General features: G+C 45.1%; 104 protein-coding genes, 1 riboswitch and 1 other annotated feature. Of the genes, 40 read left to right on the top strand and 64 right to left on the bottom strand.

The genetic code is table 11. From position 1 onward, the window contains the following. The 4 genes from VJL_RS21520 to VJL_RS21540 all read right to left on the bottom strand — a co-directional run. Window positions 1–827, bottom strand: an 827-nt coding sequence (locus tag VJL_RS21520; RefSeq protein ID WP_038873553.1) for a SulP family inorganic anion transporter, incomplete at its 3' end; no start/stop codon positions are given. Window positions 828–1,154: 327 nt separating this feature from the next. Further along, the gene (locus tag VJL_RS21530; RefSeq protein WP_038881385.1) at window positions 1,155–1,823 is read right to left on the bottom strand and encodes a hypothetical protein; all 669 of its coding nucleotides are present in this window, start codon (window positions 1,821–1,823) and stop codon (window positions 1,155–1,157) included. A gap of 167 nt (window positions 1,824–1,990) precedes the next feature. Next, complete coding sequence (locus tag VJL_RS21535; protein WP_038881387.1) at window positions 1,991–2,587, bottom strand: response regulator transcription factor; 597 nt, start codon at window positions 2,585–2,587, stop codon at window positions 1,991–1,993. Then, window positions 2,577–4,382, bottom strand: coding sequence for a sensor histidine kinase (locus tag VJL_RS21540; protein ID WP_038873565.1), 1,806 nt, complete (start codon window positions 4,380–4,382; stop codon window positions 2,577–2,579). The genes VJL_RS21535 and VJL_RS21540 overlap by 11 nt, the downstream gene beginning before the upstream one ends. A 299-nt stretch (window positions 4,383–4,681) precedes the next feature. Here VJL_RS21540 and VJL_RS21545 point away from each other — a divergent pair, with 299 nt between their 5' ends. From VJL_RS21545 to VJL_RS21580, 8 genes are all read left to right on the top strand, one after another. Then, window positions 4,682–5,665 (top strand): sulfurtransferase, encoded by a 984-nt coding sequence (locus tag VJL_RS21545; protein ID WP_038881388.1) that lies wholly within the window; start codon window positions 4,682–4,684, stop codon window positions 5,663–5,665. A gap of 21 nt (window positions 5,666–5,686) precedes the next feature. After that, entirely contained in the window at window positions 5,687–7,483 is a 1,797-nt protein-coding gene (locus tag VJL_RS21550) for an FAD-dependent oxidoreductase (RefSeq protein ID WP_038881390.1), read from the top strand. Then, window positions 7,480–8,250 (top strand): heterodisulfide reductase-related iron-sulfur binding cluster, encoded by a 771-nt coding sequence (locus VJL_RS21555; protein WP_005442306.1) that lies wholly within the window; start codon window positions 7,480–7,482, stop codon window positions 8,248–8,250. Before VJL_RS21550 ends, VJL_RS21555 begins: the two co-directional genes overlap by 4 nt. Before the next feature lie 69 nt (window positions 8,251–8,319). Next, on the top strand, window positions 8,320–8,997 hold the full coding sequence (locus VJL_RS21560) for a TVP38/TMEM64 family protein (protein WP_038881392.1): 678 nt from the start codon (window positions 8,320–8,322) through the stop codon (window positions 8,995–8,997). A gap of 335 nt (window positions 8,998–9,332) precedes the next feature. Further along, window positions 9,333–10,490, top strand: a complete 1,158-nt coding sequence (locus VJL_RS21565) for an ABC transporter substrate-binding protein (protein WP_038881394.1) — start codon at window positions 9,333–9,335, stop codon at window positions 10,488–10,490. A gap of 9 nt (window positions 10,491–10,499) precedes the next feature. Next, window positions 10,500–12,209, top strand: coding sequence for an ABC transporter permease (locus VJL_RS21570; RefSeq protein WP_038881396.1), 1,710 nt, complete (start codon window positions 10,500–10,502; stop codon window positions 12,207–12,209). Then, complete coding sequence (locus VJL_RS21575) at window positions 12,175–12,822, top strand: ATP-binding cassette domain-containing protein (protein WP_009705796.1); 648 nt, start codon at window positions 12,175–12,177, stop codon at window positions 12,820–12,822. Before VJL_RS21570 ends, VJL_RS21575 begins: the two co-directional genes overlap by 35 nt. Then, window positions 12,815–13,423 carry a CDP-alcohol phosphatidyltransferase family protein gene (locus VJL_RS21580; RefSeq protein WP_005450653.1) on the top strand — a complete coding sequence of 203 codons (609 nt, stop codon included), beginning with the start codon at window positions 12,815–12,817 and terminating at the stop codon, window positions 13,421–13,423. The genes VJL_RS21575 and VJL_RS21580 overlap by 8 nt, the downstream gene beginning before the upstream one ends. A 69-nt stretch (window positions 13,424–13,492) precedes the next feature. Here VJL_RS21580 and VJL_RS29710 read toward each other — a convergent pair whose 3' ends face one another. Continuing rightward, window positions 13,493–13,645: a hypothetical protein gene (locus tag VJL_RS29710; RefSeq protein ID WP_173400287.1), complete on the bottom strand. Its 153-nt coding sequence runs from the start codon at window positions 13,643–13,645 to the stop codon at window positions 13,493–13,495. A 271-nt stretch (window positions 13,646–13,916) separates the two neighbouring features. Here VJL_RS29710 and norR point away from each other — a divergent pair, with 271 nt between their 5' ends. From norR to VJL_RS21595, 3 genes are all read left to right on the top strand, one after another. Then, entirely contained in the window at window positions 13,917–15,446 is a 1,530-nt protein-coding gene (gene norR, locus VJL_RS21585) for a nitric oxide reductase transcriptional regulator NorR (protein WP_038881398.1), read from the top strand. A gap of 543 nt (window positions 15,447–15,989) precedes the next feature. After that, complete coding sequence (gene hcp / locus VJL_RS21590) at window positions 15,990–17,651, top strand: hydroxylamine reductase (RefSeq protein WP_038881400.1); 1,662 nt, start codon at window positions 15,990–15,992, stop codon at window positions 17,649–17,651. Between the two features lie 76 nt (window positions 17,652–17,727). Then, a complete protein-coding gene (locus tag VJL_RS21595; protein ID WP_038881401.1) occupies window positions 17,728–18,771 on the top strand; it encodes an FAD-binding oxidoreductase in 1,044 nt (347 codons plus the stop codon). 92 nt (window positions 18,772–18,863) lie between these two features. On the opposite strand, the gene VJL_RS21600 is transcribed toward VJL_RS21595, so the two are convergent. The 4 genes from VJL_RS21600 to VJL_RS21615 form a co-directional block, all read right to left on the bottom strand. Then, window positions 18,864–19,796: a class I SAM-dependent methyltransferase gene (locus tag VJL_RS21600; protein WP_038873587.1), complete on the bottom strand. Its 933-nt coding sequence runs from the start codon at window positions 19,794–19,796 to the stop codon at window positions 18,864–18,866. Between the two features lie 31 nt (window positions 19,797–19,827). Next, a complete protein-coding gene (locus VJL_RS21605; RefSeq protein ID WP_038881403.1) occupies window positions 19,828–20,520 on the bottom strand; it encodes a TIGR01621 family pseudouridine synthase in 693 nt (230 codons plus the stop codon). A gap of 49 nt (window positions 20,521–20,569) precedes the next feature. Next, window positions 20,570–22,183: a methyl-accepting chemotaxis protein gene (locus tag VJL_RS21610; protein ID WP_050568885.1), complete on the bottom strand. Its 1,614-nt coding sequence runs from the start codon at window positions 22,181–22,183 to the stop codon at window positions 20,570–20,572. A 247-nt stretch (window positions 22,184–22,430) separates the two neighbouring features. Next, window positions 22,431–23,858 (bottom strand): sodium-dependent transporter, encoded by a 1,428-nt coding sequence (locus tag VJL_RS21615; protein ID WP_038873593.1) that lies wholly within the window; start codon window positions 23,856–23,858, stop codon window positions 22,431–22,433. A 372-nt stretch (window positions 23,859–24,230) separates the two neighbouring features. Between VJL_RS21615 and cls the strand changes: the two genes are divergently transcribed. From cls to VJL_RS21635, 4 genes are all read left to right on the top strand, one after another. Further along, window positions 24,231–25,691 (top strand): cardiolipin synthase, encoded by a 1,461-nt coding sequence (gene cls, locus VJL_RS21620; protein ID WP_038873594.1) that lies wholly within the window; start codon window positions 24,231–24,233, stop codon window positions 25,689–25,691. Window positions 25,692–25,885: 194 nt separating this feature from the next. After that, window positions 25,886–27,091: a cystathionine beta-lyase gene (locus VJL_RS21625; protein WP_038881407.1), complete on the top strand. Its 1,206-nt coding sequence runs from the start codon at window positions 25,886–25,888 to the stop codon at window positions 27,089–27,091. Between the two features lie 280 nt (window positions 27,092–27,371). Next, entirely contained in the window at window positions 27,372–28,274 is a 903-nt protein-coding gene (locus VJL_RS21630; protein WP_038881409.1) for an esterase/lipase family protein, read from the top strand. Between the two features lie 13 nt (window positions 28,275–28,287). Further along, the gene (locus tag VJL_RS21635; RefSeq protein ID WP_038881411.1) at window positions 28,288–29,145 is read left to right on the top strand and encodes a lipase secretion chaperone; all 858 of its coding nucleotides are present in this window, start codon (window positions 28,288–28,290) and stop codon (window positions 29,143–29,145) included. Window positions 29,146–29,153: 8 nt separating this feature from the next. On the opposite strand, the gene VJL_RS21640 is transcribed toward VJL_RS21635, so the two are convergent. The 7 genes from VJL_RS21640 to pspA all read right to left on the bottom strand — a co-directional run bounded on the left by VJL_RS21640 (window position 29,154) and on the right by pspA (window position 36,463). Next, complete coding sequence (locus VJL_RS21640) at window positions 29,154–29,714, bottom strand: DNA-3-methyladenine glycosylase I (RefSeq protein ID WP_038881413.1); 561 nt, start codon at window positions 29,712–29,714, stop codon at window positions 29,154–29,156. Between the two features lie 71 nt (window positions 29,715–29,785). Continuing rightward, complete coding sequence (vmeI, locus tag VJL_RS21645) at window positions 29,786–32,890, bottom strand: efflux RND transporter permease subunit VmeI (protein ID WP_038881415.1); 3,105 nt, start codon at window positions 32,888–32,890, stop codon at window positions 29,786–29,788. Beyond that, window positions 32,887–33,972 carry an efflux RND transporter periplasmic adaptor subunit gene (locus VJL_RS21650; protein WP_038881417.1) on the bottom strand — a complete coding sequence of 362 codons (1,086 nt, stop codon included), beginning with the start codon at window positions 33,970–33,972 and terminating at the stop codon, window positions 32,887–32,889. The genes vmeI and VJL_RS21650 overlap by 4 nt, the downstream gene beginning before the upstream one ends. A gap of 1 nt (window position 33,973) precedes the next feature. Further along, window positions 33,974–35,005 carry an efflux RND transporter periplasmic adaptor subunit gene (locus tag VJL_RS21655; RefSeq protein WP_038873611.1) on the bottom strand — a complete coding sequence of 344 codons (1,032 nt, stop codon included), beginning with the start codon at window positions 35,003–35,005 and terminating at the stop codon, window positions 33,974–33,976. 156 nt (window positions 35,006–35,161) lie between these two features. Beyond that, complete coding sequence (gene pspC, locus VJL_RS21660; protein ID WP_038873614.1) at window positions 35,162–35,551, bottom strand: envelope stress response membrane protein PspC; 390 nt, start codon at window positions 35,549–35,551, stop codon at window positions 35,162–35,164. Continuing rightward, the gene (gene pspB / locus VJL_RS21665) at window positions 35,544–35,777 is read right to left on the bottom strand and encodes an envelope stress response membrane protein PspB (protein WP_038873617.1); all 234 of its coding nucleotides are present in this window, start codon (window positions 35,775–35,777) and stop codon (window positions 35,544–35,546) included. Before pspB ends, pspC begins: the two co-directional genes overlap by 8 nt. 14 nt (window positions 35,778–35,791) lie before the next feature. Further along, window positions 35,792–36,463: a phage shock protein PspA gene (gene pspA / locus VJL_RS21670; protein WP_038873620.1), complete on the bottom strand. Its 672-nt coding sequence runs from the start codon at window positions 36,461–36,463 to the stop codon at window positions 35,792–35,794. 233 nt (window positions 36,464–36,696) lie between these two features. Here pspA and pspF point away from each other — a divergent pair, with 233 nt between their 5' ends. The 6 genes from pspF (at window position 36,697) to VJL_RS21700 (ending at window position 43,244) form a co-directional block, all read left to right on the top strand. After that, the gene (pspF, locus tag VJL_RS21675; RefSeq protein ID WP_038881419.1) at window positions 36,697–37,707 is read left to right on the top strand and encodes a phage shock protein operon transcriptional activator; all 1,011 of its coding nucleotides are present in this window, start codon (window positions 36,697–36,699) and stop codon (window positions 37,705–37,707) included. Between the two features lie 307 nt (window positions 37,708–38,014). Then, on the top strand, window positions 38,015–39,634 hold the full coding sequence (sapA, locus tag VJL_RS21680; RefSeq protein ID WP_038881421.1) for an ABC transporter substrate-binding protein SapA: 1,620 nt from the start codon (window positions 38,015–38,017) through the stop codon (window positions 39,632–39,634). After that, the gene (locus VJL_RS21685; protein ID WP_038881423.1) at window positions 39,634–40,596 is read left to right on the top strand and encodes an ABC transporter permease; all 963 of its coding nucleotides are present in this window, start codon (window positions 39,634–39,636) and stop codon (window positions 40,594–40,596) included. Before sapA ends, VJL_RS21685 begins: the two co-directional genes overlap by 1 nt. Beyond that, complete coding sequence (locus VJL_RS21690; RefSeq protein ID WP_038873629.1) at window positions 40,583–41,470, top strand: ABC transporter permease subunit; 888 nt, start codon at window positions 40,583–40,585, stop codon at window positions 41,468–41,470. Before VJL_RS21685 ends, VJL_RS21690 begins: the two co-directional genes overlap by 14 nt. Next, on the top strand, window positions 41,470–42,465 hold the full coding sequence (locus VJL_RS21695) for a peptide ABC transporter ATP-binding protein (RefSeq protein ID WP_038873632.1): 996 nt from the start codon (window positions 41,470–41,472) through the stop codon (window positions 42,463–42,465). The genes VJL_RS21690 and VJL_RS21695 overlap by 1 nt, the downstream gene beginning before the upstream one ends. Then, the gene (locus VJL_RS21700) at window positions 42,462–43,244 is read left to right on the top strand and encodes a peptide ABC transporter ATP-binding protein (RefSeq protein ID WP_038873635.1); all 783 of its coding nucleotides are present in this window, start codon (window positions 42,462–42,464) and stop codon (window positions 43,242–43,244) included. Before VJL_RS21695 ends, VJL_RS21700 begins: the two co-directional genes overlap by 4 nt. A 94-nt stretch (window positions 43,245–43,338) precedes the next feature. On the opposite strand, the gene VJL_RS21705 is transcribed toward VJL_RS21700, so the two are convergent. From VJL_RS21705 to torE, 10 genes are all read right to left on the bottom strand, one after another. Continuing rightward, window positions 43,339–43,728: a DUF2750 domain-containing protein gene (locus VJL_RS21705; RefSeq protein ID WP_005437260.1), complete on the bottom strand. Its 390-nt coding sequence runs from the start codon at window positions 43,726–43,728 to the stop codon at window positions 43,339–43,341. 77 nt (window positions 43,729–43,805) lie between these two features. After that, window positions 43,806–44,711, bottom strand: coding sequence for a manganese-dependent inorganic pyrophosphatase (locus VJL_RS21710; protein ID WP_038873640.1), 906 nt, complete (start codon window positions 44,709–44,711; stop codon window positions 43,806–43,808). A gap of 263 nt (window positions 44,712–44,974) precedes the next feature. Then, window positions 44,975–45,829, bottom strand: coding sequence for a metal ABC transporter permease (locus VJL_RS21715; protein WP_038881425.1), 855 nt, complete (start codon window positions 45,827–45,829; stop codon window positions 44,975–44,977). Further along, window positions 45,822–46,730, bottom strand: a complete 909-nt coding sequence (locus VJL_RS21720) for a metal ABC transporter permease (RefSeq protein ID WP_038881427.1) — start codon at window positions 46,728–46,730, stop codon at window positions 45,822–45,824. Before VJL_RS21720 ends, VJL_RS21715 begins: the two co-directional genes overlap by 8 nt. 12 nt (window positions 46,731–46,742) lie before the next feature. Then, entirely contained in the window at window positions 46,743–47,597 is an 855-nt protein-coding gene (locus tag VJL_RS21725) for a manganese/iron ABC transporter ATP-binding protein (protein WP_038881429.1), read from the bottom strand. Beyond that, complete coding sequence (locus tag VJL_RS21730; protein ID WP_038881431.1) at window positions 47,597–48,505, bottom strand: metal ABC transporter substrate-binding protein; 909 nt, start codon at window positions 48,503–48,505, stop codon at window positions 47,597–47,599. The genes VJL_RS21725 and VJL_RS21730 overlap by 1 nt, the downstream gene beginning before the upstream one ends. 146 nt (window positions 48,506–48,651) lie before the next feature. Beyond that, on the bottom strand, window positions 48,652–50,394 hold the full coding sequence (locus VJL_RS21735) for a glycoside hydrolase family 36 protein (RefSeq protein WP_038881434.1): 1,743 nt from the start codon (window positions 50,392–50,394) through the stop codon (window positions 48,652–48,654). Between the two features lie 199 nt (window positions 50,395–50,593). Next, window positions 50,594–53,056 carry a trimethylamine-N-oxide reductase TorA gene (gene torA / locus VJL_RS21740; protein WP_038873657.1) on the bottom strand — a complete coding sequence of 821 codons (2,463 nt, stop codon included), beginning with the start codon at window positions 53,054–53,056 and terminating at the stop codon, window positions 50,594–50,596. Window positions 53,057–53,081: 25 nt separating this feature from the next. Then, on the bottom strand, window positions 53,082–54,266 hold the full coding sequence (gene torC / locus VJL_RS21745) for a pentaheme c-type cytochrome TorC (protein ID WP_038873660.1): 1,185 nt from the start codon (window positions 54,264–54,266) through the stop codon (window positions 53,082–53,084). A 50-nt stretch (window positions 54,267–54,316) separates the two neighbouring features. Beyond that, window positions 54,317–54,496: a trimethylamine N-oxide reductase system protein TorE gene (gene torE, locus VJL_RS21750; protein ID WP_005450728.1), complete on the bottom strand. Its 180-nt coding sequence runs from the start codon at window positions 54,494–54,496 to the stop codon at window positions 54,317–54,319. 464 nt (window positions 54,497–54,960) lie between these two features. Between torE and VJL_RS21755 the strand changes: the two genes are divergently transcribed. Then, window positions 54,961–55,755: an ABC transporter permease gene (locus VJL_RS21755; protein ID WP_038873662.1), complete on the top strand. Its 795-nt coding sequence runs from the start codon at window positions 54,961–54,963 to the stop codon at window positions 55,753–55,755. Window positions 55,756–56,010: 255 nt separating this feature from the next. After that, a complete protein-coding gene (locus VJL_RS29185; protein WP_095759865.1) occupies window positions 56,011–56,148 on the top strand; it encodes a hypothetical protein in 138 nt (45 codons plus the stop codon). Between the two features lie 58 nt (window positions 56,149–56,206). Here VJL_RS29185 and focA read toward each other — a convergent pair whose 3' ends face one another. Beyond that, on the bottom strand, window positions 56,207–57,067 hold the full coding sequence (gene focA / locus VJL_RS21760) for a formate transporter FocA (RefSeq protein ID WP_038881436.1): 861 nt from the start codon (window positions 57,065–57,067) through the stop codon (window positions 56,207–56,209). Between the two features lie 299 nt (window positions 57,068–57,366). Between focA and VJL_RS21765 the strand changes: the two genes are divergently transcribed. Further along, window positions 57,367–57,603, top strand: coding sequence for a TIGR02647 family protein (locus tag VJL_RS21765; protein WP_038873668.1), 237 nt, complete (start codon window positions 57,367–57,369; stop codon window positions 57,601–57,603). Between the two features lie 82 nt (window positions 57,604–57,685). On the opposite strand, the gene VJL_RS21770 is transcribed toward VJL_RS21765, so the two are convergent. Next, window positions 57,686–58,111 carry a PACE efflux transporter gene (locus VJL_RS21770; RefSeq protein WP_038867149.1) on the bottom strand — a complete coding sequence of 142 codons (426 nt, stop codon included), beginning with the start codon at window positions 58,109–58,111 and terminating at the stop codon, window positions 57,686–57,688. 89 nt (window positions 58,112–58,200) lie between these two features. On the opposite strand from VJL_RS21770, the gene VJL_RS21775 reads away from it, so the two are divergent. From VJL_RS21775 to VJL_RS21785, 3 genes are read left to right on the top strand one after another with little or no spacing between them, the layout of a single operon-like run. Further along, window positions 58,201–59,076 carry a LysR family transcriptional regulator gene (locus tag VJL_RS21775; protein ID WP_038867146.1) on the top strand — a complete coding sequence of 292 codons (876 nt, stop codon included), beginning with the start codon at window positions 58,201–58,203 and terminating at the stop codon, window positions 59,074–59,076. Between the two features lie 28 nt (window positions 59,077–59,104). Continuing rightward, the gene (locus tag VJL_RS21780; protein ID WP_038867144.1) at window positions 59,105–59,932 is read left to right on the top strand and encodes an NAD(P)H-binding protein; all 828 of its coding nucleotides are present in this window, start codon (window positions 59,105–59,107) and stop codon (window positions 59,930–59,932) included. Further along, window positions 59,929–60,567, top strand: coding sequence for a YdcF family protein (locus tag VJL_RS21785; RefSeq protein ID WP_038881439.1), 639 nt, complete (start codon window positions 59,929–59,931; stop codon window positions 60,565–60,567). The genes VJL_RS21780 and VJL_RS21785 overlap by 4 nt, the downstream gene beginning before the upstream one ends. A 75-nt stretch (window positions 60,568–60,642) precedes the next feature. On the opposite strand, the gene VJL_RS21790 is transcribed toward VJL_RS21785, so the two are convergent. Further along, window positions 60,643–61,221 carry a thymidine kinase gene (locus VJL_RS21790; protein WP_038867139.1) on the bottom strand — a complete coding sequence of 193 codons (579 nt, stop codon included), beginning with the start codon at window positions 61,219–61,221 and terminating at the stop codon, window positions 60,643–60,645. An 87-nt stretch (window positions 61,222–61,308) separates the two neighbouring features. Then, complete coding sequence (cysS, locus tag VJL_RS21795) at window positions 61,309–62,691, bottom strand: cysteine--tRNA ligase (protein ID WP_038867137.1); 1,383 nt, start codon at window positions 62,689–62,691, stop codon at window positions 61,309–61,311. A gap of 204 nt (window positions 62,692–62,895) precedes the next feature. Between cysS and VJL_RS21800 the strand changes: the two genes are divergently transcribed. From VJL_RS21800 to VJL_RS21815, 4 genes are all read left to right on the top strand, one after another. Continuing rightward, entirely contained in the window at window positions 62,896–63,390 is a 495-nt protein-coding gene (locus VJL_RS21800) for a peptidylprolyl isomerase (RefSeq protein WP_038867134.1), read from the top strand. A gap of 58 nt (window positions 63,391–63,448) precedes the next feature. Next, window positions 63,449–64,186, top strand: a complete 738-nt coding sequence (lpxH, locus tag VJL_RS21805) for a UDP-2,3-diacylglucosamine diphosphatase (RefSeq protein ID WP_038881441.1) — start codon at window positions 63,449–63,451, stop codon at window positions 64,184–64,186. A 99-nt stretch (window positions 64,187–64,285) separates the two neighbouring features. Next, on the top strand, window positions 64,286–65,500 hold the full coding sequence (locus VJL_RS21810) for an EAL and HDOD domain-containing protein (protein WP_038867130.1): 1,215 nt from the start codon (window positions 64,286–64,288) through the stop codon (window positions 65,498–65,500). Between the two features lie 87 nt (window positions 65,501–65,587). Then, window positions 65,588–66,097, top strand: coding sequence for a YchJ family protein (locus tag VJL_RS21815; protein ID WP_038881443.1), 510 nt, complete (start codon window positions 65,588–65,590; stop codon window positions 66,095–66,097). Between the two features lie 280 nt (window positions 66,098–66,377). Here the strand turns inward: VJL_RS21815 and hisIE are convergent, their stop codons facing one another. From hisIE to tet(35), 9 genes are all read right to left on the bottom strand, one after another. After that, window positions 66,378–67,013, bottom strand: coding sequence for a bifunctional phosphoribosyl-AMP cyclohydrolase/phosphoribosyl-ATP diphosphatase HisIE (gene hisIE / locus VJL_RS21820; RefSeq protein ID WP_038867126.1), 636 nt, complete (start codon window positions 67,011–67,013; stop codon window positions 66,378–66,380). After that, complete coding sequence (gene hisF / locus VJL_RS21825) at window positions 67,010–67,783, bottom strand: imidazole glycerol phosphate synthase subunit HisF (protein WP_004749837.1); 774 nt, start codon at window positions 67,781–67,783, stop codon at window positions 67,010–67,012. The genes hisIE and hisF overlap by 4 nt, the downstream gene beginning before the upstream one ends. Further along, complete coding sequence (gene hisA, locus VJL_RS21830; protein ID WP_038881445.1) at window positions 67,765–68,502, bottom strand: 1-(5-phosphoribosyl)-5-[(5-phosphoribosylamino)methylideneamino]imidazole-4-carboxamide isomerase; 738 nt, start codon at window positions 68,500–68,502, stop codon at window positions 67,765–67,767. The genes hisF and hisA overlap by 19 nt, the downstream gene beginning before the upstream one ends. Window positions 68,503–68,514: 12 nt before the next feature. Beyond that, entirely contained in the window at window positions 68,515–69,129 is a 615-nt protein-coding gene (gene hisH / locus VJL_RS21835; RefSeq protein WP_038867122.1) for an imidazole glycerol phosphate synthase subunit HisH, read from the bottom strand. A 26-nt stretch (window positions 69,130–69,155) separates the two neighbouring features. Beyond that, window positions 69,156–70,229, bottom strand: a complete 1,074-nt coding sequence (gene hisB, locus VJL_RS21840) for a bifunctional histidinol-phosphatase/imidazoleglycerol-phosphate dehydratase HisB (RefSeq protein ID WP_038881446.1) — start codon at window positions 70,227–70,229, stop codon at window positions 69,156–69,158. Between the two features lie 71 nt (window positions 70,230–70,300). After that, a complete protein-coding gene (gene hisC, locus VJL_RS21845; protein WP_038881448.1) occupies window positions 70,301–71,341 on the bottom strand; it encodes a histidinol-phosphate transaminase in 1,041 nt (346 codons plus the stop codon). A gap of 12 nt (window positions 71,342–71,353) precedes the next feature. After that, on the bottom strand, window positions 71,354–72,664 hold the full coding sequence (gene hisD, locus VJL_RS21850; protein ID WP_038881450.1) for a histidinol dehydrogenase: 1,311 nt from the start codon (window positions 72,662–72,664) through the stop codon (window positions 71,354–71,356). Between the two features lie 5 nt (window positions 72,665–72,669). Then, window positions 72,670–73,566: an ATP phosphoribosyltransferase gene (gene hisG, locus VJL_RS21855; RefSeq protein WP_038867112.1), complete on the bottom strand. Its 897-nt coding sequence runs from the start codon at window positions 73,564–73,566 to the stop codon at window positions 72,670–72,672. Window positions 73,567–73,619: 53 nt separating this feature from the next. Beyond that, window positions 73,620–73,758: a sequence feature (His leader region), on the bottom strand. A gap of 180 nt (window positions 73,759–73,938) precedes the next feature. Beyond that, window positions 73,939–75,540 carry a tetracycline efflux Na+/H+ antiporter family transporter Tet(35) gene (tet(35), locus tag VJL_RS21860; protein ID WP_038881452.1) on the bottom strand — a complete coding sequence of 534 codons (1,602 nt, stop codon included), beginning with the start codon at window positions 75,538–75,540 and terminating at the stop codon, window positions 73,939–73,941. A 109-nt stretch (window positions 75,541–75,649) separates the two neighbouring features. After that, a riboswitch (Lysine riboswitch) is annotated at window positions 75,650–75,830 on the bottom strand. A gap of 599 nt (window positions 75,831–76,429) precedes the next feature. Here tet(35) and VJL_RS21865 point away from each other — a divergent pair. Then, window positions 76,430–76,837 carry an H-NS family histone-like protein gene (locus VJL_RS21865; RefSeq protein ID WP_038867108.1) on the top strand — a complete coding sequence of 136 codons (408 nt, stop codon included), beginning with the start codon at window positions 76,430–76,432 and terminating at the stop codon, window positions 76,835–76,837. Window positions 76,838–76,970: 133 nt separating this feature from the next. Here VJL_RS21865 and VJL_RS21870 read toward each other — a convergent pair whose 3' ends face one another. Continuing rightward, window positions 76,971–78,275: an inosine/guanosine kinase gene (locus VJL_RS21870; RefSeq protein WP_038881454.1), complete on the bottom strand. Its 1,305-nt coding sequence runs from the start codon at window positions 78,273–78,275 to the stop codon at window positions 76,971–76,973. A 116-nt stretch (window positions 78,276–78,391) separates the two neighbouring features. Then, complete coding sequence (locus VJL_RS21875; RefSeq protein ID WP_038867102.1) at window positions 78,392–78,661, bottom strand: hypothetical protein; 270 nt, start codon at window positions 78,659–78,661, stop codon at window positions 78,392–78,394. A gap of 190 nt (window positions 78,662–78,851) precedes the next feature. Between VJL_RS21875 and mnmA the strand changes: the two genes are divergently transcribed. The 3 genes from mnmA (at window position 78,852) to purB (ending at window position 82,146) form a co-directional block, all read left to right on the top strand. Continuing rightward, window positions 78,852–79,994, top strand: coding sequence for a tRNA 2-thiouridine(34) synthase MnmA (mnmA, locus tag VJL_RS21880; RefSeq protein ID WP_038867100.1), 1,143 nt, complete (start codon window positions 78,852–78,854; stop codon window positions 79,992–79,994). A gap of 10 nt (window positions 79,995–80,004) precedes the next feature. Next, window positions 80,005–80,622: a high frequency lysogenization protein HflD gene (gene hflD / locus VJL_RS21885; protein WP_038867098.1), complete on the top strand. Its 618-nt coding sequence runs from the start codon at window positions 80,005–80,007 to the stop codon at window positions 80,620–80,622. Between the two features lie 153 nt (window positions 80,623–80,775). Beyond that, window positions 80,776–82,146 (top strand): adenylosuccinate lyase, encoded by a 1,371-nt coding sequence (gene purB, locus VJL_RS21890; protein ID WP_038867096.1) that lies wholly within the window; start codon window positions 80,776–80,778, stop codon window positions 82,144–82,146. Window positions 82,147–82,405: 259 nt separating this feature from the next. Here purB and VJL_RS21895 read toward each other — a convergent pair whose 3' ends face one another. From VJL_RS21895 to htpX, 9 genes are all read right to left on the bottom strand, one after another. Then, window positions 82,406–82,942, bottom strand: coding sequence for a DUF3833 domain-containing protein (locus VJL_RS21895; protein WP_373408442.1), 537 nt, complete (start codon window positions 82,940–82,942; stop codon window positions 82,406–82,408). Continuing rightward, window positions 82,942–83,526 carry a chalcone isomerase family protein gene (locus VJL_RS21900; RefSeq protein WP_038867083.1) on the bottom strand — a complete coding sequence of 195 codons (585 nt, stop codon included), beginning with the start codon at window positions 83,524–83,526 and terminating at the stop codon, window positions 82,942–82,944. Before VJL_RS21900 ends, VJL_RS21895 begins: the two co-directional genes overlap by 1 nt. Beyond that, complete coding sequence (locus VJL_RS21905; RefSeq protein ID WP_038867080.1) at window positions 83,486–83,998, bottom strand: DUF2878 domain-containing protein; 513 nt, start codon at window positions 83,996–83,998, stop codon at window positions 83,486–83,488. Before VJL_RS21905 ends, VJL_RS21900 begins: the two co-directional genes overlap by 41 nt. 6 nt (window positions 83,999–84,004) lie before the next feature. Next, window positions 84,005–85,261, bottom strand: a complete 1,257-nt coding sequence (locus VJL_RS21910) for an SAM-dependent methyltransferase (protein WP_038867078.1) — start codon at window positions 85,259–85,261, stop codon at window positions 84,005–84,007. Then, window positions 85,255–86,073 (bottom strand): DUF1365 domain-containing protein, encoded by an 819-nt coding sequence (locus tag VJL_RS21915; RefSeq protein WP_038867076.1) that lies wholly within the window; start codon window positions 86,071–86,073, stop codon window positions 85,255–85,257. Before VJL_RS21915 ends, VJL_RS21910 begins: the two co-directional genes overlap by 7 nt. 1 nt (window position 86,074) lies before the next feature. After that, window positions 86,075–87,385, bottom strand: coding sequence for an NAD(P)/FAD-dependent oxidoreductase (locus tag VJL_RS21920; RefSeq protein ID WP_038867075.1), 1,311 nt, complete (start codon window positions 87,383–87,385; stop codon window positions 86,075–86,077). Between the two features lie 12 nt (window positions 87,386–87,397). Next, the gene (locus tag VJL_RS21925; RefSeq protein ID WP_038867073.1) at window positions 87,398–88,123 is read right to left on the bottom strand and encodes an SDR family oxidoreductase; all 726 of its coding nucleotides are present in this window, start codon (window positions 88,121–88,123) and stop codon (window positions 87,398–87,400) included. Beyond that, window positions 88,120–88,539, bottom strand: coding sequence for a nuclear transport factor 2 family protein (locus tag VJL_RS21930; RefSeq protein ID WP_038867072.1), 420 nt, complete (start codon window positions 88,537–88,539; stop codon window positions 88,120–88,122). Before VJL_RS21930 ends, VJL_RS21925 begins: the two co-directional genes overlap by 4 nt. Window positions 88,540–88,761: 222 nt before the next feature. Then, on the bottom strand, window positions 88,762–89,631 hold the full coding sequence (gene htpX / locus VJL_RS21935; RefSeq protein WP_038867070.1) for a protease HtpX: 870 nt from the start codon (window positions 89,629–89,631) through the stop codon (window positions 88,762–88,764). A gap of 389 nt (window positions 89,632–90,020) precedes the next feature. Here htpX and VJL_RS29190 point away from each other — a divergent pair, with 389 nt between their 5' ends. Then, entirely contained in the window at window positions 90,021–90,188 is a 168-nt protein-coding gene (locus VJL_RS29190; RefSeq protein WP_095759866.1) for a hypothetical protein, read from the top strand. 93 nt (window positions 90,189–90,281) lie between these two features. Here VJL_RS29190 and bioD read toward each other — a convergent pair whose 3' ends face one another. Genes bioD through bioB form a run of 4 tightly spaced genes read right to left on the bottom strand, consistent with a single transcriptional unit; the run spans window position 90,282 to window position 93,958 of the window. Then, window positions 90,282–90,965: a dethiobiotin synthase gene (gene bioD, locus VJL_RS21940; RefSeq protein ID WP_038867069.1), complete on the bottom strand. Its 684-nt coding sequence runs from the start codon at window positions 90,963–90,965 to the stop codon at window positions 90,282–90,284. Next, a complete protein-coding gene (gene bioC / locus VJL_RS21945) occupies window positions 90,962–91,768 on the bottom strand; it encodes a malonyl-ACP O-methyltransferase BioC (RefSeq protein ID WP_038867067.1) in 807 nt (268 codons plus the stop codon). Before bioC ends, bioD begins: the two co-directional genes overlap by 4 nt. Then, the gene (gene bioF / locus VJL_RS21950) at window positions 91,768–92,919 is read right to left on the bottom strand and encodes an 8-amino-7-oxononanoate synthase (protein WP_038881456.1); all 1,152 of its coding nucleotides are present in this window, start codon (window positions 92,917–92,919) and stop codon (window positions 91,768–91,770) included. Before bioF ends, bioC begins: the two co-directional genes overlap by 1 nt. Continuing rightward, window positions 92,906–93,958, bottom strand: coding sequence for a biotin synthase BioB (gene bioB, locus VJL_RS21955; protein ID WP_038867063.1), 1,053 nt, complete (start codon window positions 93,956–93,958; stop codon window positions 92,906–92,908). Before bioB ends, bioF begins: the two co-directional genes overlap by 14 nt. Before the next feature lie 130 nt (window positions 93,959–94,088). On the opposite strand from bioB, the gene bioA reads away from it, so the two are divergent. After that, window positions 94,089–95,366, top strand: coding sequence for an adenosylmethionine--8-amino-7-oxononanoate transaminase (gene bioA / locus VJL_RS21960; protein ID WP_038881459.1), 1,278 nt, complete (start codon window positions 94,089–94,091; stop codon window positions 95,364–95,366). Between the two features lie 104 nt (window positions 95,367–95,470). Here the strand turns inward: bioA and VJL_RS21965 are convergent, their stop codons facing one another. From VJL_RS21965 to lrp, 8 genes are all read right to left on the bottom strand, one after another. Then, window positions 95,471–95,737: a DksA/TraR family C4-type zinc finger protein gene (locus tag VJL_RS21965; protein ID WP_038881460.1), complete on the bottom strand. Its 267-nt coding sequence runs from the start codon at window positions 95,735–95,737 to the stop codon at window positions 95,471–95,473. Window positions 95,738–95,859: 122 nt separating this feature from the next. Continuing rightward, window positions 95,860–96,300: a hypothetical protein gene (locus VJL_RS21970; RefSeq protein ID WP_081635022.1), complete on the bottom strand. Its 441-nt coding sequence runs from the start codon at window positions 96,298–96,300 to the stop codon at window positions 95,860–95,862. Further along, window positions 96,294–96,977, bottom strand: coding sequence for a hypothetical protein (locus tag VJL_RS21975; RefSeq protein WP_038881462.1), 684 nt, complete (start codon window positions 96,975–96,977; stop codon window positions 96,294–96,296). The genes VJL_RS21970 and VJL_RS21975 overlap by 7 nt, the downstream gene beginning before the upstream one ends. Window positions 96,978–97,184: 207 nt before the next feature. Next, a complete protein-coding gene (gene serS / locus VJL_RS21980) occupies window positions 97,185–98,492 on the bottom strand; it encodes a serine--tRNA ligase (RefSeq protein ID WP_038881464.1) in 1,308 nt (435 codons plus the stop codon). Between the two features lie 91 nt (window positions 98,493–98,583). Continuing rightward, window positions 98,584–99,873 (bottom strand): replication-associated recombination protein A, encoded by a 1,290-nt coding sequence (locus tag VJL_RS21985; protein WP_239032711.1) that lies wholly within the window; start codon window positions 99,871–99,873, stop codon window positions 98,584–98,586. 66 nt (window positions 99,874–99,939) lie between these two features. Then, a complete protein-coding gene (gene lolA / locus VJL_RS21990; RefSeq protein ID WP_038881466.1) occupies window positions 99,940–100,566 on the bottom strand; it encodes an outer membrane lipoprotein periplasmic chaperone LolA in 627 nt (208 codons plus the stop codon). Between the two features lie 74 nt (window positions 100,567–100,640). Beyond that, window positions 100,641–103,898, bottom strand: coding sequence for a DNA translocase FtsK (locus VJL_RS21995; RefSeq protein ID WP_038881468.1), 3,258 nt, complete (start codon window positions 103,896–103,898; stop codon window positions 100,641–100,643). 151 nt (window positions 103,899–104,049) lie between these two features. Further along, window positions 104,050–104,544: a leucine-responsive transcriptional regulator Lrp gene (lrp, locus tag VJL_RS22000; RefSeq protein ID WP_009842652.1), complete on the bottom strand. Its 495-nt coding sequence runs from the start codon at window positions 104,542–104,544 to the stop codon at window positions 104,050–104,052. A 156-nt stretch (window positions 104,545–104,700) separates the two neighbouring features. On the opposite strand from lrp, the gene ald reads away from it, so the two are divergent. Then, window positions 104,701–105,825 (top strand): alanine dehydrogenase, encoded by a 1,125-nt coding sequence (gene ald, locus VJL_RS22005; RefSeq protein ID WP_038881470.1) that lies wholly within the window; start codon window positions 104,701–104,703, stop codon window positions 105,823–105,825. A 93-nt stretch (window positions 105,826–105,918) separates the two neighbouring features. On the opposite strand, the gene VJL_RS22010 is transcribed toward ald, so the two are convergent. Both VJL_RS22010 and cysB read right to left on the bottom strand, forming a co-directional pair. Continuing rightward, window positions 105,919–107,115: a methyltransferase gene (locus tag VJL_RS22010; RefSeq protein ID WP_038881472.1), complete on the bottom strand. Its 1,197-nt coding sequence runs from the start codon at window positions 107,113–107,115 to the stop codon at window positions 105,919–105,921. 53 nt (window positions 107,116–107,168) lie between these two features. Beyond that, on the bottom strand, window positions 107,169–108,143 hold the full coding sequence (gene cysB / locus VJL_RS22015) for an HTH-type transcriptional regulator CysB (RefSeq protein ID WP_038867045.1): 975 nt from the start codon (window positions 108,141–108,143) through the stop codon (window positions 107,169–107,171). Between the two features lie 353 nt (window positions 108,144–108,496). Between cysB and VJL_RS22020 the strand changes: the two genes are divergently transcribed. Then, on the top strand, window positions 108,497–109,261 hold the full coding sequence (locus VJL_RS22020) for a hypothetical protein (protein ID WP_038881474.1): 765 nt from the start codon (window positions 108,497–108,499) through the stop codon (window positions 109,259–109,261). 123 nt (window positions 109,262–109,384) lie between these two features. Further along, window positions 109,385–110,164, top strand: a complete 780-nt coding sequence (gene miaE / locus VJL_RS22025) for a tRNA isopentenyl-2-thiomethyl-A-37 hydroxylase MiaE (RefSeq protein ID WP_038867040.1) — start codon at window positions 109,385–109,387, stop codon at window positions 110,162–110,164. The last annotated feature ends 126 nt before the right edge of the window (window positions 110,165–110,290 follow it).

Raw genomic sequence — 110,290 nt, forward strand, 5'->3', positions numbered from 1 at the left:
CCCGCCATACCACCAAACAACGACGAGACCATATTCGCAATCCCTTGTCCTTTACACTCATCATTATTTTCACTTTCCGTGTCTGTCAGCTCATCCACGATGGAAGCTGTCATCAATGACTCCAGCACACCAACAACAGAGAGTGCTAGTGAATAAGGGAAAATGATTTGGAGTGTTTCAAGGTTAAAAGGAATATCTGGGATCATAAAAACAGGGAGTGAATCAGGTAACTCTCCCATATCGCCTACTGTCCGAATATCAATATTGAACATTAGGGCAATCACAGTCACTGCGACGATACACACTAAAGGTGAAGGTAGCATTTTTCCTATTTTCGGAACATAAGGAAACATGTAGATGATGGCCAACCCTAATCCTGTCAGTGCGTAAACAGGCCAAGAAACATTGGTTAGTTCAGGCAGCTGCGCCATAAAAATTAAGATAGCCAACGCGTTTACAAACCCGGTCATGATCGACTTTGAGACGAAACGCATTAAATCCCCTAGCCTCAAATAACCGATCAACAGTTGAAGTACGCCAGCGAAAAATGAAGCGGCCAACAGATACTGTAAACCATGGTCTTTGACTAAGGTTGTCATCAACAGCGCCATTGCGCCCGTAGCCGCGGAAATCATTCCGGACCTTGAGCCTGTAAACGCAATCACGACACAGATGGAAAACGAGGCATAAAGACCAACTTTAGGGTCTAATCCTGCGATAATAGAGAATGCAATAGCTTCTGGTATCAGTGCCAGCGCTACAACAACTCCTGATAAACAATCTCCTTTAACATTGTTGAACCAAGTATCTTTTGTAAATTTAAACATAAATCTCTCATAAACGTATTGCCTTAGTTGGTGCATTGCGCACGGTGAAGGGAGTGATGCAAACGCATCTGAGAGATCGTTCTAAGGCGGACTAATGAGCAAAAAGCACCTTCCTTTTCCTATTGATGGACCAAAAAATGAGGACAAACAACGAGAGTGCCCCCAAAAGAAGTGTGCTTTATATCACTATAAAAATCTAAACTGTAATAAATTCTTACAAAACAAAGTCAACAGTCCTACAAAGAGCCACAAAAAAACGCCTCACAAAGGAAGCGTTCTTATCATCTCTATGCCTTATAGGATAAGGGATTATCGTAACAACCGTTTTTAGAATGACTGCTGAGAGTACCTTTCTCCATCAAAGCCACTTAATTGCTCATAAGCTTTGGAAAGAATCGCAATACCGATAATCGTCACCAAGAAACTCAACAGACTCATTAAGAAAGGAAGCTGTAAAAACGCAAGTGGTGACATAGCCAAACCAAACAGAAGCGGCACTATAATCACAACGCTCATCATGTACCAAGTACGGCCTTTGGTAAGGTTCCAAGCGTAAGGGAAAGAAACACCTTTACCAATCGCGATGGCTGGAAAAACCAAGACTAATCGACAACACACCACGCTTAACGCTAATAATGCGATAGCTGCAAGGACAAGATTAATCATCGCGAAAATCGCAGCCACTGCGACCACCGCCACCGTCATGGCTAAGTAGTGGCCGATAAACCACATTTCGATTTTTCCAAACGTGAAACGTCCCCACTGAGGCACAGACTGAGGGCCTTTCAAAATGATGCTGTGAACGTTGATTGCAACGATTGCAGATAAAAGAGCCATCAAGATCTGAACAAGAATAGGAGCGACATCCCCTTGCGCTGAGTTCAAAACAAGATCCAGCATAAGAGAAAGGAGAATGGGTAACGCCGTTGCTTTCGCAATAGCCTGTTTATTTGCACTCAATGATGAAAAAGCGCTTTTAACGGTATCGATAAACATAGTTGGATTCTAATTAAGAGTAAGGTTTATTCTGGTTACTGATGTTATCTTCCAGATACTAAATGAGCAAACCTTTCCCTAATTATCATTGAGTTACCGTATTTACTTCGACCTAGATAGGTTCATTTATCCACAATTAAGCGCTTTGTTCACCGAATACGGCTTTGTTAGATTAAATGTCCAACTTTACGAATCAGTACAGCAAGGCTTTCCGCTTCGAGTTTCTTCATCACGTTGGAACGGTGTACTTCAATCGTTCGTAAGGAGACACACAACAAGTCCGCCATCTCTTGGTTTTTCATCCCTTTAACCACCAAGCCAAGCACTTCTCTTTCACGCTTAGTAAGATTCTGTAGAACTTGTTTTGCACCGAGCTTTTCACAGTTTTTGATCGACTGTTCCATAGCATCTTCAATCGCTAACACCAACGGATTGCCATCAACTGGCTTTTGGAAAAAATCGAGCGCACCATCTTTTAGCGCATCTACCGCCATAGGGATATCGCCGTGCCCAGTAAGATAGATAACACTGATTGGGCTAAATTGCTCATTCATGATTTGATGAACATCTTGCCCTCGCATCTCTGGCATACGACTATCAAGTAGCACACACCCTGCTGACGGTAAATCGGCTTCTTTTAGAAAATCCGGGCCACTACAGAACGCCTGAACCTCATAGCCATAGCTTTCTAACATGAACGCCATCGACTCTAATACGGGTTCTTCATCATCGACGATATAAAGGGGACAGAGGTTACGACTCATGACAAGTCTCCTGATACGGTAAAATAATGGTCACTTGGCAGCCAGTAGGCTCTATTGACCGAAAACGAATACTGCCTTGATGGGCATCGATAACATCACGACAAATCGCGAGTCCTAGTCCTAGGCCATTTTCTTTGGTGGTGTAGAACGCTTGATCCAGCGGAATATCTTGTTCTTCGATGCCAATACCGTTGTCCATGACATCTATGATGACCATTTCGTCACAAAAGCTTATGTGCAGGTCAACGTAGAGCTCCTTTCGCTTTGGCTCGTGACTCAAACACGCATCTTTTGCGTTGTTTAAGACGTTAAGGATGACTTGCTGCAACCCCGTTACGTCTGCAAAAATGGGTTGTACTTCACCTGAATACATCACCCCTAATTGAATGCGATGGCGTTGAAATTCATAATCCACCAGCTTCATTGACTCTTCGATGAGACTTGGAAGGTCAATCCATTTTTTTTCAATCGGAGTACGATGAATCAAGCTTCGTAAACGTTGAATGATGTCACTGGCAGAAGTCACTTGTTGCTGAATCTTATCCAAAATAGGCAACATCTCTTCGGGTGTTGTCCCTCGTTCCATGCGGACTTTCGCCCCTTGGCTGTAGTTCTTAATCGCAGCTAACGGCTGGTTAATCTCATGAGCAATGCTGCTGCCAAGCTCCCCAACAATAGTGATCCGCTGTGCGTGTTCAAGCATGCTGCTTTTGCGTCGTAAGTTATTCATGGTGGATTTTAGTTTTTCTTGGCTGCGTTGAAACTTCCATTCCAACCAAAAGTGGTAACCCGTCATAAGCAATAAGGTCAACAAAGATGCCATCGCTATCGCTTGGTTCTTACCCAACCATTCTTTGGCCTTTTGTCCCCATGATTTCTGCAAAGGATGCATATCCAAATGCTTGTAAACTTTATCTACATTGATACTCGGCGCAGGCAACATCCAACCTACATTATTCGCCGCTATTGCCGCAGGGTGCTCAGCAGGCATCGCAAATAGTGTTTGTGCGACCATTTGTCCGACATCAAAAGGCGTGCGTTCAGTCATTGCCATGGTCCAGTTTGGATAAAGAGGTGTACTGACTGCACAAATTGAATCGGCCGGACGCTTTTCGTTAAGTACTCTTAAACTATGCAGCTGGATACGGCCCTCTTTCGCCATATTTTCCAACGTACAAGCAGGAACGATCGCCACATCCAGATCATTTTTGATCACATCCAAAATCAATTGATCCGTTGGAGGACCAGTGAAATGGATTTTTTCAAAGAATGAAGAGTTGAAGTAACCCAACTTATCCAACTCATAACGCAGGGCAAGAAAACCACCAAAGGCTTTTTCAGACACAGCAGCGACATTGGCTTTATTGATGTCTCTAAGTGTTTTAAAGGGTGATTCTTCACGTACCACCACCACCGAAGCAATCGACTTATTTGGCAAGTCGCTGTAAGCGGTTTTTTGTGTGGCTAACCAATTAATAGGGTATTCACGAGCAAGCTTGGTCGCCTGCCCCGGGCTGGTCAAAATGAAGTCGAGCCAACCGTGCAGAAATGCGTCTTCCAGTTGGTCGAAATCGTAAGTATGTAAATTGAATTTGTATCCAGGGTTTTGCACCTCTAACCAATCCAAAGTCGGTTGCCAAGCTTCACGCGCATGGGCGTGTCCGCGCAGTGCTAAAACACCAACATCATAGTCTGTTCTGTGTGCTTTTTGTTCACTAGCAAACACAAAAGAGGTAAAGAAAAAGAAGAGAGCACAAATGAAAAGAGTTAACTTTTGAGAATAATTATCAATCACTTACGAGATACTACCAAAACACCGTTGTGGCACATTTTAGCACCACTCCCCCCTACTACTTTGTTGCTTTAGATCAATCCCACATCATTATTGTGGGAAACCACAATATCGCCATTTAAACGTTTTCCTCAGAATGCCTTAGCCATAAAGGGGTAGAGGCACTTTACCTGTTTCACACAATGAACATCTCTAACGAACAAAAAACGTTCATGTCGGCCTTTCCCCTTCAAAAGCATTCTAACTGTCGAAAAATCGAAGTTTCGGCACAAAAACTTTAAATTAAAATATGGAAGTAACTCATGAAAAAATCGACGATTGCGTTGGGTGTGTTGGCGGCTGTCGCAGCTGTTGGCTACTCAGCTTACAATACGATGTTCTCAGCAGAGGCCGTAACAGTGGATGCCGCTGCTCAAGAGCAGAAATTCACACAATACGCTCACCCAGAGCATTTCATTTCATCACAGCAACTGAAATCGTTAATGGACAGTGATAAAGACGTGGTTGTGATCGGCGCGTTAAACCCTATCAAACCAGATAGTCCTATCTCTGGTTCTTACACTATGTGGCGTAACGATTACTCTGCGGCTGAAGGCGTTTACGATTTCGGCGGTATGAGCAACAGCACGGAAGAGATGGAAACCATCTTAGGTAGCTTCGGCGCATCAACGGACAGCACAATCGTGGTTTACGCGGCAGGCTCTCACCACGATGCTGCGCGCCTTTACTGGCAAATCCATAACCTTGGTCACCAAGACGTTCGTTACCTAGACGGTGGCTTAAACGCTTGGATGGGCGCAGGTTTCCCAACTGGCTCTGCAAACCAAAGCGTTGCATCAGTTGAATACAAAGCTCCGAACACGCAGCAAGACAACAATACGCTAGCAACGTTAGATATGGTTATCGAAGCGCAAAACAGCTCTGACTGGGTGATCCTAGATACGCGTGGTAACGACGAATTTAGAGGCGAAGTAGCGGTTTCTGGTGCATTTGGTCCAGGCACCATTCCAAACAGTGTTCACATCAACTGGACAAAATCACTAAACGAAGACACGACTCTTAAATCAGCAGAAGAGCTGCAAGCCCTTTATGGCGACATCATCAAAGGCAAGAAAGTGATCGCTTACTGCCAATCTGGTGTTCGTTCTGCCCACACAACCATGATTCTTACTGAAGTATTAGGTGCAGAAGACGTCTACAACTATGACGGCTCTTGGATCGAGTACAGCCATGCTCACTACGAGCAGAAGAATCCTGAAGTGAACGTTATCAACGGCAAGAGCTGAACAACACGGAAATAGCACTCAATGAACAATGTAATTTTTAGCCAAAAGCTATTAGACACCGCTCAAACTATCGTCGATGGCTGTATGGGTGATGCCGATCCGGCATGTCAAACCGCATGTCCAATGCACACAGACGTAAAACAATACGTTCGCATGGCAGGCGAAGGTGATTTCCAAGGCGCTTTGGATCTGATCCGCAGCAAACTATTCCTACCTCAAACGCTTGGCCGCATCTGTGCACACCCTTGTGAAGCTTCTTGTCGTCGTAATACTGAGTTCGGTCAGCCGATCAGCGTTGCAGGCATCAAGCGTTTTGTTGCAGAAAAACTGGATAACCAAGATCACTGGGACCTTAACATTGCTCCCCTAACCAACAAACACATCGCGATCGTTGGTGCAGGTCCTGCTGGCGCGCAAGCGGCTATTGAGCTTCGTCGTCAAGGCCACGAAGTAACGATTTACGAAAAGCTAGACGTATACGGCGGCATGATGCGCGTGGGTATCCCTGAATACCGTCTACCACGCGACGTTATCGACTTCGAATACAGCTACTTAGCAATACTAGGTGTGACGACTCGCTTCGGTGTTGAAATCGGCAAAGACATTAGCTTCGACACTCTACGTAGCAAACACGATGCTGTGATTCTGGCTCACGGTGCACACGTAGGCTCTATCATTCCGCTACCAGGTCACGACAACAATGGCGTGTTCTCTGCAGTTGAGTACTTGAAAGAGATTTCTGAAACTCGTCAATTCCCACGTGCCGGCAAACGCGTGATGGTTATCGGTGGTGGTGACGTTGCGATGGACTGTGCGCGCTCTTCATGGCGTATCGGTGCAAGCGAAGTTTACCAATGTTCGCTTGAGAGCCTTGAAAACCTGCCTGCAAGCCAAATCGAAATCGACGAGTCGCTAGAAGAAGGTGTCGAATTCAACGCAGGTTGGGGCCCAGTTGCTATCGAACACGAAAACGGCAAAGTAACCGGCATCACTATCAAGAAAGTAGTGTCTATCTTTGATGAACAAGGCAACTTTGCACCTAAGTACAGCGAAGAAAGTAAAACTATCTCTGTGGACACGGTTGTTTTCGCTACGGGTCAAGTTGTGGCTGACATCACTGGTGGCGCACTAGAACAAACTCGCGGCGGCCGTTACGTAGTCGATAAACAAACACTAGCATCGAGCCTAGAAGACGTCTTCGTAGCCGGTGATGCGTGTGGCGGTAACATCGTGATTGAAGCGATGGCATTAGGTCGCAAAGCAGCAATGAGTGTTGAGCGTTTCCTAACGACTCGCTCACTGACTGAAGGTCGCGACTTCGAGCAAGAATACAGCTACTCATCTCGTCTAGACGTACCACTACCAAAAGGTACGGTAGATACCCCTCGCCTACACGGTGAATTGCGTAACGCTGAAGAGCGTAAGCAAGATTTTGCACAAGTGGATTTAGGCTTTACTGAAGAACAAATCAAACAAGAAGCATCTCGCTGTCTGCAATGTAGCTGCAAGCTATGTATGACCGAGTGCATCATGATGAACGACTTCAGTGACTGTCCGAAGACCATCTTCTCTGACTTCGTGAACAACAAGTCAATGGACCCATTGATGGCTTACTCATGTAACGCCTGTGACCAGTGCACCATCGTATGTCCGAAAGACTTCCCAATGAAGGAAATGTTCTTAGGCGCACGTGCGGACTTTGTTAAGGCAAACAATGGTGAATCACCAATGCCGGGTCACAAAGCAATCAACATGCACCAGAAGCTGGGCTTCTCAAAAATCTTCACTATGGCAAAACGAGCGGTATCGACAAAATGAGTAATAAAGTATTTATGCCAGGATGCAGCTTGCCATCCTACTCACCAGAAGGCGTAGCAGCAATTGCGAGCTACTTAAAAGAAGTGTACCCAGACATGGGCGCAGTGCAGAAGTGTTGTGGTAAACCAACCGCTGCAATTGGTCAAACTGAGAAGTTCAAAGAGCGTTACGGCCAGCTTCAAGCGGACTTCGATAAGCTAGACGCACAAGAAGTCATTGTGGCGTGTCAAAGCTGCTACGGCATGATCAAGAAATCTGGCGGCACACAAAAGCCGGTTTCATTGTGGAAACTGCTTCCAGAAATCGGTCTGCCAGAAGCGCTACGCGGTAAAGCGAAAAACAGCGACGTGGTATTCACCATTCACGACTCTTGCTCTACTCGCTACGAAAAAGAACTGCAAGACGGTATCCGCTGGATCTTGAACGAGCTTGGCTACAAAACCTCAGAACCAGAACACACACGTGAAAATACACGCTGCTGTGGCTTTGGCGGCATGGTAGTGCCAGCAAACCCAGACGTCGCAACACGCGTAATCAAACGCCGCGTGGAAGAGTTTGAGACAGACTACGTTGTGGTTTACTGCTCGGCTTGTCGTGCATCCATGATGGGTGTTGGTACGAAATCTTGGCACATTCTGGATCTGATGTTTGGCCCTGTGATCATGCAAGGTGATGAGCCGCCAGTAAACGTACTTGCTAGCCCTGTGAAAGCTTGGTTCAACCGCTACAAATCCAAAGCGGGTCTAATCAAGTGTATGTCTGTGTAGCTAAGTCTCTGTAGCTACGTTTTTGTAGCTACATCTTTTTAATTATTAGGTTTAAGTGAAGTTGAACTTATGAAATTCGTAAAAATTGCTCTTATTGTTGCTGTTATCGCTCTCGCTCTATTTGCAGCAAAACAAACTGGCATCCTTGAAATCATCACAGACATCAAGAGCCTACAAGATTGGATCGCAAGCTTTGGCGTTTGGGGTTACGCAGTATTCGTAGCAGCATTCGTGTTTGCGTGTGTTTTCCTACTACCGGGCAGTGCGTTCACCATCGTAGCGGGCATCGTATTTGGCCCTATCAAAGGTGGCGTTTTAGCGCTATTTTCTGCAACGCTTGGCGCGGTGGCGGCATTCATTGTGGCACGCTTCCTACTGCGTAACACCATCATGAAGAAGTTTGGCGATAACCCAATCTTCAAGAAAATCGACGATGGCGTAGCAGCAAACGGTACAAGCTTCTTGATCCTAACGCGTCTCGTACCTGTATTCCCATTCAGCCTACAGAACTACGCTTACGGTCTAACGAGCCTAAACCTTGGCACTTACGCTCTGGTTTCTCTACTAACGATGGCACCAGGTGCATTCATCTTCGCTTACATGGCGGGGGATATTGCAACAAACGGTGTGTCTGCAATGCTGCTAGTGAAGTTTGCGGTTGCAGGTCTTATCCTGTTTGGCATGTCTCTGATTCCAAAATACATCGCGAAGAAAAAAGGCATCAACATGGAAGAATTAGCGAAGTAATCCGGTCTATCCATTATTGACGCCAAAAGAGTGCGACTTATCGGGAGTTGCACTCTTTTCATTCATACCAGCTTGGTCATATTTTATGCCCCTATTGCTCACGTTTAAGGCCAAAGATAAATGTTGATCGGTATGACCTCACAAGGCGAGTAATTCTCTGAATCTATTGTCAAATTCGCGTTGATAATAAAGCAAGATAGATTACTATCCATCTAGAGGGAACGGAGCATTCAGTTGATGAATAGCCCTATGTTGAGTGCCGAAAATAAACGGTTGCCACTTCATAGCGGAACAAAGCTCCAAAATGAAAACAAAGATAAAAACACGGATTACGTATGAAAAAGCTACTTAGCACCATTGGCATTTTAACCGCCACTTTTGCCACATCTTCCTATGCCTCTTCTAATACAGAAGAATGGCAAAAAATCGAACAACAAGCCGACGGTCAGACCGTTTATTTCCATGCTTGGGGGGGTAGCCAAGAGATCAACCGCTATATCCAATGGGCAGGCAAAGAGCTTAAATCTCGCTACAACGTGACGCTTAACCACGTAAAAGTCACCGACATTTCTGAAACCACCACTCGTCTTATCGCAGAAAAAGCCGCAGGGAAGAACAGCGGTGGCAGCGTAGATATGGTTTGGATTAATGGTGAAAACTTTAAATCAATGAAAGACAACCAACTGCTGTTTGGTCCTTTTGTTGATGGTCTACCAAGTTGGCAGTATGTCGATAAAACACTACCGGTAGATGTTGATTTTTCAGAACCAACTGATGGCCTAGAAGCGCCATGGGGTGTTGGCCAACTTGTTTTTATCTACGATGAAGAGACGCTAAACAACCCGCCAAGCTCGTACGCAGAAATGCTAAGTTACGCAAAAGCGTTTCCTAACCGCCTTACTTACCCTCGCCCACCAGAGTTCCATGGCACTAGCTTCATTAAATCTCTGCTCATTGAGTTAAGTAACAACGATCCTGCACTGCAAAAACCAGTGACTGATGAAGCATTCAAAACCGTTACGCAGCCTTTATGGGCTTACTTAGATGAATTCCACACTGTTGCATGGCGCGGCGGTAAACAGTTCCCAGGCGGAACAGCAGAAACCGTACAGCTGCTAGATGATGGTCAGATTGACCTAGCTGTCACGTTCAACCCGAACGCGGTTTTCTCAGCACAATCAAGCGGCAACCTAGCAGAAAGCACCAAAGCATACGCGATGGACGCAGGTGCACTGTCGAACATCCATTTCTTAGCGATTCCTTGGAACGCAAACGCCAGTGCAGGCGCGCAAGTTGCTATAAACTTTTTATTAAGCCCTGAAGCACAATCTCGCAAAGGTGACATCAACATCTGGGGTGATCCTTCAGTGCTAAGCAGCCAGTACCTAACCGGCACGGCTAAGAATACTCAACAGTTCAAATCTATCGCGGAGCCACATCCAAGCTGGCAAGCAGCGTTAGAAAAAGAATGGCTGAAACGCTACGGAAATTAATACACACCCATGTTAAGAGCGCTGTATCTAGTTATTATCGCAGTTTGTATATTACCGACCATCCCGGGGCTACTCGGGGTGGTGGTGTCTGCGCTCGGCTATGTACCCCCTATCGGTTTGCACCACTTCTCACTGGATGGCTTTCATGCTGTGTTTGACTGGGAAGGTGTGTGGACGTCGATTGGATTGACTTTTTATTCCGCCATTTTCAGCAGCTATCTTGCTTGTTTGATCACTTTTGCGATTCTTCAAGCTTCATGGGGCAGCAAGTTCTGGCGCAAGATTGAAATGAGTCTTTCCCCTCTTCTTGCTATGCCGCATGTCGCGTTTGCTATTGGCTTCGCTTTTCTATTCGCACCAACAGGTATGGGCGTTCGCGTAATCAACCAAATGTTTGGTTACGATCCAAATGCGCAAACGGTGAATGACTTAGCGTTGTTGATTAAAGACCCACACGCTCTGGGTTTGATCGTCATGCTTGCTATTAAAGAAGTGCCGTTTTTATTGTTGATGAGCATTCCTATTCTTCAGCAATTAAAAGTTGAGAAGATTGAAAAAGTCAGCCATTCGATGGGTTACAGTTCCGCGCAAGCATGGTGGAAATGCGTTTTCCCACAATGGTTAGCGAAGCTGCGTTTTCCAATGTTGGCTGTTCTGGCTTACAGCTTATCCGTTGTGGATGTGGCGCTAATTATTGGCCCAACCAACCCTCCTACGTTTGCAGTGTTGGTATGGCAATGGTTTAACGACCCTGATTTGTCACTCCTACCAAGAGCGGCGGCGGGCGCGGTTGTGCTGTTTGCTATTGCAAGCCTTTTGATTGGTTTTGCACGACTCGTCGAATGGAGCATTACCAAAGGCTTTAAACGCTGGCAATACTCTGGTCGCAGCGGTTTCCGCTTACCGGGTAAAACCTTGTTTTCTCTGATAGCCCTACTCGCACTGTTAATGGTGCCATTGATGGTGGTCTGGAGCTTTGCACAGCGTTGGCGTTTCCCTGACTTATTACCAAGCCGCTACAGCTTACGTTTTTGGGAATACGAGTGGCAAAGTATTCTTGGCACGCTAGAGCAAAGCATGTTGATTGCAGTTATCAGTGCATCTATTGCCCTTGTACTAGCACTAATCGCTCATGAGTACCGCCTACGATACCGTTGGCAGGTGCCGGGTTACATCATCGCTGTACCTATGTTGATCCCGCAGCTTTCTGTGCTGTTTGGTATGCAGGTCGCTACTCTGTATCTCGACAGCAATGCATATTTCTTCTGGGTATGCTGGGCACATGTCTTCTTCGCTTTCCCATTCGTATACCTGTCATTGGATGGGCCTTGGCGTAGCTTCGACAACGGTTTGACTCGTGTCGCGCTAAGCCTTGGTAAATCGCCGATGCAGGCTTGGTTGAAAGTGAAATTGCCGATTCTTCTGCCTGCCATTGCCTTTGCTTGGGCAGTGGGAATTAGTGTGAGCTTGGCTCAATACCTACCAACACTGGTGCTGGGTGCTGGTCGCATCAGCACAATAACAACAGAAGCGGTAGCCCTCTCAAGTGGCTTCGACCGTCGTGTCACCGCGATTTACGCAATTTGGCAAGCGCTCTTGCCGTTAATGTTCTTCTCTTTTGCGATTCTACTTAGCCGTTTACACGTTAAGTATCGCCGGTTGTCTATTAAAGGTTTACTACCGAATGAGTCTTTGTCTCGAAAACCTCGCCATCCGTAAAACCAATGGCGATACTCTTTTCTCTGCGTTCAACATGACCGTAAAGAAAGGTGAAATTGTTACCCTGATGGGCCCAAGCGGCTGCGGAAAATCCACCTTGTTGGATGCGATTGCTGGCCACCTGTCTTCCGAGTTCGACTATTCAGGCTCAATCACGCTCGATAACGAAAAGCTGGATGCTTTACCTGCACACAAACGTCAGGTGGGTATTCTGTTCCAAGACGATTTGCTCTTCCCGCACCTCACCGTGTGGGAGAATCTCGCCTTTGCACTACCCGATTCAATCAAAGGCGCAGAGCGCAAAGAGCGTGCAATGCAGGCTTTGAAGCACATCTCGCTAACTAAACTTGCAGAGTCTTTCCCTGATCAAATCTCAGGCGGCCAACGCGCGCGTATTGCTCTCACTCGCATGTTGTTGGCAAAACCGAAAGTTGCCCTACTCGATGAGCCATACAGCAAATTAGATAAAGATCTGCGCGTGCAGTTTCGCAATTGGGTTGTGGAGCAACTTCAACAAGCTAACATTCCTGCTCTAATGGTGACGCACGATGAAGACGATATTCCTGAGGGCAGTCGCTGCCTAAACTGGCCTTGGGAGACAAGCCATGCTTGATAGCCTGAGTATCAAAATCATTAAGTGGCCATTGGCACAAAGCGCAAAACTGATTGATAAATGTGGCGTGACAGCTAACCAAACCACCTTGTTTGGCTTCGCCCTTGGTTGTTTTGCTTTACCTGCATTGATGGCAGAACAATACACGCTTGCATTAGCGTTTATTCTGCTGAATCGAATCTGTGATGGATTGGATGGTGCTTTAGCGAGGATTCAAGGCATCACCGATGCGGGCGGCTTCCTTGATATAAGCCTAGACTTCTTGTTCTATTCTCTGATTCCCTTTGGCTTTGTACTAGCAAACCCAGAACAAAACGCCGTCGCAGGTGCGTTCTTGATCTTCTCGTTTATTGGTACAGGGAGCAGCTTTTTAGCATTTGCGATCATGGCGGGTAAACGTGGTATCGATAATCCAGTCTACAAGCACAAATCTCTGTACTACATGAGCGGCCTGACAGAGGGTACAGAGACCATAGGTTGCTTCGTGCTGTTCTGTTTGTTCCCGCAACATTTTGCCGTGATTGCGTACATCTTTGGTGCAGCATGTTGGTTTACTACGTTTACGCGTATTTACTCTGGGTTTCATACGTTGAAGCCGTAAACAAAACTTCAAGAGAGATTCCTGATTGCGACGAAAGACCGCAGTCGGGAATCTCTTTTCAGCCTTCTCTCAATAAATCATCCCACTCACCACCAGCGTCAGCACAATTCCAGAGACAAAACTCGGAAAATGCCACGTCCGCTGCTTAGCGCGGTAATACTCTTTTTGTAGGTCCTCTTGGTAGCTCTTTACGGCCAATTCTTTAATGTAGTTATTATGCATAACCTGTCCTCCTGACGTGTTTTACAGATGGAGGATAAAAGCTCAAGTTAACTTAAGGTCAACGGAAAAATTCAATTTCGGATAGTATTATTTGCGGAGGCTGAATCCCTCACTCCTAGCTCTTAAGTTCAATCAGTTGCACTTGTTTGTATCACAGTTCCGTTATGTCACTTGATCGTCGTCAATGGAACATCAATCTCTCACACCTTTCGATGTTCAAATGACATCAAGTTGCTAGCATGAGCCCATTCAAGATAACTCTGGGCTTGTTATGACTCCTACTGTCGACCACGTACTTCTCAATATTGCACTCAATCTGAGCTCAAATCGCTCTCATGAGCAGCAATACCAAAACCTGATTGACGGGGTGGCACAAGTGTTCCCTTGCGATGCGAGTTGTCTGTTTATCTTTGATGAAGATGGCTTCCTTACGCCAGTCGCAGTAAAAGGTTTGTCGAGCTCAGTACTCGGTCGCCGTTACTTCCCTAAAGCTCACCCGCGTTTGGATGCCATCATTCATAGCCGCGAGCCTGTTCGCTTTGATGCCGACTGCGCCCTGCCCGATCCATTTGACGGAACACTGTTAACCGAAGATAAATGCATTGACGTCCATGACTGCATGGGCTTTAGCTTGTACGTTGAGGGGCAACTTGTCGGCGCATTAACCATGGACGCACTTGCGGTTGGTGCGTTTGATCATATCGACCCACTCGCAATCGAAACGTTCGCAGCACTAACGGCAGCAACACTGCGTAACATTGCGCAATTAAAAGCCCTTAAAGCGCAGAACCAGAAGCAAAAGAGCGTCACGCAAACCCTGATCCAACAGGCACGCTCACAACACGGTGACATGGTTGGCTTAAGCCCACAAATCAATCAATTACGAAACAACATTGCGACCGTTGCTCAGTCGGATTATGCAGTATTGGTAACGGGAGAAACAGGGACGGGTAAAGAGCTTGTTGCTCACTCTGTCCATGCTCAATCTCATCGCAATGATAAACCGATGATCTACGTAAACTGCGCCGCCCTACCCGAAGGTCTGGCGGAGAGCGAACTGTTTGGCCACGTAAAGGGCGCTTTTACCGGAGCCAATAGTCATCGTGCAGGTAAGTTCGAATTGGCTGATGGCGGTACAATCTTCTTAGATGAAGTGGGTGAACTGCCATTGATTTTACAAGCAAAACTGCTGCGAGTTATCCAGCAAGGTGAGTTGCAACGTGTGGGTAGCGATCAGCATTTGATGGTTAACGTGCGAATCATCGCAGCCACCAACCGGCAGTTAGAAAAAGAAGTGGAAGATGGCACATTCCGAGCGGATCTGTTCCATCGTTTAAACGTATTCCCAATCAAAGTGCCACCACTTCGCACGCGTGATGGTGACATTCCAGTTCTTGCGGGATATTTGTTAGAAAAAGTACGTCAGCAATTTAACGCACCAAACCTTCACGTTCACCCTAAGGTACTAACTCAACTAGAATCTCTGCCTTGGTATGGTAACGTTCGAGAACTTGAACACACCTTAACGCGAGCAGCGTTACATGCGATTCAACAAGGCGCGAGCACCATCATGCTCAATCACTTTGACACTTCATTGGCATTGGATGATGTAAAAAACACATCGCATTACTTGCCGAAACAGAGTCAGCCACTGCGCGAGTTAGTAGAGAGCTATCAACGAGACTTGATTGAACACGCTTTAAGCCAAACTGGCGGTGTTTGGGCAAAAGCAGCGGAGTTTTTACAAATGGATCGAGGCAACTTGTATCGCATGGGTAAAAAGCTCGGCATTAGCAAATAGAAGCTCCTATTTCGCTCATTTCCCTTGAAGGAAAAGTTACCTCTTGAACAGAGGGATTCCGGATGGTTCGCTTAGACTCGTCCGGAATGACACCTAACACCAATGCGCATGGGCTAACTGTCCTATTTGGCTTTTCGCACTTCATTCGCTATTCCTCATTCGTAACAATTAAACCACTCTAGTCTCCGCTTTCTTCTGACTCTTTAAATTCACCAAGTTCTCAGCAACCCTGTTGCGTCACTCCCGAAATCTACAGAGGCACACAATCGCGAATCTCTTACCTCCACAAAGCCGCCTTAACTTTTCTCCTGTTTAACAACTACTTCCACTTTCGATTGTTAAAGCGTTTCCAGCACGTTGCTTTTCTCATCACATCTGTATTTTCGTTGTCATTTGCACATCATTCGCGTTGTCACAATCACATCGCCCACATACTCAAAAAGCAACAAAACCATTTAAAATCAATAGCATAACAATTGGCACGCATTCTGCTTTAGAAGGAAAAACAAAACGACTATTACTACAATCACTGGAGAACCCAATATGTTCTGTATTCAATGTGAACAGACAATCCAAACCCCAGCTGTAAAAGGCTGTTCTTTCGCACAAGGTATGTGTGGCAAAACTTCAGAGGTATCCGATCTACAAGACGTGTTGGTTTACACTCTGCAAGGGGTTTCTTTTTGGGCAGCACGCGCGCTTGAATTCAACATCATCAATGATGAAATCAATCAATGGGCTCCAAGAGCATTCTTCTCTACGTTGACTAACGTAAACTTCGATCCTGAGCGTATCCTTGAACTGACTTCTCAAGCAGCAACATATAAAGCACTGCTAAAAGACCAAGTCATGTCTGCCGCAACACTTGCTGACGAAGTCGTATTGAACGTACCTAACGTTGCGAACTTCGAGCTACCAAACAGTGCAGAAGAAATCCTAGCATTTGCTCCTCAAGTAGCGGTAAACCGTGGTAAAGACCAAGTACACGAAGACGTTATCGGCCTGCGCCTACTTTGCCTGTACGGCTTAAAAGGTGCTGCTGCGTACATGGAACACGCACGAGTATTAGAGCAAACCAACAATGATATCTTCGCGGAATACCACGAAATCATGGCTTGGTTAGGTACTGACCCTGAAGATCTAGGTGAACTGCTAGACTGCTCAATGCGCATCGGTCTTATGAACTACAAAGTGATGGAAATGCTGGATCATGGTGAAACAGCAACGTTCGGTCACCCAGAGCCAACCACTGTTAACGTTAAGCCACTGAAAGGCAAATGTATTCTTGTTTCTGGTCATGACCTTCACGACCTAGAGAAAATCCTGCAACAGACTGAAGGCAAAGGCATTAACGTTTACACCAATGGTGAAATGCTGCCTGCACACGGTTACCCAGAGCTGAAGAAATACCCTCACCTAGTGGGTAACTACGGTAGCGCTTGGCAGAACCAACAGAAAGAGTTCGCTAACTTCCCTGGCGCGATTGTGATGACATCAAACTGCCTATTGAACCCGAACGTTGGCCAATACGCAGACCGTCTATTCACTCGTAGCATTGTTGGCTGGCCGGGTGTCGCTCACCTAGAAGGTGATGATTTTAGCCAAGTCGTTGAATGTGCATTAGCGCAAGAAGGCTTCCAGCATGACGAAATCGAACACAACATCACGGTTGGTTTCGGTCGCAACGCACTAATGAACGCAGCACCAGCGGTTATCGACCAAGTGAAGCAAGGCAACATCAAACACTTCTTCTTAGTTGGTGGTTGTGATGGCGACAAAGCAGAACGTAGCTACTACACCGACTTCACCGTGGAAGCACCAGAAGATACGCTAATCCTAACGCTGGCTTGTGGTAAATACCGCTTCAACAAGAACACATTTGGCGACATCAATGGCATCCCTCGCCTATTGGATGTGGGCCAATGTAACGATGCGTACTCAGCAATCCAGCTTGCACTGGCACTTGCGAAAGAGTTCGATTGCGACATCAACGAGCTCCCTCTGACGCTTGTTCTGTCTTGGTTCGAGCAAAAAGCAATTGTGATCCTGCTTACGCTATTCGCTCTTGGTGTGAAAGGCATTTACACAGGCCCAACAGCGCCTGCATTCCTAACACCAAATTTGATTGCGATTATCCAAGAGAAGTTCGATATGCGCAGCATTGGCAATGTTCAGGACGACCTTAAAACCATCCTAGCAGCGTAATCACCTCGCTTATCATGCGCCTCCTTAATTGGGGGCGCTTTTATCTATTGAGTACTCGACAACCAAAGAGATTGTTATGTTTTTTGAATGGCAAGGCAGTCAACCTGTCACGTTACGCTGTGTAGACAAATACCATGAAACTGCTGATGCAGTGAGCCTCAAGTTGGCAGACCTGTCAGAATCGCTCTTGTTTGAATTTAAAGCGGGTCAGTTCATCAACCTTGGCGTTGAAATCGATGGCAAGATGGAGTTTCGTGCCTACTCTCTCAGCTCTCTTTCCGGTGACGACTGCCTGCAACTGACGATCAAGCGTGTCGACGGCGGTAAGGTATCCAACTACATCATCGATAAGCTCCTCATTGGCGATACGGTTCAAGCGCTTCCTCCTACGGGTGATTTCAACTGCATTGATCACCCACCAATCGCGATCAATGGCAGAAAGAAAGCACTGCTCATCAGTGCGGGCTGTGGCATTACGCCTGTATTCGCGATGGCAAAAGAATGGCTAGGCAAAGACGCTGGGGTTGATATTGAGTTCCTGCACATTGCTCGTTCTCAACCAGAAACCATCTACTTTGATTTACTAGAGACCTACCATTCGGTTTATCCAGATTTCAATCTGAAATTGCTACTGAAAAATCGTGGTGAAACACTATACCCAGAAGGTCGTTTGAATACCGAGTGGTTAAAAGAACTGGTGCCCGACTTTAAACAGCGCACGGTTTATCTATGCGGTCCAAATCAGTTTATGCTTGATGTTCAAAGCTACTTGAGTGAGCTTGGCTTTGATATGGCGAACTTCTTCCAAGAAAGCTTTACACCAGCAGCAAGCGAAGAAACCGAAGTATCAAATGAATCAGCGAGTGTGTCAGTGCCTGATTTCGCCCAAACGATTGATGCTCAAAAAGGCCAAGTCCTTGCTGATGTGTTGGAAGGCGCAGGATTACCACTGATCATAGCTTGCCGAAGCGGTATTTGTGGCTCTTGTAAGTGTAAAGTTCGCAAGGGTAGCGTGTCTTCAACAAGCCAAGAGACATTGACCCCTGAAGAAATTGAGCAAGGCTATGTACTCGCCTGCTCTTCGACGATTGAATCCGATCTTGAAGTTCAGATTGGTTAAAGCCGTTAATACGAACATTAAAAAAGCGCCGTACTAGGCGCTTTTTGCTTATGGAAAAGTGTTATTAAACTCGGAAGTTTCTTTATCTAAACTCAGCTAAACAGTAAAACCTTCAGTGCAGCTTCGCTATCTACATCCATAAATTCTGGCGGGTTATCCAAACGCTCGCGGAATGTTAGCTCTGGCGCTTCTTCCTTCATGCTTTCAATCAAGAAATCGCTGGTCACCGATGGCGAGTTTACACACGCTAACACCTGACCACCTTCTGCCAATAAATCAGGCAAACGGCGTAGAATCTTTTTGTAGTCTTTGGTTAGTGCAAAGCTGCCTTTCTGGAATGATGGTGGATCAATGATGATCACATCGTATTGGCCCGCTTTCTTAATCTTGCCCCACGACTTAAAGATGTCGTGCCCCATAAAGCTCACTTGGTTGATGTTATGACCATTCAGCTTATGGTTCTCACGACCTTTAGACAGCGATGCTCTCGCCATATCCACGTTAACCACTTTATCTGCGCCACCAGCAATTGCAGCAACAGAAAAGCCACAAGTGTAAGCAAACAGATTAAGTACGTTTTTGTGCTTCGCATTTTCACGTACCCAGTCACGGCCGTAACGCATATCAAGGAACAGACCGAAGTTCTGGTTACGTCCGATGTCTAGCTGGTACTTCAAGCCACTTTCTTCAACCACAGGTCGAGCATCTAGCTCACCCAACAGAGTTTCAGAAGGTGCGCCGTCAGCGTAGCGATGTTGAATTACGATCGTACGCCCTTGTTTCTCTGCCCACAGAGCAGATTCTGAAAGCGTGTTCAACCCTGCTTTCAATTCAGTAAGAAACGTCTCATCCACTTCTTTAAATAGGTTGATGATCAACTGACCTTGTAACCAATCACACGTGATTTGCTCTAAACCTTCAAAACGGCGACCACGACCGTGAAACAGTCGGCGAATTTCATTGGGAGCTTGTGTTAGCTCCGCTTCTAGATGCTGGAAAAACAGCGGAAGTTGTGATGCTTGCATCGAATTCTCTTATTCGTTTTCTTTGTGATGGTTATTTAATCGTAGGCCAGTTCAGCTCCCACGGAGAAAGCCAAGAGTCTACACCTTGAGAGACGACTTCATTATGCCATTTACTGCCAAGTGCTTTATGCTCGCGCGGGTCGCAAACAAAGCGATGAGTTTCATCTTGATACGGAAAGCACAACGAAAATGCATGCAAGTAACCACGGTCTGCTTCATTGCCTGCATTATAAATAGGATCGCCAACAATTCCTGAGCCAACTGATTTCAATGCCACGCGAATTTGGTGTGTTTTGCCAGTGTGCGGCTTACATAAAAACAGGCGCTCTCCCGGCTCTGCAGCGAGGGAAAAGAATTGGGTAATCGCGGGATTCGTTTTGCTGTTCACCAGTTTCCATGAGGAACGACGAGAGCGTTCCATATCACCCACTACTAGCCCTTGTTTCTTCTTAGGCTTTTTCGAGCCAATCGCAAGGTAGAACTTTTCGACTTCGCGATTGGCAAATGCTTGAGATAAGGCGCTTGCTGCTTTCGCATTGCGGCCGAGAAGTAGAATACCAGAAGTCATTTTATCGAGACGGTGGATAAGATACAGCTGCTCATCACCACTCTGCTTTGCTACTTCTTGAAGCAACATAGTGTCACCATCGTCTTTATGAACAGAGACGTTGGGATGTTTATTGATGATCAGAAAATCTGGATGGGTATGTAGAATGTCGAACATAAAAAACTGGCTCCACGTTTGGAGCCAGAAGTATACCGATTCTAAGCAATTAGGCGAGCTTAAACTTACCCACTAGAGCTTCCAACTCTTGAACTTTACGATTCAGGCCCTCAACACTTTGAGAGCTGTCATTCGCTAGTTGTAATGAACGAGCTGAAATATCACTGATCGACGTAATATCCGCGGCAATTTCTTTCGTTACAGCGGTTTGCTCTTCTGCAGCAGTCGCAATTGAGTTCACCATACTTTGAACATGCGCCGCACCAGAAACGATTTCCTCCAGTGAGTTCACTGCACCTGAGCTTTGACTCACGCCAATTTCAACCAAACGACAGCCATCCTCAGTGTAAGTCACCGCCTCTTGAGTACCGACTTGAATTGCTTGGATGATCTCACCAACCTCTTGTGTTGCCTTTGTTGTTCGTTCAGCAAGAGCACGAACTTCATCTGCAACCACAGCAAAACCACGACCAAACTCACCTGCACGTGCCGCTTCAATCGCCGCGTTCAATGCCAGAAGGTTCGTCTGCTCTGCGATATCTTCAATGACTTTGATAACCGCACCGATTTTCTCGCCATGAGAACCTAGGCTGTTCATTTGCACCGACATATCCGACATTTGCTGTGATACTTGCTGAATGCTTTCAACCATCTCAACAATAACAGTACGCCCTTGCTCTGCGGTTGATTCCGACTTGCGTGCCTCTTCAAAGGTTGCTGCGCCCTGCTCTGCTACTTGAGAAATGGTCAGACTTAGCTCTTCTGACGCCGTCGCGATCAAGTGCGCTTTGTCCGCTTGGCTGCTTGCACCGGAGACAATATCTTGACTGACGGTAGCCAATTCTCCAGTCACGGACTTCACTTCTTCGGATACTAACGATATAGAACCAATAAGACTGGTCAAAGACGCTTGCATCTTATTCAAAGACGTCGCGAGGTTTGCTAGCTCGTCACCTGATTTATCGTCGATAGGCGCTACCGTTAGGTCACCCTCTGCAACGCGCTGCGCCAGTTCATCCAATTTACTCAAGCGACTGGTAATCGAATTAGACAACAAGTATGCGATAACAGCAGTGGCAACAAGTGCTATCGAACCAAGCACATAAATCGTCAATTCGATACTGTTAAATGAATCCGAAAGATCAAGCAAAGCTTCACTAGTACTTTGACGACCGTCGATTGATGCAGCATCTAGGATAGACTCAAGCGGTGCTAGATTCGTTTCATAAAGTGAGCGAAGACGCGCGACATTCTCTTCAACATTTTCTAAGCCGAGATTGGACAGAACTTGGGATTCAAAGTCTCGTGTAAAATCGCTCATGTAACGCTCAGCTTTCTCAACGTTACGGTAATCTTCACCACCTACCGTCTCCAAACGTTTAACTTCAGCAATCGCTGCTGCAAACTCCTTTTTATTAACTTGATATTCAGCCTGAGCGCCAGAGACACCAACAATGCTTCCTAATGCATCGCGATAAACATCACCGGCCTCATCGATCAGAATTAGATACTGAACTGTTTCAGGAACATCGTCCGTTCTCACCTCGTCAGCCACTTTGTGCGAGTTCAATACTTCTAATGTAATAATCCCTATCATCACTAGCATGATCGCCAAAATGGCACCAAAACTCGCGTACAGTTTTTTACGAACAGACATTGTCACTAATAACCTTCCTTACCGTTGTCATGGATTTTCTTACTGGTTAATCCACATATTTACACATGCTTTGTAAGGGTTATCGGAACGTACCTCTGCAACTTGAGTACATTTTTTTGTGATCTACATCTCTATGCGAGCGATCTCACAATTACTACCCGTTATTAATATGAGTTTTCTCAATCCTATAAATTATGAATATAAAAAAACGGGAACCGATTAAGGTTCCCGTTTTCAATCAAAGTCTATTTGGTTATAACTTCTTAGAGAAGATACCCGCCAGTGCGATGATGCCGATACCCACCAGCATGATTTCGCCCTTACCGCTGTCGAAACCAGACTTGATACCCATGAAGGCTACGATTGCGATTGCCACTGGGATTACGTACTTAACTAGGTTGTACCATAGACCAAATAGTGGGAAAGAAACTTTGCCGTCGTTAGTGATCTCTTTCTCTAGTTCAGCGCGGTTTAGACGCCAGCCAGCAAAGATACATACCAACATACCGCCAACCGCTAGGAAGATCTTATCCGTTAGTAGGTCAAAGATATCAAATGCGCCCGTACCGAATAGTGTCGGACCAACACCACCAAGTGATAGCGATGCGAACACACACAGTGTTGCCATTACGACACTCGCAGACAGTACTGCTGTAGAACGCTTCAGGCCTTTCTCATCGATTAGGTAAGAAACCACTACTTCTAGCAGAGATACTGAAGACGTCAGCGCTGCTACTGTTAGACCAATGAAGAACATCAGAGCAAATAGAAGGCCAATTACGCCGCCCATTTCAGCAAACAGTTGAGGAACAACGACGAATACTAGACCTGGGCCTGCTGCTGGCTCCATACCGAATGCGAACATTGCTGGGAACATTGCTACACCCGCTAGGATTGCAACACCTGTGTCCATTGCCGTAACCATGCCGGTAGTTTGAACTAAGTTTTCCTTCTTCTTCAGGTAAGAGCCGTAAGTCATCATACAACCCATACCTAGACTTAGAGAGAAGAATGCTTGGCCTAGCGCCGCTAGAACGACATTGCTGTCTACTTTCGAGAAGTCTGGCATGAATAGGAACTCAAGACCCGCCATTGCACCAGGAAGCATCAGACCTTTCACTGATACAACGATCAGGATAAGGAATAAAAGAGGCATGAGGATTTTACCAGCCTTTTCGATACCGCCAGAAATACCTTTCATAACGATAACGATGTTAAGGAACAGGTAAACACCCATCCACATTAACGGTTGGACTGGATCAGAAATGAAGCCGCCAAAACTGTCACCAATTGCTTCAGGAGCACTTAGTAGACCACCACCTACTTTAAAGATGTAAGCAAGCGCCCAGCCACCTACTACAGGGTAGAAACCCATGATTAGTAGACCACTTAGCACGCCGATAACACCGGTAAACGTCCAACGGCGGTCAGTAGATTTGAACGCACCTACTGCTGAAAGACCTGTCTTACGACCAATAGCGAATTCTGTCAGCATGACGCTAAAGCCGATAAAAATAACGAATAAAAGGTAAATTGCTACGAACGCGCCGCCGCCGCTCTCACCTGCTGTGTAAGGGAACTTCCATATATTGCCTAAACCGACAGCGGAACCCGCTGCTGCCATGACGAAGCCTAGTTTAGACCCCCACGTATCACGTGGTGCTGCTGTATTTGTAGCCACGCTTTTTCTCCAAAATGTTTTGTTGTGTTTGCATAGAGATAGGCGTCTAGAATATGTTCGTGTAAAAAATAATGTACACTTTATAAGATGTTTGTATGACGCTCTATGTATGGCAAGTAAAGCAGTTTCAATTTAAAATTGGAACCCCGATCAGCACATTTATCGCACAAATGTATCATTGTTCACGCTAAATGCTGCTTTTTTACGCAAAAGTTAAGATTTACTCCAACTTTTCACACCTTAGTAACAGAACGTCTCGTTATAAAATTCATTTCACGATACAAAATCATCCTCCTCTAGTGGTATGAAAATAGTTTCCCGTTCCGCCATTTACGCTTAATATCCATATTGGGTTTATTACTTTTGGCGACTATGGACAAGTTCTATCATTTTCTCACTCTAACTGGCATCGGCCTTTACTGGTTTTTGGTTGCAGGTGTTACGATCCGTGTCGTATTAAAACGTCGCGCTGTTAGTGTTTCTCTTGCATGGCTAATGATCATTTATATTCTGCCAGTGCTTGGCGTCGCTTGTTATTTTCTATTCGGTGAGCTCAACCTCGGCCGCAAACGTGCAGAACGCGCAAAAGAGATGTTTTCACCATTCCAGCGATGGTTCACTCAGTTAAATGACTGCAATGCGCATGTCCCTGAAGCAATGGGACGCCATATCTATCGTATTGATGAGCTGTGCAACAATCGTCTTGGTTTACCTGCATTAAGTGGGAACACGCTTTCTCTACAACAATCGCCTAACGAAATTCTCCACTCGATTATCGAAGACATCGAGAATGCTGAACACAGTATTCGCATGGTTTTCTATATTTGGCATCCCGGTGGTTTAGCTGACGCCGTTGCTTCGGCTTTGATTCGCGCTTCTAAACGTGGCGTAGACGTAAAACTGCTACTCGATTCAGCGGGCAGTCCACGCTTCTTCCGCAGTCATTGGTATAAAATGATGAAAGACGCAGGCATCGATGTTGTGCAAGCGTTGGAAGTAAAAATGTGGCGTATCTTCCTTCGTCGTTTGGATTTGCGCCAACACCGTAAGATCATTGTGATTGATGATGAGATCGCTTACACCGGTTCGATGAACCTGGTTGACCCCGCCTTTTTCAAGCAGAACAGTGGGGTTGGGCAGTGGATCGATATTATGGTGCGAGTCACTGGACCGACGGTAAATGTTTTAAGCGCTATTCATTGTTGGGATTGGGAAGTAGAAACTGGTGAGCGTTATTTTCCTAAGCATCCAGAATGTAGAATCGACAATAAAGAAGACGAGTTTCAGCATCCAATCCAAGTGGTGCCGTCTGGCCCTGGTATGCCAGAATACTTGATCTACCAAGTACTCACATTAGCCATCAACCAAGCGAATCGTTCCGTCAGAATCACCACGCCTTACTTCGTGCCAAGTGCCGATCTATTGGAGACTCTGAAAATGACCGCGCAGCGCGGCATCGAAGTAGAACTTATCATCCCACACAAGAATGACTCTATGATGGTTCAATGGGCTTCGCGGGCATTCTATGACGAGTTGCTCGTCGCTGGGGTGAAGATTTACGAATTCTATGGCGGGTTACTGCATACAAAATCAGTCGTGATTGACGAGCAATTCTGTTTGGTGGGTACCGTAAACATGGACATGCGCAGTTTGTGGCTTAACTTCGAAGTAACACTGGCTGTCGATGATGAAGAGTTCACAAAACAGATGTCGTGGCTGCAAGACAGCTATATCAAACAGTCCCATACCGTTGATAGAGATAAGTGGGAAAAACGCAGTATTTTCTCTCGCTTCTTAGAGCGTGTTTTCTACCTGTTTAATCCATTGCTGTAGCAAATACCCAAAATAACAAAACTTCCTCGAAAACCGACAGCCATAAACTGTCGGTTTTCTTTTTCTTATTCAATCAATGCTTCTGTTTTTCGACCTATCCTCGGAGGAGTCGTTTGAAGTTAAGTTTTCCCTTGCAAACCACCCATCGTCCATGTTTTAAATATTGAAAATCGTAAATTAGACAGGGAAATTTTATGTCAGAGGGCAAAAAGACCAAATTCGTTACTGCAGGCCGTGATAAGAAGTGGACGAATGGCGTGGTCAACCCACCAGTACAACGAGCTTCAACTATCGTGTTTGATACAGTTGCTGAAAAGAACCAAGCAATGATTAACCGAACCAACAAAACACTGTTTTACGGACGTCGTGGTACGAATACTCACTTTGCTTTCCAAGATGCGATGGTGGAAATCGAAGGTGGTGCTGGCTGTGCACTTTACCCTTGTGGCACGGCCGCAATCTCGAATGCGATTCTGTCTTTTATCGAAACCGGCGACCACATTTTGATGGTGGATACTTGTTACGAACCAACCCGCGATTTCTGCGATACCATTATGAAAAAAATGGGTGTCGAAACGACTTATTTTGATCCTATGATAGGCGAAGGTATCCGCGACCTAATTCAGCCAAACACCAAGGTACTTTTCCTTGAGTCTCCGGGTTCTATCACTATGGAAGTCATGGACGTTCCGACTTTAGCAAGCATTGCACACGAAAAAAACATCATCGTAATGCTTGATAACACTTGGGGTGCCGGTGTGAATTTCTCACCATTCGAGCACGGTGTTGATATCTCTATCCAAGCAGCAACCAAGTACATTGTTGGTCACTCAGATGTAATGCTGGGTACGGCGGTTGCGTCTGAGAAATACTGGGACCAGCTGCGTGAACAAAGCTACCTTATGGGACAATGCGTTTCTCCTGATGACGCATATCTTGGTCTGCGCGGTATTCGTACTTTGGATGTTCGCTTACGCCAGCATGCAGAGAACAGCCTGAAAGTTGCACAGTGGTTGGCAAGCCGCCCTGAAGTCGATCACGTTCGTCACCCTGCCCTAGAAACCTGCCCAGGTCATGAGTTCTTTAAACGCGACTTTACTGGTGGGAATGGCTTGTTCTCATTCATATTAAAAAGCTCGTACCCGAAAGCAACCACAGCATTGTTGGATGGCATGAAACACTTCAGCATGGGTTACTCATGGGGTGGCTTTGAGAGTTTGATTTTAGCTAACGAACCAAAGAGCTTTAACAGTTTGCGCACAGTGGCGAATCCAAACTTCGAAGGCACACTTGTCCGCCTGCACATCGGTCTTGAAGATGTTGAAGATCTCATTGCCGATCTTGAAGCAGGCTTCGAGCGATACAACGCACTCGTACTAGAAAAAGAAGCCTCTTTATAAGCATTCAGAACAATTATTAAATAGCCTCGTACTGCGAGGCTATTTTTTTGCCGCTCATTACAGAGTTACTAACCCATTGTCTTAATTAGAATTAACTAACATTCTAATATTCATAAATTCAATGTTAATCATATCTGTTGATTTTCTTTTGAGTAATCACAGATTAAAACAATGTGCCACAAACGAACTTCTCAACCGCAAAACTTATCTCCTATTTTATAAAACTCACAAGAGGTCATACCACAAGGAGATCGTTTTGAAACTCAGATTCATAACAACAATGCTTTTCGTTTTAAGCACCCTACCCTTTGCATCTGCCAACGCCAGTGGGTACACGGAGACTAAATATCCCATCGTTCTTGTTCATGGGTTGTTTGGCTTTGATACCTTAGCCGGTGTCGATTACTTCTATGGCATCCCACACTCTCTGACCAAAGATGGCGCAACGGTTTATGTTGCCCAAGTGTCTGCGACCAACAGCAGTGAAGCTCGCGGTGAGCAGCTATTAGCACAGGTTGAAACGCTGCTTGCTGCAACAGGCGCACAGAAGGTCAACTTGATTGGACACAGTCACGGTGGTCCAACAACACGTTATGTCGCCTCCATACGCCCAGACTTAGTAGCATCCGTTACCAGTATCGGAGGAGTAAATAAGGGCTCTAAAGTTGCAGATATTGTGCGCGGTACGGTACCTGAAGGCTCTATCAGTGAAGGCGTGGCTGTGAAGTTGGCAGAAGGGCTCGTGACATTGATTAACCTACTTTCTGGTGGTACAGACCTCGACCAAGATCCATTGGCCTCTTTAGAAGCTCTAACCACCGAAGGTTCTTTGGCGTTCAACCAATATTATCCGGAAGGTATCCCTACCAGTGAATGCGGAGATGGTGATTTGTTGGCATCGAATGGCGTGTATTACTACTCATGGACGGGCTCTTCGAACTTTACCAATCTATTTGACCCTACTGACGGCGCAATGGTCGTCTTAGGCTTAGCATTTGATGGTCCGAACGATGGCCTTGTCGGGGCATGCAATACTCACCTAGGTAAGGTGATTCGAGACAACTACAAGATGAATCATCTGGATGAAATCAACGGATTGCTTGGTATTCATCACTTGTTCGAAACTGACCCAGTCACACTGTATCGTCAGCATGCAAATCGCCTGAAACTGCAAGGTCTATAAAAAGGAACTTATCATGAAGAAAGCCGCTCTTGTCATTGTGTCCGTTGTATCACTCATTAGTGTAGGAGCGGTTTATTTGTATCAACATCAGTCAGCGCAGCCAATAAAGGCGCATTCACAACAAGACACTACAGTTGATCTTTCCTCCCAGAAAGACTTCTTTGAGTACTCATTGAGCAGTCTTGGGGAGCAAAGCCTTGAAGAAATCAAAGCCAACGTAAAAACCGGCGAATCACAATCAAATTCACTGGGTATCAACGCAGAACTGTTCGAAACTTACCTCGCCTACAAAGAAGCGTTATCCAAGCTAGAACCGTTTGAAGGAAATTCATTGTCATTGATGGAGTTGAAACAACTGAACAACGCCATCTTGTCGATGCAGAGCGAATTTTTTACTGACGAACAAATCGCTCAACTTTTCGATGAAGAAAATCGCTTACGTCAGTTAGCAATAGATAAACTCGCCATTCGGGAAACCCAATTAGACGCTGACTCTCAACAACAAATACTCGAAGAAAACCTCGCCTCTCAACCTGATTACATTCAACAAAGTGAACGCAACAACGCGCTAGTGATTGAACTAAATCAGACCTCAGAAATGACTGCACAGGAGAAGTATTTGGCTCGTATTGATTTGGTGGGCGAAGAAGGCGCCGAACGACTACAAGCTCTGGATGAACAACGAGCCTCGTTTAATGCATCACTCAACGAGTATTTAGAGAAACGAGCGGAGATCATCAACAATGATTTCCTCGGCGAAGAAGAAAAGAAAACAGAAATCGCCGGATTAAGAGAACAAAGCTTCGAGCAAAACCAATGGCGTCGCGTGGAAGCTTTAGAGAGAATTCATGATAGTGAAGCGAACAACTAGTTCGATGTCTAATTAGGCTTCTTAGGACAACCAACAATGTGGTCATCGACCATGCCTACGGCTTGCATAAAGGCATAGCAAATCGTCTCGCCCACAAACTTAAATCCTTTCTTTTTAAGGAATTTGCTCATCGCTTTGGACTGTTCTGTCGATACTGGCACTTGGCTCATATCTGTCCAGTGATTCACGATTGGCTTGCCATCAACAAATTGCCACAGCGCAGCGGAAAGGCTTCCGTATTCTTCAATCAATTGCTTTGCCGCTTTGGCATTGCTAAATACCGAGTTGATTTTACCGCGATGCTTGACCACATCGAAATTCTCAACGATGAACTCTGTACGCTCTTCATCGCGTTGAATCAACTTCTCTAAATCATAGCGCTCAAACGCTTCACGATAGCCTTCTCGCTTTTTCAGAATCGTAATCCAACTCAAGCCGGCTTGCGCGCCTTCTAGCGTAATGAACTCGAATAATACGTTGTCATCATGAACAGGCACTCCCCATTCCGCATCGTGATATTCACGTTCAAGTGGGTGGTTCATCGCCCATGCACACGTTCTATGTTCCATACTTTTATCCTTATAAAAACGCCCCTGACAATCGGTCAGAGGCGTTTTTCAAACTTAACTGAGTTAAGCGGTTACTTTGGTAATGCTACTCTGTGGAATAGACGATACAACACTGGTACAACAATTAGTGTCAGTACGGTCGCAAAACCCAAACCAAACATGATGGTTACTGCCATTGGTTTGAAGAAGATATCCGGTAGTAGAGGAATCATACCAAGAATGGTAGTGATTGCCGCCATACATACCGGGCGCACACGACTCACCGCGGCATCAACTACGGCATCGTACGCTTCTTTACCCGACTTCATCTCAATCTCGATCTGGTCAAGCAGTACAATACCATTCTTCAGAACCATACCAGACAAGCTCAAGAAGCCCAGCAGCGCCATAAAACCGAATGGTGTATTCAAGGCCAATAAACCTGTCGTCACACCAATCAATGCCAGAGGCACCGTTAACCAAACAATCAAAGGTTCTTTGATTGAGTTGAACAAGAAAATGGTGATCAAGAACATGAACAAGTAACCCATCGGCATCGTGGTGAACAACGATGCTTTAGCATCACCAGAAGACTCATATTCACCACCCCACTCTAGAGAGTAGCCTGGTGGCATTTCGATCGCTTCAATCTGAGGTTGTAGGCGTTTTTGCAATGTTGCCGCCGTCTCTTCACCCAAGATATCTGGATCTGCCATCACCGTTAGCATACGCTTGCGGTTCTTACGCACAATGATTGGATCTTCCCAACGCATATCGTAACCCATGGTCACTTGTTGCAATGGAATAAACTCACTCTGTGCTGGACTCCAAATCTTCATCCCTTCGATGTTGCGAATATCGATACGCTCATCTTCTGGTAGACGAGCAACAATTGGCATTAGCGTTGTACCATCTCGGTAAAGACCGATGCTCATGCCCGAAAACGACATTGAAAGGAAATCGTCCACATCTGATTTGGTGATACCGTAACGGCGTGCTTGGCTTTCATTAAACTGAGGCTCAAGTACCTGAGTACGTTCACGCCAATCATGACGAATGTTTGTTGCACCTGGGTCGGCGTACATCACATCCATCACTTGCGCAGCGATAGTACGTAGCACTGTTGGATCAGAACCGATAACACGTGCTTCAATTTTCGCACCGCCACCAGGGCCCAATTCAATTTGTTTCAGCTTGTAGTTGATCTCTGGGTAATCAGATTTCAAATGCTCTCTAAAACGTTCCATTAACGGGGCTAGTGCTTCGTAGTTATCAACTCGAGTAGTGATCTCACCATAAGCCGCGTAGCTTTTTTCTGGTGCGTAGGTCAGCATGAAACGTTGCAAACCTTTACCCGCCGTCGTCGTGATGTGGTCTACATGGTCCTGTTCTGCCAACCAACCTTCTAACTCCTGCAACGTATCGTCAGTCGCTCGAATATCGGTGCCTTCCGGTAACCAAACATCCAATTGGAAGATAGGTGTCGTTGAAGATGGGAAGAATGCTTGTTTCACGTGCGTAAAGCCGTAAACGCTCGCGGCCAAACCTGCCACCAAAACAACCACTGTGAACCAAGCTCGGCGCATACAGAAGCTGAGGAACTTCTTGTACATGACAAAAACAATACCGTTGTATGGGTCATTGTCTTCGCCTTCACCACTTTTGATTTTCTGCCCTTTAAAGAAGATATCAGCAAAAAATGGGGTTAACGAAATCGCCGTAAACCAACTTAACATCAGAGAGATAAGCAACACGGTAAACAGGGTGCCACAATATTCACCCGTCGAGTCTTCTGATAAACCGATTGGTGCAAACGCCGTCACCGCGATCACCGTTGCACCCAATAGCGGCCATTTAGTTTGCGTTACAATATCCGTTGCAGCTTGCAGTCTCGTTCTCCCTTTCTGGGTACCTATGAGTATCCCTTCCACGACAACGATGGCATTATCCACCAGCATACCTAGAGCAATAACCAAGGCACCTAACGAAATACGCTGCAAATCGATGGCCAGATACTTCATGAAGATGAAAGTGCCAAGCACGGTCAAAAGCAGAATTAGACCGATAAGCAGACCCGAGCGCAGCCCCATGAAAAACAGCAAAACGATAATTACGATACCAACCGCTTGAGCTAGGCTGATAACGAAGCCGCTCACTGACTTATCTACTTCTTTCGGCTGGTTGTAGATTTCTGAAATTTCAACACCAACGGGTTGTTGGTATTTCAGTTCTGCAACACGGCGATCAAATGCTTTACCCACTTCCACAACGTTCACACCTTGAGCGAATGAGACGCCCAAGTTCAACGCCAGTTCACCGTTGTAGTTGATGATGTTCGTCGGGACTTCCATGTAGCCACGTTTAATTTCAGCAACGTCTTTTAAGAAGATAAGACCTTGAGCACCTGATTCCGTGATCAACAAATCACCTAGCTCATCAACACTTTGGAACTCACCCGTCGGTTGAATACGAATGTACTCATTACCAATTCGAATTGCACCGGCATCGGAAACGACGTTTTGAGTCGAAAGTAAATTGAAAACCGTATTTGGTGATAGGCCAAGACTGCTCAACTTCTTCATCGAGATTTCAATGAAGACTTGCTCTTGTTGCTGGCCAGAAACCGAAACTTTGCTGACGCCGTCAACAAGTTCGAGTTCCCGCCTTAAATAATCAACATAGTCGAGCAACTCTTTGTAACTGTACCCATCACCAGTAACCGCGAGCAAAATACCGTATACGTCGCCAAAGTCATCGATAACCGATGGGTCATTTACACCCGGAGGCAGGGAGCCCTTTAAGTCATTTACTTTTCGACGCAGTTCATCCCATATCTGTGGTAAGTCATCTGGACCATAGTTGTTTTTCATGGACACGGTGATTTGCGACAAGCCTCGACTGGAGATGGAATTGACCTCATCAACATAAGTCAGCTGTTGAATCGCTTTTTCTATCGGATACGTTACCTCTTCCTCAACCTGTTGAGGCGTTGCGCCCGGATAAGAAGTAACAACCATTGCATCTTTGATAGTAAACGCAGGATCTTCTAAGCGTCCCAAGCCAAAGAATGCTGACACACCGCCGATCAAAAAGATCAGCGACACCATCCAACTGATAACACGGTTGCGAATAAAATAGGCCGCAATGCCAGTTACGTTATCATCATCTTGAGGCGCAGTATTTTTTTGTTCACTCATTGCGTTGCCTCCTGCTTAACCACTTCCACTTTTATGCCATCTCTTAATCGGGATACACCAGCAACAACGACTTTGTCATCAAGTTCTAGGCCATCAAGAATCTGAACTGAGGTTTGTGACGCTTTACCTGCACGCACTTGTTTGCGGCTCACGGTATTATCATCATTCAAAACCCAAACGAATTTATTTTCACGGCTCAGCTCATCTCCATCGGCATTAAAGATCGCTTCAATGGGAACGTTAATGCCAACGTTAAGCTCAAGACCCACCTTTTCATCTTTCGATGTCACGTCTACCGCCATACCATCAAGAATGTATTCGTTTTCCGGCATTGGCAGTGATAGCGTCACCGTAAAGGTGCCTGTATCAGGGTCAGGTTCTGTCGTGAACTCTTTGATTTTCGCCTTGTATTCATTGCCACTTGGCACACGAACGACAGCATTAATTGCCGTCAAACGCTCTTCAGTAGGAGGTTGGTTCACGTAAAGACGATCGGGGAGCTGAATAAGGACTTCAACGCGATCAACACTGTGAATGTTAACGATATATTGACCAACTTGAATATTTTCAAATTGATCGACATTAACACGGGAAATAATGCCGTCGACTGGCGCTTTAAGCTCGGTGAAAGACAAACGCAACTTGGCCAATTCAAGCTCAGCGAGCGCGATTTGGCGTTGTGCCGCAATTTCATCAAATTGAGACTTAGCTAATAAACCTTTTTTAACCAGCGGTGCGGAACGACGATATTGGCTGTCTACCACAGAAAAACGCGCAGATGCGTTATCTACGTCCAATTGATAATCGGTTGGGTCAAGCCTAGCAATGACATCACCTTTAATGACCTTATCGCCTTCTTTGACCAAAACACGGCTTACCTCGCCTGCCACACGGAAACTCAAATGTGAACGATCGGCAGCGTTGGCTATCGCAGGAAAATATAAGTTGTCATCAACGCGCTGCCCTTCTAAAGAAGCAACACGAACACGAGGGGTCTCCAATTCTCTTTCTGGGCCTTTTTCACCACAGCCTGCAAGTAACACGGCAGAGCAAAGCATGGTTAAAGCTATGATTCCTTTCATACTATAATCCTCGCTCCTTAACCCACTCACGAACCTTAATACCCGGCTCAATGACATTGACACCAGAGATAATGATTTGATCTCCATCCTCTAGCCCTTTTTCAACTTGCTGCTTGTCGTTCAAAGAAACCGAGACTTTTTCAACAATGCCTTGATCATTAACACGCCAAACGCAGGTTTTGCCATCTTCGGTAAACAGGGCTGAATCAGGAATTTTAGTCGCACCCGCGTTTTCAGACACAAGATGAACATTACCGGACATTCCTGGTAGGATGCCAACACCCTCAGGACGCTCCATTACCATTGTGACTTTGTAACTGCCGGTTTTAGGATCGGCTTCGGTATCAATTTCTTGGAATGTCACCTCAAAAGCGCGCTCAGGAAACGCATCAAATGTCATTGATGCATAAGCATTCGCACCCTGTGTGAATTTGCTGAGTAGATGATCAGGAAGCTGGAACAACACCTTCATGACTTGATTGGTTTGAATATTCATGACGCCTTCTTTTGCCGCCACATACTCATGATTTTCTGCTGGCAGATACGAAATCGTGCCATCGTAAGGCGCAACAAGCTTTGTGTACCTCAGGTTAGCTTTGGCCTGATTCCACTGAGCTTTCGCTGAATTGTGATTGGCTTTCGCCGCATCGAAGTCTTGTTCCGAAACCACTTGCTCTTTACGAAGCTTTTTCGAGCGTTCGTATTGAACATCAGCAAGGGTGTAATTTGCTCGGGCTTGTTTTTCGAGTAGCGAATATTCGTCAGGGTTGAGTACGGCAAGCACATCACCTTTATTCACCATTTGTCCGGCATTGACTTCGATCGATTGAAGCAAACCAGGCACTCGGAATGCGAGAACGGCTCGGTCTCCGGCTTCTGTAGTGGCAGGAAAGTGTCTTTCAAACTGTGCATTGCCTACAGTAACCGTAAAGAGTTTAGCGGGCCGAGATTCCGGTTCTGGGACTGGTGGTAGCTCTTTTCCACACCCAGAGAGAACCGTCATGACAGCGATTGGAATGAGCGCTTTTCTCATGTTAATTCATCCATTTAAGATCCATTCCTTTTAAGGTAGATGAATTTATGGTGTTCTTCTAGAGCATCGGAGCAAAAAAATTCTTTAAAAATAGCAATTTGAGACAAAAATAAAGCAGGCCGAAGCCTGCTTTATCAATAAAATCATAATTAATTATCAGAGTTTATTAAATTCTCTGTTTACGCGATATGCGTCGGAAGTGACATACGCTTCCATACTACGGATTTTTCCATCAAGGCGGCTAAAGTCACTTTCTAAAACACTCAACAGTTGGTCTGGGCTCTGGCCTTTCTGCCATGGTTTGCTCTTCAACGTATGCTCTTGGCGTGACTTGATATTCTCAGTATAAGTTACGGGCTGCTTTTCCAACATGAATGTCATTGCAATATAAGCCAGCAACACGAGAAAAGTACCACCAAGTAAGGCTGCCGATATCACGACGATCCGAATCAACCAAACTTCCGCACCAAAGTAGTTCGCGACTCCGGCACACACACCGGAGATTTTGCCATTAACAGGGTCGCGATACAGCTCTCGTTTAATCATACTTTCGTCTCCACGTTGGGGATTCTGCATCTAAGATACGCTCCAATGTTTCAACGCGAGATTGCATCGCCTCCGCTTTTTCAGACAGTACCTGAAGACGCTCTAGATCTTGGCCCGACAGTGCACTATCTGCTTTGCGTTTGCTGCGATAGTGTAAGAAGAGCCATAGTGGAGCGACAAAGATTAAAAAGACAATCAATGGTCCAGTAATAATAAATGTCGACATGAATGGCTCCTTTCTTATTTATCATTCGATGACATCTGTTCTTTCAGTTTTGCCAACTCTTTTTCAATTTCATCTTGTGCTTGCAGCTCTGCAAACTCTTGGTCTAACGATTTAGCATTACCAGTCTTTGCGTAAAGATCCGCTTCTGCTTCCATCTCATCAATTTTACGAGAGTATTGTTCAAACTTTGCCATCGCTTCGTTTGTACGACCTGCGTGCAATTGTTTTTGAACATCACGTCGGTTAGAAGCCGTTTGGTTACGAATCGCAAGCGCTTGTTGCTTCGCTCGAGTTTCTGTAATTTTGGCTTCCAACTTACCGATTTCACCTGTCAATTTTTCGATGGTTTCTTCAACGAGTGTTTGCTCAGTGTGAAGGCCTTTAATTACGTGCTCAAGTTTCTGCTTTTCAATCAAAGCGGCACGCGCTAAATCTTCACGCTCTTTTACTAGTGCAAGGCTCGCTTTTTGGCCCCACTCAGTAATTTGCTCTTCTAGTGCTTCCACTTTGCGAGCCAACTCTTTTTTGTCTGCAATCGCTTTAGCCGAGTTGGTACGCACTTCAACAAGTGTGTCTTCCATTTCTTGAATGATAAGACGGATCATTTTTTCAGGATCTTCCGCCTTGTCTAGCAATGCACTGATGTTTGAGTTAACGATATCTGCAAAACGAGAAAAAATACCCATAACGGAACTCCTCTTTCTTCCTATTTAAACTCGACAAGGTGGTCATTTACCTTGTGTCTCCCTTTACCTATATCAAGTAGCATGCCAACTTTATTTTCCTTTACTAAACAACGAGTTAATCATTTTGTTGTTGTAGCACACTGATATGCTATGATGTTTTTTACCAACAGTTGGTAAATTTCACCAACTTCAATACTGTAAATCATGGTCAGATAAAAAATAAGAAGGACTTTATGAAGCAGAACCTAATCGGTGAATCACCCGCCTTTCTCTCTGTGTTAGATAAAGTATCACAAATCGCGCCGATTGAACGACCGGTCCTCATAATCGGAGAACGAGGCACAGGTAAAGAACTCATAGCACAACGTTTACACTATTTATCAAGACGTTGGGATAAGCCACTGCTTTCTCTAAACTGTGCGACATTAAGCGAAGGCTTGATTGATTCTGAACTTTTTGGCCATGAATCTGGTTCATTTACTGGTTCGAAAGGGAAACACAAGGGACGCTTTGAGCGGGCTGAAGGGGGCACGCTTTTCCTCGATGAACTCGCGACAGCCCCGCTTTTGGTACAAGAAAAACTATTGCGAGTAATCGAATACGGCGAGTATGAGCGTGTAGGCGGCCATACCGCATTAACTGCAGACGTTCGTTTGGTTTGTGCTACCAACGCTGACCTTCCACAATTGGCAGAGCGCGGTGATTTTCGCGCGGACTTGCTCGACCGACTGGCCTTTGATGTGATCATGTTGCCACCCTTGCGAGAACGCAAAGAAGACATTCTTTCTCTCGCCGAGCACTACGCCATAAAAATGTGTCGTGAATTGCAACTGGAGTACTTTGTTGGCTTTACAGAAGAAGCACAACAGTCTCTATTAGATTACGCTTGGCCTGGTAATGTGCGTGAACTCAAGAACGTAATAGAGCGAGCTATTTATCGCCACGGACTCAATGCCGATCCAATCGAGTACTTGGTGTTTAATCCATTTGAAACCGGTTGGGAAAACGCACTTGGTCATTCTGCAGAGCAAGGAGAGCAGGAAACGGAGCAACCTCATGTTGGTCCAACAATTAACTTCCCGCTGGATTATAAGCAGTGGCAAGAAGAACAAGACATCACTCTTCTTAACCGCGCATTAGAAGAGGCCAAATTTAATCAACGACAAGCAGCGGACTTACTTGGACTCAGTTACCATCAACTTAGGGGGATGGTAAGAAAATACGGATTGGTTGGACAAAGCTAAGTCTTTGACGTGAATGGCATCATCCTTAAATCGCTCACTATACTAAAACACAGCCCCCTTTATCGAAGTAGGGGATTTGAGCGGAACTTCATGACGACTGGAATAATACATAGTAGCGAGCACTCAAGAGGCAAATTTGGTCATTATCAGTAAATGATGCGGTAATTTGATCTAACACCCTGCGACTCAACGATTTTGTATTTGGAGCGAGTTAGCAAAGGTGATAAATTAGCGGGATCATTTTCGCTTGTCACTCTTCGCCTTCAACCGCATAGAAACAAGCAAGATCCAATGACCATTTCATATTATGAAAGCTTTTATCAAACTATCGCTGAGCCTTATCGGGATTAGCTTACTCACCGCTTGTGGTGACGAAATCGATCACAATGATATTCGTGAGAATGGATTTGTGTTTTGTGGGCAGGGTAAGCCAACCACGTTTAACCCTCAGCTCATTGACAGCGGCATCACTGCCGAAGCACTTAGCCCTCAGCTATACGATACGCTGCTTACACTCGATCCTAAATCTCACCAACCAGTTGCAAACCTTGCAGAAAAGTGGTCTGTAAATGAGGAAGGTACGGAATACACCTTTAACTTAAAGCAGGACGTGCAATTTCAAAAAACTCCTTGGTTCTCCCCTTCTCGTCCATTTAATGCACAAGATGTGGTATTCAGCTTTAAGCGAATCATTGATGTAGACCATCCGTTTCACGACGTCGGTGGTGGTTTTTATCCATGGTTTGCAGGTTTAGACTTCCAAAATCTCGTGCAAGATGTGATTGCTCTTGATGACCACACCGTTAAGTTTGTTCTCTCTCAACCTAACTTTGCCTTTTTAGCCAATATTGCCACCAGTCACGCCGTGCTGCTGTCAGCAGAATATGGGCAACAACTTGCGGCCAAAGACGAAAAAGAACAAATTGACTTGTTACCTATCGGTACCGGTCCTTACCAGTTAAAAGAATACCAAGTGAATGATTTGATTCGTTTAGAGCGTCACCCTAAATACTGGAAAACGCCGGCGAAAATGGAACAGGTCGTGTTTGATATTTCACATCGTGGTACTGGCACGTTGGCAAAACTATTACGCAATGAATGTGATGTACTTGCTTCGCCAATCTCTAGCCAAATTCCAATCATACAAGAAACCGAGCACCTTGAATTAACCGCAACGCCTGCTAATAACGTCTCTTTTATCGCGATTAATACTGGTCATCCGGCACTGAAAGATGCACGAGTTCGTCAAGCTCTCAACCTTGCTATCAACCGCCAAAATATCCTTGATTCCGTATATTACGGCACGGGTACTCAAGCTTATACACTACTGCCGCCGAACTCATGGGCATACCAGAAAGACAGCGTGAAGATCCGTTATGATCGTAATTACGCATTGGCGTTGCTGCGAGAAGCTGGGTATGAGAAAGGTCTGCAATTAACCATGTGGGTGCCGCTAGAACCTAGAGCCTTCAATCCAAGTCCACGTAAAACCGCGGAGTTGATTCAGGCGAACTTTGCTGATATCGGCGTCGAAGTACGACTACTAACCGATGATCGCTTTGAACGGACTCAGCTCGAAAACATCAATAATGTTGACTTACTGCTAACAGGTTGGATTGGTGATACGGGCGATCCTGATAACTTCTTCCGCCCTCTGCTTTCTTGTGAATCTGAACGTGTTGGCCTTAACGTTTCCATGTGGTGTAACGACGACTTCGATTTCTTGTTGGATCTGGCATTAGAAACCGAGCAACAACGTTATCGTTTAAACTTGTATCGCCAAGCGCAGAATATTCTCAATGAAGAGTTTCCTGTCATTCCATTAGCTCACGGCGTTCAATTCCGTGTGCACGATAAATCGTTGAAAGGCTTTAAATCGAGCCCTTTCAATGCACAACCTTTTGATAAAGTTGAGAGAGTTCATTAATGTTTTGGTACGCCGTAAGACGTCTTAATCTCTTTGTCATCACTTTGATGATCCTCACTTTAGTGGGCTTCTCTTTGCTACGTCTTGATCCGACATCACACTGGGCAAACGTGGAGTTTTGGTCAGGCTGGCAAAGCTACCTTGTTGAGCTTTCACATCTTAATTTTGGTATCAGTAAGAATGGGAACCCAATCTATGCTGAGCTCGCGGTCGTATTCCCTGCGACGTTAGAGTTGTGTTTCTTCGCCTTCGTTGTTTCACTATTAATTGGTATTCCTTTGGGGACCGTAGCAGGCATGAAACAAGGCAAGTGGCTAGACACCAGCATCTCATTTGTCTCTATGTCAGGGTATTCGGCGCCAATCTTCTGGGTTGCCCTGATGCTGATTATGGTCTTCTCCCTGCAATACCACGTATTCCCTGTGGCGGGTCGTTATGACTTACTTTACGAAATTGACCACGTAACAGGCTTTGCAATTATTGATGCCTTTATGGCCAAAGGTGAATACCGTGCTCACGCGTTACAAAGCGTGATTGAGCATATGATCCTGCCTTGTTTGGTTCTCGCATTGACACCAACAACACAAGTCATTGGTTTGATGCGTGCATCAGTGGCAGAAGTGATGAGTCAAAACTACATTCGCGCCGCACGAATCAAAGGTTTATCCAACCGTGAGATCGTCACTCAACACGTTCTTCGGAATGCGATTCCGCCTATCATCCCAAAAGTTGGTGTTCAGCTTTCGAGCATGATTACCTTGGCGATCATCACAGAATCCATCTTTAACTGGCCGGGCATTGGACGTTGGTTATTGGATGCACTTGCAAATCAAGATTACGCTTCCATCCAAGCAGGTGTCATGGTGTTAGCGACGCTTGTTTTAACCGCCAATATCCTATCGGATCTGATTGGTGCCATGATTAACCCTCTGGTGAGAAAGGAATGGTATGCTAACAAATAACGTTTATCAGGAAGAGCGCATTCCAACCCAGTTTGAACGATTCTGGCGCAGTTACCGCGCAAACAGTTTGGCAATGTTTGGTCTTTGGTGCCTTGGCTTTATTGTCTTAATCACCATATTGGCCCCTATTTTAGCGCCTTACGATCCACAAGCTCAATCTGGCGAATTGTTAGTGCCGCCTTCGTGGGCGCCAGCCGGAACCGTCGATTACTTTTTAGGAACTGACGACCTAGGTCGCGATATCTTATCTCGTTTAATTATGGGCTCTCAGCTCACCTTTGGTGCTGCCGTAGCAATTACTGCTATTGCCGCATTCATCGGCTGTATTATTGGTGTGTTAGCGGGTATGACCAAAGGTCTGTTATCCAGTACGCTTAACCACTTGCTCGACACAGTCATGTCCATTCCATCATTACTGCTGGCGATTATCTTTGTGGCGTTTTTGGGCTTTGGTGAGTTCAATATCCTTTTGGCGATCTGTCTGGCTTTAATTCCACGCTTTATCCGCTCGGTTTACATCGCCGTGCACACCGAAGTCGAAAAAGACTACATCATGGCTGCCCGTTTGGATGGCGCTAACGACTTCTACTTGCTTTGGAACTCGATTCTACCGAACGTATTAACAGTCATCGCTGCAGAAATAACCCTGGCACTCTCGGTCGCCATTCTAGATATCACTGCGCTTGGTTTCCTAGGTTTAGGCGCACAAGCACCAAGTACGGAATGGGGTGCGATCTTGGGTGACTCTGTTGAACTGATATACATCGCACCTTGGACCGTTACCTTACCGGGTCTGACCATTATGTTTACCGTTGTTGTTCTAAACTTAGTGGGTGAAGGTGTACGCCAAGCCCTCAATGCGGGGATCGAATAATGCCATTATTAGATATTCGACATTTAACCATTGAAATTGAAACACCATCGGGCTTAGTCAAAGCCGTTGATCGCATGAGCATTACCTTGAATGAAGGTGAAATTCGTGGTCTGGTTGGTGAATCTGGTTCCGGTAAGAGTTTGGTTGCAAAGGCTATCGTGGGTGTTTGTAAAGACAACTGGAAAGTGACCGCAGACCGAATGCGTCTTGGCAATATTGATCTGCTTCAGCTAACGCCAAAAGAGCGCCGTCGTGTGATTGCACGTGACATTGCGATGATTTTCCAAGAGCCATCGACTTGTTTGGATCCGTCGGAAGAAGTCGGAAGACAGTTAATTGAATCCATCCCTTCTCGATCGTTTGAAGGTAAATGGTGGGAGCGCTTCAAGTGGCGCAGGAAACAAGCAGTTGCCCTACTCCATAAAGTGGGTATCAAAGATCACCGTCGTTTGATGGGCAGTTATCCTTATGAGTTGACCGATGGTGAATGTCAAAAAGTCATGATTGCGATGGCGATTGCAACCAAGCCAAAAATCTTGATTGCTGATGAGCCAACCAACGATCTAGACCCGATTACTCAATCTCAAATTCTGCGTTTGCTGAGTCGCATGAACCAACTCAACAACACAACGATTGTGCTGATTGGTCACGACTTAACCACTATTACTCAGTGGGCAAATCGCATTACGGTAATGTACTGTGGGCAGTCCGTTGAATCGGCTGATACAGAAAAGTTGGTCGCCGCTCCCAAGCACCCTTATACTGCGGCACTGCTTAAAGCCATGCCTGACTTTAACGACTGGATTCCGCACAAGCAAAAGCTGCAATCTCTACCGGGTTCTATCCCTCCACTTCAGCATCTGCCGATCGGTTGTCGCTTAGGACCTCGTTGCCCTTATGCTCAGAGGCAATGCGTCGAAATTCCACATACTAAACGTATCAAAAACCATAAATTTAGCTGTCACTTCCCACTGAATACGGAGAAACATTCATGAGTGCGTTGCTTGAAGTCGATAACCTATCGAAACAGTTCGTCACGCGCTCTGGTCTGTTTAAACGCACAGTCAAAGAAGCAGTTAAGCCGGTGAGCTTTTCCTTAGAGCCTGGACAAACTATCGGCTTTATTGGTCAAAATGGCTCTGGCAAGTCAACGTTAGCGCGCATGCTTGCTGGCGTTGTCGAACCAAGCTCTGGGGAGATTCGCGTTAATGGTGAGCGCTTAGAACACAAAGACTATTCGACGCGTTGTAAGCTGATCCGCATGATTTTTCAAGATCCAAATACCTCATTGAATCCGCGCATTCAGATTGGTCGAATCTTGGAAGGTCCGTTAAAGCGAAACACGAACATGCCACCAGACGCACGCATGAAACGTGTAAAAGAAACCTTACTTCGTGTGGGTTTGCTTCCGGAGCATGCTTACTTCTATCCTCAAATGCTAGCAGCAGGTCAGAAACAGCGTGTGTGTCTTGCTCGTGCTTTGATTCTACAACCTTCCATCATTGTTGCCGATGAGGCATTAAACGGTTTAGACATGGCGATGCGCTCGCAAATCATTAATCTCTTCCTAGAATTACAAGAAGAGATGGGCTTGTCTTTCGTTTACGTATCACAGCATATTGGCATAGTGAAGCACATTACTGATAAGGTCATGGTTATGCACGAAGGTGAAGTAGTAGAATTTGGTGAAACCAATCAAGTACTCACCAACCCAGAGCATGCGATTACCCAGCGTCTGGTGGAAAGCCACTTCTATAAAGCTCCAACTCACTAAAAGTCGACAAACACTGACAGTGATCAAAAAACAAAAAAGCCTGCTATCACAGCAGGCTTTAACGTATCTATACAGTTGAACATAAACGCGTCAATTAACGACGGCTCTCTTGTTTACGAAGCTCAAAATCAAACTCATCAGGAAACAGCACGACGCCTTCTTCATTTTGGTTTGGGAACACCACAACAGACAGTTCGTCATCTTCTAGACCCGATGTCCAGCGACTGTGCCATTTGTTCAGCGAGATCGCTTCTGGCTCGCACTCTTCCCAATCACCCGTTGCCCATTGCTGTGCGAATTCTTCATTTGGCCATACTGGAACACAATCGTCGTCTTCGGTGTTCAGCATCACACAGCCGTGTTCATCCTTTAGAATCCACACTTTACGGTTTGCGACAATCTCTTTCACACAGTATTTCAAACGCTGCTCTTCATTGTAGCGGTTGATGGTATCCATCTGCTCTTGGGTTAATGCTTCGGACATTTCTCGTCTCCTATTTTCCCATAGAAAAATGCCCACCTATAGGCGGGCATTTAAAGTATACGTTGGTAATAATGAAATTACACAAGCTCAGTTTGAAGCCAAGGCCAGCCTTGCTTCTTACGGCTTAGAGTGTTTTCCATCATTAGCATGCCGTCTTTCTCGTGCTTAACAAGCTTCTCAGCCCACTCACCTTTGTAAAGAAGACGAGTTTGGGCAGTAGTGATGTCTGTTAGCATAACAGCAGCAAATGCTAGGTTGTCGTTTGCACAACGTGCTTCTAGGTCCGCTTCTAGTGCTTCGATCATGCCGTCAACTTGGTCTAGAGTCGCAAGTTCAACCTGACCTACTACTACATCACGACCGTTGAATGGGTAACCTTTCAGGTCTTTTTCAACAAGTTCAGCCGCAGATAGACCTTCGATGTTTGTCTTAGCGATTAGAAGATCTTTAGTGAATGCATCAACATCTTGTACGTCCGCAATAGCCGCTAGCTCAGCTACAGCATCTTTGTCTTTTTGAGTACAAGTTGGAGAAGCGAAACCTACAGTGTCAGAAAGAATAGCTGACATCATTAGTTTAGCGATTTGAGGCTTGATCTCGTGACCTTCAATCTTGAACATGTTGAACAGTACTGTGTTAGTACAACCAACAGGCCAGATCCATGCTTCCATTGGGTTTACTGTCATCACGTCACCTAGACGGTGGTGGTCAACAATACCTGCAACTTCTGCTTCAGCAATATCGTCTGGTGCTTGCGCTAGATCTGAGTAATCTACTAGCCAAACAGTTTCACCCGCGACTGAAGTACGAAGTTCAGGAACTTCTGCGCCAGCCACTTCAAGGATGTGCTGAGTTTCACGGTTAATTTCGCCTTGGCGGATTGGCATCGCTTCAGTACCACGTGCCTTTAGAAGTTCAGTTGCAACTAGTGCACTACAGATGCTGTCACTGTCTGGGTTCTTATGACCTACAACTAGAATCATGTTTCTTCCTATTCAAGTCAGTTTGATGCGCTTCCTAAAAGGGTGAATTGCATGACGAATTACACCTTGGAAGCGGGTTTGCTCACAAAGGCCGATACTTTACCTGAAATTTTGCTTTTGTCCTAATTTCAAAACGTAAAAAAGACTCAACAAGTTCGTCTAACAAGCACAACACACAGGGTTAACTCAACATAGGCCCCTCAATAGACACAACGAAAAAGCCCAAGTAATTCAATACTTGGGCTTTAAATGAAAAGTCTGGTTTAAAACTGTTCTATCGTGTCACCAGATTTGAACTCCACTTTCCTGTTTTTATAACTGGTGTAACAGAAGACAGCAATAAACTTGAACGTCATGATGAGGATAATGGTTGGCGCTGGTGCACTGTCAATGAAAAAGCTCAAGTACACACCAAGGAAAGCACTCAGCAGTGACATACACAAGGCAAGCAATACCATGCTGTGGAAACGGCGCGTTAGTAAGAATGCGGTAGCACCAGGAGCAATCAGCATCGCGATAACCAAGATCATCCCGACAGCCTTGAGCGCAGCGACAATCGCCAACGATAGTAACGAAAGCAAACCATAGTGGAGAAACTTCACAGGAAGACCGATTGCTTGCGCATGCTGATAATCAAATACGAAAACTAACAAGTCTTTTCCTTTGAACACCGCGAACAGTACAACAAGCAAAGCGACGATTGCGGCTTCAATGATATCCGCCCAGCTAACGCCTAATGCATCACCAAACAAGATATGATCTAGATGAACGCCCACTTCGATTTTAGTCATCAATACAAGACCAAGCGCAAACATGGCAGAAAAAACTACGCCCATAATGGTGTCTTCTTTGATGCGGCTATTTTCTTTTAAGTAACCAGTCGAGAGCGCACAAAATATACCCGCTGCAAACGCGCCAAGGGTGTAAGGAATAGCAAGAATATAAGCAATCACCACGCCCGGAAGAATCGAGTGCGCAATAGCGTCCCCCATCAATGACCATCCTTTCAATACAAGAAAGCACGAGAGCAAAGCCGTGGGAATAGCAACCAACAGGACGATTAAGAAAGCCTGCTGCATGAAGGTGAACGTAAATGGCATAACGAGAGTATCAAGCATTTTTTTGCTCCTTACTCATCATTGGAATGGTTGAAGATCCATCACGCTGTTTTCGTGTCAATTGTTGCTTACTTTTACGCCTAATGGCGATTTGTCCATGTTTAGGAGCAAAGACAAACGCAGTTAAGAAGCAAGCAGTTTGCAGTAGCACAATGATTCCTCCTGTCGCACCATCGATGTAGTAGCTAATATAAGCGCCTAAAAACGAGCTCAATGCACCAATGATAACGGCATAAACGATCACCCTAGAGAATCGGTCGGTCATTAGGTAAGCCGTAGCCCCAGGAATCACTACCATGGCAATCACCAAAAACGCCCCTACCGTTTGTAGCGCTGCAACCGTACAGGCACTAAGAAGTGTAAAGAATAGTACTTTAAGCTTGGTTGGATTCAGGCCAACACTCTGTGCGTGATTTTCATCGAAGAAAACCACCATTAGATCCTTCCATTTGACAAGTAATATTGCCAGCGATATACCCCCGATTATGACTAGCTGAAACGTATCCGTTGGTGTGATGGCCAATACGTTGCCTAAGACGATGGTTTGAATGTTAACCGCGGCAGGAAACAAAGAGACAAGAAATAAACCCAACCCAAAGAAGGAGGTAAAAATCAGGCCTATAATAGCATCTTCTTTTAATTTACTTCTTTGGCTTAAAAACAACATTCCTGCGGCTGCAAGACCGCCAGATAGAAACGCACCAAAGGCAAATGGCAGACCAAGCATGTAAGCTCCAGCAACACCGGGAACAATCGAGTGAGACAATGCATCACCAATCAATGACCAGCCCTTGAGCATCAGGTATGTCGATAAAAAGCCACAAACACCACCGATAAGCGCACTCACCCACATCGCATTTACCATGTAGCCGTAGTGAAATGGTTCAAGTAAATAATCCATTAAATGAACTCCTTACTTCTCAACTCTAGAAACAGGTACCGCTTGCTGCTCGCCATACATCACGACCGGACGCTCGTGATCTGAAAGGACTGTCAGCTTACGTTCATCATCGTCGTCATGAAGGTCTTTACCGCCAAGGATGAAATGACGAAGGACCCCACCAAAAGCAAGTTCAAGGTTTTCAGGTGTGAAAACATCACGAGTCATACCAGATGCCAATACCGTTCGATTGATCAATACGGTACGGTCACAAAAGTCTGGAACACTGCCGAGGTTATGGGTAGAAACCAGCATCACTTTGCCTTCGTCACGTAGGTCACGAAGCAATGCCATGATTTGATCTTCGGTTTGAACATCGACCCCCGTAAAAGGTTCATCGAGTAAAATAACGTTGCTCTCTTGAGCCAGTGCCCTTGCCAGAAATACTCGCTTTTTCTGACCGCCGGAAAGTTCCCCAATTTGGCGTTTTCTAAAAGGCGTCATGTTCACGCGATCCAGCGCGGCCGTCACCATGTCATGATCTTTTTGCTTTGGAATTCGCAACAACCCCATATGACCGTAACGTCCCATCATGACAACGTCTTCGACCAATACGGGAAAATTCCAGTCGATTTCTTCACTCTGTGGAACGTAAGCCACCACATTTTGCTTAAGTGCTTTTTTAGCAGGGAGACCAAGGATCTCGACCGATCCTTGGCTCACCGGAACAAAACCCATGATCGATTTGAATAGCGTAGACTTACCACTTCCATTCACTCCAACAAGGGCCGTAATCGACCCTTTTGGAAGTGTAAAACTCGCATCATACAGTGCGGTATGTCCGTTACGATAAGTGACGCTGATGTCCGATACTTTAATACCTGTCATTACTGCTCTAGACCCTCTGCAATTGTGTTAGACGTCACTTGTAATAAATCCAAAAACGTAGGGACCGGGCCATCTTGGCTACTTAGCGAGTCAACATAAAGGACACCTGCGTATGTCGCCCCCGTCTCGCGAGCAACTTGTTGCGCTGGCTTAGCAGAAACCGTACTTTCGCTAAAGACCGCTCGAATTTTATTGGAACGAACTTCATCAATGACACGTTTAACTTGTTGTGGTGTGCCTTGTGAATCTGCATTGATTGGCCATAGGTACAGCTCTTTTAAACCAAAATCGCGAGCTAAGTAGCTGAACGCCCCCTCACTGGTCACTAACCAACGTTGGTCTTCTGGGATTTGAGCGACTTTTTCACGGATTGGCTGCACCATGTCCATGATCTGCTTTTTGTAGACTTCTGCATTCTTCTGGTAAGTCTCCGCATTAACGCTGTCATATTTCACGAGAGCATCTCGAATATTGTCGACATAAATTAACGCGTCACTTGGAGACATCCAAGCATGTGGGTTGGGCTTACCACTGTATGGGCCTTGCGCGATGCTCATTGGTTTGATGCCTTCCGTGACAATCACACTTGGAACATCGTGCAGATTTTTGAAAAATTTCTTGAACCACAGTTCTAGGTTCAGTCCATTGTAAAGAATAAGGTCAGCGCCTTGAGCACGACGAATGTCTCCTGGCGTAGCTTGATAATTGTGGATTTCAGCGTCGGGCTTCGTAATGGATTCGACAACAGCAGCATCACCAGCAACATTTTTCGCCATGTCAGCGATAATGGTGAAGGTAGTCACGACTTTAAATTTCTCATCAGCCACCGCTGACGCACTCAATCCCAATGATAATAATGACAGAAGTACAGCTGCAGGTTTGGCTAAAGCACCAAGTTTCAATCTCATCCTTGTTTTCTCCAGAAGGCAAAGTTACTTTGAAAGTTAGAATGATTCTACATTCCAATAGCAACACTGTAAATGATAATGGTTATCATTTACAGTGTTTTTAACTCTTATCTTATGAAAAGTGTGAGATCGTTTTGAACAGCCCTTTACACAGCCGTTACAATTGCTTTCGCATTCAATCCTTTATCTAAGTTGATCAACAATAATTGGCACGGCTCTTGGTTGATTTTTTCTCCGGTCCAAAAATCGTACCAATCGGTAGGTTGGTCAGCTGTGAGGGTAAATTCCATAGGTTCATCATTGGTGTAGTTAAACAAGCAATGTAGGTCATTCTTAGAGGTCAGCGGCAAAAATGCGTGATTTAAGCCTAACGCAGTAAACTTGGCAGCCTCTTGATTTCGACACTGGCGCAGCATTAGTTTAGAGAGTGTCTTACTCGCAAATGACGTAATCTCTGGCAAAGGATCACCAGAAAGCAGTAAGCCACCACAAGCTAATAGAGCATTGCGATGAAATTGGTAGTCTTCTCGGGAAGCGGCTTGGTTTGGAAGTGAAGTAAACGTCGCACAATCAGGGTCGATTTGCCACAACTTACGATGTTGCCAACTGCGGAAGAAAGTCTCTTTAGCGATTTGCTCAAAGCGATGACTATGGCGCTCGACATCGTCAGACACACGCATTGCATCGACTAAGCCCAAAGAAGGCCACATTGGCGCGTTACAGCCTAATAGCCATGCATCCCCTGCCCCTTTGGCGATCGCTTCCATCCCCATGCGGTAGGCTTCTACACCGGTTACGCCCGATTGACTGCGCTTACCTTTTAAAGTGCCCCAGTAGTTTGCGTCTAATTTGAATAGCTCAACACCCCACTCTTCTCGCATGACAGATACGACGTAAGTTAAGTGATCTTGAACTTCAGGGTTTGAAGTATCGAGAATGTACCAAGGTGTACAGCGCCAACCACCATAGGTGACATCTTCAGCTTTCAGGAGGTCTCCGTCTTCGTGACGCACAAACCATTCAGGATGCTTTTTGAAGATTTCTGATTCTGGTTGGGCAATGAATGGTGCCATCCAGATCGCGGGCTTCTTGCCCTTCGCGCGAATGTTATGAATAAGCTCTTTTACACCACCAGAGAACTTATCAGAAGGCGTTAACCAATCGCCCATGAAAGCTTGGTAGCCATCATCCAACAATACCCATTCAAGCTCAGACAGCTTATCTTGCATGCATTCAACGTTTTCTAGGACGTTATTTTCTGTCACTTCCGCATAATACGCATACCAAGAACACCACCCAATTGGCGCATCTTGTAAAACACCATTACGCACGGAGTGATGTTCTGCAATCATCTCACTGTATTCAGCGTAGAGTTCAGACAGAGAATCACCACGTAAAACGGCAACAGATTCAAGGGTATTGTGCGCCCAATCGGCCACTTGTGTCATTTCACCATCGAGAGCAGCAGATAGAATCCAATGATCACCATGTTGAACAACATCAAAATAACCCGCAAAACGATGACATGAGGTGAAACCAAACAAGGTATAGCCTGCAGCATCTTCTACAACGAGATAGTTGTAGTAACGTTTTGGCGCATGTTCCGGATAGATTCGATACGACGCATTGTTATCAGGACAGCGGCCAATATCGACGGGGTGAGAAATGGTGCCCGAAGTTTGAGCGAGCATCTGGAAGCCGTCACCAATAACGGTCGCTCCTTGCTCATACAAGAAAGGCATTTCAAATAGTACTTCTCGTTCGCTGTAGGTTTTGTTGTGAATCCCCGCAAACGAAAAGTGCAGTTGGTTACCAACGACTTCGAACTGAAGATCGTTATCCATCACCGTTATTTCAGTGTGATTGGCCAATTGAATGGTTTGAGCCATAGAAAATCTACTCACTTGATTATTATTGTGTTGTTTCCTTCATTATCCTTTGCTTCTCTCCCCCAAATCGTTATCAACGTCACGAATCGACATCGTTCCTAATTATATCAAATAAGTATTGAGAGAATGCTCACTGAAATTTTGGTTAAAAAAATACCAGCCCGAAGGCTGGTATTTCATTTAAAGCTTAGTGCTGTTATTAAGCAACTTCGATTGGACCACCGAATGAAGTCACTGGTGGAACTTTACCAGTGAATTTCTCGAAGTCTACGATACATGTGTTCGCAGAAGTCGCCTGTGCTAGCTCAGAAGAACCGATATCTTGAGTTAGTGTGTTAGGGTCACCGTAAGTACAGATTGCACCTACTTTCTCGTTTAGAGGACCGTACCATGCACCTTCTTCGATACGCACAACACCACGTGGGTAGCTGTCTGTTAGAACCGCACCAGCAAGAAGTTGACCACGGTCGTTAAATACACGTACCAAGTCACCGTCTTTAATGCCTTTTGCTTTCGCATCAGCTGGGTTGATGTATACAGGCTCGCGACCTTGAACAGCGTAAGTAGCACGGAAATCTTCAGATTCACACATCTGAGAGTGCAGACGCTTGTCCGGGTGGCAAGATTGTAGCCAGTACGGGTGTTTGTCAGAGCCAGGACCACCGTGTGAACGTTCTGATTTCTCGAACCACATTGGGTGTTCTTGACAATGTTCGTAACCGTAACGACCGATCTTACGAGAAGTGATCTCGATGAAGCCAGAAGGCGTACCCAGTGGGTTGATTTCTGGATCTTTACGGAAGTCAGCGTGACGAACCCAAGGCTTACCTTCACCGAAGTCTAGTACGCTTTGTTCCCAGAACTCTTCAAATTCTGGCATCTCGAACTTACCGTCGTTCGCTTTCTTACAATCGTTGTACAGGCTACGGATCCATTCCATTTCGCTCATACCACGAGTGTACTCGTCGCGACGACCAAAGCGTTGAGTCAACTCGCTCATGATTTGGAAATCTGGCTTAGATTGGAACAATGGATCCACTAGGCGGTGCATAGCAACCAAACCTTTATTCGAGTATGAACCGTATACGTCAATATCGTTACGTTCCCACTGAGTACATGCTGGTAGAACGATGTCAGAGAAACGACAAGTCGCCGTCCAAGCAAACTCAATAGTTACCACAGTCTGAAGCTTTTGGAATGCTTGCTTCATGCGGTTACGATCTTGGTGGTGGTGCCATGGGTTATTACCTGAGATCACCATCATCTTGAAGTCTGGAAGCTTAACTTTACCACCGTTGTAGTTGATTTCTTTACCTGGCTCTAGAAGACAGTCGATCCAACGTGCAACAGGGATAGTACGGCTGTAACCGTTAAAGTCGTTGTTATCCCACTTCGGTTTCATACCTGTGTCTAGGTTACGAGGGAAGCCACCAGGGCCCGCGAAACCAGTTGAAGGAACACCGATACTTGAGTAGTGGTGACCGTAAGAGATACCGCCACCTGGTAGACCGATTTGGCCAACCATTGCTGCCACAACTGCAGCTGCCCAGTATGGTTGTTCACCGTGCTCTTGACGCTGGATACACCAACCCATCAGGATTTGTGTACGGCCGTTTACTAACATGCGTGCGAATTCACGAATCTTGTCCGCTTTCACACCACAGATAGGTGCAGCCCACTCAGGCGTCTTAACAACTTTATCTTTCGTTTCACCTTGAACGTACTTGATGAAGTCTTCAAAACCTAGGCAGTAAGTCTCGATGAACTTCTTGTCGTATAGGTCTTCATTGTACAACACGTGCGCAACAGCAAGCATAAATGCTACGTCTGTTAGCGGGTTGATGTACAAGTGGTCATTTTCAAGGTAACGCTGAGTCTTGTTCTTCACTGGGTCTACAGATAGAACGTTGATCTCACCTTTCGCTACTTTTTCTTTCAGTTGCGCTAGGTACTTAAATGACTCGTGCGTTTCACAGTTCCAACCTACCTGTAGGTTTTTCACTGGGTCGTTTGCCCAAAGAACGATGTTGTCTGAGTTCTCTAGGATTTCAGACCAAGACGTACCTTGTGCGTATACTTCTGTAGAACCAAGTACGTAAGGCATGATGGTTTGACCCGCACCAGTAGAGTAGTCACCTACTTTAGTGATGAAGTTACCGTGCATACCTACCGCACGTTGCATGTGTGCAGTACAGTTGTTGAACGCACCAGTTTGGTTCCAACCTGTTTGACCTGCGTGTAGAGCCCATGGACCGTATTCTTTTTGAACACGCTCTAGCTCACGGTAGAACAGGTCTAGAGCTTCATCCCATGTAACACGGATGAAACGGTTGTTACCACGCGTTTCCGCGCTGTATTTGTGCTTTTTAAGCCAATCTAGACGAACCATTGGGTAACGAACACGTGATGGGCTGTAAATGATGCCCTTGATGCCGTTCAACATTTCTGTTGGGTTCTTATCTAGTTCTAGCGGTTTGATCTCTTGAACTTTACCCGCGTAGATGTGGGCGCGGAACGCGCCCCAGTGTGAACCTGTTACTTTCCAAGTACCCGTAGTCTCAGCTGCATTTGCAGATGCTGAAGCCAATAAGCTTGGACCGATAACTGACGCTGCACTTGTGGTTGCTACACCTTTAAGAAAACTTCTTCGTGTAATAGCCATTTAATTTACTCCAATCCGACGCTTATTAGTGGTGGCCTTCAGCATAATCTGAAGAGTGCTTCTGTAGGTACTTCAAGATCAGTGCTTCACTGTCTGTATCTAGGTTAACGAACGCTAGCATACCGTCAAACATACCTGGCCATGTATTCGCATCGAAGTGCGCTTCAGCTGGTTGTGTGTGACATACTGAACAGTTTGTTTTGTATGCTTCTGCTGATTTTTCCCATACAGGCGTGATGTCGTTCAGCATAGATTCTTTCTTGATCCATACTTTCGCAGCCACTTTTTCCCAAGGAAGACCTGTTAGCTCATCCACTTTCTTCTCACCAGCCGTTACAACGTCAGCGTCTGTTGCAGCGTCTTTAAGTAGAGAAGCTACTGCGATGTTTTTACCGAAGTCTTCTTGGATTACACGACCAAAGCCTTTCGCTTTACGCCAGCCGTCGATTTCGATTTCAACGTAGTCGCCTTTTTCTTCAAGAACTTTCACTGTTGATGCTGGGTTTAGAAGACCTGCTTCTTTCGCACCTTTATCGTCGAAGTAGATTGGTAAGTGACGAACACTTACTAGCTCCTGACCTACACCGTAATCTGTGTTAGATGCCATACCTTCTAGGTCACCAACAATACCACCGATGCTGTCCATACCAGCTGGAAGTTTGTGCGCGATGCCTTTGTGACAGTCAACACAGCTCTGATCTTTTTCAGCAGCTTGTTTCATTTGGATACGAGCTGTTGGAGACATTTGCTCGAAATCCATAGAGTCGTAGTTGTGACAGTTTTTACACTCTAGAGATTTGTTTGCAGAGAAACGATCCCATTCGTGTTTAGCAAGTTCGATACGGCGCTCTTCAAAAACACCTGGTTCATCGTAGTTACCAAATACTTGTGCAAATACTTCTTTAGACGCTTGCATTTTACGAGCGATCTTATCTGTCCAGTTATGAGGAACGTGACAGTCAGGACAAGTTGCACGAACACCAGAGTGGTTTTTCCAGTGAACAGTGTCTTGTAGTTCAACGTATACGTTGTCACGCATTGTGTGACAGCTGATACAGAATTCTTCTGTGTTGGTTGCTTCTAGGGCTGTGTTAAAGCCACCCCAGAAAATAACACCAGCGATGAAACCGCCCATAGTCAGCACACCAAGGCTGATATGAACTGCCGGGCGCGTCATAGTACGCCACAGTTTAATGATTAATGATTTCATTATTTGCTCTCTTAAAATCTTTTCTAAAATGTGGTTATGAGCTCACTGGCTTACATGCCGTGCGCACCTGGGGGACCAAAGAAGAACACTTGAAGTGCCCAAACAATAAATCCGTAGCCACCTACGAAAGCCACACTCAGAATTGGGAAGAGAACAACTGCAATGAAGAGGAAAGACTTCCACTCCAGTGAGCGTTTTTCACCACTCTCAATTTTGTTAACATCACTCATACATTTGCCTATTTTGTATCTAGTGTTATTGGAAAGCCTGTCTTACCAAGCTTAAGTTTTTTACAATCTCTATTGGAAAATGTTAGACCATACTATCAGTAAGGTTCAATCAAATCTGACGCTTCATACCTTGTTATCCAACACTTTTTTGAGCTCATCCAGAGATGTGTTTGATTGATATTCTTTATTTAAAATTATTAACAGATGTGAAAAAATAAGTCTTTTGCAACCTTGTTAAAGATACAACATAAAGATAACTTTGTTTACATTTAAATGGATTTTTTCGTGCTACTAAACCGCTATTTTTTCGACTAAAGACAATACCTTGTGAACGTTATGTTAAGAAAAATTCACAGAATCCGACTGACTTTTTTGTCGATAAGTTTGCAAAAAAACAGAGCTTAGCAATTCATAAACCCATACTACTTCGTTAGAATCAAAGCGTTGTTTTTGGGGGAACATTTATGAATCAAGTTGTAGATATTAATTGGTTTGAGCTCGCACTTTTTAGTTTGATCCTTATTGTTCCCTTTGCCATTAATACTCGATACAAATTAGGCATAGCCAAAGACACTGCCATCAGTATTGCCCGTATGACCGTACAACTGCTCTTAGTGGGTGTATATCTTGAGTACCTATTTAAACTGAATAGCTTAACTGTGAATCTTGTCTGGTTGTTGGTCATGATTGTCGTTGGGGCGAGTTCGATTGTAGGCAAAGCGAACCTTCCCAAAAGACCGCTAATGCTCCCTCTCATCACAGGCTTAACGTGCAGCCTTTTTCCCCTACTCGCGGGCATAATCTTAGGCTTGGTAAAACCGGTCCCCTTCTACAACGCCCAGTACTTAATTCCTTTAGCTGGCATGCTGTTAGGGAACAGTTTGAGTAGTAATATTGTTGCTTTGCAAAACCTATTCACTGCGTTTGAACAACGAAAATCCGAGTACGAAGCCGCTATCTCACTTGGCGCTTCACCAAAATACGCGTCATTCCCTTTCCTTCAAGAAGCACTACGTAAGTCGCTTGCCCCAATCCTCGCCTCTATGGCAACAACGGGGTTAGTGACCCTTCCAGGGATGATGACAGGCCAAATCCTTGGTGGAGCTAGCCCAATGGTGGCAATTAAGTATCAATTGATAATCATGTTGGCGATTTTCGTCATGCTAAGTGTGTCTGTTGCGATTACATTGGAAATGACATTGAGCTGTGTACAAACAAGAGAAGGTCGCGTGAAAGTTAAGTTTATCAACAAGGATTAACTAGTCGAATGGCGAATACATGACCACATAAGCGTCTCATTTTATGAATTTTTCTTGTTCCAAAAAGATACACACGATCTTTAAGACAGGTTATCCACAGAAAATGTGGATAAACCACTAAAACCCATAAGCAACCAGAAACATAACATCAATTAGAGGCCATTATCTCCCACGCCCCCAAATGGTCATAAAGCAGTCATTCAACTGACATATGGAGACTCTAGAGTGCAGTTAACCACAAAGGGAGGAGTCACTATGGATAAGTTAATCATGCAGGAAAACGCAGACGAATTGCTGTCAGATTCACCAGTGGACTGGTTGGTACAAGAGCCAGGAGAAATAACGTCTCACTGGAATCCGAAGGAGTTTGGTATTAACGAAGAGTTAATCTAACCCTTTCAAACGGCAGATAAAAGAAAGGCAAGCCCAAGTTGACTTGCCTTTTTCAATTCTATTTAAGGTGCTTATCTTCATCGCGTAGATAAATCATCCAATACCACATGCCTACGAAGACACCGCCACCAATGATATTGCCAATCGTTACAGGAATAAGATTGTTCATGATAAAGCCAACCATATTCAAATCTGCATAATCTGCGATATTCGCGCCTGTCATTTGCCAGAACGATTCTGGAGCGAAGTATTTAATACCAATCGCCATCGGCACTTGGAACATATTTGCAATACAGTGTTCAAAACCTGCTGATACAAACATCGCTACAGGCAGAATCATAACGGCAATTTTGTCTGTTAGCGTACGACCACTGAAGGTCATCCAAACCGCGATACAAACTAAAACGTTACACATGATGCCCAGCGCAATCGCTTGGAAGAAGCCATGATGCAGTTTGTGCTGAGAAATAGCCATCGCATTCAGACCTACTTGGCCACCATCGAACATATATTGCTTAGTGATCAACATACATACCACCAGCAATATTGCGCCAACCATGTTACCGAAGTACACAACCAGCCAGTTCTTCATTAAGGCTTTCCATGAAATCTTGCCGCTGGCGCGTGCAACCAGTGTGAGTACAGAACTGGTAAACAACTCACCACCTGTCACCACGACTAGAATAAGACCAAGACTAAAAGCCAAACCACCGATTAAGCGAGTAATACCCCAAGGCATATCACCCCCACCAGTGGTAACGGTTGTATAGAAAATGAAAGCGATACCGATATGAAGACCTGCTGAAATAGCGAGCAGAAAAGACTTCATTGGGGCTTTAGTCGCTTTGCCAACACCTACTTCGGCGGCACGTTCAGCAGCCTGAGGTGGTAAGAGTGAGTCAAACTGATTGAAGTTCATGGAAGTGTAACATTTAGAAACAATTAACGAGGCGCGGATAATCGCTCCATTTCCAGAGTTTTTCAAGGGCTATTTTTCATGTTTACTAAATTTGTTGTTGCCGAGAGAGTGATCGATAAAACTCAACTATGAGTTCTTGTCTTAACCATCATTAATATTTGGGAGCGATGTTTACCATCGAATAAAAATTCCGCGTTATATCAGGCCGATAGCGCCACACTTAACACTTCTCACGGTTTTCTATTGCTCAACCTAAGTTTTCAGACTAGCTTGGATAAAAAAGCACAAAGGAATTACCTATGAAATATTCAGCTGACCACATCGCCGAACTGAACCTACTTCTTCAATTCGACTTAACCAGTGCAGCTACGGGCATTAAAGTCCATAAAGAAGCTTCAGAAGACATGCAGGCAGCGGTTGCCCGCCTATACGAAAAACAACTATGCACTCAGCCTGATGGTGGTTATTTAACCGACGAAGGAATCGAAGTTGCAGAACATGCCGACAAGATCCTTCGAGTTCTTTCAGCAGAGTAATCTCACAAGTTTGTTCCAATCTTCTTAGTAAAAAGCCACCCTTTTCGGTGGCTTTTCTGTTTTTGTCATTCGTTCTGAATTCTTATTGGGCGATCAGCTTTTTCATTTTGCCGTAAGGTTTGACCTTGTCATAAACCCAATTAAAGCCAGTTGCATAAAACAAAAAGAAGATTAAGAATCCAGCTTCTAATGCGAGTGCTTGCAGCAATGTAATTTGTAAGAACCACGCAATGACCGGAATGGTGATAAATATCAACCCACCTTCAAATCCAACCGTGTGACCAATACGCACCATTAAACTTCTTTCTTCTCGGTTTGACCCAAACCATTTGTCAAAATACAAATTGTAAATGTAATTCCAGACTACCGTATACAAGCTCAACCCAATACCAACGACAGCCAAATCGCTTGAACCTTTCCCTGTGACAAGTGAAGCCGCTGGGATAATCATCGCCAATGCAAACAGCTCAAATAGGATAGCGTGAAAGATACGTTCGTTACGTGCCATGTGTTTTTACCTAAATTGTTCTACTCAATGGCTGACATTTTATCTATCATCTAGATAAGTAAAAGTTAGATACCATCGGTAAAAACGATATGTTTACTATTGAACAACTACAGGCCTTTGTCGCAACTTCTGAAGCAGGATCTTTCTCTGCAGCTGCACGAAAACTTGGACGAGCTCAGTCCGTGGTAAGCCAACACGTGATGAACATGGAGCTCGATTGTGGCGTCGACCTGTTTGATAGAACAGGACGCTACCCAAAACTCACCGAAAAAGGCCATGAACTTTTGCCCTACGCGTTAGCCACCATCAGTCAACTCGACCGACTGAATAACAAAGCATCTCAATTGTTTTCACCACACGCGACGCAGTTTATTCTTGCGGTTGACGAAGGTATCCCTCTGACTAACCTACCCCAAGCACTCAAAAATCTAGAGCAACAATTCCCATATATCCAAGTTGAATGTTTAACAGGCTCCAGCCCAGATATCATCGAACTCGTTAAATCAGGTCGAGCAACCACAGGTATTATTCTCAGCGACTTACAAATGCCACAGAATATCGATTACTCAAACCTAGGTAATATCGGTTTTGACGTTTTTGTTTCTTCCCAGCATCCTTTAGCGAAACAAAAAGTGCGTCATATCGATGAGTTAAAGCAACATAGACAACTGGTTATACGTTCAAAAAATACCGATACGAGCGGACTCAATCAGGCGGTTAGCCCAGATATCTGGTACGCTGATAATTATTACATCTTATTAGAACTGGCAAATAAGGGATTTGGTTGGTGTTTTCTTCCAAACCATTTGGTGTCACATGCACCCAATACGCTGATCAAAATTGGCGAAGAATTCACAAAACTGGCATGGCAAGTCAACATCGATCTGATACAACATCAGAAATGGCACTCCGATCCTCTACACCAACAAGCCAGATTAGAATTACAAACCCTGTTTGAATCTTAATCAGGGATGAAGAAGTAGGAACTTACAGATGGCAAATACATTGATCGTCGGCGCAGGCTGGTTAGGCACACCACTTGCACAAACGCTTATTGACCAAGGACATCAAGTTATCGTCACTCGACGCAGCCAAACTCGATTGGATGAGTTTCCAATACCTTCCGTTCAAACTGCTCTGCTCGATCTCAATGAACCGAACTCTGAGCAGCGACTCATTGATATCATCAAACAGCACCATATCGAACGTATTGTCGGCGCTTTCCCTCCTGGCTTTCGTAAAGGAAATGGGCAAGAGTACGCACAGCAATGGCATCGCTTAAGTAAAGCGGTAAAAGTGAGTAGCGTTGAAAAGATTTTGATGGTCAGCTCAACGACGGTATACCCAAACCTAGCCGTCGATATGAAAGAAGAAGACGCCACATTGGCATTGGCCCAGACGAAAGAACACTTCTCTGACAACGCCCGCATTATGCTACAAGCTGAGCAATACGTGATTGATTCCGGTATCGATTACGCAATCGTCCGTTGTAGTGGTTTAATCGGCTCTGACCGCCACCCTTCTCGCTTTGCACTGCGATTGAAACAAGTGAGCCGTAAAGCCCCTGCGAATATGGTGCATCAAAACGATGCTGTGGCGGCAACGGCTTTCGCTCTCAATCAAATCAGCAATGAAGTTGTGAACGCCACAACGCCGAATACCGTCAGCAAAGCCGAATTTTACCAAGCGGCCATTACAAGAAGTGATTTAGATATTGCCCTCCCACCAGTCACTGAAACTGCCGATAAACGAATCCTTGCTGACAAGCTTATTGCGCTTGGCTACCAGTTCCAATTCAACTCAACGCTGGATGCACTATGAAACTCTATCAACACATCGAAACCTTGTGGGACTACATGCAGCTTAAACATGACTTAAAATCGGCTGACTGCTTGTTTGTTATGTGCAGTAATGACCTGCGTGTTGCTGAATACGCCGCTAAGCTTTACCACCAAAAACTTGCGCCCTTGATTGTGTTTTCTGGAGGTGAAGGGCGATTTACAGATGGCTTGTTTGAGAAAAGCGAAGCCGAAACCTTTGCTGAAATTGCGAGAATCGCTGGCGTCCCAAGTGAGTCCATTGTAGTAGAGACAAAATCGAGCAACAGCGGCGAGAATGTTCGATTCACTGAACAGTTGTTGATAGAAAAAGGGATCAGCTGTGATTCTCTGATTCTAGTTCAGAAGCCATTTATGGAAAGACGCGCCATCGCCACTTTCGAAAAACAGTGGCAATCTTCATATTCACAACTACTAGTGACCTCAACCGCACATCCTTTCTTTGAATACATCAATGAAGACATGCCGTTGATGATGGTTTTAGCCGCGTTAATGGAAGATTTCTCTAGGATTAAAACCTACCCAGAAAAAGGCTTTCAAACCGAGCAAGAAATTCCTGCTCACGTTGAATCCTCTTATCAAGCACTGCAAGAAAAGTTTGAATTTGGTCTAGTGTAATCCTTCACTCAACCACCTGCTAACAAACAATAAAAAAGCCACCAAATCTGGTGGCTTTCTCTTATCAAGAGCCGTTTACTTGCCAAGTGCTTCTTTGTAGTGTTGGCGACAAACCGAGACATAGCTGTCATTCCCACCAATAGCAACTTGATCGCCTTCTTTGATAGCAACGCCGCTTTCGTCAGTACGAATCACCATATTTGCTTTACGGCCACAGTGACAGATAGTTTTTAATTCGACCAATTTGTCAGCCCAAGACAATAGGTACTTGCTGCCTTCAAAAAGTTCGCCAAGAAAATCGGTACGAAGGCCATAACAAAGTACTGGAATATGAAGCTTATCAACCACCTCAGTTAGTTGGTAAACCTGTTCTTTTGACAAGAACTGACATTCATCAACCAAAATACAGTGGCGTTTTTCCACTTCATTCAGTGCAGCGATTTCTTGATATAAGTTGGAATCATGACGGAACAGCTGTGCGTCTGATTGCAAACCAATACGTGAACTTACCTTGCCAACACCGTAGCGATCATCAAGTGCCGCAGTGAAAATCACTGGCGTCATACCGCGCTCTTGGTAGTTGAAAGAAGATTGAAGAAGAGTCGTTGATTTACCCGCGTTCATCGCCGAGTAATAGAAATACATCTGAGCCACAGAGCACTACCTTCGTTAAAGTTTAGAATTTATAAAAGCTTGTAAAGAAAAGGGCTGAATCATCAGCCCCTTTTTAAGATTCAATCGTTATTTACGACGCCACGTTGTGCCTTCCGGCCCGTCTTCTAGAACGATACCCATTTCAGTCAGCTTGTCACGAGCCATATCTGCGTTAGCCCAGTCTTTTGCTGCACGAGAATCGTTACGTAGCTTAATTAGTGCTTCGATTTCAGCCACTTCATCGTCGTCACCTGCATCACCTTTTAGGAACGCTTCTGGATCTTGGTGAAGAATACCGATCACGTCAGCCAGCTCACGCATTAGCGCACCTAGTTCGCTCGCTTTCTCTAGATTTTCTGTCTTCAGACGGTTTACTTCACGCGCCATGTCAAACAGTACCGAGTAAGCTTCTGGTGTGTTGAAGTCATCGTTCATCGCTGCTGTATAGCGAGTTACGTACTCTTCACCACCGGCTGGCGCAGCATTTAGATCCAGACCACGTAGAGATGTGTATAGACGCTCAAGAGACGCGCGTGCTTGGTTTAGGTTGTCTTCGCTGTAGTTTAGCTGGCTACGGTAGTGACCAGACATTAGGAAGTAACGAACTGTCTCAGCATCGTAATGACCTAGAACGTCACGAATAGTAAAGAAGTTACCTAGAGACTTAGACATCTTCTCACGATCGACCATTACCATGCCGCTGTGCATCCATGTGTTCACGTATTGCGTGTCATGAGCGCAGCATGATTGCGCGATTTCGTTCTCGTGGTGTGGGAACTGAAGGTCAGAACCGCCGCCATGAATATCGAAATGGTTGCCTAGGATTGACGAGTTCATTGCAGAACATTCGATGTGCCAACCTGGACGACCCGCGCCCCATGGCGATTCCCATGTTGGTTCACCTGGTTTAGACATCTTCCAAAGTACGAAGTCTAACGGGCTGCGTTTTGCAGTTTCGATATCAACACGAGCACCAGCTTGAAGCTGATCAAGGTCTTGCTTAGACAGCTTGCCGTATTCGTTGAACTTACCTACTTCAAACATTACGTCGCCATTGTCTGCAACGTAAGCAAAACCACGCTCGATTAGTTTTTCAACCAGCTCGATGATTTCTGCGATAAATTCAGTTGCACGAGGCTCAACGTCCGGACGCTTCATGTTTAGTGCATCAAAGTCCGCATGCATTTCGCCGATTAAACGTTCAGTCAGAGAATCACAAGACTCACCATTTTCTGCCGCACGCTTGATGATTTTGTCATCAATATCAGTGATATTACGTACAAATGTTAGATCGTAACCTAGGTAACGAAGGTAGCGAGACACAACGTCAAAAGAAACAAACGTACGACCGTGACCAATGTGACAGAGATCGTAAATGGTAACTCCACAGACATACATGCCAACTTTGCCGGCTGTAATTGGTTTGAATTCCTCTTTCTGTCTTGTCAGTGTGTTATATATCTTTAACATGATCTCTATCTATGCTTGTGAATGAATTACGAGAACAAGGAGTATATCAACTCCGACCTTATTAGGTAATAGCAATTAACGGATAAAACGATAATCGGCTAAACTTCAAGCACAAAGCGTATATTTTGATGATCCTGAGTTTTCCATGCGTATTAACTTAGGCTAGAATCCCTCTTTGAATACAACATAGTAAAGGAAAGTAGCATGATCACCCTTCACACTAATTTTGGTGACATCAAGATTCAACTAAACGAAGAGAAAGCGCCAGAAACAAGCGCAAACTTCCTTCAGTACTGCCGCGACGGTTTCTACGACAACACACTTTTCCACCGTGTTATTGATGGCTTCATGATCCAAGGTGGCGGTATGGAGTCTGGTCTACGTGAAAAAGCGTCACGTGCACCTATCAAGAACGAAGCAAACAACGGTCTTAGCAACAAAGTGGGTACACTTGCTATGGCACGTACTATGGAGCCGCATTCAGCAAGCTCTCAGTTCTTCATCAACGTAAACAACAACACGTTCCTAGACTTCCGTAGCGAAAGCCTAGATGGTTGGGGTTACTGTGTATTCGGTGAAGTAATCGAAGGCATGGACATCGTAAACAAGATCAAAGGCGTTAGCACTGGTTCTTACGGTATGCACCAAGACGTACCTCTAGAAGACGTAACGATCACTGGTACAACAATCGAAGAGTAATTCATACGAATTACCAAAGAGATAAGTTAGTGGGGAGGCATCGCCTCCCCTTATTTCTATGACGACATTATTTATATCTGATCTTCACCTCGCCCCTTCCCGTCCGGACATTACCGAATGCTTCGAGACTTTTATGCGAACAGAAGCCATCAAGGCTGAAGCCCTGTACGTACTTGGTGACTTATTCGAATTCTGGGTTGGCGATGATGATAACACCCCTTTTGCAGACCAAATCCGTGCGGAATTTAAAACACTAACGGATATGGGCGTCCCTGTTTATTTTATCCAAGGCAACCGAGACTTCTTATTGGGCAAACGCTTTTGTAAGGAAACGGGCATCACATTACTCGACGACGTGTGCACGATTGATCTTTACGGCCAAAAAGCCGTCATTTTGCACGGCGACACCCTTTGCATTGACGACATCAAATACCAAGAGTTTCGCAAGACGGTTCACAAACCTTGGTTACAATGGCTTTTTAATCGTATTCCATGGTTTGTTAAAAAAAGAATTGTCTCTAAAGTTCAATCGAATATTCGCGATGACAAAAAGACTAAGTCTCTCGATATCATGGATGTGAACCAAGGTGAAGTTGAACACGTGCTGTCTCAGAATTGCGTCAACCTGATGATTCATGGACACACTCATCGCCCAAATACACATTTTTTCGAGCTAAATGGTGTTAAAACCACTCGCATTGTCTTAGGTGATTGGTATACACAAGGCTCAGTTTTACAAGTAAATTCTGGTGGTTTTGACCTTCAAACACGGCCGTTTCACACAGAAATGAAGTAAAGCCTGCCAAGCATGTAAAAGATTGACGCTCAAAGCATAGAAATTTTGCAGAAAATCGCTATCATCGTAATACTAAGTTAAACAGAACATAATACCGCATTGAAGTATTCATACGTAGCTCGCCAACCGATTCTGGATAGAGAAAAACGTACCATTGGGTACGAGCTTCTCTTTCGTGACGGTCCGAAAAATACCTTCCCAGAAGTAGAACCTGAGCTGGCTACTAGTCGACTTCTATCTGATCATTTCCTATCAACGCACTACAGCACGCTGGGCGATAAACTTGGCTTTGTTAACTTTCCCTACCAAAGCTTAGTTAACCTTGTACCAACTTTATTCCCAAATGAATCCTTAGTGGTTGAAGTTCTCGAAGACTGTGAACCGACCGATGAGTTGTTGAATGCCATTAAACACCTTCATGCTTCTGGCTATCGCGTAGCGTTAGATGACTTTGTTCCAACCAAAGCTTGGAAACGCTTCTTACCTTACGTCGCTATCATCAAATTCGACATTCGCTTAGTGCCGATAGACAAGGCCGCCATTTATATTCAAGCCCTGTCTCATTTTGATATTGATTTCTTGGCCGAGAAAGTTGAAACCTATGAAGAATTCGAGCAAGCAATGGACGCGGGTTTTAACTATTTTCAAGGGTACTTTTTTAGCAAACCAGAAATGATTCAGAAGAAACGCCTCAATCCAGCGTTTCTAACGGTGATTCAGTTGTGTAAAGAAATTGCCGACAAGCCGATTAACTTTAACGAAGTCGAGCGTTTATTCTCTATCGACGTCACGCTGTCGTACAAGCTTCTGACTTATGTCAATTCTGGCTACACGCTCACCACTAAGATCAAATCTTTCCGTCAAGCATTGGTTTATCTAGGCGAAGAACGTTTAAGACGCTTTATTTCTCTTGTTGCAATTGCTTCGGTACATGAAGACAAGCCTGACTCTCTATACTCATTAGCGATTCAACGTGCACGTATGTGTGAGATTTTGTTGAGCCAAATGAAAACCAAATATGACCCAGGTCAGGCATTTCTTACTGGGATGTTTTCACTGTTAGGCTCTCTCCTCGACCAACCTCTTGAAGATGTCATCAGTGATATACCTGTCGATGAAGAAATTAAACATGCCTTAACTGGGCACAAAGGTGTTTTGGGTTACCTTCTCTCAATGATCATCGCTTACGAGAAAGCAGATTGGGAAATGACAGAGAAATACTGTACCGCCCTAAAACTCACTGAGCCACAATTAGCCAAAGCGTTTAGCCAATCCACGGCTTGGGCTCAAGAACTGCTGTCTCAAACGCCCTAAACGGCTATAATGCCCCAAAGAATACCTGCAACCTCACTTATGTGAGGTTGTTTGTTTTTACCGCTTAATTAATCGAGATTTCATTTTATGGCTTCTTCTTGTCCTTGCGGCTCTAACCGCACCTACCAACAGTGTTGTGAAATTGCCCACAATAACCATGCTGACGTCACCACTCCAGAGCAGTTAATGCGCTCTCGTTACAGTGCGCATGTGTTAGGTCTAGTGGATTACGTGGTGAACACGTACCACCCAAGCTGTAATGCAGAAGAGCAACGTGAATGCATTGCCCAATCCATCGACAGCGATTGGTGCAAGCTTGAGGTAGTAAAAGCCGAAGCGAGTAGCAACGAGAATGAAGGTTTTGTTGAATTCAACGCTTACTTTGACGAAGACGGCAAACGCTACTGCATGACCGAGCGTTCTCGTTTCGTGAAAGAAGATGGGCTTTGGTACTACATTGACGGCACATTTCCAGAAGACGAGAAAGAGCCTGAACAAGATCCTCGCTTAAGCCAACCGGTAAGCAGCCTAAAGGTCGGTCGTAACGATCCGTGTATCTGTGGAAGCGGTAAGAAATTTAAGAAGTGTTGTGGGTAATCGCACCCACGCCTAGCTTATTAAGCCTGCTTTAATGAGATTCCTGATCTCGCCTAGGCTCGTCGGAATGACGTAAAGTGTTCTTCGATTTGAAATAAGTAACGCGGTCTCAAGTACCATTACAAAGTATATCGTCATTCTCAACAGCGAAGCACGAGCATGACTCAGAACCTAATCACCGTGGGTTCTGCTGTCAGGTTTCCCCACCGAATCAACAATATTACATTAAAAAAGCCCCTAGACTCTTGGGTCATAGGGGCTTTCATTTAGCTATCGCAGCTTATTTATGACGCTCTTTCAGTTTGTTCACTACGTCATTCATCGATAAGCCTTGGTCTTGAAGCAATACCATTAAGTGGTAAATCAAATCTGCTGATTCACACACTAACTCCGCCTTATCGCCCGACGTCGCCGCAAGCGCGACTTCAACGCCTTCTTCGCCCACTTTTTGCGAAATACGCTTGGTGCCACGGGCATAAAGACTGGCAGTATAAGAGGAATCTGGGTCGGCACTCTTGCGGGCAGCCAATAGCTGCTCAAGTTGATGAAGCCACACCATTTGTGACTCCTCTTGAGGGTCCACATCCCAGCAAGTTGTGTTACCCAAGTGACACGTAGGACCAATGGGATTCACTTTCACCAGTAGCGTATCGTTGTCACAATCGAGCTGAATGTTCACCAATTGCAATACGTTGCCAGAGGTTTCACCTTTCGTCCAAAGACGTTGCTTGGTACGAGAGAAAAACGTCACTTGACCCGTTTCGCCCGTTCTTGCCAACGCATCTTGGTTCATGTAACCCATCATCAGCACTTGGCTTGATTGGAAATCTTGTACGATGGCAGGTACCAGACCATCCACCTTTTCCCAGTTGATTCGCTCAGCTAGCGAACTTACTTCGGCGGCTTTCACACTCATAGTCGTACCTCAATGCCTTGTTGTTTCAAATACTGCTTTAGTTCACCAATATTGATGACTTGCTTGTGGAATACCGATGCGGCAAGCGCACCATCCACATTTGCTTTTTGGTAGGCTTCTGCGAAATGCTCCATGGCACCTGCACCGCCCGATGCAATCAATGGTACGTTACACACTTCACGCACCATATTAAGTTGTTCAATATCGTAGCCGTTACGCACGCCGTCTTGGTTCATCATGTTCAATACGATTTCACCAGCGCCACGCTTTTGTACTTCTTGCACCCAATCACGTGTTTCCCATTGAGTTGCTTTGGTGCGTTCTTCATCACCAGTAAACTGGTAAACCTGATACTTGCCCGTCTCTTTGTCGTAGTATGAATCGATGCCAACAACGATACATTGAACGCCAAATTTATCAGCTAGGTCAGTAATCAGCTGCGGATTTGCCAATGCAGGTGAGTTGATAGACACCTTGTCTGCACCAAACTCAAGAATGCGCGCTGCATCTTCCGCTGATTTAATACCACCAGCCACACAGAAAGGAATATCAATCACTTCAGCAACGCGAGCGACCCAACTTTTATCTACGACACGACCATCACTTGAAGCGGTAATATCGTAGAACACAAGCTCGTCAGCGCCCTCTTCAGCATAACGCTGTGCCAGAGGAACGATGTCGCCAATGATTTCGTGATTACGGAACTGAACGCCCTTTACCACTTGTCCATCACGAACATCAAGACATGGAATTATTCGCTTTGCCAACATGCAAACGCCTCCTCTGCTGTGAACTTACCATCTAACAATGCACGACCAACAATCACGCCAGCCACACCGCTGCCTTTTAGTGCTTCGATATCCGCTAATGAACCGATGCCGCCTGAAGATTGGAACTGCACTTGTGGGTACTGTTTACATAGGTCGATATAAAGCTCTACGTTTGAGCCTTCTAGCGTACCGTCACGAGAAATGTCAGTACAAAGCACGTGCTGCAAACCTACCGTTAAGTAATCGTTGATCAGAGCTTCGATGGTCACGCCTGAGTCTTCTTGCCAACCAGAGATCGCCACTTTACGCGTGCCATCTTGATCGATGTTGATGTCTAGCGCGAGAACGATTTTCTCTGCGCCGTATTTTTCCATCCAACCTTTCACAAGCTCTTGCTGTTTTACTGCTGTTGAGCCAACGACAACACGCTGCGCACCGGCTTCTAACAGATCAATCACGTCTTGCTCTGTACGCACACCACCACCGATTTGGATGTTCGCTGGTGTGCTTGCTAGTAGCTTTGCAATCAAATCAAGTTGGCGTGCTGTCGTGTCTTTCGCGCCAGTTAAATCCACCAAGTGCAGCCAGTTAGCACCCGCTTGGTGGTACAAGTTGAACTGCTCTGCTGGGTCGACTTTGTACTCGGTTACTTGGCCGTAATCACCTTGATAAAGGCGAACCACCTGTCCTTCAATTAAATCAAGAGCTGGAATAATCACACTAAATCCCTTTTATAATTCTAAGAAGTTTTGAATAAGCTTCGCGCCCGCTTTTGAAGAACGCTCAGGGTGGAATTGTACGCCGTAGTAGTTACCGCTTTGTACTGCTGCTGTGAACGGGTTACCGTATTCACATTGAGCAATCGTGTAATCTCCAACAGGCATTGCAAAGCTGTGCACGAAGTAGAAATACTCTCCTTCTTCAATACCTTTGAAAAGTGGATTACCTGCTTTTGCAGACACTGTATTCCAACCCATATGCGGCAGTGGCAAATCGCCAGTTTGTAGTAGCTTCACTTCGCCATCACAAAGTCCAAGACACTCAACCAACTCATCGGCTTTCTGCCCTTTCTCTTGAGACACTTTGCCCAACAGTTGCATGCCTAAACAGATACCTAACAGCGGCTTTTCTACCTGTTTTACCAAGCTGATCAGATCGCGCTCTTCTAGGTTTTTCATCGCTTCGCTAGCGGTTCCCACGCCCGGTAGGAATAGCTTATCTGCCGACAATACAACTTGCGGATCTTTTGAAATTGTTACGTCATAGCCTAGGCGTTCAATAGCAAACTTCACCGAAGAGACGTTGGCACAGCCAGTATCGATAATGACAACTTTCTGTTCTGTCACTGTTTTTCTCCTTGCTAAGGTTAGCCTTAAAGCACGCCTTTACTACTTGGTAGCTCAGTGCCTTCTACTTTGATTGCTTGGCGCAAAGTACGACCAAACGCTTTAAACAAGCTTTCAATGATGTGGTGATCATTGTTGCCCGCAGAAGACAGGTGCAGCGTACACGCTAATGTGTCAGTCAAAGAGCGGAAGAAGTGAACCACCATCTCTGTTGAAAGATCACCTACTTGCTCACGGCTAAACTGCGCGTCGAACTTGAGGTAAGGACGACCAGATAGGTCTAGTGCACATTGTGCTAAACACTCATCCATTGGAAGACTAAAGCCAAAGCGACCAATACCACGTTTGTCACCCAGTGCTTCTTTCAACGCTTGACCCAACGCAAGAGCGGTATCTTCTACTGTGTGGTGATCATCAATGTGCAGGTCACCTTCCACTTTGCACACCATTTGGAATCCACCGTGCGTCGCGATTTGATCCAGCATGTGGTCAAAGAAGCCAAGACCTGTAGAAATATCGTTACCGCCTTGCTCATCAAGATTAACGAATACTTTGATGTCTGTTTCTTTTGTGGTGCGAACCACTTCAGCAACGCGAGCCTTCACTGTGAGATCTTTGAGGATCTGTTTCCAACCCATGGTTTCTGGGTTGTATTGAATGCCACGAATTGCCATGTTTTCTGCAAGTTGAAGATCGGTTTGACGATCGCCAATCACAACGGAGTTTTGGAAATCAACTTTGCCACCTTGAAGGTAATCTTTTACCAAGCCTAATTTAGGCTTACGGCAAGAGCAGTTATCTTCATCGAAGTGAGGACAAATCAGCACGTCATCAAACTTCACACCCTGAGATTCAAAAATCTCCATCATCATATTGTGTGGAGCATCAAAATCTTCTTGTGGGTAGCTGTCAGTACCTAAACCATCTTGGTTCGTTACCATCACTAGACGGTATCCAGCGTCCTGCAACGACAACAGGCTTGGGATAACAAATGGCTCTAGCTTTAGTTTGTCTAAACGGTCTACTTGAAAATCAATCGGCGGCTCAACAATTAAGGTGCCATCACGATCAATAAAAAGGATTTTTTGTTGTTTGCTCACTCGAGAACTTCCTTATTGCTATTCTTTTGGCGCTCCCGCTATTGAGCGAGAGCGATTAACTTTATCTCTACTTATGCGTAGTAGTTTCTAATAAATCCAAGCGTTTTTTCGCACTCGTCGCGGTTACCCACGCTGATACGCACACAGTCTTCGATTGGCGAGTTACGCAGGATAATCCCCGTATCCCAAGCTGCTTTGAAAACATCATCGCCATCTGGGAATTTCACCAATAGGTAGTTACCCCATCCTTCAAAAACTTCCAAACCCGGAATCATTGAAAGGCCAACTTGCAAGTAAGCACGGTTCGCGTTCAAATCGAGCACTTGGAACTTCGCTCGCGCTAAACCAGCTTCCGAAAGCGCCTGAGTCGCAATTTCTGCCACTGGTACTGGTACTGGATACGGTGCGATAACTTTAAGAAGTACATTAATCAGCTCTTCGTTCGCAAGCGTAAATCCACAACGCAGACCAGCAAGCGCGAAAGCTTTCGACAGAGTACGCAAAATCGCAAGGTTCGGGTATTGCGCCAGTAAGTCTACCGTTGAAGCTTCAGGGCAAAAATCAATGTACGCTTCGTCCATCACCACGATTGCACGGTCTTTTGTCATTTCTAGTAGAGAGACGATGTCTTCACGCTTGACCAAGTTACCTGTTGGGTTGTTTGGTGAACATACGAAAACCAATTTGACGTTATCCAGATTGGCTTCGATGCCTGCAAGGTCTAGTTGCCAATCTGACGTTAGCGGCACGGTTTTACGCTCGACACCAATGGTTTCTGCGCTGATAGCGTACATACCGTAAGTCGGTGGACAGTATAAAATCGCATCTTCACCCGGCTCACAGAATGCACGAATCAGTAATTCAATACCTTCATCTGCACCACGAGAAGTCAGCGTTTGTTCTGGTTTTACACCCGCATAGGCTGCGTAAGCAGAAATCAGTTCTTTAGGCTGACATTCGCTGTAACGATTAAGGCGAGCGAAGTCTGTTTTGTATTCATTGTTAAATGGCGATTCGTTGGCGTTCAGCCATACGTCACCTGTACCACCAATTCGACGAGCCGACATATAAGGGGTAAGTTGTTGGACTTGTTTGCGCGCTAGCTTTTCCATCTCAATATCCTCTTACTTAGCTGCCAGTTTTTCTGTGCGGGTTAGTTTCTCAGTACGGATTGTTACTGCACGTTTGTGCGCATCCAGACCTTCTGCTTCCGCCATCGTTACCACTGTTGGCGCAAGGTTCTTTAGACCATCAGCAGACAGTTCTTGAACCGTCATGCGCTTGGAGAAATCAGCCAAACCTAAGCTTGAATACGTGCGTGTGTAACCGTAAGTAGGAAGAACGTGGTTCGTGCCCGATGCGTAATCACCTGCTGATTCAGGCGACCAATCACCTAGGAAGATAGAACCTGCGTTATCTAATAGAGGTAGAAGCTCACGAGGGTTCTTAGTCTGAACAATTAAGTGCTCAGGACCGTAGTAATTTGAAATCGAAATAGATTGAGTGAGAGACTCAGCAATAATAATCAAGCTTGACGCCAATGCTTGCTCGGCGATCTCCGCACGAGATAGCTCCTTAAGCTGACGTTGAACCGCATCCGTCACTTGATCCGCAATAACAGGAGAAGGCGTAACAAGTACCACTTGAGAGTCAGGACCGTGCTCTGCTTGGCTCAAAAGATCCGCAGCGATAAAGTCTGCATCTGCGGTTTCATCGGCAATCACAAGCACTTCAGATGGGCCAGCAGGCATATCAATCGCAGCACCGCGGAAATCATTGCTAACCTGACGTTTTGCTTCCGTCACATAAGCGTTACCTGGACCAAAGATCTTATCAACTTTAGATACAGTCTCTGTGCCATAAGCCATTGCAGCGACGGCTTGGCCACCACCAACGTTGTACACTTCATCAATGCCGCACAGTTTAGCTACGTACAGAATCTCGTCAGCGATTGGCGGTGGAGAGCAAAGCACCACTTTACGACAACCTGCAATTTTTGCAGGAACACCGAGCATTAGAACAGTCGAAGGCAATGGCGCACTACCGCCAGGAATGTACAAACCCACTTTTTGAATTGGGCGCGTTACCTGCTCACAAAGGACACCCGGCTGAGTTTCTACTTTAATTGGTTGTGGCTTTTGTGCTTTATGAAACTTCGAGATGTTTGCATAAGCTTGCTCAAGCGCGCCTTTCATCTTTTCAGAAAGGCGAGCAGACGCCTCATCGATTTCTTGAGCTGATACACGAATGGATTCCGGCTTCACACGGTCAAACTTCTCAGTCAGCTCCAATAATGCAGCATCACCCTCTTTACGAACTTTTGCGATTACTTCAGAAACCGCAGCAGTGATGTTTGCGCCTTCTGCGATTGCCGGACGTTCTAGAATCGAGTCTTGTTGAGTTTCACTCAGCGATTGCCATACAACTGTTCTCATTGCGATTACTCCATCATTTTTTCAATTGGTAGTACCAGAATTGAGCTCGCACCCAGTTCCTTTAGCTGTTCCATGGTTTCCCAGAACAGGTTTTCAGTACTTACCAAATGAACCGCAACTTTTTGCTTGTCAGCAGATAGAGGCAATACCGTTGGGTCTTCTGCACCCGGTAATAGAGACTTAATTTGCTCAAGCTTCTCAGCAGGCGCATGTAGCATGATGTATTTTGATTCTTTTGCTTGCTGCACGCCTTGCATACGAGTCAATAGCTTATCGATAAGCGCAACTTTATCGGCGTCAAACTCACCTTTGCGTTGAATTAACGTTGCCTTCGACTTAAAGATAACTTCGGCTTCTTTTAGACCATTGGCTTCTAGCGTAGCGCCAGTAGAAACCAAGTCAGCGATAGCATCTGCTAGACCAGCTCGAGGCGCAACTTCTACAGAGCCAGTCAGCATACAAGTTGAGAACGGTACACCCGCTTCATCCATGTAAGCTTTTAGCAGTTGCGGGTACGTGGTTGCGATGCGTTTGCCTGCTAGATCTTGAGGACCGTTATATTCTTCGTCTTTGTCGATTGCGATAGACAAACGGCAGCCGCCAAAATCAAGACGACGAAGCTGAACAAAATCGTAAGGTTCGCCCAAAGCTTTACGGTCTAAACGAACTTCTTCTAATTCATTCTCACCAATAAAACCTAGGTCAACAACACCATCCATAATTAAACCTGGGATGTCATCATCGCGAACTAATAACAAATCAATGGGCATATTTTCAGAATGAACGACCAGACGCTCACCCATTACATTGAATTTCACACCACACTTTTTCAATAGAGCTTGGCTCTCTTTACTTAGGCGGCCTTTTTTCTGAATTGCGATTCTTAAGCGTTGTGTTTGCATTGCTTTATCCCTGTGCCAGATTCGATAATCTAAATATTTTATAAACCAGTAAAACTAAAAAACCCTCGAGAGATTTTGGTCTCCCGAGGGTTTGAAATCTGTTTACACTTTGATTTTCACCTCCGGGAGTATCCTGTCTCCCGGGTATGCGCGCATCTCCCGAAAGACTAAATTGGGTGATGATGGTGATGAATGTTCATTACAAAATTGCGCATACTTATTTCAAGGCTCGTCTTAGTTGCTTTGTTAGTAACCACACTAACCAAGCTGATTCTTTTTTTCAACCCTTAATTTTAAAAAAAATCGAATTGTATAATACAAATAAAAAAGGAGGCCGAAGCCCCCTTTTATTTTATTTTAATTATCAAGCAATTAAGCGTTCTGACATGATGCCATTTTTGACTTAGAAAGCCATGACAAAATTGCGCAAACGATAACAAAAGTAATCGACGCAGCAATGAAAGAGAATACGATAGACGCAGTCATACCAAGAGCGATAAAGCCCACGCATGAAACAAGCGCGACTGATAATGCATAAGGCAACTGAGTCGATACGTGATCAATGTGATTACAACGGGCACCTGTCGACGACAGAATGGTCGTATCAGAGATTGGTGAACAGTGGTCACCGAATACCGCACCTGCCAGTACTGCACTCAACATTGGCAGCATAAGCGCTACGTCTGTTGCACCTGCCATGTCGCCCGCGATAGGGAGCATGATACCAAACGTGCCCCACGACGTACCTGTCGAAAACGCCATTAGGCCAGATAGCAAGAATAGGATGACTGGTAGCCAATGCGGATTAATATTGCCCTGAGCCATAGTCGATAGGTAAGAACCTGTCTTCATGTCACCGATAACAGAGCCGATAGTCCAAGCAAACACAAGGATAAGGATCGCACCAAACATTGACTTCGCACCAATCCAAAGTGTGCGGCCAATTTCCGCCATTGGGATGCCTTGCTTAAGTACAGTAAATAGTGCAACCGCAAGGCCCAGCAAGCTACCGTAAACTAAAGAAGTACCTACATCAGTGTTCTCGAACGCACCAAGGAGCGCAAACTCTTTACCGTCAGCGGCTAGGGCCTGCCCACCGGTGTAAAGCATAGAAGCGATCGTAGCAATGATAAGCGTAACGATAGGGAGAACTAGGTCAGAAACTTTACCCTTCTCGCTTTCACGAATATCTAGCTCTTCGTTTAGTTCATGTGCTTCTTGCGTGTCGTTTTCTTTGTCTTTTTCAAAACCACGGCCCTGAGAGGCTGCAATTTCGTGCTCACGCATTTTACCGATATCAAGACCGAACCACGCTACTGCAAATACCATAAGTAGAGCAAATACAGCATAGAAGTTCATTGGAATAAGACGAACATACGCACCGAGTGCTGAGTATTCAGTGATTCCGTGTGACACCAAGATACCGCCGATGATCGTAATGATGTAAGCACCCCAGCTTGAAGCAGGCATAATCACACACATAGGAGCTGCGGTGGAGTCTAGAATGTACGCCAGTTTAGCGCGAGACACATAGAAACGGTCTGTTACTGGACGAGAAATCGCACCAACAGCAAGACTGTTAAAGTAATCGTCGACAAAAATGAACACGCCTAGGAAGGCAGCAAGAAGTTTAGAGCCACGTTTACTTTTAACTCGTGTTTGCGCCCATTCAGCGAAAGCGCGAGTACCACCAGATAGCGTCAATAGCGCCGTTGTCATACCTAAAAGAATTAGGAAACCGACAATACTCATGTTCCAAGTGTTAAGACCGCCGTCTTCAATAAAGACAGAAGAAACTTGAGAACTCACATAACCTATCGTGTTACCGATAGACCAATCATTAAGCAGAATCGCACCAAGTACGATACCTACACCAAGAGAAACTAATACGCGTCGAGTTAAAATCGCCAGTGTCAAAGCGACAATCGGCGGTAGTAACGAAACAGGAGAATGTGCAAAATCTATTAAATTCATGATCTTCAAAAACCAAAGTTTGGCTAGAGATCTACTGCAGACAAGTCACGTAGCATACGGTACGTGCTCATGTTGAACTTAGCGACAGGGAAGCGAACACTCCACCCAACCCTACAGTAGCGCTCCATAGTTTAATGTAAATATACTATGGCAGTGTTGTTCCTTTCAGAGACAACCCCAGCAAGTGGTTTTGATAGGCCACTTACTTCGGCAATCTTCGCCTTCCACTATTATTCATTGGCATCACCCCAATAATAGCTACTCTTCGAGACTGCACCTCTACGGCAACAACAAATAATTAACCATTAATTGTACAAATTAACAACAAATTATCTGCAATATTGCATCAGGTGACAGCCATTGTACTCATGAAGACCTCCAATGCAACACATCAAACTAAATTAAATGAATAAATAATCGCAATTTTGATTTATAAATAGAATGTGAGCCACCTATAGATTGAGCAACTGCAATCACGACAATGCTGTCTTTTATGAAACTTTATTACTACCATCAATTCTTCATGTTTTGTGTTCTAACAATAAATGAAAGAAATATGACATTCGGTTTTCCCTCTTTTCCTACTTTTCTGTCAGATTGAGAGAAATAGAATTCAACATATAAATAAAGAAACCACTAATCGAGAAAAACGCAGTATCTATAATGAAAAAACTGAGGTTAAACTCAATTAAGAATTCATATCTGTAAATTAATATTGCTTTATTACGAAAAAACCCAAGAAATTTAATCTAAATCATGAATTAGCATTTGCACATATGAGAAAGATAAAGTTAAATATAAGGACTCTATGTTTTATTTCTCGTTTAGCATTTAATTAATCGTATCGATAACTAGTGTTGAACCTTTTAACCTATTAATAGGAATCGTTATGTCAGAGCTGACTAAAACACTTCTAAATATCCGTAGCCTTCGTGCATTCTCTCGTGAGCTGACTCTAGAACAATTGGAAGAAGCTCTAGATAAATTAACTATCGTTGTTGAAGAGCGTAAAGAAGCTGAAGAAGCTGACCGCGCAGCACTTGCTGAGCAAGAAGCAAAACTTGCAGCTATCGCTGAGCAAATCGCTCAAGACGGTATCGACGTTGAAGCACTAATCAGTGCACTATCTGGCGAAACGAAGACTAAAGCGAAAGCTAAACGCGCTCCTCGTCCAGCTAAGTACAAGTACACTGACACTAACGGCGAAGAAAAAACTTGGACGGGTCAAGGTCGTACACCTTCATCAATCCAAGAGCAACTTGATGCAGGTAAATCTCTAGACGATTTCCTAATCTAATAAAAGATTTATGAAATTAAAAAAGGTTCCCAAATGGGAACCTTTTTATTTATCTGTAAATAGATACAAAAATGGCGCATTTGGAATGCGCCATTTTTCGTATGCTAGGAATTACCTAATTCAACGTGATTAATTAACGTTCCCAGTATGCTTCTTCCAAACTATCTTCACGCTCCGGCAGGCCGCGAGAAAGACGTGGAGAGTGTTGAACTAACACTTCATAACTTGCACGGTTTGCGTATTTACAAACTTGAGAGAATGAAGAGTAAGTTAAATACTCATTGCTGTGCTTGCTTGAGTTAGGCACATTTTCTTTGTGGTATTTATTTGCCGCCATATCGTGAAGAACTGCAGACAATGCTGCATCACCTGCGCCATTGGTGTTCTTAATTTTTTCTGGGCCACCCATGTATGGAGAGATATGTGAATATACTTTAATTGCATTCTCGCACGTATCTTTCTTCGCTGGGCGACTAAATTCGAAACGGTTAAATTCAGCAATAGAACCAGGAAGTAATGGCAAAGAAGTTTCACGTTTCGCGCTATCTTCAGTGTAACCAGCCATAAATAGGCCAACAGGGCCAGAAGTACAAAGCACTAGATCAGCCCAATCTAACGTTTTATCCGATGCTGCTAGAGGATCAGATTCGCCCGTTAATGCTTCCGCTTCATCTTCATTCATTGCAACAACAGAAACGTTATCGCGAATAAACTCTTGCCAGAATGTAGGGTCATCTTGAATAACGAATTTGGTACCTAGCGTTAATACAACAGGTACATCGTGTTTCTTCGCGTATTCAATCGCACGCATCGTTGCTTCCGGCATTGGGTCGCCTTCTTTACAACGAACAAGGTATGCAGTCAGTACTAAAGCCGACGCACTCTTGAAAATCTTTTCAGGGATATTGTCTGGGTGAAGTTGGTTCATTTGACCTTCGCTGATAGCGAAAGTACGTTCACCGTCTTCAGTAATAAGAGCAAAACAACGACCAATTGCACCCTCAACACCTTGTAGGTAGTTCAGATCCATGCGGCTTGATGTGTTACATAAGTAACGGTAACCGTAGCTGCCGATTTTGATATCTTGGCTCATTACACCCAGAAGCGTTGAGCGGTCATCTGCCAACACAGAATAATTGTGTAGCGTATTACCAATCGTGCCACCTGCATACTCATTGGTAATTAGGCATTCTTCTTTTAATTGTTGATAAAGCGCTTCTGCTGTTGCGTCATCAATTACCAACGAGTGTCCTTTACTCAAACCGTACTTTTCAATCACATCCGTTGTAACTTTCGCCTCAATATCAACCAGAGTCTGATCAATACCAATGATGTGAGTGCGCGTCATCTTTTTGCTTTCTTGTGCTTGGCTCACCAATGGGTCACGAGCATGAACAGGAAAATAGTGCTTCGATTTGCGTTGTCCAGGAAATTTCATATTGTTAGTCTGAGTAAGGGATGAAAAGGAGAACGGATTCTATACCGCTGACAATAAAGCAGCAATAAAAGCGATTATAGCAAACGTTTGCACCCTGCTTTTTATTTTCTAATGCTCTATTCGCCTTCCATGAAACCCAAATCAGGCAGCTGTTCGAGGTGTTCGGTATAGCGCTTTAGATTGAATTCACCTTCATTTTTCATCACATCGAAAATCTCGATAGACATAGCACACGCCATCATCGCAACCGCATCTTCACGTGGTGTGCCAGTCATCATCAAACGCATTAACGTCTCTTTGACTTTAATAGGGTTACCATCTTCAAGTTGATTCTCTACAATTTCAATCAACTCAGCTTCTTGCATAAATTGGTTTTCTTCAGTCATTTGATTTTTCCTCTTGGATTTTTGCCAACTATGCCATATATAACCCTTCTATACTTATCGAATTTAACGCTCACGTTCGTATTTGGATAAATTTAAGCCAAAATCGAAGTGTGATTTCGATCTCGGATCTGTCACCGGTCTGTGGATTCTGTTAGAATCTGCGTCCCGTTTATTTAAGTGGTGTTTAGTAATGTCTGATAACAGCCAAAAGAAAGTCATCGTCGGTATGTCCGGCGGCGTTGATTCATCTGTTTCTGCGTATCTTCTAAAGCAACAAGGCTACCAAGTAGAAGGCCTGTTCATGAAGAACTGGGAAGAAGATGACAACGAAGAATATTGTACAGCAGCAGAAGACCTTGCTGATGCTCAAGCAGTATGTGACAAGCTGGGCATTCACCTACACACCATCAACTTTGCTGCTGAGTACTGGGATAACGTATTTGAGTACTTCCTTGCAGAATACAAAGCTGGTCGTACACCAAATCCAGACATTCTTTGTAACAAAGAAATCAAGTTCAAAGCATTCCTAGAGTTCGCTGATGAAGTGCTTGATGCAGACTACATTGCAATGGGTCACTACGTACGTCGTTCATTCCCAGAGAACGCTTTATCTGGTGAAGAACAGGAAAAACCACAGATGCTACGTGGTCTCGATGGCAACAAAGATCAAAGCTACTTCCTGTACACATTAAGCAACGAGCAAATTGCACGTAGCCTATTCCCTGTTGGTGACCTAGAGAAGCCAGAAGTTCGCCGCATTGCGGAAGAGCAAGATCTAATCACCGCGAAGAAGAAAGACTCGACGGGTATTTGTTTCATCGGTGAGCGCAAGTTCACTGAGTTCCTCGGTAAATACCTACCTGCGCAACCTGGCAACATTGAAACACCAGAAGGCGAAGTGATTGGTCAACACCAAGGCCTGATGTACCACACGCTTGGTCAGCGTAAAGGTCTTCACATCGGTGGACGTAAAGGCGGCGGCGGTAACGAAGACCCATGGTTCGTTGGCGAGAAAGATCTAAAGCGTAATGTTTTGATTGCGGTACAAGGTAAAGACCACCCGATGCTAAAATCAGAAGGTCTACTTGCATCACAACTTCACTGGGTAGATCGTGAGCCAATTCGCGATGTTATGAAGTGCACAGTGAAAACACGTTACCGTCAGGAAGATATTCCTTGTACAATCATCCCTATCGATGATGAGAACATTAAGGTGATCTTTGACGAACCACAAATTGCCGTGACGCCAGGTCAATCGGCCGTGTTCTACAAAGATGACGTGTGCCTAGGTGGCGGCATCATCGAGCAACGCATTAAATATTCTCAAGCTTAGGAGTCGTTACGTGGCGAATACACTTTATGACCGTACTATCGCTTTCGCAGGCATTTGCCAAGCTGTTGCATTGGTTCAACAGGCAGCGAAAGACGGACATTGTGATCAAGATGCCTTTGAAACGTCAATTAACGCCATTATCAATACAAACCCAGCGAACACTATTGGTGTCTTTGGTCGTGAATCCGACTTAAAGCTGGGTCTTGAGTGCTTAGTGAAAGGGATTGATAGCACCCCGTCAGGGAGTGAAGTTACTCGCTACATCATTAGCCTAATGGCATTAGAGCGCAAGCTAACAGGCCGCAACGATGCAATGTCACAACTTGGTGACCGTATCCAAATGGCTCAGCGTCAAACGGAACATTTTGAATTGCTGGACGATCAAATGATCAGCAACCTAGCAAGCATTTACTTGGATGTTGTTAGCCCTATCGGCCCTCGCATTCAAGTTACCGGTACCCCATCCGTGCTGCAACAAACCTCTAACCAACACAAAGTTCGCGCGTTGTTGTTATCAGGTATCCGTAGTGCAGTACTCTGGCGCCAAGTTGGCGGTAAACGTCGCCACTTAATCTTTGGACGCAAAAAGATGGTCGAGCAAGCACAAATTCTTCTTGCTCGTATGTAATAAGGTAATAAATAAGCAGCTCGCGTTTATCGCGAGCTCATTTTTTTCTACCAAAACAAATCCCGCGCAAACGTTTGCGCAATATTCGTGACAATTGCCACAGTTATTGGTATAAAGCTCACGAAATTTAGAAACCCAATTCAGGAGAACATCATGGAACTGTCAGCATTGACTGCTGTTTCACCAGTAGACGGTCGTTACGGAAGCAAGACAATTGCGTTACGCGAAATTTTCAGTGAGTACGGTCTACTTAAGTACCGTACTATCGTTGAAATCCGCTGGCTACAAAAGCTTGCTGCTACTGCTGAAATTGCAGAAGTGCCAGCGTTTAGCACAGAAGCAAACCAATTCCTAGACGACCTTGCTGCAAACTTCTCTGAAGAAGATGCACGCCGTATCAAAGAGATCGAGCGTACAACTAACCACGACGTTAAAGCGGTTGAGTACTTCCTCAAAGAGAAAGTAGCAGACGTTCCTGAACTGCACGCAGTAAACGAGTTCTTCCACTTTGCATGTACTTCTGAAGACATCAACAACACATCACACGCTCTAATGCTTAAAGAAGCGCGTGAAACTGTGATTCTTCCAGAAATTCGCAACCTAATCGACGCAATCAAAGCGCTTGCTGTTGAATACCGCGACATCCCACTTCTGTCTCGTACACACGGCCAGCCAGCTTCTCCATCTACAATGGGTAAAGAAATGGCAAACGTGGCGTACCGTATGGAGCGTCAATTCAAGCAAATCGAAAACGTTGAGATCCTAGCAAAAATCAACGGTGCAGTAGGTAACTACAACGCACACCTTTCTGCTTACCCAGAGCTAGATTGGCACCAGTTCTCTGAAGAGTTCATCACTGAATCTCTAGGCGTAACTTGGAACCCTTACACAACTCAGATCGAGCCTCACGATTACATCGCAGAACTATTCGATGCGGTTGCACGTTTCAATACAATCCTGATTGATTTCGATCGTGACGTTTGGGGTTACATTGCACTAGGCCACTTCAAGCAAAAAACCATTGCTGGTGAGATCGGTTCTTCAACAATGCCTCACAAAGTTAACCCAATCGACTTTGAAAACTCTGAAGGTAACCTAGGCCTTGCGAACGCAGTGTTCGGTCACCTAGCACAGAAACTGCCTATCTCTCGTTGGCAACGTGACCTTACTGACTCTACGGTTCTACGTAACCTTGGCGTTGGTGTTGGCTACGCAATCATCGCTTACACTTCAACGCTAAAAGGCATCAGCAAGCTAGAAGTAAACCGTGAAGCGCTTCTTGCTGAACTCGACAAGAACTGGGAAGTACTAGCAGAGCCAGTGCAAACAGTAATGCGTCGTTACGGCATCGAGAAGCCATACGAGAAGCTAAAAGAGCTGACTCGAGGTAAACGTGTAGACGGCGAAGCAATGCGTAACTTCATTGACGGTCTTGAGCTTCCTGAGCACGAGAAAGCACGCCTGAAAGAGATGACACCAGCGAACTATATCGGTCAAGCAATCGAGCTGACAGACAAGCTGTAAGATTCGGAATTCCAAAAATCGTGAGGGTTGACGTGAAAGCGTCAACCCTTTCTTTATTTTAGGGGTAACAGGCTTCGCCCTACAGAACGCTACGCTTAGGGATAAGGGATAAGGGATAAGACTCGATTATATCCATTCAAAAGGCATCTTTGCCAACACATCCCAAACTTAACTTCCATTTACTGGAATAATAGCGCCCTACTCTCGACTCCCAGAACGAAGCGATCCCAAATCTCGAAGCGCAGCGTTCCTAACTGTTTTATTGCCTCTGGAAGAAAAGAGTAATCGTCCCTACCTCGACCCCGAACTTCTTAATCTTGGTGAGATTAAACACGTGCATTTCATCTTGGCGGTAAAGCCAGTCATCGAACGATACCGTGATAGTTGAATCATCCATTTTCAACTCGAAGTCATATTGCCATTGCAGCGCATTACCCATCTCTTTACCGGTCGCTACACCAATAATGTCGTCCGCTTTCCCTTGATAAGTACCATCTTCGAGTCTGGTAATAACCCATATACGCTGGTCAAGCTCGCCATCATCAAAGACAAAATCTTCCACCAGTGTTAGCTCATTGCCTTTCACTGTACCGACGATGTCAACCTCGAAGCGACGCGTTTGCTTATCGGTGTAATCCTGCACCATTCCCCATGCTTTGACATCACCTTCGAAATAGCCGAACAAATCGAAGGCTGGAGTAGCGGGTTGGTAATTGTCGATATCAGCAGAACACGCGCCAAGCAGTGTTACCGCTGCGACAATCGAAGTTTTTAAGATACGCTTTAGTACTTTCACTACCTTACCTGCCCAATAAGTTGTTTACGAAGTTTAGGAAATTCAGTTTTTGGTGATAACCAAATGGATAGAAACGCATCATTGAGTCGCTCATCCTTAACATAACCAACTATCTGATAAGGCTTGCTGCCCGCTTGTCGATAGATAAGTCGCCCTGTTTTTCCATCAGTGAGGTAGGTAAGCTCATCGCCTTTTTTGATGTTAGGGAACATGGTGTCAAATTTAGAGATCCAAGCCTGACGGTAAGCTTGCGTGAAACCAAGCTTTTGCCATTGTTCATCCGTCACATCAAGAAGTTGCTGCTTGCTAATGTCTCTTTGATAATTAATTTCAAGCGCAAATGGGTGAGGAGAAACGTCATTAGAGACGAGGTACTGTCCGTCTGGCGCTTTCAAGGTTGACTTATAAACATCAAAAACGAACCAAGTAAGTTGTGCTTCTCCAACCGTTTGCCACTGCTGCCACATAGGTAAAGCGCTTGTTCCTGTAATCGTCTGAGCTTGTGAAGGCATCACAAAAAGTAAAGCCGTCATCAACCAATTGTTAGTCAGGTTCTGTTTCCAATTTCTCTTCAAGCTTTTCATTTCCGTATACCCTGAGTATCAAAAGCATTACTAAACACCATTCGACAAATAAAATTGCGAGGGTAATGCTTGTGTTGAATCCAAATTCAACGGCTTGGAGCTTGTAACCAGCAAAGTAGCTCGCTGTTCCTCCGATACCGCCTACTACTGATACGTAGTTTTTTGGGAAACGGTACAAAATTGACTTGAGTTGGTAGGCATACCAAGAAAATAAAACCCACAAGCAGACAAGCCACATGGGCAACCAAACAGTTGGGAATAGTAGGACAGACAGTTGCTTGTTGAGAGTGTCAAGTACCAAGCCCATGAACACGACTATGGCAACACTTTTGAGAGCGAAGGGCTCGACTCTCCAACAATACACCAACGTTAGTAACGTAAGCACTAACGTCAGCCATTGCCATTGATAGGTTCCAAGCACGGCGGCGAACCAGCAGAGTTGGAACCATGTTGATGTAATAAACAGTCTCATAAAGGGTTACGGACGTTGAAAGGTCATATGCACAGCACTGATGGTTCGAGCTAAAAAGCCCCCTTCACAATAGCTCAAGTAGTAGCGCCACATTCGTACAAATCGGTCATCGTAGCCAAAGCTTCTGACTTCATGCTCTGCTTGATTGAATCGGAAATGCCATTCATTAAGCGTTTTCGCATAATCTAGACCGATATCGAACAAATCTCGAGTCACCAAGTCACTGTGCTTGGTTGTCGCTTGTGTTAACGATGTTACCGAAGGTAGAAAGCCCCCAGGGAAAATGTACTTTTGAATAAAATCGACGTTGTTGCTGTAGTAATCGTAACGCTGGTCAGCAATAGTTATCGCTTGAATGGCCATCAAACCACCTGACTTCAGCAAAGATTCACATTTCTTAATGTACGACGGCAAGAACTGTTTACCGACCGCTTCGATCATTTCAATAGAAACCAGCTTATCGTACGTTCCGGTTAAGTTTCTATAATCTTCTTTCAGCAGCGTTACTTTGTCTGTTAAGCCACGCTCTTTGATTTTCTGCTCAGCGTAAGCGTGTTGCTCTTCAGAGATGGTTGTCGTCGTGACTTTACAACCGTATTGCTCAGCCATGTAGATCGCCATAGCGCCCCACCCTGTGCCAATCTCGATAACATGATCGCTAGGTTTGAGTTCGAGCTGTTGGCACAAACGATCCATCTTATTGATTTGTGCCTGTTCCAATGAGTCGCTCTCTTGGTTATACAGTGCTGATGAATACAGCATGTTGGTGTCAAGAAACGCTTCATAGAGGTTATTACCCAAATCGTAATGTGCGTGTATATTCTTGCGCGAATTCTCTTGAGAGTTTCGGTTTGTCCAGTGACTAAATTTATACAATATCTTAGTCAACCAACTGCCTTGCTCTTCAAGTCTATCGAGGGCTCGCATGTTGAGCGCCATTAGCTTCATCAGTGCAGTCAAATCTGGGCTATCCCACCAGCCGTCCATGTAAGCTTCACCCGCTGCAATGCTCCCGCCTTGCAAAATGCGGGAGTAAAAACCAGGATGCTTCACCTCTATCGTTGCGACGACGGGCGAACCTTTGTAATCACCATTTGGTGTAGAAAATCTCTCACTGCGCTCGGTTGTTTCTGTCTTAAAGCTTTCAATCACAGTTAAGCAGCCGATTTCCATTTTCTGTAGACACTGAAAAAGAACCCCACGAGCCGCTTTTTGTGTCGTCGTCAATTCTCGCGGCATCGCCATAGAAGTCGTATTTAACATGCAGAGTTCTCCTTATGCTTATTATTTTTCTCGTCTTCACTCACTTGCTCAGGTACAGCTGTGTCTGGTTGAGCATACTTAGGGTGTGAGTAAAAAGGCGCGCCTTTAATCCAGAGTTTTAGTGCGTGCCAATAAATGCCAACCATTACTTTTACCGTTTGAATCGGTGTAACGATCAAGCACTTAAGTAAGCTTTTACTCAAAAAAGGTTGCCCTTTCATCGCCATCGTCGCGTCAAAGTGTTTTTCGCCTTTGTGACACTCGAGATGGATATTAAGTTTGTCGGTCAACGGTTTTATCTTCCAATGGTAACGCTGGTCGATAGGGTTAAATGGCGAGACGTGAAATGCTTTGTCTTGTTCCCAACCAAAGTGTTCATCATCCTTATCCGCAGCAACCGCGTAATAATGGCATTCATTCCAAGGGGTATTGCTCACTTCTGCGAGAAGGTACTGCCATTCGCCTTTATCATCGTAAACGTAGTAAAAGTTCACAGGGCTAAAATAAAGACCGAGATAGCGCAAGTGGCAAACAGCAATAACTTTCCCCGAACAACGAACACCGGTTAATGTTTCAACTTTGTTTTGTACTGCTGATTTAATGCAACCTTCACCAATGTAATCGCTGCGCTTGAAACGAGCCCAGTGCCACCAACGTGAACCAAAGCCCCATACATTCTTCTCTAACTCGACAAGCTCATCGACATCAATCGCAGGCATGAACAGAGAGTAGTTCAGTTCATGCTTAACTGGGGTAAATCGGCGATGACGAACATTGCCAATAAATAGTCTGCTGTTCATCTCGCTCCCCATATCATGCCGCGCCTTTTTCAAAAGGAACCACATTTTGAGCGCGGTACTTTTCTTCCAAGCCTTTCACTACGTCAAGTGCACTACGTACACCATCTTCATGGAATCCGTTGTACCAATAAGCGCCACAGAACCAAGAGCTTTGCTTTCCTTGTATCTCATCTTTGCGCTGCTGCGCTGCTATCGACTCCGTGGTAAACACAGGGTGATGATAAGTGAATGAGCGTAGAATCTTGTTTGGGTTGATTTGATTGCTACTGTTCAACGTTACGCAAAACGTATGCTCTGATTGAACGTGCTGAAGAATGTTCATGTTATAAGTCAGCGAAGGTAGACGTTGCTGCTCGCCGTCACTGCCATCCAACAAATAGTTCCATGCCGCCCACGCCGCTTTGCGTTTTGGCAACAAACTAGTGTCCGTGTGTAAAACCACTTCATTCGCTTGATAAGTCATATTGCCCAAAATATCTTGTTCTAGAGGCGAGATTTCATTGAGCATTTTCATCGCTTGATCACTGTGACAGGCGAAGATAACGTCATCAAACCAATACGTCTCGCCATGTACATGAACACCCACACCGTTGTCACTTCTAACGACTTTCTCAACCGGGCTATTGAGTCGAATTTTATCTGCAAAGCCTTTGGTCAGTGGTGGGATGTAAGCGCGCGAACCCCCTTTTATTACATACCATTGCGGTCGGTTCGTCACATCTAACAAACCGTGGTTTAAGAAGAAACGTAAGAAGAACATGAGTGGAAACGCACGCATGTCCGCTAACGTCGACGACCAAATCGCAGCACCCATCGGCAATATATAATTGTCAGAAAAGAAAGGACTGAATTTGTGCTCGTCAAGAAACTCGCCCAGCGTCTGTGAATCTGTTGATTGCTCATTGGCAAAACGTTTTGCCAGCTTGTTGAAGCGAAGAATTTCGAAAATGAAACGATAAAATTTGGGGTTTGCCCAGTTACGCTTTTGCGCAAACAGCGTTGAAACCGTATGGCCGTTATACTCTAACCCGTTGCTGTCATTTCGTACGCTGAAACTCATTTGTGTTGGTAACCCTTCCACACCTATCTCGTTCATCATTTGGATGAAATTAGGGTAAGTACGGTCGTTGTAAACGATAAACCCAGTATCAATAGCGTAGTCTTTGCCAGCAACGTTCACATCGACAGTGGCGGTGTGTCCACCAATGTAGTCGTTGGCCTCAAATAACGTCACGTCATGTTCTTTGTGTAAGTAGTAACCGCAAGTCAGGCCAGAAATACCCGTTCCAATAATCGCGACTTTTTTTCTTCCTACCGTGTTCATGCTTCTTCCTTCTTATGATACGAGTTTTGCGGTGAGCCGAGCTTGCCAGCTGTATGGAAGCAACGAGATAAAACGTAGTATTCCGGTGAACCTCGCTGGGAAATAAATATAGCTTTTGCCTGCATCCAATTGTTTTCTGATGGCTTCAGAAGCCTGATTGACCGAGATAATCATCGGCATATCAAACGTGTTTTTGTCTGTTAAAGGGGTTTCTACAAAGCCAGGAAATACGGTTACGACTTTGATGCCTTTCGCTTTCAAATCTACGGCAAGTGTGCGTGCGAAATAACTGACAGCAGCTTTCGATGCTCCGTAGGCTTCAGCGCGAGGCAGCGCGATTTCAGAGGCAATAGAGCCGACGATCACAACACGGTGGCCACGTTCGAATTGCGACTGGCACGCTTCGACACAATTCGCGACACCAACGACATTGACGTTCATAACACGCGCCATAAGTTGTGCATCTACCAAACCGTCATCCATATATTCACAGTCACCCGCATTAAACATCCATGTCTCAGGGGTAAACGGCAACGCATTGAGTGCGGTCTGAGTTTGTTCATAGTCAGTTATATCAAATCGCAATGTAGCGATATTTTGAGATGAAGCTTCTAGCTCTGACAGAACCGCTTGATTCCGACCACAAGCGATCACCTTCCATCCAGCTAGGGCGTAATCGAGTACGAGTTGTTTGCCGATACCCGACGTTGCTCCAGTTATCAAAACCGACTCTGTCATTGCCCTAACCTCTGCTTAATGGTTCTCACTACTGACCCTAGCAAAGGTAAGTTTTCATAAAGCATCTCACCCAAATCGAAATAGTCTCGGTGATAAATAACCTGTCCCTCGCAAAATTTAAGATGCGATACGCCGTTAACAAGGATCGGGGCGCCTTTCTGCAACTTTGGATGCTGAAGATCCATCGTCCATGTCAAGAACCCAGTTTCTCCAACTTGTTGGTGATCATGAATAACAAAGTCGCAGCGTATTACATTAGAATATAGCGACTGAAAATAATCAGAAAGCGCAGGCCATCCCTCTAGGCGATGAGCAGCATCTTCAAACACCACATCCTGGTGGTATACCCCTTCAAGCAAGTGCAAATTCGCTTTGCTCAACTTCTGATATATGTTGCCAACTGACTGAATGTCCATTTCTATACTCCTACGCTACTTCAACAGTTGTACAAAATTATTATATGTACAAGATAGACCAAACAAGAAAAGTTGTACAAAAATATTTTTGTATAACTTTGTTTCTGTAGAGTGATACGTGATGAAGTACGGTAGCGATCAACAGACACAAAAAAAGGCTTGGTTAAAAAACCAAGCCTTTTCATAGGATTAACTATTTATCTGCTGAATAATTACGAGCAGTTAGTATTGTTGGCTACGAAGTGCAGCAATGCGCTTGTCTAGTGGTGGGTGGCTCATAAGAAGCTCTGTGATAGATTGCTTACCATTGATACCAAACGCCATCATTGTGCCATCTAGTTGAGATTCATGGCTCATCTTCAAGCGCTCAAGCGCAGCAATCATCTTCTCTTTACCGACCAATTGAGCAGCACCCGCATCAGCGTGGAATTCACGGTGACGGCTGTACCACATGGTTAGGAAGCTTGCTAGGAAACCGAATACCAGTTCTAGCACCATTGAAATACCAAAGTACACCATCATGTTAGTGCCTTGGCCTTCTTCATCATCATTAGATGCCACGATGTTTGCGATAAAGCGAGACAGGAAGATAACGAATGTATTCACCACGCCTTGCATCAATGTCATGGTTACCATGTCGCCATTAGCAATGTGACTCACTTCGTGTGCCAATACTGCTTCAGCTTCATCACGCGTCATGTTGTGTAACAGACCAGTAGAAACCGCAACCAGAGAGTCATCACGCTTTGCGCCTGTCGCAAATGCGTTGATATCTGCAGCATCGTAAATTGCCACCGTTGGCATACCAATGCCCGCTTGTTGAGCTTGACGACCAACAGTTTCCAACAACCAATGCTCAGTCTCATTACGTGGGCTCTCGATGACCATACCGCCAACAGAACGTAGCGCCATGCCCTTCGACATCATTAATGAGATAAACGCACCACCAAAGCCGAACACTGCGGCCATGACAAGTAGACCAGACAGACTGCCTGGTTGCATTCCAGTTACAGCGTAAACAATATTCAGAACAACACTAAGAACCAGCACAACGGCTAGGTTAGTTGCTAGGAATAACATAATTCGCTTCATTACTTTTCTCCGAGGAAGCTTATCGTTTTTTAGAACAGGTTGTTTTTCAAGACACCTATTTTTAAAACGGATTATTATAAGAACACCTTGTTATAAGAAACAGAACGCTACAAAAGGCATTTCTGCTTGGTTTTGTGTTCCGTTGCGTTATAGATATAGTCTATCCGCGATAAAAACAAGGTTAAGCAATAAATTGCAACATTTGTTTTCGAGACTGAAATAATACACACCTTTTTACACTCTTAAATCAGTACTTTATCGTCGGTATAGACTTTGGTCTTATTGTGCGACTTTCTGTACATGCTAAATTCGGGTCAGATGAACGAAACGGAGCATGCTCTAAAGGACAATAAAGCAGCTCTAAACTTCCATGTCTTGAGGGAAAAATCATGGTAGAAACTAACGACTATCAAATGGCTATCGATTTACTTTGCTGTCACCTAGGTATCTCAGAGGATGAGGCAAAACAGCAACTGGGTATTTCAACAGAAGCTCAAATGGCAAAACGTGTTTCTGAAACACAGTCGGCTTTGATGGGTCTGAGCCAAGAAAAATAACCAGAATCGTTATTTGTTATTCAGACACAAAAATTTACATGAAAAAAGGGCTGCATGATGCAGCCCTTTTGATTTCTGATAAAAAGTCAGCAGCTAAACGTTCAGTAGCGGGTCCACGTTGATGTATTTGCCCAACTCTTTACGTTTTGCACTCGGGATATAAGGGATCTCACCGAGTTTTGGTGCATCTAGGCGTTCTTCAAGCATATCAATGATTTCTGCGTAGTGCTCAGTGCCCGGATTTACTCGGTTTGCTACCCAACCTACGAGATTCAAACCATCCGCTTTGATGATCTCAGCAGTGAGCAAAGCATGGCTCAAACAGCCCAATTTAATACCGACAACCAATACAACGGGTAACTGCTCTTGCTGTACCCAAGTCGACAAGCTATCTGTATCAGACACAGGAACACGCCAACCACCAGCCCCTTCCACAAGAACAATGTCTGATTGCTCTTTGTGTTGAGCCAATTTATCACTCAATACTTCGTACTTAATTTCTACATGTTCATGCTTTGCGGCGATGTGAGGAGAAGCAGGTAATTCCAAAGCGTATGGGTTTACATCATCGTACGCGATATCTAGCGTTGCCGCTTTTTGCAAATGCAACGCATCAGAATTACGCCAACCTTGCTCAGTTTTATCGCTTCCTGCTGCCACTGGTTTATAACCAATAGTATTTAGCCCTTTTGCCGCTAATGCTTGCAGAATGGCTTTAGACGCTACGGTTTTGCCTACATCAGTATCCGTACCAGCAATAAAAAAAGCATCAATCATAGATGTATTACTCCAAAACAAACCTGATAACTTGCAGGTAGAAGACCTTGATCATTTCTAAATGCTTGGTACGCGCCCTCAACTTGCAACAAAGTGCGACGGCTCGTTAGGCCATGTGAGCGCCCGCTTACGTGATTTGCACCAATGCCTTTGAGATCACGCATGACAGAAAACGCTGAATCGTACCAAACTGTGATGGGGGTCAAGTCTAGATGATGGTTGTGGCACCAAGATTGCGCTAACGCAATTTTTACCTGATTGTGGGTAATAAAGTTATTCACGTGTTGATATGCATCAATTTTTGACCACGATTCGCGCAACTCATACAGAGAGCCATCCATTAGTGTCGAAAAGCAGCCAGTGCCTCCCTTTTTTAACACACGACGAATTTCTCTAAGTGGGTAACTGAGATCCGCACACCACTGCAATGCCAAGCTGGAGAAAACATAATCAAAACTATCGTCCTCAAAAGGCAAATTTTCAGCATCAGCTAACTGGTACTGCATTCGATGTGCACCACAACGCTGCTTCGCTTTATCTAACATAGCTTGTGAGATATCACCACAAACCACTTCGGCGCCACGTTGTTGGAGCACTTGAGAGAAGTAGCCCGTACCACACCCCAAGTCTAAGACTCGTTTATTGGTTAAGTCGTCAGGCAGTTTTTGTAATAGTCTTTGTCCCACATCACGTTGAAACGCGGCATGCCGGTCGTAGGTATCTGCTGCTTTGCCAAAAGACGACGCTATTGCCTCTTTATCTTGAAGGAAATTGTCTAACGCAAAGTGCTCTGCATTATCCATTACTGCGCTCCTAATGCTTGCTTCAGTGCCATTGAAAGCGTTTGTATTTGTTCTTTAGTGTGATTGGCCGTCAGTGTAATTCGGAGTCGTGAGGTCCCTTTTGGAACCGTTGGTGGGCGAATCGCGCTCACCCAAATACCGTTTTGACGACAAGCGCTTGCAACCTGTAAGGCCAGTTCCGATTCACCAATCATAAATGGCTTAATCGAAGTTTGCGTTTCGACAAAACCGTCGAGATCGTTGAGGCTATCTCGATAAACTTCGCTAAGTTCTATAAGCTTTTCACGTCGCCAAGACTGCTCTTGAACCATCGAGACAGCATGTGTCAGCGCGTAGGCTTGTGCCGGAGGCATTGCTGTGGAATACACATGGTGACGAGCAAACTGAGTTAAAAAGTCTCCCGTTGCGTGATCACATAGAATGGCAGCGCCAGACATTCCAAATGCCTTGCCGAAGGTAACGATCAATATATCGGGCTTAACCATCGCTAATTCACAAGAGCCACCACCAGATTCACCAAGAACACCAATGCCATGAGCGTCATCGACAGCAAACCAAGCATCATGACTGCGAGTGACTTCAGTTATATCGCTGAGCGGCGCACAGTCACCGTCCATGCTGAATACCCCTTCAGTCACAACTAGATGGTTGTCTTCGCTATTCAACAGCGATTTTAGATGCTCGATGTCATTGTGCTTGAAACGCTTCATCTTAGCTGGTGACAACGTCCCCGCTTCCATCAGTGAGGCATGGTTCAAACGGTCTTGGATCAATACGTCTGATTTTTCTAACAAGGTGAACAACAAGGCTTGATTAGCACTGAATCCAGAGCCAAACAGAATTGCTCTGTCGTAACCCAACCATTCGGTCAGTGCGGCTTCTAAATTGCTGTGTGCTGCACTAAAGCCAGTCACCATTGGTGATGCTCCACTGCCACTGCCGTATACGCTTAAACCTTGCTGCCATGCACGAACGAGCGCTTGGTCGTTTGCCAAGCCCAAATAATCATTACTTGAGAAATTAATGTAGCGTCTGCCTTCGTGTTCCAAAACGGACTGGTTACCGGCAAACACCACATTCATAGAACGATTTAACCCTTGCGTTTTACGCTCAACAAGGGCGGATTCGATACGAGATTTAAACGCTGGCATCGTAGAAAAGATCGCCTTTAGTCGGACGTGCAGCAACGCGCTCTACGACGCGATCCAGCAACTCGTTTTCTTCGATTTCATCAGGTTTTTGAGACACCTCTTGGCTGTTGATGCCGAGCTTGTTAAACAGCATCATGTCCTTGTCTTCAGAAGGGTTTGGCGTGGTCAGAAGTTTGCAGCCATAGAAGACGGAGTTTGCACCAGCCATAAAGCACAGCGCTTGCATCTGCTCGTTCATATCTTCACGGCCAGCCGATAAACGAACCGCAGACATAGGCATCATAATGCGGGCAATTGCTATCAAACGAATAAAGTCAAAGGGCTCAACGTCATCCACTTCTTCCAGTGGTGTGCCCTTCACCTTCACGAGCATGTTGATTGGCACGCTTTCCGGATGTGTTGGTAAGTTAGCCAGTTCCACAAACAAACCTGCTCGGTCATTGGCACTTTCGCCCATGCCGATAATGCCACCAGAACAGATCTTCATTCCGGCATCACGTACGTGAGACAGGGTATCTAAACGGTCTTGGTAAGTACGTGTGGTAATGATGTTGCCGTAAAACTCAGGTGAGGTATCAAGGTTGTGGTTGTAGTAATCCAGACCAGCGGTTGCCAGTTGCTTAGCTTGATCTGGCGTTAACATTCCAAGCGTCATACACGTTTCTAGACCCATGCCCTTCACACCTTTGATCATGTCGGTCAAATGCGGCATGTCACGCTCTTTCGGGTTTTTCCATGCTGCGCCCATACAAAATCGGGTTGAGCCAGCGTTTTTCGCTTTTTGTGCAGCATCGAGTACACGTTCAACTTCCATCAGACGCTCTTTTTCGATGTCTGTGGTGTAACGAGCACTCTGAGGACAGTACTTACAATCTTCTGGACAAGCACCTGTCTTAATCGACAGAAGCGTGCTTACTTGAACATGGTTGGTTTGTTGATATTGACGATGTACAAGCTGCGCTTCGAATAGGAGATCCATGAATGGTTTTTCCATGAGATCGCGCACTTCAGCATGCGTCCAGTTATGACGAACTTCCACGTGTATTCCTTTAGTCACTTTTGTTGTTGTGTTGACAGTCTACTGAGTCTCGATAAACTGTCAACACAACACAAAAGAACAAAGTTTACATCTGTTTATTTTTTAATCTTAATTATTATTGGAATCGCACATGGATCTCGCCTTCGACCGCCAGCATATCTGGCATCCTTACACTTCGACATTGACACCTCTGACCTGCTACCCAGTAGAATCCGCAAACGGTGTTCACATTAAATTGGAAGACGGTACAGAGCTTGTCGATGGCATGTCTTCTTGGTGGTCGACGATCCACGGCTACAACCACCCGCACTTAAATCAGGCCGCTCACCAGCAAATCGATCAGGTCTCCCACGTTATGTTTGGTGGTATTACCCATCAGCCAGCAATCAGTTTGTGTCAGAAGTTGCTATCTCTTGCACCAATTAATCTTGAACATGTATTCCTTGCCGACTCAGGCTCTGTTGCTGTAGAAGTCAGCTTGAAAATGGCGCTGCAATATTGGCATGCGAAGGGCGAACGCAGACCAAAGTTTCTGACTTTGCGACACGGTTATCACGGCGACACTTTCGCGGCAATGTCGGTTACCGACCCAGATAACTCGATGCACTCCCTCTATAAAGGCTTTTTACCTGAGCATATCTTTGCGGAGTCACCAACTTGTGGTTATTGGGATGAATGGGATCCAGAAGATCTTGCTGACTTTGAGCACAAGATTGAAACGCATCATCAAGAACTCGCGGCGGTGATTCTAGAGCCTATCGTTCAAGGCGCCGGCGGTATGCGTATCTACCATCCAGAATTTCTCAAAGGCGTGCGTAGGCTTTGTGATAAACACGGTTTGTTATTGATTGCAGATGAAATCGCAACCGGATTTGGGCGTACCGGTAAACTGTTTGCTTGTGAACACGCAGATATTCAACCAGACATTCTGTGTGTAGGAAAAGCACTCACCGGCGGCTACATGACCCTCTCTGCGACTCTAGCGAGCAAACACGTTGCGGATACCGTTTGTGGTGGTGATGCAGGGTGTTTTATGCATGGTCCAACCTTTATGGGTAACCCACTCGCCTGTGCTGTTGCCACTGCAAGTTTGGAATTGATTGAACAAGGTAACTGGCAACAACAAACTCAACAAATAGAAACGCTGTTTTCTGAGTTACTACCAAACCTTGAAGAATACGAGTTGGTGAAGAACACCCGTTGGTTAGGTGCCATTGGTGTTGTAGAAACACATCGCCCAGTGAATATGGAAACCATCCAGGCTCTCTTTGTCGAACACGGTGTTTGGATTCGCCCATTTGGCAAGCTGATTTATATGATGCCGCCATTTATCAGCAAGCCGGAAGATATTGAGAAATTAGTTAGCGCGATTGATGCGGCGCTTCAACATCAAGATTGCTTCGCTTGATACGTTCTCGACTAATACAAAGAACAAGTTCAGTGAATAAATGCTAAAACGGTTTGAGTATACAACTCAAACCGTTTTCTCTATTCACGTGATAAAAAGTAAAGTTAACGCAGTTGGCTGTCTTTACTCGCTCGTCGATTAAATAATGCTTGGCGTTGAGACACCAATTCGATTGTTGACTGACATTCGATACACAAACGAACACCTTTCATCGCAAGACGACGCGCTTCCGGAATCTCATCACCACACTCATCGCAATAATGGGCGCTCTCACCCTTTGTGATACTGCCACGAACGCGGGTAATCTCGTCGTCTATTGTGTTTTGAATTTGTTGGCTGACGCTATCGTCGTTTGCCCACCCTACGGCCATAAGCCCTCCTCGTTACTTGAATGAGAAAATCTACTTACCGTGGTAAGGTGGATGATTATATCGATTACAAATAACAAGATAATTAGGGTAAATTCGAAAACACTATTACACTCTGGTAATAATCATTCTGTAATCTCTTGGAAAAGCAATGCAAGGTGACTCATACTCCCTTCCTCACATTCAAAGTACTGCGTTTGCTCAGGTTCTCTCAAAGTAACACTGAGTATCTTCTCTACCTCATCAAACTCCTCGCTAAAGTACTCACTGACTAATATGACGCGCTCACCAACACTAAATTCCAGTGACTTCTCATCTACCAACGCTCGATGGTAATGTTTGACATGATAATCTTTAGGTTTAATGCGCAGTATAACTGGGCTTTGATTCACAATGGACTTATTAACGATAACCTCGCCTTTGCCTTGTTTTATCGAAATACTAAAGTTCATAGTTTGGTTTACTGAACATTCAAAGACTTTTCTGGGCAAGGCGCTAGCAACAGCAAATGTGCTCATCATAGCAACACTAAAACCCCAAATGGCCACCAATCGTGTCATTACCATTCAGCCAACACAGTAAATCGCGCTTGCTCAGACATGCGAGTTAATACATAGCCGTGTGAAGAAGAATACGAGCCACTGAGTACACTATTCTCTTTCTCAATAACGACATCCTCGATGCCGTCAGCGTTGTAATCACCTTTTGCTACAATCGTAACGACTTGAAAGCCATCGGTCGCGTCGAAGTACTCTGCTCTCACTTCACTGTAGACATGAGTTCTTTGGATATGGTCTGCTTCATCCCACGTTGATAGTGTCTTTGCTTTCTCAACTCTTTCGTTAGAAATAACAAAAGCAAGCGCACTTGGAGCTAAACTAGGAAAGCTATCATCTAACTTAAATTTCGATATATATGAGCGCTTAGAGGCAGCTAACTTTGCCATCTCACTCCATGTTTGACACTGAGTTAAATACGCTTTAAACGCGCCGTATTCATAAGCTTTAGCCGCAGTAAAGCCCGCAGAGTTTGCAGTAGCTAAGTCTTTGCAATTAGACACCGATTCAGTGTCACCAGCCGCACTTGCCAACTCAAGCTCGTATCCCCAGTCGAGTGAATTACGAAGCTGCATATTTTCTTTTGAAGGTTGCACTATTTCGCGCGCGAAAAAGCGTTCGGTTCTCTCACTAACGAGTAAGGTAAGCGCAAAAGTTACGAGAAATGAAAGATGATTTACTGGCATAACGTTTAACAATAAGGGCAAATGAAGCCATTACCTTGTCACGTCGAAAACCGCTTAGAAAAATATCATTTATTACGCACTATCAGATTCTGGGCGAACTCATCATTAAACGGTGCATTAATATACAAAACAGTACGTTTTCACTCGACGCAGATAACAAAAAACCCAGCACTAAGGCTGGGTTTTGTTGTTCTAGTGGTTAATGAATTAACCGATGTGCGTTGCGCCCGCCATGTACTTCTGAAGTACTGTAGGGATTGCAATACGACCGTCTGCTTCTTGGTTGTTTTCTAGAATAGCAACCATTGTACGACCTACAGCTAGACCAGAACCGTTTAGCGTGTGTACAAGCTCAGGTTTCTTCTCGCCTTTACGACGGAAACGCGCTTGCATACGACGAGCTTGGAAGTCCCACATGTTAGAACATGAAGAGATTTCACGGTAAGTTTCTTGAGCAGGAACCCACACTTCTAGGTCGTAAGTTTTACGAGCGCCGAAGCCCATGTCACCTGTACATAGAACCACTTTACGGTAAGGAAGCTCTAGAAGTTGTAGAACTTTCTCAGCGTGACCTGTCAGTTCTTCTAGCGCGTTCATTGAATCTTCTGGCTTAGTAATTTGTACTAGCTCAACTTTGTCGAACTGGTGCATACGAATCAAACCACGTGTATCACGACCGTAAGAACCGGCTTCTGAACGGAAACATGGCGTGTGAGCTGTCATCTTAAGTGGTAGATCCGCTTCATCAGAAATCGTGTCACGAACTAGGTTCGTTACAGGTACTTCTGCTGTCGGGATTAGAGACAGTTTACGTGGTTCTTCGTCGTTTACTTTTTCTACTAGCGGCTCAGTGTGGAAAAGGTCTTTACCAAACTTAGGAAGCTGACCAGTACCGAATAGGCTGTCAGAGTTAACTAGGTAAGGTACGTACATTTCAGTGTAGCCGTGCTCTTCTGTGTGAAGATCCAACATGAACTGAGCGATCGCACGGTGTAGACGAGCAAATTGGCCTTTCATCACGATGAAACGTGCGCCAGTGATCTTAACTGCGCTTGCGAAGTCTAGACCGTCACCCATTTCGCCTAGGTCAACGTGATCTTTTAGTTCGAAGTCGTAAGACTTTGGCTCACCCCAACGAGAGATTTCAACGTTGTCGTTTTCATCTTTGCCATCTGGCACTTCGTCTGCTGGGATGTTTGGTACAGAAAGCGTGAATTCGTCTAGTTGAGCCATTACTTGCTCAAGTTCAACTTTCTTCGCATCAAGATCGCTACCTAGCGTACCGATTTGTTTCTTGATCTCTTCTGCGCCTTCTTTGTCGCCAGCCGCCATTTTTTGGCCGATTTGCTTGGAGATGGAGTTACGCGTGGATTGTAAATTTTCTACTTCTACTTGAATGGACTTACGTTGTTCTTCAAGTTTACGAATAGTATCTACGTCTAGCTTAAAGCCACGACGCGCCAGTTTAGCAGCTGTTTCATCCAGCTCTGTACGAAGTAATTTAGAATCCAGCATTGTTAATCCTATGCTTTTTGTTGTGAAATCACGCGCACTTTCCAAGCGTACGCGTTAAAAAAATTTACTGAACAAATGTATCCAAAAACGTCTACTTTTCATAGCGCTTTTGTGGGCTATTTGCGTCTAAAGTAGCCAAGTAATCTAACTTTTCGCCGATTTTGGTCTCTAGACCACGATTTGTCGGCTGATAGTACCTACGATCGCCCATTTCAGGTGGCAAATATTGCTCACCAGCAGCGTAAGCGCCAGGCTCATCGTGAGCATAACGATACTCTGCCCCATAACCCATGTCTTTCATCAAACTGGTTGGTGCATTTCGAAGGTGATGCGGCACTTCATATTCAGGTAAGTTATGAGCGTCTGTGAGCGCTTGTTTCCACGCCACGTATACCGCATTACTTTTTGGCGCACACGCTAAGTACACGATCGCCTGTGCAATCGCACGTTCACCTTCTGCTGGACCAACACGGGTAAAGCAATCCCAAGCAGACAGTGCCACTTGCATTGCGCGAGGGTCAGCATTACCGACATCTTCAGAAGCGATCGCCAATAAGCGTCGAGCAATATACAAAGGGTCACAACCAGCAGCAATCATACGCGCAGACCAATACAGCGCTGCATCCGGGTTTGAGCCACGAATCGACTTGTGGACCGCAGATATTAAGTCGTACCAGATATCGCCTTTGTTATCGAAGCGAGAGACCTTCTCTCCCGCCACTTCAGCAAGCAGCCTCAAGGTTATCTCTTTTTCGCCTTGCTCGTTGTCCTCTGCCATATCGTAAAGCAGCTCAAGATAGTTGAGAGACATGCGAGCATCACCGTTTACCAATTCTGCTAGGCGGTCTAATACGTTATCAGCAAAGTGTGCGGGCGTATTTCCCAAGCCGCGCTCTTTGTCACTGATCGCTTGGTTCAGCGCCAGTGAGATTTCATCTTTGTCGAGAGACGTCAGCTTGTACACGCGAGCACGAGACAACAATGCGTTATTCAGCTCAAACGATGGGTTTTCTGTCGTCGCTCCAATAAAGGTAACCGTGCCATCTTCAATATGCGGCAAAAACGCGTCTTGTTGAGATTTGTTAAAGCGATGCACCTCATCCACGAATAGGATGGTACGACGGCCCGCCATTTTGTTCTCACGTGCTTTCTCGATAGCAGCACGAATCTCTTTTACGCCTGAGGTCACAGCTGATACACGCTCTACTTCTGCGTTGGCGTAGTTTGCCGCCACTTCCGCTAGCGTCGTCTTACCTGTGCCCGGAGGCCCCCACAGAATCATGGAGTGAATATGCCCAGCCTCTAACGCACGGCGTAGCGGCTTACCAGGACCTAAAATGTGCTGCTGACCGATGTACTGTTCAATCGTTTCCGGTCTCATACGTGCAGCAAGGGGACGAAAATCTTCGTCCCCCGAGAAATCTAATGTGTAATTGCTCACTACCTATTAATTCCTTTGGTCATCCACTTCCACACCATCTGGAATTGTGAACGTAAATCTGTCTGCTTTGGGTTTACCAAGCTTCACATTGTTGAACGTGAACAAGCCTTTTTGCCCATCTTGTTCCACTACATTGAAGCCTTTTACCACACCTTTGGCATCAATATTAATCTGGAATTGACCTTGTGTGGAGTCTACCGCCGTAGGAATGAGGGTGAATTCGTCACCTTTTTGCGAAATCTTGTAGTTATCCCAATCACTTGCACGATTACGAGTTAACAAAACAAATGGCGTTTGCTCAGTAGCTTGTTCTTGCCAGTAAATACTCACTTGCTCGATAAATGGGCTGTAGTACCACAACGTTTTACCGTCAGAGACAAGCAAGTTCTCATCCGGGAATGTGGTGCTCCAACGGAACAGACTTGGACGAGAAATTTCAACCGTTCCTTCCCCTTCCATGACGGTTTCACCTTCAGGACTGATGACCTGTTGAGAAAAATCCGCACTGAAGCCTTCGTTCATCGCTAGGCGTTTGCTTAGTTCCTCTTTTGGAGACGCTGCATGTGCAGTTGAAAAGAGAGAGAAGCTTAAAACAAGCGCAGAGAATAGTTTCGCTGAAAATAGTTTTTTCATTCAGATACCTATCAGAGGGTCAAAGACCTAGAGTTGCTCACCTCAGTTGGACTGAGGTGAGTAAGACAAGTTCATTAATCTTTTGGTGGCGCAGGAGCAAGGACTTCGCGGTTTCCGTTATGGCCAGGCGCACTCACGATGCCTTGTGCTTCCAGTTGCTCTACGATACGCGCAGCTCGGTTGTAACCAATCTTGAATCGACGTTGAACGCCCGATACAGAACCGCGACGAGACTGAACGACGTGTTCCACAACTTGATCGAACAGAGGATCGACTTCTTCGTCAGATTCCATTTGTTCACCCGGTAGTAAAGCTTCAGGACCTTGGTCACCACTGATGATTTCATCAATGTAGTTTGGCTTACCGCGCGCTTTCCAGTTATTTACAACCGCGTGAACATCATCATCCGATGCAAAAGCACCGTGAACACGTGTCGTATGGCTAGAACCAGGCGGTAAGTAAAGCATATCACCCATACCAAGTAGCGACTCTGCGCCACCTTGGTCAAGAATGGTACGTGAGTCGGTCTTCGTCGATACCGTAAACGCAACACGAGTTGGGATGTTTGCTTTAATGAGACCAGTAATTACATCAACCGATGGGCGCTGAGTCGCAAGGATTAAGTGAATACCTGCTGCACGAGCTTTCTGAGCAAGACGCGCAATCAGTTCTTCAACTTTCTTACCCACAACCATCATAAGGTCGGCAAATTCATCGACAACCACAACGATGTAAGGCAGTTTTTCTAGCAACGGCGGCTCAGTATCCATACTGTCGCCTTCTTGCCAGAATGGGTCGTGAATTGGGTGGCCAGCATCTGCTGCCATCTTCAACTTCTCGTTAAAGCCTTTCACGTTACGCACGCCCAATGCAGACATCAGTTTGTAACGACGCTCCATCTCGCCTACACACCATCGTAGTGCGTTAGACGCATCTTTCATATCAGTTACAACTTCAGAAAGAAGATGAGGAATCCCTTCGTAGATTGAAAGCTCCAACATTTTAGGGTCGATCATGATGAAACGCAGATCTTCTGGAGACGCTTTGTAAAGCATACTCAAGATCATCACGTTTACACCGACTGATTTACCAGAACCAGTGGTACCAGCAACCAGCACGTGAGGCATCTTCGCAATGTCGGCAATCACCGCTTCACCCGCTATGTCTTGACCAAGAACGACCGTTGTTGGTGACGTGGCTTGTTCAAACTGAGGGCTACTGATTACATCAGATAGAAATACCGTCTGACGACTCATGTTAGGAAGCTCTAGACCGATGTATGGTTTACCCGGAATTACTTCAACAACACGCACGGCCATAGCAGAAAGTGCACGCGCTAAGTCCATTGATAGACCAGAGATTCGACTTACTTTCACACCCGGAGCCAAATCTAGCTCAAAACGAGTGATAACCGGACCTGGGTAAATCCCAACAACGTCCGCTTTGATTTTGTAGTCTGCAAGCTTGGTTTCAACCAAACGAGCCACTTGTTCTAGCGCATCACGATCAATAAAGTTTTCACGTTTCTCAGGGTGGTACAACAATTCAAGAGTAGGCAGTGGCTCTTCTGGTACTGGCAAGTTTTGATCTTGCTGTACCAAGAACGGGTTTTGCTTCGCCGCGACCTTCGCTTGAGCACTCGAAACCAAATTTTGGAACGCTGCTACGTCTTGATCACCTTCTTGAACCTCTTCTACCTCAACTTCTTGAGGAGCAGGTTCAAACGTTGCCGAAGGTGCCTGCGGTTGAGGTTGAACGGCAACTTGCGGTTGGACATTCTGAGTTGGTGCTACCGTTGATTGCTGTGGTTCAGCGTGAACCGGTTGAGCTTGATGAACAGTTTGCGGTGCTACGAATTCATCTTCTTCATCCAATACATCAAAGTTAGAAATCGTTGGTTCGATGTGTTGGTTCGGCTCTGTTTGTTCAGTGATGTTATCAAGAGAAGCCGAATCAATCATTGGCTCATCTTGCTGATGTACTGTGTCTTGAGCAACATAAGACTGCTGAATTTGCTCCGCTTCGAACTGCTCGTATTCAGAGTACATTGATTCATGCTCAACAGGCTCAGAAACAAACGGTTCAGTTTGAGCGGTCTGCTCAGGTTGCACATACGGTTCTGCCTGAACGTCAACTTGAGGTTGAACTGGCGCTTGGTATGAAGCTTGTTCTGATTGCGCAGCATAAGCAGGCTGAACAGGTGTCGGCTCAATAGGTTGCGGTATCGGCGCTGCGACATTTTCTTGTGCAACTGGCACTGGTTGAACTTCATCCGCCCAGTCATCCGCTTGTTGTGCCGCGGCTTCTAACTCTTCAATCGTGACATTAAGTTGCTTAGTGCGTTCAACCGTTGGGTCCACGTTGTCAGTGTTTACTGCTTGAACGGGCTCAACAGGCTGTGCTTGAACAGGTGCCGTTTGAGCAATAGAGGCAGGGATAACAACTGACTGCGGAGCAGGCTCGGCCGGTTTCGGTGAAACAGACTGAGATGTAGCTTGTTCTGCCGCCGCAGATTGAGGCATGTAGATTGGGTACTCATGCACAGGAACCGACTCTTTTGGTTCATCCACTTCGTACGCGGTTAAGTGCGGTAGCGGCTCATCTTCCAGATCGTCACCACGACGTTTCGTCATAACACGATCGTCAACAAACTCATCCAATTGTGGTTCTAGTGTTTCTTGCTCTGAGCCACGTGCCTTATTAGTGACTGCAGCAATCAGACCCAAAGCGCGATCGCCAAGCCACTCGACAATTTTTAACCAAGAGATACCACTAAATAGCGTAAAGCCTGCGCCCCACAAGAACAGTAATACCAAGGTTGTGCCAAGCACATTCAACGTTGGTAACGCGAGACTCGTCAGCACATCACCAACAACACCACCAGAAGAGAAATACCAAATGTCGTCAAAGTTAATGTCTGCAAGACCACAGCTGGTAAGAATAAGGATAACTAAACCTAATAGACGGGTTCCCCACAGCATTAGGTCAATTGGATCGTCCTCTGAGCGTTTACGACAGATCACCCATGCTCCTGCAGTAAGCAAGAATGGCAGTGGGTACGCGAGGGAACCAAATGTGAAAAATAGCGTGTCGGCAAGCCAAGCGCCGAACAAACCACCAGCGTTATCGATCTCTCCGCCCCAAGCAGTTTGGGACCAAGACGGATCGGCTGGGCTAAACGTAAATAGTGCAACGGCCAACAATACCGAACTAAGAACGCCAACGATAAAGCAGCACTCTTTTAAGCGTTGGAAGCCATTAAGACGCGAAGACTGAGGCTCTTCACTGGTTTTGATGATGGTTTCGACTTTCTTTGCGTTCTCTTTGAACATAAATCAACTTGAATATGGAAATGAATTAGGAATAAGCAAAACATTCCGAGCGGCAAAAGCCGCTCGGTAAATTGATTTAACCATATCAAAGAGAAAAACCCAATTACTCTATCGAGAAAGCGGAAGCATTTACCGCTTTCTTTGCAAGAATTTAACGAGTTTTAATCACAAGCTGGTTACTTTGCTTCACTTCTTCCATAACTACGTAGGTGCGAGTGTCATTTACGCCAGGTAGACGTAGTAACGTATCGCCAAGTAGTCGACGGTAAGCACCCATATCAGATACACGGGTTTTTAGAAGATAGTCGAAATCACCTGATACTAGATGACACTCTTGAATGTCGTCTAGCTTTTGAACAGCTGCGTTAAACTGTTCGAATACATCTGGCGCACCACGGTTAAGCGTAATTTCTACGAATACCAATAGTGATGCATCTAGGAACTGCGGGTTTAATAGCGCAGTGTAACCTGTGATGTAACCTTGACGCTCTAAGCGACGCACACGCTCCAAACACGGCGTTGGAGAAAGTCCTACACGTTTTGAAAGTTCAACGTTCGAAATACGACCGTCTTTCTGCAGTTCATTAAGAATGTTGCGGTCGATACGGTCTAGTTCCTTGGACGGCTTCTTATAGTTCTCTGCCATTTTTTATTCCACCTTATTACTTCCTTGCAAAAAAATATACTACAACTTTTTAATATTTGGTGCCAAATATTACAAATCAACATCTATACTAGATATTAATTCGACAATAACACCCTACAAACAGTTAATACAACCATTTTAGAAAGAGGACACAGGATGATCATTGGCGTACCTAAGGAAATCAAAAACCACGAATACCGTGTGGGAATGATCCCAGCTAGCGTGAGAGAACTTATCTCACATGGTCACCAAGTTTTAGTTGAGACCAATGCAGGTGCCGGCATTGGTTTTTCAGACGATGATTACATCGCTGTAGGCGCATCCATTCTTCCTACTGCTGCAGACGTCTTTGCGAAAGCAGACATGATTGTAAAAGTAAAAGAACCACAAGCCGTCGAGAGAGCAATGCTCCGCGAAGGGCAGATTTTATTTACTTATTTACACCTAGCACCAGATTTTCCACAAACTGATGAGCTAATCAAGAGCAAAGCTGTCTGTATAGCGTATGAGACTGTAACAGATAATATGGGTCGTTTGCCACTGTTAGCACCAATGTCAGAAGTAGCAGGTCGGATGTCTATCCAAGCTGGTGCACAAACGCTGGAAAAATCACACGGTGGCCGTGGTTTACTACTAGGTGGTGTACCTGGTGTTGAGCCTGCGAAAGTCGTTGTTGTTGGCGGTGGTGTCGTTGGTGCGAACGCAGCTCGTATGGCTGTTGGTCTTCGTGCTGACGTAACAATCCTAGACCGCAACGTAGATACACTGCGTAAACTAGACGAAGAATTCCAAGGCCGCGCGAAAGTAGTTTATTCTACAGAAGACGCGATTGAGAAGCATGTTCTAGAAGCTGACCTAGTGATTGGTGCAGTTCTAATCCCTGGTGCTGCCGCTCCCAAACTGGTAACAAAAGAGCACATCGCTAAGATGAAGCCAGGCGCAGCGGTCGTTGACGTAGCAATCGACCAAGGTGGCTGTTTTGAAACTTCTCACGCAACGACACACGCAGAGCCAACTTACATCGTTGACGAAGTTGTTCACTACTGTGTGGCTAACATGCCGGGTGCCGTTGCTCGCACATCAACATTTGCACTGAACAACGCAACACTACCTTACATCGTAAAACTCGCGAATAAAGGCTACCGTGAAGCGCTTCTAGCAGATAACGGTTTCCTAGAAGGCTTGAACGTTATCCACGGTAAAGTGACTTGTAAAGAGGTTGCTGAGAGCTTTGACCTAGAATACGTTGAACCAGAGAAAGCTATCGCAATGTTCAACTAATGACAAAATAACGCACAAATTGTCACGTTTTGTTTACAAAAGCCCACGGAGAAGTGGGCTTTTTTGTATAGAGCATTTAATTATAAAAAAGATCTAAAACTTATAAGCACAAATTAAAATGTTTCGAGGTGTAACTGATTTAGCGCAAAATTCTGCCAATCTAACACGATAACCACGTTCTTCAAGATAAAGTGCTTTGTCTAAAGCAAGCCAAATCTCCAATGGTCGTTGAAATACCAACTGAACCAAACTCAAACGCTCCATCTGCCAAAAACGCTGCTCAGCCAAGTATTCGAACTTCGAGAAGTCAATATCTTGAGTCAACTCGATATCCTTTCGCTCTGCGGCCCAATGGCACAAAGATTCAAAACCATCACTTAATTGCGACTTACGAATACTCGGCACTGGTTGATATTCGGTCAACCCTAACGCTTGTCGCGTGATCAAATCAAACCCTAAGCGAAACACCATTTCTTGCTGACGATGACGGCGCACACGCTCACCTCCAGTCACAGTCTGTTGTAAAGGAATACGAAGCTCTTGCTTAGACAAAGAAAGAGAAGAAGCTCTGCCCTGCTCCGACATTGGCTGATATTGCTCAGACTGAATCAAATGGTAACAGCAAGGCGAGATTGTCATCGCGGCGATGCCGTTTTCGCTGCCGTACTGCATTAATCGAACATGGAGATCACCACATGCGTGTAACGCCACCGCATGTTGTGTCGGCTTGAACACGGCTTTTGCCGCAGAATCAAACGCGTCACCTTGAATAAACGTCATGTTCCAATGATGTTCATTCGCCGCTTGTTGCCCTGAATCACACAGCGCTTGTTGGAATTCGAAGCTCGTCACTGGCTGGTTCGTTTGCGTGGTAAGAATTCGCCCTAAATAGCCTTTTCCTGAACACCACTCTAACCATTCTTTGCCGTGATGATGTTGAATAGCCGCTTCGCCCATCGAACTTATTTGCTCTAACTTGCGGCCAGGAATACCACTGTCTAAACTGCGAGCAAGCTCCAACCCATTTAATGAAAGTGTTTCTAAGCGAGTAAGAGCGACAAGCGGTTCAAGATCAGGTAAACAAGTTCCGATCGCTTTAAATAAAAGCTCAGGTTCTGATTTGTATTCTTCGATCTGAGAAGGAGTAAGAGACGCTAACCAATGACACAACTGAGGGTGTTGCTCTTGCCAAGGTAATGATGCGTGAATGCTGCTTTTAAAGGGCTCAAATCGCCACAACGATTGATTCTCGATTAAGCAGTCATTAATAAATTGAAATTGCGTTTTCATAGCTCCCCCTACAACGAGCGCATTGTAGAGGGAATCGAAACTTGAATGAAGTGTTATCTGACCGGAAGCTCGATGTCTTTAAACATCTCTTCGATTTCCGTATTGGATTTAAGCGAGATCGCCTGTTCCACAACCGGACGAGTCAAGTGCGGCGCAAAGCGCTCCATAAAGTCGAACATGTAAGAGCGTAAGAACGTACCGCGACGGAAGCCAATGCTGGTCGTACTCGCACCAAACAAGTGGCTCGCATCAATCGCCACCAAATCGCCATCTTGGTCGTGATCGACTGCCATGCTCGCAATCACACCAACACCAACCCCCATACGAACGTAAGTCTTAATGACATCTGCGTCCGTAGCGGTAAATACTACTCGTGGAGTTAGACCTTCGCGGTTGAATGCGGTATCAAGCTCCGAGCGACCCGTAAAGCCAAACACGTAAGTCACCAGCGGATACGCCGCCAAATCGTGGATCGTTACTTTATCTTTCTTCGCTAGTGGGTGGTCTTTTGGTACCACGATAGAGCGATTCCAGTGGTAACAAGGCAGCATGATCGCATCTTGATAAAGGTGAAGCGCTTCCGTTGCAATCGCAAAATTCGCCGTGCCTTTCGCGATAGCCTCAGACATTTGGGATGGTGTGCCTTGGTGCATGTGAAGTGACACTTTCGGGTAACGCGCTGTAAAGCCTTTAATCACATCAGGCAACGCATAACGTGCTTGGGTATGTGTAGTAGAAATGTTAAGCGTACCCATTTCAGGGTGGGTGTGCTCCCCTGCGACCGCTTTAATGCTTTCAACGCGAGCGAGGATCTCTTGAGAAATTCGCACGATTTCTTCACCAGCGGGTGTCACCTGCGTTAAGTGCTTACCACTTCGTTCGAAGATCTGAATACCCAATTCATCTTCCAACAAACGTACCTGTTTACTGATACCCGGTTGGGATGTGTATAGGCTCTCTGCCGTCGCAGAAACATTCAGATTATGGTTCACAACCTCAACAATGTACTTCAGTTGTTGCAGCTTCATCGTAATCCCTTACTCATTTATCGAGATAATAACGTCATACCCATCGTGGCCGCCCTCCCGAGCATATGAATGCACACGATATAATGTTTAGTTATAACGTGTTAGCAACTAAATGAACAGTAATTTCTAACTTATACCCGAAGCTCATAGCAAGGTCGTTCAACGCTGCCAATATGCAAAGGGTTGAATCATTAAAAATAGTTTTTTCAGGAGCTCACCGCATTCCCTGCTGATTTCCACAGGAAAACGTGTTTGGAGCAAAATAATCAGATAAATAGGGTGCCGAGAAAGATAAGATTCATGTATTCTTGAACGCTGGACACAGAAAAGTAACAAGTAGTAGAAGCAAAGATATGAATTTGACTTTAATAATCGCTTTGGTTGCCATCCTACTGGTATTGATCCTTGGCTATAACATCATGTTGCAGTACAAGGTAAAAGTAGAGACCGCGAAAAGACAGGAGTCTGCTCGCTATGTGGCGCTGATTGACGGTACTGAAGAGCTCATAGGGCACGCTCATCATATTCCTTTCAGCAAGGACTTACTGCTGTGTCTTAACAACCGTATTCTTGATGCACTCGAAAGCATGCGCGACCTTGATCCAAAGAACAAGCAGCTCGTTCAGCGCATCGAAAACATGAAGCAGCAAATTTCTCAATTGAATGAGAGCAGCGCAAACGGTGAAAGCACCACATTCAAAATGCCGAGCAGCGATAAACAAGCCATTGTAATGTTAAAGCTCGTCAAACGTCTTCGTGATGCAGTTCGGAATGAGCACAACAAAGGCCGTTTAGATACGCAAACTTACGTAACAGAGAACGCGCGTCTGGAAACTATGCAGATTCGTATTAACATCGAAAACGTTATCAAGCGAGCGAACGATTCTATTGCTCGTGGCCAACCTGGCACCGCATTGCAACTGCTTCGTAAAGGCATTGATGCCCTAAGTACAAAGAACGATGCGTACTCGATTCAAGCAAAACAAAAGCTGGAAGAAATGCTTGATGACCTAGACAAGAAACGCCAAGACAAGAATGAAGCAGAAATGCAGCAGCTTGCCGATAAAGAACGCGACAGTGATATGGATGCGCTCTTCGGTGAAAAGAAAAAGTGGTAAACTCTCCACAAGCTTTTCGCACTACTCGATTAAAGGCTGCGTTTGCGGCCTTTTTTGTATCTTGTATTTGCTCAAGATGCCGATGGTTACACCAAAATAGAATACAACGTACTAAGAACTAAAATGATTAATCTCGACGCCTATCAGGACCTTCTTGCTCCCATTAACCAATTCTTGCAATGCAGCACCCCAGATGAATGGGTTGAGGAAGCAAAGAAACCCGAAAACCTGCCAACGATTTTAGTAGATCACCTACTGTGTGAACTCAAAGCAGGTCAGTCTGCTATGCTTTTAATCCGTAAATACGCAGTAGACGACGCAAGCTCACTTGCCCTACTTGATTGGTTTAAACCTTATGAGGACTTCGCTTACCGCAAAACTGGCTCACTCGAGACTTTAAAAGGTAAGAGCAACATTTCTAAAGCGATCATTGCTAAGTCGGATTCACCATACAGCCAAGATCTTATTGATAAGATGGTGCTGCTGATCAAAGAAGAGTTACACCACTTCTACCAAGTTCTAGAGATCATGGAAAGCCGTGGTGTGGAATACAAAAATATTCCGGCAAGCCGCTATGCCAAAACGCTGATTTCGCACATGAAGACATACGAGCCAGAAACGTTGATTGATAAGCTCATCATCGGTGCCTACATCGAAGCTCGCTCGTGTGAACGTTTCGCCAAACTGGCTCCGCACATGGATGACGATATCGCGAAGTTCTATGTTTCTCTATTGCGCTCAGAAGCGCGTCACTATCAAGATTACTTGATTCTGGCAGAGCAAATAGCGGGTAAAGACATCAGCGAGCGTGTGGCGGAATTTGGTCGCATCGAAGCAGCACTGATTTCAACACCAGATGAAGATTTCAAATTCCACAGTGGCGTTCCAGTGTTAACGGCATAGGCTGCAGCCTAACGTTAAATAGCAAAAAGCCGGACATCATGAACTGACCCCCAATAGTTGGACACTAATTATTGGGGGTCTTTTTATGTCCAAATATAGCCGCGAGCTAAAATGTGTCATTGCTAA

The sequence above is a fragment of the Vibrio jasicida CAIM 1864 = LMG 25398 genome, from assembly GCF_000400365.1.
Taxonomy (GTDB): Bacteria; Pseudomonadota; Gammaproteobacteria; order Enterobacterales; family Vibrionaceae; genus Vibrio; species Vibrio jasicida.

Coding starts and splice junctions, on each gene's coding strand:
- VJL_RS22010 (WP_038881472.1), bottom strand. CDS start 107,115: ATGAAAACGCAATTTCAATTTATTAATGACTGCTTAATCGAGAATCAA.
- bioD (WP_038867069.1), bottom strand. CDS start 90,965: ATGATTGATGCTTTTTTTATTGCTGGTACGGATACTGATGTAGGCAAA.
- hisF (WP_004749837.1), bottom strand. CDS start 67,783: ATGTTGGCAAAGCGAATAATTCCATGTCTTGATGTTCGTGATGGACAA.
- VJL_RS21800 (WP_038867134.1), top strand. CDS start 62,896: ATGATCACCCTTCACACTAATTTTGGTGACATCAAGATTCAACTAAAC.
- VJL_RS21580 (WP_005450653.1), top strand. CDS start 12,815: ATGCTTGATAGCCTGAGTATCAAAATCATTAAGTGGCCATTGGCACAA.
- VJL_RS21695 (WP_038873632.1), top strand. CDS start 41,470: ATGCCATTATTAGATATTCGACATTTAACCATTGAAATTGAAACACCA.
- VJL_RS21570 (WP_038881396.1), top strand. CDS start 10,500: ATGTTAAGAGCGCTGTATCTAGTTATTATCGCAGTTTGTATATTACCG.
- hisC (WP_038881448.1), bottom strand. CDS start 71,341: ATGGAAAAGCTAGCGCGCAAACAAGTCCAACAACTTACCCCTTATATG.
- VJL_RS21865 (WP_038867108.1), top strand. CDS start 76,430: ATGTCAGAGCTGACTAAAACACTTCTAAATATCCGTAGCCTTCGTGCA.
- VJL_RS21725 (WP_038881429.1), bottom strand. CDS start 47,597: ATGACAGGTATTAAAGTATCGGACATCAGCGTCACTTATCGTAACGGA.
- VJL_RS21710 (WP_038873640.1), bottom strand. CDS start 44,711: ATGATTCTAGTTGTAGGTCATAAGAACCCAGACAGTGACAGCATCTGT.
- hisIE (WP_038867126.1), bottom strand. CDS start 67,013: ATGAGTGTGAAAGCCGCCGAAGTAAGTTCGCTAGCTGAGCGAATCAAC.
- VJL_RS21730 (WP_038881431.1), bottom strand. CDS start 48,505: ATGAGATTGAAACTTGGTGCTTTAGCCAAACCTGCAGCTGTACTTCTG.
- lpxH (WP_038881441.1), top strand. CDS start 63,449: ATGACGACATTATTTATATCTGATCTTCACCTCGCCCCTTCCCGTCCG.
- norR (WP_038881398.1), top strand. CDS start 13,917: ATGACTCCTACTGTCGACCACGTACTTCTCAATATTGCACTCAATCTG.
- cls (WP_038873594.1), top strand. CDS start 24,231: ATGGACAAGTTCTATCATTTTCTCACTCTAACTGGCATCGGCCTTTAC.
- hcp (WP_038881400.1), top strand. CDS start 15,990: ATGTTCTGTATTCAATGTGAACAGACAATCCAAACCCCAGCTGTAAAA.
- bioC (WP_038867067.1), bottom strand. CDS start 91,768: ATGGATAATGCAGAGCACTTTGCGTTAGACAATTTCCTTCAAGATAAA.
- VJL_RS21715 (WP_038881425.1), bottom strand. CDS start 45,829: ATGCTTGATACTCTCGTTATGCCATTTACGTTCACCTTCATGCAGCAG.
- VJL_RS21630 (WP_038881409.1), top strand. CDS start 27,372: ATGCTTTTCGTTTTAAGCACCCTACCCTTTGCATCTGCCAACGCCAGT.
- VJL_RS21650 (WP_038881417.1), bottom strand. CDS start 33,972: ATGAAAGGAATCATAGCTTTAACCATGCTTTGCTCTGCCGTGTTACTT.
- serS (WP_038881464.1), bottom strand. CDS start 98,492: ATGCTGGATTCTAAATTACTTCGTACAGAGCTGGATGAAACAGCTGCT.
- htpX (WP_038867070.1), bottom strand. CDS start 89,631: ATGAAGCGAATTATGTTATTCCTAGCAACTAACCTAGCCGTTGTGCTG.
- VJL_RS21920 (WP_038867075.1), bottom strand. CDS start 87,385: ATGAACACGGTAGGAAGAAAAAAAGTCGCGATTATTGGAACGGGTATT.
- lolA (WP_038881466.1), bottom strand. CDS start 100,566: ATGAAAAAACTATTTTCAGCGAAACTATTCTCTGCGCTTGTTTTAAGC.
- VJL_RS21635 (WP_038881411.1), top strand. CDS start 28,288: ATGAAGAAAGCCGCTCTTGTCATTGTGTCCGTTGTATCACTCATTAGT.
- VJL_RS21875 (WP_038867102.1), bottom strand. CDS start 78,661: ATGACTGAAGAAAACCAATTTATGCAAGAAGCTGAGTTGATTGAAATT.
- VJL_RS21775 (WP_038867146.1), top strand. CDS start 58,201: ATGTTTACTATTGAACAACTACAGGCCTTTGTCGCAACTTCTGAAGCA.
- VJL_RS21575 (WP_009705796.1), top strand. CDS start 12,175: ATGAGTCTTTGTCTCGAAAACCTCGCCATCCGTAAAACCAATGGCGAT.
- VJL_RS21735 (WP_038881434.1), bottom strand. CDS start 50,394: ATGGCTCAAACCATTCAATTGGCCAATCACACTGAAATAACGGTGATG.
- VJL_RS21565 (WP_038881394.1), top strand. CDS start 9,333: ATGAAAAAGCTACTTAGCACCATTGGCATTTTAACCGCCACTTTTGCC.
- cysB (WP_038867045.1), bottom strand. CDS start 108,143: ATGAAGCTGCAACAACTGAAGTACATTGTTGAGGTTGTGAACCATAAT.
- VJL_RS21700 (WP_038873635.1), top strand. CDS start 42,462: ATGAGTGCGTTGCTTGAAGTCGATAACCTATCGAAACAGTTCGTCACG.
- purB (WP_038867096.1), top strand. CDS start 80,776: ATGGAACTGTCAGCATTGACTGCTGTTTCACCAGTAGACGGTCGTTAC.
- VJL_RS21870 (WP_038881454.1), bottom strand. CDS start 78,275: ATGAAATTTCCTGGACAACGCAAATCGAAGCACTATTTTCCTGTTCAT.
- ald (WP_038881470.1), top strand. CDS start 104,701: ATGATCATTGGCGTACCTAAGGAAATCAAAAACCACGAATACCGTGTG.
- VJL_RS21815 (WP_038881443.1), top strand. CDS start 65,588: ATGGCTTCTTCTTGTCCTTGCGGCTCTAACCGCACCTACCAACAGTGT.
- VJL_RS21995 (WP_038881468.1), bottom strand. CDS start 103,898: ATGTTCAAAGAGAACGCAAAGAAAGTCGAAACCATCATCAAAACCAGT.
- VJL_RS21600 (WP_038873587.1), bottom strand. CDS start 19,796: ATGCAAGCATCACAACTTCCGCTGTTTTTCCAGCATCTAGAAGCGGAG.
- focA (WP_038881436.1), bottom strand. CDS start 57,067: ATGAACTTCAATCAGTTTGACTCACTCTTACCACCTCAGGCTGCTGAA.
- VJL_RS21930 (WP_038867072.1), bottom strand. CDS start 88,539: ATGGACATTCAGTCAGTTGGCAACATATATCAGAAGTTGAGCAAAGCG.
- VJL_RS21965 (WP_038881460.1), bottom strand. CDS start 95,737: ATGGCCGTAGGGTGGGCAAACGACGATAGCGTCAGCCAACAAATTCAA.
- VJL_RS21985 (WP_239032711.1), bottom strand. CDS start 99,873: ATGAGACCGGAAACGATTGAACAGTACATCGGTCAGCAGCACATTTTA.
- VJL_RS21555 (WP_005442306.1), top strand. CDS start 7,480: ATGAGTAATAAAGTATTTATGCCAGGATGCAGCTTGCCATCCTACTCA.
- VJL_RS21770 (WP_038867149.1), bottom strand. CDS start 58,111: ATGGCACGTAACGAACGTATCTTTCACGCTATCCTATTTGAGCTGTTT.
- pspF (WP_038881419.1), top strand. CDS start 36,697: ATGAAGCAGAACCTAATCGGTGAATCACCCGCCTTTCTCTCTGTGTTA.
- VJL_RS21900 (WP_038867083.1), bottom strand. CDS start 83,526: ATGAAAAGCTTGAAGAGAAATTGGAAACAGAACCTGACTAACAATTGG.
- bioA (WP_038881459.1), top strand. CDS start 94,089: ATGGATCTCGCCTTCGACCGCCAGCATATCTGGCATCCTTACACTTCG.
- miaE (WP_038867040.1), top strand. CDS start 109,385: ATGATTAATCTCGACGCCTATCAGGACCTTCTTGCTCCCATTAACCAA.
- VJL_RS21640 (WP_038881413.1), bottom strand. CDS start 29,714: ATGGAACATAGAACGTGTGCATGGGCGATGAACCACCCACTTGAACGT.
- VJL_RS21595 (WP_038881401.1), top strand. CDS start 17,728: ATGTTTTTTGAATGGCAAGGCAGTCAACCTGTCACGTTACGCTGTGTA.
- bioF (WP_038881456.1), bottom strand. CDS start 92,919: ATGCCAGCGTTTAAATCTCGTATCGAATCCGCCCTTGTTGAGCGTAAA.
- VJL_RS21535 (WP_038881387.1), bottom strand. CDS start 2,587: ATGAGTCGTAACCTCTGTCCCCTTTATATCGTCGATGATGAAGAACCC.
- sapA (WP_038881421.1), top strand. CDS start 38,015: ATGAAAGCTTTTATCAAACTATCGCTGAGCCTTATCGGGATTAGCTTA.
- VJL_RS21925 (WP_038867073.1), bottom strand. CDS start 88,123: ATGACAGAGTCGGTTTTGATAACTGGAGCAACGTCGGGTATCGGCAAA.
- torC (WP_038873660.1), bottom strand. CDS start 54,266: ATGAAATCATTAATCATTAAACTGTGGCGTACTATGACGCGCCCGGCA.
- hisG (WP_038867112.1), bottom strand. CDS start 73,566: ATGCAAACACAACGCTTAAGAATCGCAATTCAGAAAAAAGGCCGCCTA.
- VJL_RS21975 (WP_038881462.1), bottom strand. CDS start 96,977: ATGCCAGTAAATCATCTTTCATTTCTCGTAACTTTTGCGCTTACCTTA.
- VJL_RS21530 (WP_038881385.1), bottom strand. CDS start 1,823: ATGTTTATCGATACCGTTAAAAGCGCTTTTTCATCATTGAGTGCAAAT.
- pspA (WP_038873620.1), bottom strand. CDS start 36,463: ATGGGTATTTTTTCTCGTTTTGCAGATATCGTTAACTCAAACATCAGT.
- VJL_RS21780 (WP_038867144.1), top strand. CDS start 59,105: ATGGCAAATACATTGATCGTCGGCGCAGGCTGGTTAGGCACACCACTT.
- VJL_RS21550 (WP_038881390.1), top strand. CDS start 5,687: ATGAACAATGTAATTTTTAGCCAAAAGCTATTAGACACCGCTCAAACT.
- VJL_RS21915 (WP_038867076.1), bottom strand. CDS start 86,073: ATGGGGAGCGAGATGAACAGCAGACTATTTATTGGCAATGTTCGTCAT.
- vmeI (WP_038881415.1), bottom strand. CDS start 32,890: ATGAGTGAACAAAAAAATACTGCGCCTCAAGATGATGATAACGTAACT.
- VJL_RS21755 (WP_038873662.1), top strand. CDS start 54,961: ATGAATCAAGTTGTAGATATTAATTGGTTTGAGCTCGCACTTTTTAGT.
- VJL_RS21560 (WP_038881392.1), top strand. CDS start 8,320: ATGAAATTCGTAAAAATTGCTCTTATTGTTGCTGTTATCGCTCTCGCT.
- VJL_RS21720 (WP_038881427.1), bottom strand. CDS start 46,730: ATGGATTATTTACTTGAACCATTTCACTACGGCTACATGGTAAATGCG.
- VJL_RS21625 (WP_038881407.1), top strand. CDS start 25,886: ATGTCAGAGGGCAAAAAGACCAAATTCGTTACTGCAGGCCGTGATAAG.
- lrp (WP_009842652.1), bottom strand. CDS start 104,544: ATGGCAGAGAACTATAAGAAGCCGTCCAAGGAACTAGACCGTATCGAC.
- torE (WP_005450728.1), bottom strand. CDS start 54,496: ATGAGTGATGTTAACAAAATTGAGAGTGGTGAAAAACGCTCACTGGAG.
- VJL_RS21765 (WP_038873668.1), top strand. CDS start 57,367: ATGAAATATTCAGCTGACCACATCGCCGAACTGAACCTACTTCTTCAA.
- VJL_RS21690 (WP_038873629.1), top strand. CDS start 40,583: ATGCTAACAAATAACGTTTATCAGGAAGAGCGCATTCCAACCCAGTTT.
- VJL_RS21785 (WP_038881439.1), top strand. CDS start 59,929: ATGAAACTCTATCAACACATCGAAACCTTGTGGGACTACATGCAGCTT.
- VJL_RS21685 (WP_038881423.1), top strand. CDS start 39,634: ATGTTTTGGTACGCCGTAAGACGTCTTAATCTCTTTGTCATCACTTTG.
- VJL_RS21655 (WP_038873611.1), bottom strand. CDS start 35,005: ATGAGAAAAGCGCTCATTCCAATCGCTGTCATGACGGTTCTCTCTGGG.
- VJL_RS21905 (WP_038867080.1), bottom strand. CDS start 83,998: ATGAGACTGTTTATTACATCAACATGGTTCCAACTCTGCTGGTTCGCC.
- torA (WP_038873657.1), bottom strand. CDS start 53,056: ATGGCTATTACACGAAGAAGTTTTCTTAAAGGTGTAGCAACCACAAGT.
- VJL_RS29710 (WP_173400287.1), bottom strand. CDS start 13,645: ATGCATAATAACTACATTAAAGAATTGGCCGTAAAGAGCTACCAAGAG.
- VJL_RS21705 (WP_005437260.1), bottom strand. CDS start 43,728: ATGTCCGAAGCATTAACCCAAGAGCAGATGGATACCATCAACCGCTAC.
- pspC (WP_038873614.1), bottom strand. CDS start 35,551: ATGATTAAACGAGAGCTGTATCGCGACCCTGTTAATGGCAAAATCTCC.
- mnmA (WP_038867100.1), top strand. CDS start 78,852: ATGTCTGATAACAGCCAAAAGAAAGTCATCGTCGGTATGTCCGGCGGC.
- VJL_RS21545 (WP_038881388.1), top strand. CDS start 4,682: ATGAAAAAATCGACGATTGCGTTGGGTGTGTTGGCGGCTGTCGCAGCT.
- VJL_RS21605 (WP_038881403.1), bottom strand. CDS start 20,520: ATGTTCGACATTCTACATACCCATCCAGATTTTCTGATCATCAATAAA.
- VJL_RS29185 (WP_095759865.1), top strand. CDS start 56,011: ATGGATAAGTTAATCATGCAGGAAAACGCAGACGAATTGCTGTCAGAT.
- VJL_RS29190 (WP_095759866.1), top strand. CDS start 90,021: ATGGTAGAAACTAACGACTATCAAATGGCTATCGATTTACTTTGCTGT.
- VJL_RS21970 (WP_081635022.1), bottom strand. CDS start 96,300: ATGGTAATGACACGATTGGTGGCCATTTGGGGTTTTAGTGTTGCTATG.
- VJL_RS21910 (WP_038867078.1), bottom strand. CDS start 85,261: ATGTTAAATACGACTTCTATGGCGATGCCGCGAGAATTGACGACGACA.
- cysS (WP_038867137.1), bottom strand. CDS start 62,691: ATGTTAAAGATATATAACACACTGACAAGACAGAAAGAGGAATTCAAA.
- pspB (WP_038873617.1), bottom strand. CDS start 35,777: ATGTCGACATTTATTATTACTGGACCATTGATTGTCTTTTTAATCTTT.
- hisD (WP_038881450.1), bottom strand. CDS start 72,664: ATGAGAACAGTTGTATGGCAATCGCTGAGTGAAACTCAACAAGACTCG.
- VJL_RS22020 (WP_038881474.1), top strand. CDS start 108,497: ATGAATTTGACTTTAATAATCGCTTTGGTTGCCATCCTACTGGTATTG.